Raw genomic sequence first — 113,104 nt, forward strand, 5'->3', positions numbered from 1 at the left:
GAGGCAGAAGCGAGGGCGTTTCATGCGATCCGCAGCTCCGCTCGGCCGCACCATCCGCGATGGTCGTCTTCCAGGGGGCGAATTCCACAAACGAGCAACAACCTTCGAACGACAGGGAAACACGGCATGCGACTGATAATTCCGCTACCCGGCAACGAAGTATTCGCGCGCCAGCTAGCCGAAGCCGGCGGGTGGGAGATGGGCGAGATCGAGACCCGGCGCTTTCCCGACGGCGAGAGCTATGTCCGCATCCTTTCCGACGTCGCGGACAAGATGGTCTGCCTCGTCTGCACGCTCGCGCGGCCCGATGACGGTTTCCTCCGCCTCGTCTTCGCCGCGGACGCCGCCCGCGCGCTCGGCGCGCGCGAAGTGACGCTGATCGCGCCCTACCTTTCCTATATGCGCCAGGACCGACGCTTCCAGGCTGGCGAGGCCATATCCTCCAAGACATTCGCGCGGCTTGTTTCCTCGACCTTCGATCGCCTCGTGACAGTCGATCCGCACCTGCACAGGTATCCAGCGCTGTCCGCGCTCTACACGATCGCCGCTCAGACGCTGCACGCCGCGCCTCTCCTTGCAGACTGGATCGCCGCAGAGGTCGGTGAGCCCTTGATCATCGGGCCAGACGAGGAGAGCGAGCAGTGGGTGTCTGAGATCGCCAGGCGCATCGGTGCCCCTTATGCGGTGCTGCGCAAGGTTCGGCACGGCGACCGCAACGTCGATGTCGAGGTTCCTGACCTCTCGCAATGGAGGGCCCGATATCCGGTCCTCGTCGACGATATCGCCTCGTCAGGGCACACCCTGATTGAAGCCGCTCGAAAACTGCCGCTTCAGGGCTTCCCGCGACCGGTCTGCGCGGTTGTCCACGGTGTGTTCGCTGAGGATTCCCATGAGCAACTGAAGGGGCTCACCGACCGGATCGTCTCAAGCGATTCCATTCCACACGACAGCAACGCCATAGGGCTTGCGCCGCTGATCGCTGCGGCGATCGCCGCTGAAGGCGCTCAGGAGGGCATCATTCGGCGCCGTCGCCCACCCGAACCCCTTGATGAAGTGGAGCGGGCGGGCGTCGACTCATTTCCGGCCAGCGACCCGCCGCCCTGGACGGGCGGCGTCGACTGACGGTCGTTCATCGGAGGCGGCGTCGCGCCGACGACGATCCTGGAACCGCCGTCGGCTTTTCGGTGCGATCAGAACCAGGCCTTGATCCCGACGACCAGGCGGAAATCTTCGGGATCCTCGCCGCGCGCCTTGGCGTAATCGGCGGTGTCGCCCAGCGACCGGCTCCACTCGACCCCGACGTAGGGCGCGAACTCCTTGCGGATTTCGTAGCGCAGGCGAAGACCCGCCGTGACGGACGTCAGGCCCGAACCGATCTCCAGCTCGGGGATGTCGCTGGCCGAAAGGGCCACTTCGACCGCCGGCTGCAGGATCCACTTCTGGGTGATGCGCTGGTCGTATTCGGCCTCCACGCGGGCGGTCAGATCGCCCTCGGTCGACAGGAAGGCGGCGGCCCCCATCTCGAACCAGTAGGGGGCCACGCCCTGGACGCCGACGGTAAGGTGGGTGGTGTCCTCGCCGTCGGGGCGGAAGTCCTGACGCACGCCCGCCTGAACGTCCCAGAAGGGGGCGACGGCGCGGCTGTAGAGGGCCTGGACCTCGGCCTCGTGCAACCGGCCGCCGAACTCGCCCTCGCCCTCGGTCTTCCACCAGAAGCGGTTGATGTCGCCGCCGGTCCAGCCCTGGGCGTTCCAGCTGTAGGTTTCCTCGCCGTCGCCGAAGCTGGCCTCGATGGAGTCGATCAACACGGCGGTCGAGCGGATGTCGCCGTTCTCGACCAGCAGTTGCTTGCGCGACGCCGCCATGACGACCGGGTCGAACAACAGGTCCGCCGCATGGGCGGGCGCGGCGCGAGCCGCAGCCGGCGGCGGCGTCTCGACCATCCGCCCCCCGACAGCGTCCACGCTGGTCGGGATGTTGGGCGCGCCGCCCGCCATGGCCGACATGTCGTGCCCGGCGTGGGGGTCTGCTGCCGGCGGAACCGCGCTCATGTCGTGGCCCGCATGAGGATCGGAGACGCCGGGCTGAGCCGGAGATGTCTGCATGGCGCTCATGTCGTGACCCGCATGAGGATCGGCAGCGGGCGCCGTGGCCGGAGCCGTCTGCATCCCGCTCATATCATGGCCAGCGTGCGGGTCGGCTGCAGCCGCCGGGGCGGAGCTCATGTCGTGACCCGCATGAGGGTCGGCGGCGGGTGCCTGAGCCGAGGCCGGCGGCGTGGCGCGTCTGGGGGCGGCGGCACGCGGCTTGGGCTTGGACGCAGGAGTCGGGCGAGCTTGCGGCGGACGGGCGGGTGCAGCTTGGGCGCCGTGGCCCGCATGTCCCCCATGGCTCTGGGCGACGGCGGCGCCGGCGGCCAGCATCAGGGGCAGGACCGCGACAGCGGCGAACAGGGCGCGGCTCATCGGGCGGCTCCTTCCAGCGGACGAACCGTGACGACGTTGAACATCCCTGCATGCATGTGCATCAGCAGGTGACAGTGGAAGGCCCAGTCGCCCGGCGCATTGGCGGTCAGGTCGAAGGTGACCTTGCCCCCCGGCGCCACATTGACCGTGTGCTTCAGCGGCTGATAGCCGTCGTGACCGTTGACCAGCTCGAAGAAGTGGCCGTGCAGGTGGATCGGGTGGGCCATCATGGTGTCGTTGACCAGGGTGACGCGGACCCGCTCGTTCAGCTCGAAGCGGATCGGCTCGACCAGCTCCGAGAACTTGCGCCCGTCAAAGCCCCACATGAACCGTTCCATATTGCCGGTCAGGTGGATTTCCATCGACCGTGACGGCGGGCGGGTGTCCGTATTGGGCGTCAGCGAGCGCAGGTCGGTATAGACCAGCACCCGGTGATCGACGTCCTGAAGCCCCTGCGGCCGTTCGCCCAGACGGTTGGCGGGCGCGGGCGCGATGGCGTCCACCCCGACGCCGACCGCCATGTCGGCGGGAGCGTTGTTGGGGTCGCGCATGCTCATGGCGCCGTGGTCCATCGGCGCGGCGGCTGCGGCCCCGGCGGCAGCGCCCCCCGCGGCTCCGTGCGCCGAATGATCCATCCCGGCCATCGAGCCGTGATCCATGCCCCCCATGCCCATATCGGCCATGGTCAGGTTCGGCACCTTGCGCAGCGGCGGCACCTCGGCCGTCATGCCCAGACGCGGGGCCAGGGTCGCACGGCCCATGCCCGAACGGTCGATGGCTTCGGACACGATGGTGTAGGCCCGGTCCTCGGTCGGGCGAACGATGACGTCATAGGTCTCGGCGACCGAGATCTGGAATTCGTCCACCTCGACCGGGCGGACGTGCTCGCCGTCGGCCTGCACCACGGTCATGGCCAGACCCGGAATGCGGACGTTGAAGATCGACATGGCCGAGGCGTTGATGACGCGCAGGCGCACCCGCTCGCCGGGCCGGAACAGGCCGGTCCAGTTCTCTTCGGGTCCGTGGCCGTTGACCAGATAGGTATAGGTCGTGCCGTTGACGTCGAGGATGTCGCGCGGGTCCATGCGCATCCCGCCCCACATCCGGCGCTCGGCCAGACTCATGCCGTCCGATCCGTCCAGCAGGCCCGCCAGGGTGGTCTTCTGCATGTTGAAGTAGCCGGGGCTCTTCTTCAGCTTGGCCAGGATTTCGTGCGGATGCATGAAGCTCCAGTCCGACAGGACCAGAACATGCTCGCGGTCATAGCCGACCGGATCGACGCCCGCCGGGTCGATGACGATGGGGCCGTAGTGGCCCATGGCCTCCTGCAGGCCCGAATGGCTGTGATACCAGTATGTGCCCGACTGCTTCAGCGGGAACTCATAGACAAAGGTCTCGCGCGGCTTGATGCCGGGGAAGCTGACGCCCGGCACGCCGTCCATCTGGAAGGGCAGCAACAGGCCGTGCCAGTGGATCGAGGTGTCCTCGTCCAGGGTATTGGTCACCGACAGGCGCACGTTCTGGCCCTCACGCATCCGCAGCAGGGGCGCAGGCAGCAGGCCGTTGATCATGAAGGCGTGGCCCGTGCGCCCGCCGACGGTGAAGCTGGCGTCTCCAACGGTCAGGTCGATGTTGGGTCCCGTCAGCGTCGGCAGATCGGCGCGCAGTCCCGGGGAACCCGTCTGGGCCCAGGCCGGCATCAGGCCGGAGAGGCCCAGTAGTCCGCCGCTAACGGCTGCGCCCCGCAACAGGGACCTGCGATCGAGAGCCATGCTCGACATATGATGGATCATCCTTCCTTGAACGCACTTCACGACCGACGACTTCGGCGTGAGCTTCACAGGGTATTACGCACCCGCACGCTCCATCCCTTGCGACAGGTCGCCACACAAGCGCTTGCGAAGTTCGCTTCAGAAGAATTCAAGGGGGTCATATGTGGAGACGCCGGAGCACCCAGGCCCCAAACCCTTGCGGCGGCCCGCGTCAGGAGCGTCGCTGTCCCTTCTCGACGACGAACGCAGCCGCCTAGAGGCGCTTCAGGATCGCCTGCATCTGAGCGATCTCATCGTCCTGGGCCCGGATGATCCGATCGCACAGGGCGATAATCTCCGGATCGCGGATCGAGGCCTGCTCGCACATCAGAATCGCGCCGGAATGATGCGGGATCATGGACCGGAGGAACTCCTTGTCGCCCACCCCCGCCTGGGTCCGCATGCCGACAAAGGCGAGGACGAACGCCGCCGCGGCGCCGCCGACGATCGCCAGATTCAGCTTTCGCGAGGGGTACATGGACCGCATGAACCAGAGCATGAGGATCGCCATGGGGGTGACCATCATGAGCGTCATGTAGACGTTGTTGAGGTTGAGGTAGAAATGATCCAGCGTGGCGATCATTGTATACATGACGAGATACATGACGATGAAATCGAGAACCAGCTCGATCCCGAACGACCGGTATTGACCCTTGTTCACGTCGCGTCTCCTACGTCCAGATTCGATTTCCCTGCACACGCAGCGCGTCAGGTCCCCCAGCTAACCCATACTAAAAATCATGGTTCCAGCCGTTGACCTTCCCATAAGGGTAAGGATTAGAACCGGCAGGCGTTCATTTTTGAAAGGTTCGCCCATGTCCGCCCATGTTCCCGGGACTTCCGATCTACAGGTGCTCCACATTCCCAAGATGCGCTGCGGCGGCTGCGCCGCCGGCGTCGAGAAGGCCATCCACGCCGTGGACGCCTCCGCCGCCGTCAAGGCCGACATCGAGGCCCGCCGCGTCGAGGTGACGACTGCCGCCGACCGTCAAACCCTGCTGACCGCGCTGGACGCCGCCGGCTATCCGGCCGAGGCCGCCTGACCATGAACAAGCTCAAGCTTTCCGCCCTCGCCGCCGGCGTCGCCATCCTCGGCGGCGCGGGCTTCCTGCTGAACGGCCTGCCGACCGTGGCCCATGCCTCGGACATGACCGTCTACAAGAGCGATTCCTGCGGCTGCTGCGGCGGCTGGGTCGAGCATATGCGCAAGGCCGGCTATACGATCCGCGTCGTCCCCACTGACGACCTGGCGCCGGTGAAAGCCCGCCTGGGCGTGCCGGAAGCCCTCTGGAGCTGCCATACGGCCGTCGTCGACGGCAAGGTGATCGAGGGCCACGTCCCCGCCGCCGCCGTCAACGCCTTCCTGAAATCGCCCGGTGCCTCGCGCGGCATCGGCGTCGGCGGCATGCCCACCGGCTCGCCCGGCATGGAAGCCCCCGGCTACGCCCCCGAACGCTATGACGTCATGCGCTTCGACGCGGGCCAGCCCGCCCGCTTCATGACCTTCGAAGGCGCGACGCCCGTCCGCTAGCCCCCCTGCTCCGCTATGACAGATGGCCCCGCCGGCTAGCCGGCGGGGCCTTTTCGTATCTCCCATCGCGGACCAGACCATCGCCTGCGGCGCCCTCTCCAGGGGGAGCCTTTAGGGTTAGATGCAATTGAGCCATCGACCTCGACCAGGTGAAAGACGCGCTTGATCGCCCGCTCAACCGGAATGTCCGGCCTACTCAGGCCGGATCGCAGTCACTTCGGGTTCGCGACCGCGCACAGTCCCATCAAACTGGATGCCCTCGCCGACCTCGCGGATTTCGCCTTCGCCCGGCATCGTTTCGGTTGGTCGCGTGTAGCCAGAACGCGCCATAGGTAGATCTTCGTGGTCGGCGACGACCAGTAGGACGAAGCCCGAGCAGTAACAGCCGTCCAGGTCGTGGCCCCAGTCGCTTCGCGCATATGACCCGTAAAGAAGGACCTTGAGGATTCTACCCTTCTCCAGGGCTCTGCGCGGCATGTTGAAATCGCATCGTCGAACGTCTCCCGGATCACCTCGACCAGCACCTCCAGCAAGCATTCGGGCCGGAAACCGTCACGCGAAAGGGCGCGGCCACTTGCGTTCCAGCACTCGAGGGAACCACGGCTTTCGCACGGGCAGATCTCGCGCGGCCTGTAAAAAAATCGTGTCGGCGCCGAGGGGGGAGCTCGCCGCGCTGCGTAAGTCGAAATAGGGGGCCGCATTTCGGCCAAAAAATTAGCGGGAAAAAGCCTTTGGCCAACATCTCTTTCAGAAGCCAGCTCGTCACGTCTTCAGTCCTTTCGGGCCTGGTGATCGCCGCCGCCACATTGCCGGCCTTGCCTGCCGCCGCCCAGATCCAAACTCCGGCCGCTCCTCAATCGTCAGACGCTGCCGTTGAAATAGACACAATCGTCGTCACCGGCTCTCGTATCGCGCGCCAAGACTACAGCGCCAACAGCCCGATCGTGACCATGACCCAGGAAGACTTTAAGGCGACGGGGTCGGTCAATATCGAAAGTCTGATCAACGATCTTCCGCAGTTCACCGCTCTGGGCAACGCCGCGTCGAACAGTCCGAACCTGGCCGGCCAGGCGAACGTCCAGCTCCGCGGACTGGGCTCGACCCGCACCTTGGTGCTGCTGAATGGCCGCCGCATAGTTCCGTCCAACGCTTCGTCCGTCGTCGATCTCAATCTGCTGCCGACGCCGCTCATCTCCAGTATCGAGACGATTACTGGCGGCGCCTCTTCGACCTATGGATCGGACGCCGTCGGCGGCGTGCTCAACTTCCTGCTCGATGGAAACTTCGAAGGCCTGCAGTTCGACGCCCAGTATGGATCCTCGGACCGGGGCGACGCCTCGACCGAAGCGGTCAGCCTGACCCTGGGCGGCGACATCGCCGATGGCCGCGGACATGCGGTGTTGTCGGCCAGCTATTCAAACCGCGCCTCCGTCCTCAACGCCAGTCGCGCCTTTTCGCTGATCGGGGGCTTTGCCGGCACGTCGCCCTTAGGCTCGACCGTGTTCGACGCCACCAACCTGCCGACGGCCGCCGCTGTCAACGCCGCCGTCCCCGGCGCCGCCCGGGGCGACACTTTCGGCTTCAACAACAATGGGACCCTGTTCACCTATCGGGGCGCGCGCGACTACGTCAGCCCAGGCGGCGTCGATTACGAAGGCTTCCGCACGCCCGGTCCGCTCCAGCAGACGGACTTCGCCTACAGCACCGTCGACCGCAATTACATGATCATCCCGCAGAAGCGGTACAATGTGTATGCGGCGGCGGACTACGAGATCAACTCTGCGGTGGAGCTATACGCCGACTTCCTGTTCTCCCAGTACGAAGCCGGCAATCAGTTGGCCTCCAACCCGGCCACCGGACCGACCACCGGGTTCCGCATTCCATCGACCAACCCGTTCATTCCCGCCGAGCTGCGCAGCGTCCTGGACTCCCGCCCGAACCCGGCCGGAAGCTTCCGCCTCGACAAGCGCTTCAACGAACTCGGCCCGCGACGCCAGTCCGAGGACTACAACGTCTATCAGATCAACACGGGCATACGCGGTGACCTCGTCGGCCTCCGCGACTGGACCTACGACGCCTATGTTTCCTATGGCCGAGTGAACAACGGCACCGTCTACACCGGCTACCTCGCTCGCTCGGCGCTGCAGCGGCTCCTGGACGCCCCCGACGGCGGGGCGTCGATCTGCGCCGGCGGTTTCAATCCCTTCGGCGTCAACCCAATGAGCGCGGCCTGCATCGCCTATGTCGGCCGGGTGGCCAAAAATGTGACCACGAACGACCAGAGCGTCGCTGAACTGAACCTGCAAGGCGGCCTGTTCACCCTGCCCGCCGGCGAGGTCCGCGCGGCCGTCGGCGCAGCCTACCGCGAGCAGAACTACAACTTTTCGCCCGATAACCTGCTGCTCAGCACATTCACCCTCAACGGCGTCACCGGGCCTGAGCTGGCCGGCAACTCCGGCCAGCCGCTATCGGGGTCGGATCAAGTGTCGGAGCTCTACGGCGAGGTCCTGATCCCGTTGCTTAGCAATCTGCCGTTTGTGCGCAGTCTGGAGACAAATCTCGGCTACCGCGTCTCGGACTACGAAACGATCGGAAGGGTCGGATCCTACAAGGCCGATCTCAGCTGGGAAGCGCTCAACGGGCTACGCTTCCGCGGCGGCGTTCAGCGCGCGGTCCGCGCGCCCTCTATCGGCGAGCTGTTCGCAGCGCAGAATCTGAGCTTCCCGTCGATCGGGGTGCCGGTTTCCTCGACCGGCGCGCGCCAGTTCTCCGGGGATCCCTGCGATATTCGCGGCGCGTATCGCACGCCGGGCGCGGCAAACGCCAATGCGGTGCGAACCCTGTGCCTGGCGCAGAATGTCCCGACTCAGGTGATCGATTCCTACACCTTCTCCAACTCTCAGGTCTCTGGGGTCACCGGGGGCAACCCGATGCTGGAGGAGGAGACCGCAGATTCCTTCACCGTGGGCGCCACCTGGCAGTCGCCGTTTGCGGCCCCGTGGCTCAGCCGGGTGTCCGGATCTATCGACTACTACGATATCACGATCGAGAAGGTGGTCGGCACGGTATCGACGACTGAACAACTGCGTCGCTGCTACAATCAGGACGGCGCGTCCAATCCGACCTACGATCCGAACAACATCTTCTGCCGCATGTTCAGCCGAGATCCGAACTCGGGACAGATCACCAATACCTTCGAGACCAACGCCAACCTCGGCACGCTGGAGACCAAGGGCATCGACTTCCAAGTCGATTGGCGAATCGACCTGGTCGATCTCGGCGCGCCGGATTGGGGAAGCCTGGCCCTGAACGTCACCGGCACGAAGCTCCTGAAATGGGAGCGGCAGGACATTCCGGGCGGCGCCTTCACGGATCGCAAAGGCACGATCTCAAACAGCTTCGGCCTGACCCTACCCGAGTGGAAGGTCTTTTCCACGCTGAACTGGAGTCAGGACCCGTGGAACGTCGGCCTGCGGTGGCGCTACCAAGGATCAGTCGAGAATTTCAACAACCGAAGCCAGGTTGTCGACGCCATCCACTACATCGACCTCAATGCCGGTTTCAAAGTGAACGAGGTCGTCTCGCTGCGGGCTGGCGTCAACAATCTGACAGACGAACAACCACCGGTCTATGCACCCGCGATCGCCGCCAACACCGATCCCTCGAGCTACGACCTGATCGGTCGCCGATATTACCTCGGACTGACCGCGCGCTTCTAGGTCCGCTGAAGGCGCCCCCTCGCCGCTGCAAGGCTAAGGGGGCGCCAGGACACTCAAACGATATCGGCCGGCGCAGACACCGGCGAAACAACAGATCAAGAGAAGAATACACGACATGAGAACGAATCTGATGGTGGCTATGGTCTCGGGCCTGAGCCTGTTCGCCGGGGCGGCCGCCGCCCACGACTTCTTCCTGGCGCCGGAGCGTTTCGTCGGGCCGATGGGACACCCGCTCATTGTCCACGCAACCTCGTCGTCGGACTTCCCTGCCCTCAACGTGGGTTCGCCCCGCAGCCGCGTCGCCGAGGTCCGGGCGGTGGTCGATGGTCGTCCGGCGGCCGTAACCGTCGGGGCCCAAGCCAAGTCCCTGCGCCTGGCGGTGTCCAGTGACGCCCAGGGGATGGCGACCGTGACGCTTCTGACGATCTGGGGCGAATCCACCTGGCGGCCTGACCAGGTCGACACCTATCTGGAGGAGCACCCCTTCAAGGCCGAGGATGTAGCGACAGTGCGCCGACTGCTGCCTGAAGGCGCGCCGCTTGAAGTGAGATCGCGCCGGCTGGCCAAGACGCTCGTCTGCTTCCAGACCTGCACCCCGACGGCGGGGGGAGCGACGGGGCTAGAGGTCGAGTTTCTCCCCGAGTTCGTGGCTGGCCAGAATAGTCCTGCGACCTTCCAACTGGTCAGAAATGGGCATCCAATACCGGCGCAACCCGTCACGATCAGGTTTGGACAGGACGAAAGGCGCGCGGTTCAAACCGACGCAGAGGGCCGGCTACGGATTCCGGACGGCGTAACCGGTCCTGTCATGTTGGTCGCCGCGACGCTGGATGCACCGACGGAGAGGGGTGGACGCTTCGTCACCAACAACGCGTCTTTGACCTTCGAGGCTGCAGTGGGTCGTGACGAAAGCGGCCGTTGACCCTGCGCCTTCAAAAGGGCCGAGCGCGAGTCAAAGATGGCGAAAACTGAAACCGTCCCGCGCCAAATATCTCGGCGCGAGCGACCTGCGTGTTTCGAAGCCGAGTGTCCGATACAGTAGGGGAAGGTGAAAACGACGTGCGATCGTGTCGTCACGAGTAGGTCCAGCATCATTGCTCCCTGCCTATGGGCTCGTTTCGTGACGCCGAAACTCAAGCTCCTTTCGCAACTATGTGGTTCCGCGAAAAGGCCGCGCGCCCCCAGAGGGCGCGCGGCGAGTTTTCAGCCTTTTCGGCTCCTGTTCGGCGCCTCGCGCGGCATGGAGGCGCCCGGCTACGCCCCCGAACCTACGGCGTCATGCGCTTCGGCAGCGGCGCCCCCGCCCCTTTCATGACCTTCGAAGGCGCGAACCCGGTTCGTCGCTAACAAGGCAAAGGCCCCGCCGATTGTGCGGCGGAGCCTCTCTTTATGCCTGGTCGGGACGCAGAACGGCCTCGACATCGGCCTGCGCCGATCCCCGCCTCGTCGGGATGATCGGCCTATTCGGGCCGGATCGCGGTCACTTCGGATTCGCGACCGCGCACGGTCACGTCGAACTGGACGCGCTCGCCGACCTTGGCCTTCTCCATCACGGCCGGGGCCGCCTTGAAGCTCATGGTCATGGCGGGCCAGTCGACGCCCGGGATCGGACCGTGATCGATCGTGACCGAGCCCGTCGTCGCATCGACCTTGGTGATCACGCCCGTTCCGACGCCCGACTTGACGGTTTCGGCCGGCGCCATGGGCGTGGCGGCCATGTCGCCGGCGGTCGCCGGAGCGGCGGCCGGCACCTCGACCGGCGCGGGTTCCGTTTTCTGGTTGCAGGCTGCGAGGCTGACGGCCAGGCCGGCCGAGAGAATGAGGGCGTGTTTCATTTGGGTTCTCCAGGGTTGAACGTGGGGGATGGAAGCTTTCGACGGCGAAGCAGGAGGTATCCGGCCGGGATCACCAGCATGGACAGCAGGGGCGCGGTCAGCATGCCGCCGATGACCGGCGCGGCGATGCGGCTCATGATTTCCGATCCGGCGCCGTGACCGATCAGGATCGGCAACAGGCCGGCGATGATGACGGCGACCGTCATGGCCTTGGGTCTCACCCGAAGCAAGGCTCCCTCCCGGACCGCCGCCTCCACCTGATTGCGATCGGGGCTCGGCCCCCGATCCCTCAGCGCCTGCTTGAGGTAGATCAGCATGACCACGCCGAACTCGGCAGAAAGGCCGGCCAGGGCGATGAAGCCGACGCCGGTCGCCACCGACTGGTGATAGCCCAGCAGGTAGAGCATCCAGATTCCGCCGGTCAGGGCGAAGGGCAAGGAGGCCATGATCAGCAGCGCCTCGTCGAAACGACCGAAGGTCAGATACAGCAGGATGAAGATGATCACGAGCGTGGCAGGGGCCACGATCTTGAGGCGGTTCGCCGCCCGCTCCAGATATTCGTACTGTCCCGAATAGGCGATTGTGACACCCGGGTTCAGACGCACGTCCCGGGCCACAGCTCTTTTCAGATCGGCGACGACGGAGGCCAGGTCGCGCCCCCGCACATCGACATAGACCCAGGTCGAGGGGCGGCCGTTCTCGGACTTCAGCATGGGCGGTCCGTCGGCGATCTCGAGTTTCGCCACTGTGCCCAGGGTGATCTGCTGGCCTGACGGCGTCAGGATCGGCAGCGCTCTCAGTTGCTCGAGATCGTCGCGCAGTTCGCGCGGGTAGCGCACATTGATCGGATAGCGGGCCAGGCCTTCGACCGTCTGGCCGATCGTCTCGCCGCCGATGGCGCCGGACACGATCGACTGAACGTCGGCGATGTTCAGCCCGTATCGGCCCGCCGCCTGCCGATCGATGTCGACATCGACATAGCGCCCGCCGGTCAGACGCTCGGCCAGGGCCGAAGTCACCCCCGGCACGGTCTGGGCGACCTTCGCCACCTCGCCGCCGATACGGTCGATCTCGGCAAGGTCGGCCCCGGAGACCTTGACCCCGATCGGGCTCTTGATCCCGGTCGCCAGCATGTCGATGCGGTTGCGGATCGGAGACACCCAGAGATTGGCCAGGCCCGGCGCCCGCACGACGCGGTCCAGCTCCTCGACCAGTTTCTCCGGCGTCATGCCCGGCCGCCACTGATCGCGCGGCTTGAACTGGATCGTGGTCTCGAACATCTCCAGCGGCGCAGCATCAGTCGCCGTCTCGGCCCGCCCCGCCTTGCCGAACACGGTCGCGACCTCGGGCACGGAACGGATCATCCGGTCCGTCTGCTGCAAAAGTTCGGCGGCCTTGGCGGTCGACAGGCCCGGCAGGGCCGAGGGCATATACAGCAGGTCGCCCTCGTCCATGGGGGGCATGAACTCCCCGCCCAGCTGGCTCAGGGGCCAGGCGGTGGTGGCGAAGGCCAGGGCCGCGATGGCCAGGGTGGTCCTCGGCCGCTTCAGAACCCAGTCCAGCGGATGACGATAGGCGCGCGTCAGTCCGCGATTGATCGGATTGCTCTGCTCGGCGGGTATTCGCCCCCGGATCAGATAGCCCATCAGCACGGGAACCAGGGTGATCGACAGAATGGCGGCCGCCGCCATGGCGTAGCTCTTGGTGAAGGCCAGCGGCGCGAACAGCCGCCCCTCCTGCGCCTGCAGCGTAAAGACCGGCACGAAGGACAGGGTGATGATCACGAGGCTGAGGAACAGCGCCGGGCCGACCTCGGCCGCCGCCTCGGTGATGACGGTCCAGCGCGTCTCTCCGGCCAGCTTCTCGCCAGGATGATCCTGCTCCCATCGTTCGATATGTTTGTGGGCGTTCTCGATCATGACGATCGCCCCATCGACCATGGCCCCGATGGCGATGGCGATCCCGCCCAGCGACATGATGTTGGCGTTCACCCCCTGGGCATGCATCAGCAGAAAGGCCGCCAGCACCCCCAGCGGCAGGGTCAGGATGGCGACGAGCGCTGAACGCGCGTGCCACAGGAACAGGCCGCAGACGAGCGCGACGATGATGAACTCCTCGATCAGCTTGTGGCTGAGGTTGGAAACGGCGCGGTCGATCAGTTGCGACCGGTCGTAGGTCGTGACGACCTCCACGCCCGGAGGCAGGCCGGCCTTCAGGGTGTGGAGCTTGTCGCGCACGGCCTTGATGGTCGCCCGCGCGTTCTCGCCCGAGCGCAGCACCACCACCCCGCCGGCCACCTCGCCCTCGCCGTTCAGTTCGGCGATGCTACGCCGCATCTCCGGGCCGATCTGGATGGTCGCCACGTCGCCCAAGGTCACGGGCGCGCCGCCGGCCGCGGTGCGGATCGGTATGGCGCGGAAGTCGTCCAGATTGGTCAGATAGCCGTTGGCCCGGACCATATATTCGGCCTCGGCCAACTCCAGCACCGAGCCGCCCGTCTCTCCATTGGCGCGCTGGACGGCCTCGACCGCCTGCTGGTGCATGACGCCGTAAGCGGCCAGTTTGATCGGGTCCAGGACGACCTGATACTGCCGCACCATGCCGCCGATGGCCGCGACCTCGGCCACCCCCGGCACGGTCTTGAGCTCATAGCGCAGGAACCAGTCCTGCAGGCTGCGAAGCTGCGCCAGGTCGTGACGCCCGCTCCGGTCGACCAGGGCGTATTCATAGATCCAGCCCACGCCCGTGGCGTCGGGGCCGAGCGCGGGGCGGGCGCTGTCGGGAAGTCTGGACTGGACCTGGCTGAGGTATTCCAGCACCCGCGACCGGGCCCAGTAAAGGTCGGTGCCGTCCTCGAACAGGACATAGACATAGCTGTCGCCGAAGAAGGAATAGCCGCGCACGGTCCTGGCGCCCGGCACCGACAGCATGGTGGTCGCCAGGGGATAGGTGACCTGGTTCTCGACGATCTGCGGAGCCTGGCCGGGGTAGCTGGTGCGGATGATGACCTGGACGTCCGACAGGTCCGGCAAGGCGTCGACCGAGGTGTTCCTGACCGCCCAGAGCCCCGCGACCAGCAGGGCCAGCGCCGCCATCAGGACGAAGACCCGCCCCTTGACCGAGGCTCTGATGACGCCCGCGATCATCGGCCCGGCTCCATCTTCGCCGTCCCATTTGCCGGGAGCGCGGCGCCGTCGATGGGCCGCGCCTCCACGCCCGACAGGCTGGCCTCGGAATCGATCAGGAACTGGCCGGAGGCGATGACCCGCTCTCCGACGCTCAGACCCGCCAGGATTTCCGTCTGGCCGCCGCCCTCTCGCCCGACCCGGACCTGGGCCGGCTGATAGCGCCCCTCGGGCAAGGCCAGCATGACAATGTCGCGCTGACCGGTGCGAATGACCGCCTCGGTCGGCACCAGAAGCGCAGGCGTGGTCGCCCCGCCGAAAACCACCCGGCCGAACATGCCCGGCCGCAGACGCCCGCCCCGGTTCGCCAATTCGATACGGCCCGTAAGGGTGCGGCTGTCGCCCGACACCTCCGGCAGCAGGGCGGTCAGGCGACCGGTGAAGCGTTCGGACGGGAAGGCCGACAGGGTCGCCTCCACGGACTGTCCGACCCGCAGCTGTCCGGCGAGGGCTTCGGGGATGGCGGCGTTGAGCCAGACGGTCGACAGGCCGCTGACCTCGGCCAGGGAGGCGCCTTGCGTCACGCTCATGCCGGGCCGGACCGCCAGGGTGCGGATCGCCCCTGCGACGGGGCTGGCGATGGTGATCGTGTCGCGCGGCCGCCCGCTGCGTTCGACCGAGGCGATCAGGCCGTCGGACATCCCCATCAGGACCAGCCGGCGCCGCGCGGCCTGGATCAGGGCGGCGTCGCCGGTGCGCCGCACCGCCAGATATTCCGTCTGCGCCCCGCCCCAACTGGGGACCAGCAGATCGACCAGGGGCGCGCCCGCAGCGACCACATCGCCGGGCGCGCGATCATAGACCCGCTGTACGAAGCCGTCGGCTCGCGACTGCACGATCGCCACATCCCGCTGATTGTAGTCGATCACGGCCGTGGCGTTCAGGTCGCCGCCCAGGGTTCCCATCCGCGCCGTCGCGAACCGAACCCCCAGGTTCTGGGTCAAGGCCGGATCGATACGCACGCCGCTGGACGCTGCGCCAGCCCCGCCCTCGTCGGCGTACTTGGCGACCAGGGGCATGTCCATGAAGGGCGACGGGCCCGGCTTGTCGAACTTTCGATCCGGATACATCGGGTCATAGTAGTAGAGGACCTTGCGGCCTCCTGCCTCGTCTGCGGCAGGAGCCCCCTCGCCGCCGGGGCCGCTGGATCGCTGACCGATCACCACGCCGGTCCCGACGCCGATCCCCACCAGCACCAGAGCGCCCAGGGCGACGCCGAGACGATTATAGCTGAACCCGCTCATCGGCCGCTCCCATAGGTCAGGGTGATTTCGGCGGCGTGGCGCATCACCGCCGCCTCCTTGTCCAGCGCGTCCAGCCGGGCGTTGGCCACGGCGGTGAAGGCCTGGACGATTTCGGAGATCCCGATCCGACCCGCGGCATAGGCGGCGGTCTCCAGGTCGGACTGTTGCATGACGGCCGGCAGGACGATGTCGCGCGCCCGGGTCCACTGATCGTGGTCCATGGCGTGTTGGGCCAGATCGCGCTGCAGGTCCGCCTCCAGTTGGCGGCGCGTCCCCTCACGTTCGGCGCTGACCCGCCGCGCGTCGGCGGACCGCGCTGCGATCAAAGGCTCCTGACGTTGTCGCTGAAACAGCGGCAGGCGCACGCTGGCGCCCACCGAGACCATGTCGCCGAACGCGGGGTCGCGGCGCTGATAGCTGGCCTCGACCGACCAGTCCGGACGCCGTCCGGCCCGGGCCAGGTCGAGTTCGGCCTTAGCCCGCCGGTCTTCGGCCTCGTAAGCCTTCAGCATGGGCAGGTCCTCGAGGCCCATGCGCAAGGCCGACGGGTCCGGCGCATCTGACGGCGGCGCGCCGTCCGTTGTGGGGGCCGGATCGCCGGTCCAGCGGGTCAATGCGGCGCGCGCGGCCTCCCTCTCGGCGACCAGCCGGCTGCGCCGATCGTCCAACGCCGCCTTCAACTGGATCGGCGCCAGGGCCATGGCCGGACGATCCGCCCCCGACGCCACCCCGGACGGCGCGGCGTCCCAAAGCGGTTGAAGCGTCGCCAGGACCTCGTCCACGGCGGCCAGCTTGCGACCCGAATAATAGAGATCGATCCAGGCCAGGCCCGCCGCGATCCGCACCTCGCGCAGCGCCGTGGCGTTGTCGGCCACCGCCACGCCGATGGCGGCCTCGGCCAGGCCGCGCTCGGCGCGACGGCGCGCCCGGCTGGGCAGCTCCTGCTCGACGCCGACCCGCAGGGCGGTGAAGTCGTCTTCACCGAACCGCCCGGCCATGGGCCCGGTCACGGGAAAGCCGTCCAGTCCGAATTTGAGGCTTGGATCGGGCAGCCGCCCGGCCGCGACCACGGCCGCACGGGCTGCATCGACGCCAAGGGCGCTGGCGCGCAGATCAGGCGCGTCCGACGCCGCGCGGGCCATGGCGGCCTCGAACGTCAGGGGCTCGGCCCGGGCCGCCGCAGCCCCTGACAGGCTGGCGGCGGCGAGCGCAAGCACGGTCGCCCTGGCCGCCGGTTTGAAACGGGGGAGCATGAAATCTTCCTTCGGAACAGCAGGCGTCGGCCGTGAACGGCGCGACGCAGGGGGCATGGCTTTCCATGGGCGTGACAGGACCCGCCGTGGGGCGCGGCCGATCAAACCAAGGGGCGGTTCAGCCCTGCTGTTGCGGAGGAGAAAATAGCGGCGCCGGCCCGGCCCCTTCCCGCGTGATGTTCAAATTCACGAAGGCGATCAATAGCGGCGCGACGGGGGGCGGGATCAGGACCAGTGGCGGCAAGGGCGCGGCTACGGCGGCGCAGCCCATCTTGGCGACGCACTCCGGCGTCATGTCCTTGCAGCAGTCGCCGGGATTTCCGGTCGTGTCGCCGGCCATGTCCATGGTCTCGGCGCAGTCCATCGCCTCCGCCCCGACCCCGGCGTTGTGAAACAGCTGGATCGGCATGGCATGAGCCGTCGACTGGCCGAAAAATCCGGCCAGGGCAAAGACGAGCAGAACTGTGCGGAGAAGGTTCCACATCACACGGTCAGGTTACACGCTTAGAGCATCAACAAGTCAAGATCGCTCTGGAAGCTCCAGTCGGCCGGGCCATGACGGGCCCGAACCGACCGGAGCGAGGGAAGTTTCTAGTGGACCATGAAGCGGGCGACCCCGCTCATAGCGTGGCCGTCGGCGCCCTCGGCCGACCAGGCCAGAACGTGATTGCCCTTTCCAAGCGCAGGCAGGGAGACTGTCGCCTTCGTGCCTGCCGCGGCCTGGACCGGAACGGCCGCCGGACGACCGCCGTCCGTCGCCAGCGTCAGGGACTTCAAGGTCATCGCATGGGGAAAGGTGATGCTGAAGGCCGTGGGCGCGCTCGAGGACATGGAGCCGTCGGCCGGCGAGGTCACCACGCCGGCTGAAGCAGGCGCAGCCATAACCATCGCGCCATGACCCGCGTGGGGATCGGCGGCCTGGGCGGAAGCGGCGCCGGCGGAAACCAGCATGGCGGCGGCGATCGCGAAGGGAATGAAGTTACGCATCTTGGTTGTCTTCCTTAGTTCGGGCTTAATTCGGAGAGTGGTCCATGCCGGACATGTCCGGCATGGACGACATATCGTGGCCCGGCATGTCATGGCCCGGCATGGGCGCAGATTGGGGCTTGGTTTGCGATGGGCTCACGTTCGGGGTCTGGGACGGACGTCCGCGCTCACGCGCAGGCGTAGCCTTGACGGGTTCGGCCGCCTTCTGAACGGCGGGCGTGGCCTGCCCCGTCGGTGCGGTCGCGGAGGCGACCTCCGTGGGGGCGACGGCCGGGACCGTTGGGGTCGCGGCCGGCCCGGCGACCGAAATCGCTTCCTTGGGTTGGGGCTGTTCGGCCGCTGGCTGACAGGCCGCCAATAGGCCTGTAGCCGCCAGCGCCGCGGCGATTTGAATCTTCATCATCTTCTCCAAAAAACTAGAACCAGGCCCTGATGCCGACCACCACTCGGGTGTCTTCGGCGCTTCGCCCTCGCGCTTCGGCGAAATCGCGCGTGTCGCCAAAGCTCCTGGTCCATTCGACCCCGACATAGGGCGCGAATTCGCGATGGATCTCATATCGCAGACGGGCGCCGACCTGCAGGGTGGACAGGCCTGACCCGATCCCCAGCTCCGGGATGTCCTCCGCAGAGAGGCTCACCTCGGCGCGAGGCTGAAGGATCAGCTTCTGGGTGATCCTCTGATCATATTCGGCCTCGGCGCGCGCCGTCAGTTCGCCCTTGTTGGACAGGAAGGCTGCGGCGTCGACCTCAAACCAGTAGGGCGCCAGGCCCTGGACCCCGACGACAAGGTCAGTCCGGTCGCCCTCGGGCCGATAGGTCTGCCGCAGACCGGTCTGGAAGTCGAAATAGGGGGTGAAGGCGCGGCTGTAGAGCGCCTGGAGCTCAGCCTCTTCGAGCTCTCCGCCGAACTCGCCCTCGCCTTCCGACTTCCACCAGAAGCGATGAATGTCCCCGCCGTACCAGCCCTGGGCGTCCCAGGCATAGCCCTCCTCGCCGTCGACGGACGTCGCCTCCAACTGGTCGATCATCACCGCGCCCACGCGAATGTCGCCGTTTTCAGCCAGCAGCACCCTGCGCGCCGCCGCCATGTCCCCGGCGCTGAAGATCTGGTCCGCCACATGGGGAGGGCCGTCCAGCGCGCCGGCTGGAGGCGGCGTCTGAGGCGGGCGTCCCGGATTGTCCGCGCCTGTCGGAACGTCCGGCGGCATGGCCATTCCGGCCATGCCGGCCATGTCATGTCCCGCATGAGGATCCGTCTGCCCCGCTGGAGCCGACGCCATGGGCATGGTCGACATGTCATGTCCCGCGTGAGGGTCCGTCTGCCCCGCTGGAGCAGGCGCCATCGGCATCATGGACATGTCATGTCCCGCCTTCGCCGGCGCAGGGTGGGCCTGCCCCATGGTCGACATGTCATGACCGGCGTGAGGCTCCGCCTGCCCCGCTGGAGCGGGCGCCATGGGCATGGTCGACATGTCATGTCCCGCCGTCGGCGGCGCGGGCTGGGCCTGTCCCATGGTCGACATGTCGTGACTGGCGTGGGGATCCGTCTGCCCCGCTGGAGCGGGCGCCATCGGCATCATGGACATGTCATGTCCCGCCGTCGCCGGCGCGGGCTGGGCCCGCCCCATAGTCGACATGTCGTGACCGGCGTGAGGATCCGCCTGCCCCGCTGGAGCGGGCGCCATTGGCATGGTCGACATGTCGTGGCCGGCGCCTGCGGCGCGGGCGGGTACGGTTCCCGGAGGGCAGGCCGAGACAGGAGACTGGCTCATCCCCGCGCGCCCCGTCGTCGTCGCTGCTGAACCCGTTGCGACGCATCCCTGCGTCGGAGGGGAAGCTTGGCGCGTCGGCGAGGTTGCGCCGTGTCCGGCATGGGTCTGCGCCAGGGCGGGCGTGGCCGCCAGGATCAGAGGAACCAGAGCAACGGAGACCCGGATCATGACGCCGCTCCTTCCATCGGACGAATGGTGACGACGTTGAACATGCCGGCGTGCATGTGCATCAGCAGATGGCAATGGAAGGCCCAGTCTCCCGGGTTGTCGGCCGTGAGGTCGAAACTGAGCTTGCCGCCGGGCGCCACATTGACGGTGTGCTTCAGGGGCTGGTGCCCGTCCGGCCCGCCCGTGACGAGCTCGAAGAAGTGCCCGTGCAGATGGATGGGGTGGGCCATCATGGTGTCGTTCACCAGGGTCACCCGTACACGTTCATTCCGTTCAAAACGGATCGGTTCGACGAGTTCGCTGAATTTTCGGCCGTCGAAGCCCCACATGAACCGCTCCATATTGCCGGTCAGGTGGATCTCCATGGAGCGGCTGGGCGCGCGTCGGTCCTTGTTGGGCGTCAGCGACACGAGGTCGGTATAGACCAGCACCCGGTGGTCGACCTTCTCCAGACCCTGCGGCCTTTCGCCGAGCCGGTTCGCCGGCATCGGCGATATGGTCTGGACTCCCACGCCCACCGCCATGTTGGGCGGCGCATTGGCGGGATCGCGCATGTTCATGGCGCCCATGGATCCGTGATCCATCGCGGCCATGGCCTCGCCAGCCGGGGCGGCGGCGCCGTGGTCCATCCCGGGCATGGCGCCGTGATCCATTCCGGTCATCGGCGCGGCGCCCATCCCCTCCATTCCGCCCATGCCGCCCATATCCATGCCGCCCATGTCCATACCCATGTCCTTCATGGTCAGGGTCGGCACCTCGCGCAGCGGCGGAACCTCGGCCGTCATGCCCAGGCGCGGCGCCAGGGTCGCGCGCCCCATGCCCGAACGGTCAATGGCCTCGGAGACGATGGTGTAGGCGCGGTCCTCAAGCGGGCGGACGATGACGTCATAGGTCTCGGCCACCGAGATCTGGAACTCGTCGGTCTCGACCGGGCGGACATTCTCGCCGTCGGCCTGGACCACGGTCATGGCCAGACCCGGGATACGGACGTTGAAGATCGACATGGCCGAGGCGTTGATGACGCGCAGGCGCACCCGCTCGCCGGGCCGGAACAGGCCGGTCCAATTCTCCTGCGGGCCGTGGCCGTTGATCAGATAGGTATAGGTCGTGCCGTTGACGTCGAGGACGTCGCGGGGGTCCATCCGCATGGCTCCCCACATCCGGCGCTCGGAGAGGCTCATGCCGTCCGATCCGTCCAGCAGACCCGCCAGGGTCGTCCGGTGGCGATTGAAATAGCCCGGGCTCTTCTTCAGCTTGGCCAGGATTTCATGCGGATGCATGAAGCTCCAGTCCGACAGGACCAGGACGTGTTCACGGTCATAGCCGACCGGATCGACGCCCGCCGGATCGATGACGATGGGACCGTAGTGGCCCAAGGCCTCCTGCAAACCCGAATGGCTGTGATACCAGAAGGTCCCTGACTGACGGACCGGAAACTCATAGACGAAGGTTTCGCGCGGCTTGATGCCGGGGAAGCTGACGCCCGGCACGCCATCCATCTGGAACGGCAAGAGGATGCCGTGCCAATGTATCGACGTCTCCTCGTCCAACTGGTTCGACACCGCAAGGCGAACATTCTGTCCCTCGCGCAGGCGAAGCAGCGGCGCCGGGAGCTGACCGTTTATCGTTGTCGCGGCGGCCGTCCGGCCGTTCACGGTGAACGGCGACTGTCCGACCGTAAGATCAATGCTGGCCCCCGTGAGCGTCGGGTAATCCGCGCGCAAGCCGGGAGAGCCCGTCTGGGCCCAGGCCGGTAAAAGGCCCTGCAAGCTCAATACGCCGCCGCCGACAACAGCGCCGCGCAGCAGGCTTCGACGATCCAGCGTCATGGCATAGTCCTCACGGCCGGTCCGTTCGGGAAGCGAACCGGGCTCTCTAAAAGGGATACGCACGCGGGACCTCCCTTCCCTCGGAAGCCTGATGCAGCAAAATCCGTGACGCCTCTTGGGTTCCGAAGGGATAGGCCTATCAGGTTTCGAGGCGCAGCAGCTGCGACAGCTTCTGGCGCGCCCGCGCCACCCGCATCTCGACCGCCTTGACCGACAGCCCGAGGATTTCGGCGGCTTCGCCATGGGACCGCTCCTCAATGGCCGTCAGCAACAGCGGCTCTTTCAGCTTCGGCGGCAATGTGGCGATTGCGGCATGCAGACGCTGCGCCTGCTCGGCGGCTTCATAGCGGTCCTCCGTGCCGGCCACCTCGTCCGCCACGGCCAGGGCCTCCGAGGACTGGAGATCGGCGCCGCCCATGAACAACCGGCGGATGTTGCGGCGACGGCTCCAGTCCCGGCATTTGTTGATGGCGATGGTCCGCAGCCAGGCCTCGAAGGATCGTTCCGGATCATAGCGGCGGATGGCCAGCCAGGCCGCGGCATAGGCTTCCTGCACCAGATCATAGGTTTCATCGGCGTCGCCGACGTAGCGGCGGACGAACCGATAGAGACCCGTCTTGGTTTCTCCCACGAGGGTTTCGAACGCCACGACGTCGCCGTGGGCCGCTTTCGTCTGCAGGGCTTGGCGGTCCGGCACGGATGCTATTGCGTGTCGGCGGTGAGCGCCTTGACAACGCTCCGGTCGAAGCGTTGAGCCTGAGCCTCGTTCATCACCGTCCGCATCTCGAAGATATGGGCGATGGTCGCCTGCTGCAGGGCCCCCATGGCGTCGTGGAAATGATCCACGGCCGGCTGGACCGTCCTGCTGTCGCCGTTGCTGACCCTGATGGCTTCGGCCAACTCGCGATTGGCCGCCTGGACGCGACCTTCCATCTGCACGCGCTGCCCGGCGAACCGGGTTTCGATCCCCTCGATCTTGGCCAGCTGCTGCGGCGACAGATCAAGATCCTCGTGGACGATCGCGTGCAGGGAGGGCGGGGCCTGCTTGTTGAGCACCCAGCTGGCGCCGGCCCATGCGCCCACGCCGCTCGCCGCCGCAGCCAGCGCGACCGTCACGGCGATGGATTTCCAGGCGATCGCCATCAACCCGCTTCCAGCCGCACCAGGGGCGATGTCGCCGCCACCGAGAAGATCGCCATCTCCGAGACGCTCGGCCGCGCGAATGTCGCCCCGAGACCGCCGTTGGCGACCCCGATCACCAGAGCCAGGGCCACTGCGGCCAGGCGAATCCGTTCGGTCGCCCGCTGGGCCTGGATCGCCTTCACGCGGCTCCAGACGTCCTCCTCGAGCCGATCGAGCGACACGCCGTCGCCGGGCGCGGAGCGCGCGAGCCAAATTCCGAGATCATCCATGATCGGTGCCTTTCGACGTTCTTACTGGGGATACGCATGACCCTGCGCTCATCCCTCACCTCGGGATCGAGCCGCTGCCTCACTGTGGCGCATTTTGAGGGGCGCAAGCCAGACCGTGCGTAGGAGAATTATAGCGGGTCTTCGCCGGGAGGGGCGAAAGCATGGTCATTGAAAGACTGGATACGGCCGTCATCGGCGGGTTCATGGCCGCCTCTCTATTCATCTCGTCACGCGCGCTCTGACCGATGGCGGCGCTCATTCCCTCATCTGGAAAGCATCCGTTTCCGGACGCCATCGCCCCGCTGACCAGCGTCCGGTTCTTCCTGGCGCTCGGCGTGGTCCTGTTCCACTACCAGTTGACCTGGACCCTCCCGCCCGAGGCCTCGGGCCTGTTGAATCGCGCGCGCCTGGGCGTCGACGTCTTCTTCATCCTCTCGGGCTTCATCCTGACCCACGTCTATCTGCAGGGCGACGCCGCACCCGATTTCCGGCGTTTCATCGTCGCGCGGTTCGCGCGCATCTACCCGGCCCACCTGTTCATCCTTCTGGCGATGCTGATCCTGGTGGCGGGAGCGGGCCTCGTCGGGGTCGCCCTGGAGGCGGGACGCTTCAACCTCCCCCACTTCCTGATGACGCTCTTTCTTGTCCAGGCCTGGTTTCCCTATCAGGACGCTGAGTGGAACGGCCCCTCCTGGTCCCTCTCGGCCGAATGGTTCGCCTATCTGATCTTTCCAGCCTACGCCTGGATCGCGCTGAGGCTGAGACGCCGTCCCTGGCTCATCATCGGCCTGGCCGTCCTCCTGTTTGTCGTTCTGGACGCGGTCTACCGGGCCGTCTTCGGCCCCGTCCTGCCCCGCGCCGAGGGCAGCATGGGCATCCTGCGCATCCTGCCGGAATTCCTCTACGGGATCGGCCTCTACTATCTCGGCCAGGGGTTTCGGGTTTCGCCGAGAGCCTCCCTCGCCCTGGCGGCGGGCTCCACAGGCCTGCTCCTGTTTGCCATGCAATATCCGCTCGACGATCGCCTCATCGTCCTGCTTGCGGGTCCCTTTCTCCTGGCGCTCGCCCTGCTCGCCAAGTCCGGCGCCCGGACCTTCCTGTCCGCCCCGGCCTGGCTGTTCGCGGGCGAAGCCTCCTTCGCCCTCTACATGGTCCACATCCCGGTTCTGATGGTCTGGCGAAACCTGGCTGAGAAGCTCCTCGGCCTGCCCTCCGACTACCGGATGGGCCTCTGGGAGCTCGCCCTGCTCCTGGCCCTATCGCTCGCCGTCGCGGCCTTCGTCCATGTGGCCGTGGAGCGGCCCGGTCGGCGCATCCTTCGTCGGCTTCTCGCCCGACGTCACCCCACGCCCCGGCCCGAGCCGGGACGTTTCGTTCAAAGCGACCAAGGAGAATCCCTTTGACCTATAGATCCATGATCATCGCCGTCGCCGCCCTCGCCGCTCCGGCGATGATCGCGGCGCCCGCGCTGGCGCAATCGACGCCCGCGCTGGCGCAGTCAACGGCTGAGGCCAAGGCCGTCGCCGTGCTGGACGGATACCGCGGCGCGCTCGAGGCGCTCAGCGCTTCGCGTGCAGAAACCTTCTTCTGGCCGGACGCCCAGGTCTTCGAGCAGGGCGGGGTCGAGGGATCCATCTCCCAGTACCTGTCCCACCACCTCGCTCCGGAACTCGAGGAATTCTCCAGCTTCACCTTTCAGGATCACGTGACGAAGGCGACGGTCGTCGGCGACATCGCCTATGCGACCGAGACCTATCGTTTCCGGATCGCGTTCAAGACGGCCGGCCGGGCTCCGGTTGAACGTCGCGGCGTCGCCACGAGCGTCCTGAGACTGCGTGACGGCGAATGGCGCATCGTCAGCTATCACTCCTCGACCCGGGCCCCGCGACCGGCGTCCTGACGACGTCCAAACCGCGCCCCAGACTGGCGCATCCCTGTTCCCAGCCTCGCCTTCAGAGCGGGGCTGGGAACAGCCTCGGCCAGCCCGACGTTGACCCCGAAGGATCAGATCCGTCGCGCTCTTGAAGGATGGGTTCGGCCGCTGGTCGAGACGCCCGTCAGGGGCCTGCGAAGGATCCATTTCGAGAGGAACTCGAATGCCCTCGCCAGACAAGACGGAATCCCCGACCTCCATCGCCGATCCCGACCGTCGGGACTTCATCCACGTCGCCGCAGGCGCCATGGCCGTCGGACCCGTGGGCATGGCCCTCTGGCCCCTGATCAACTCCATGAACCCGGCGGCCGACACCCTGGCCCTCTCGTCGGTCGAGGTCGACTACGGCAAGGTCCAGCTCGGCCAGCAGATCGTGGTCAAATGGCGCGGAAAGCCGGTCTTCATCCGCCACCGCACCCCCAAGGAAATCGCCGAGGCGGTCGCCGACGACGACGCGCCCCTGCGCGACCCGGCCACGGACGCCAGCCGCCACAAACCGGGAAAGGCCGAATGGCTGATCCTGATCGGCGTCTGCACCCATCTGGGGTGTATTCCGACCTTCGGAACGGGCGACTACGGCGGCTGGTTCTGCCCGTGCCACGGCTCCCACTACGACACAGCCGGCCGCATCCGGAAGGGCCCGGCGCCCAAGAACCTCTACCTGCTGGACTACGCCTTCCTGAACGAGACCCGGGTCAGGCTCGGCTAGGAAAGACCCTCCCCCGCGCTGACGACGCAAGGGAGGGCTTCATCGCACCGGGGCGTCCGAAGCGACGCTGGCCGCGTCGAACGCCATGGCCTCACATCATCATCATGGCGGCGGGCGGCGCGAGCGTCCCCATCACCGCCACCAGCCCCAGAAGGAGAACCGCCAGGGCCGTCTCCAGCAAGAGACTGCGTCGCAGGGCCCTGATCGCCGACGGCTTCTGGCTCTCATCCTCCAGAGAACGATGAAGACAGGGCGTCAGGACAAAGCGATTTGACGCGGCCAGGGCCAGCATGCCCACGAAGACCGTCAGTTTCGCGCTCAGCAGAAGGCCATAGGGCGTCGTCAGCAAGGCGCCCAGCCGATCGGGACCGACCAGGAACCAGGTGTTCACCAGACCCGTCGCGACCAGGAGGCCGACCGCTAGCGTGCCCATGCCGGCGAAGCCGTGCAGAGCGTCGTGGGTCAGTCGATCCCGCTCCGGATCTCCATGAGGAATGGCCAGGAACAGGCCCAAGGCGGCGAGCGCGCCCAGCCACATGGCTGCAGCAGCCGCGTGAATGATGTCCGCCCCGAGATGAACGAAGCCCGGGACGCCCTCGGTTGCGGCGCCGTGGCCGGTCCAGGCCAGACTGGCGCAAACCATCAGACCCAGAACCGTGAGGTCGATCCAGGTCGCCCGGCCAGGTCGGAGAACTAGAAGCAGCACGCCGGCCAGGGCTGCGACCAGCGCTCTCGCCACAAAGGCGCGACCGATCTCCATGTCGAACGCCATATAGGCCAGAGACGCCGGTTTCAGCGCCTCCGCCATCGACCCCGCCATGACGGCCGTCTGCAGGACCAGAGCCGCAAGCGAGGCCGCCGCGGTCACCGCCGCTGCAATCAGCAGCGTCTTTCGCGGCCATCTTTCGACGGCCGCGTCCGACGTGGGCATCCTGAAGGCGAAGAACAGGGGCACGCCCAGCAGGAGCATGGCGCCCACATACTGGGCCAGCCTCAGAAGGACGACCGCGAACTCCAGCATGGCTCAGCGCACGATAAAGGTCGTGGAGCCCGTCATGCGGTGACCGTCGGGCGAGGCCACGCGCCAGTTGACCGTATAGGCGCCGGCCGCCAGAGCGGTTCGAGGCGCCCCGCTGAGGGTCTTGCCGTCCTTGGAGACCCGGGCCTGAACCGGAATGACGGTTCCCTGGGCGTTGGCGAGGTCAAATCCCGAGAAGGCCGGAGCCATGCGCTCGCTGAAGGTGAGGCTGATGGTGCGCGGCGCCGACACCGTGGCGCCGGTCGCCGGCGTGGCGCTGACAAGGCGGGCGTGGGCGTCGGCCTGGCCCGCGAACAGGGACAGCGCGGCGGCCGCGCCGGCCAGGGTTGCGATCTTGAAACGGTTCACGTGTTTCTCCTTGAGGAAACGCCCCTCTCTCATAGATACGCAAGCCTGCGGTCTTCCCCTCAAGACCGGCGGCGCCCGGCGCTTTCGCCGGCTGCCCCCTAAAGCCTGACCGCCCGCAGACGCAGCGCATTGGCGATGACGCTGACCGAGGACAGCGCCATGGCGAGGGCCGCCAGCGCCGGCGACAGCATCAGGCCGAAAACCGGATAGAGGACGCCGGCCGCCACAGGGATCCCCAGGGTGTTGTAGCCGAAGGCGAACACCAGATTCTGACGGATGTTGCCCATGACGGCCCGGGACAGATGCCGCGCCCGGACGATGCCCTGGAGATCGCCGCCCAGCAGGGTGACGCCCGCGCTCTCGATGGCCACGTCTGAACCGGCGCCCATGGCGACGCCGACGTCGGCGGCGGCCAGGGCCGGCGCATCATTGACGCCGTCTCCGGCCATGGCGACGACGCGCCCCTCGGCCCTGAGCTGCTGGACGACGGAAGCCTTGTCCTGCGGCAGCACCTCGGCCCGGACATCGTCGATGCCCAACCTCCGCGCCACGGCTTCAGCCGTCGTGCGATTGTCGCCTGTCATCATCACCAGCCTAAGGCCAGCGGCCTTCAGGTCGCGGATGGCGTCGGCGGTCGTGGCCTTCACCGGATCGGCGATGCCGAGAACGCCGGCCACAGCGCCGTCAATGGCCACGAAGATGGCCGTAGCGCCCTCCTCCCGCAAAACCTCTGCCGCCGCCTCGAGGGGGGCGACATCGATCCCGGCCTCCCTCAGGAAGCGGGCATTGCCCAGGAACAGACGACGGCGGTCGACCAGGCCGGTGACGCCGCGCCCGACCGGGCTGTCGAACTCCGCAGCCTCGGAAAGCGTCAGGCCGCGATCGGCGGCGGCGCGCACGACGGCGTCGGCCAGGGGGTGTTCGCTGCCCCGCTCCAGGCTGGCGGACAGGCGAAGAAGCTCGACTTCGTCAAAGCCCTCGGCCGGTCGGATCGCCGTGACCGACGGTCGTCCCTCGGTCAGGGTGCCGGTCTTGTCGAGCACCAGGGTGTCCACCTTCTCGAACCGCTCCAGCGCCTCGGCGTTCTTGATGAGGACGCCGGCGCGCGCGCCACGCCCCACCCCCACCATGATCGAGATCGGCGTGGCGAGGCCCAGCGCACAGGGACAGGCGATGATGAGAACCGTCACCGATGCGACCAGGGCGTAGGACAGGCGCGGGTCGGGTCCGATCACGCCCCAGACCGCGGCGGCGACCACGGCGATGCCGATGACGGCCGGCACGAACCAGCTGGACACCAGGTCGGCCAGGCGCTGGATGGGCGCGCGGCTGCGCTGGGCCTGGGCCACCATCTGGACGATCTGGGCCAGAAGGGTGTCGGCGCCGACCTTGTCCGCGCGCATGAGGAAGGAGCCCGTCTTGTTCAACGAACCGGCGATGACCCTGGCCCCGGCCTCCTTGGTCACCGGCATGGATTCCCCGGTCACGAGGGATTCGTCGATGGCCACGCGCCCTTCGAGGATCTCGCCGTCGACCGGGATTTTTTCGCCCGGTCGAACGCGCAGCCGATCCCCGACCGCCACGAGGTCAAGCGTCACATCCTCGTCGGCGCCGTCGTCGCGAACACGACGGGCCGTCTTCGGCGTCAGGTCGAGCAAGGCCCGGATCGCGCCGGAGGTCTGTTCTCGCGCGCGCAACTCCAGGACCTGGCCGACCAGGACGAGCACGGTGATCACCGCCGCCGCTTCGAAATAGACGGGCGCGCTGCCGTCCATGCGCAGCATGGCCGAGGGAAACAGCCCCGGCGCCAGCACGGCGGCGACGCTGTAGATCCAGGCTGCGCCGACGCCGATGGCGATCAGGGTGAACATGTTGAGACGCCGGTTCAGGATAGACTTCCATCCCCGCTCGAAGAATGGCCAGCCGGCCCACAGGACCACAGGCGTCGCCAGCACGAACTGGATCCAGTTCGATGTCTGGCCCGAAACCCGGTCCGCGAGCCCGGTCAGGTGACCGCCCATCTCCAGCGCGACGACCGGCAGGGTCAGGACGGCGCCGACCCAGAGCCTGCGCGTGAAGTCCTTCAGTTCTTGATTGGGCGTAGCCTCGGCGGTGACCGTCTCGGGCTCCAGCGCCATGCCGCAGATCGGACAGGCGCCTGGTCCCACCTGACGCACCTCGGGATGCATGGGGCAGGTGTAGATCGTCCCGGGCGGCGCGGGCTTCGCCTCGGGCTTTTCGCCGAGGTATTGCCCCGGGTTCGCGACGAATTTCGTCCGACAACCCGCTGAACAGAAGACGTAGTCGTGGCCTTCGTGTTCTGCGCGATGCTGAGCGGAAGCTCGATCCACGGCCATGCCGCAGACCGGATCAATCGCCTTTTCGCCTTCATGCGGAGAGCCTTGGTGGGCATGGCTCTGGTGAGGGTCGTGGGCCGTCGGCATGGCGTCACTCCTGTCAGCGCCCGACCGGCCGAGAGTCCTGAATGGTTCAAGACGCGCCGGAAGCGTATGCTGGATGGTCTATCAAGACCGATGATGCAGTCGGAAACAAGCCTTGCTTCTGAACCAATCGGAACGCCGCCGAAGACCAGATGAGCGGCGCAACATGGATGGTGGCGGATGATCGCTGCTGCATCGACAGTCCGGCCAGGATTCAGGCGGCGTGCGCCGCCGTGCAGCAGGCTGGAAAATGAAGTCCCGGGCGATCGCCGCGACCACCAGGTCATGGGCGCCCGGGTCATGACTGCGATGACCGGAGACCTTCCCAACCCGAAGCCAGAACGGGTCTTCCGACCATGAAGTCCCGCGCCACAGGAGTTTCAGCGTGAATATCGGCCAAGCCTCTCGCGCCACGGGCGTGTCCGCCAAGATGATCCGCTACTACGAATCCACAGGACTGATCCGGCCGGCGGAGCGCACCGGAGCAACTATCGCGCCTTCGGCGATCGCGACATCAACGAGCTCCGGTTCATCCGCCGCGCCCGCACGCTCGGTTTTTCAATCGAAGACATCGTAATCCTGCTCTCCCTGTGGCGCGACCGGACGCGGCCCAGCCGGGAGGTCAGGGCCGTCGCCGAGCAGCGCCTCGCCGGCCTTCATGCCCGCATCGCCGAAATGCAGGCCATGGCTGACACCCTGGAGACCCTGGCGCGTTGTTGCGCAGGCGATGAGCGGCCGGATTGCCCCATCCTCGCCGACCTAGCTGCGGCGCGTGAAAACTGACGACCCGAGACGCCTGACATAGGGGCGCAGCACGGAGAACGGCCATGACCTACCGTGACATCATCGTCGATGCGACGCCGAGGGACGATCTCGTCCAGACCCTGGAACAGGCGCGCGATCTGGCCGCGAAGTTCGACGCTCGGCTGACGGCCCTGTGTTTCGCCTGGCCCCGGAGGTCAGCACTGAGGACGGCCGTGGCGAGTTCGCCCCTGTCAGTCCTAGAAGACACGCGAAGAATGGACGCCGCCCTCGCGGGCGCCCACGAGGCCTTTCTACAGGTGTTTGGCTCCGGCTCGAACGCCCCCGCATGGCTTTCCGGCATGGCGGAGCCGGCCCCCCTGCTGCGCCATCACCTGCTCGCCGCAGACCTGCTCGTCACCTCGTCGCCCCCGCCGATCGACTGTGCGCTTCCTCACGCCGGCGAACTCGCCATCCACGGCGGCGGCCCCGTCCTGCGTCTTGGACGCAAGGACGCGGACCTCAGTCTCGCCAATGCGGTCATCGGCTGGAAAGACGCCCCCCAGGCCAGACGCGCCCTTCATGACGCCCTGCCCTTGCTCCGGCGCGCCCGGGCCGTGACCGTGGTCGGCGTCGGCGACGAGGTCGAACAGGATCGACTTGCAGACGTCGCCCGGCATCTCGAGCGGCATGCTGTGGCGGCCGCAGTCAGCCACGTCCCGGCGACAGCAGGAACAGCGGTCGCCGCAGACCTTCTCGCCGAAGCCCGCCGCCTTTGGCGCCGACCTGATCGTCACGGGGGCCTTTGGCCGCGGGCCCTTGGCGCAACGCCTATGGGGCGGAATGACCAGCGGCCTTCAGGACGACGCCCACCTGTCCTGGCTGCTGTCGCACTAGAACAGTCCCGTGTCCGGTGCTCCGCCCTTCAGAATGCGCCGATATTCGCCCATTTTGAGAAGACCGCAGCGCGACCGCACCTCCCCCTCGATGGGAGCCAGGAGGCCCGCCGACATTCTTTCGGACGCGCACTCCAGCGCTAGGCACGGCCCCTCAAGATACTATACAGGGGTATTCTATGGCGCACACATCAACCAACAAGAAGAAGCTCGTCGCCCGCGTGCGGCGGATCGCCGGTCAACTGGGCGCGATCGAACGGGCCATCGAAAGCGACACCGACTGTTCGCAAGTCCTTCAACAGGTCGCCGCGGCACGCGGCGCCATGGGCGGGCTGCTGGAAGAGCTGATCGAGGACCACCTGCGCCATCACGTCGCCCACCCCGAACTGAGCGACGCCGAACGTCAGAACGGCGCTGAAGAACTGATCGCCATCATCCGCCGCTATTCCAGGTAGTCCACGCCCATGACCCTGTTCGATACCGAACACCTGACCCACGACCACCACTTCCTGAGCCGCGCCCATGACGAGAACGCGCGTCGAACCCTGTGGGTCGTCGGCCTGACCGCAGTGATGATGGTCGGCGAAATCATCGCCGGCGTGATCTACGGCTCGATGGCCCTGCTGGCCGACGGCTTCCACATGGCCACCCATGCGGGCGCCCTGGCCGTGGCGGCGGCCGCCTACGCCTACGCCAAACGTCATTCCGCCAACCGGCGGTTCAGTTTCGGGACCGGCAAGGTCGGCGATCTGGCCGGTTTCGCCTCGGCGCTGGTCCTCGGCATCGTGGCGCTGGGCATCGCCGGCGAGTCCGTCGCCCGGCTGCTCGACCCCCGCTCCGTCGCCTTCGGACAGGCCGCCCTGGTCGCCATCCTCGGCCTGGGGGTCAATCTGGCGAGCGCCCTGCTGCTGGCGGGCGGCGGTCATCACCATGGCCATCATGGTCATGGTCATGGCCACCATCACCATGAGGATCACGACCATCATGGTGCCCGGGAGGGTCAGCCTCATGAAGGCGGACATCGCGACAACAATCTGCGCTCAGCCTATTTCCATGTCCTGGCTGACGCCCTGACGTCGGTTCTGGCGATCATCGCCCTGGTCGCCGGGCGCTACCTGGGCTGGGTATGGCTCGACCCCGTGATGGGGATCGTCGGCGCCATTGTCATCGCCCGCTGGTCATGGAGCCTGATGCGCGACACGGCGGCCGTTCTGCTCGATACGACCGACCGCCACATCGAGGCCGAAGTGCGCGAATGCGTCGAGGGACCGGGCGACGTCCGCATCACCGATCTGCACGTCTGGCGCATCGGTCCAGAGGCCCATGCCGCCATCGTCAGCGTGACCGGCGGCGTCGACGGCGACACGGTTCGCGCCCGGCTCAGGCCGGTTCATGAACTCGGGCATCTGACCGTGGAATGCCGCTGAGGCGTCACCGCAGCCTACGGCCGAAGCCATCCCCGCCGAGCCAAACGAAGCGCATGCCTATCGTCATCGGCTGACCGGCAACAAATCGGCGTTCACCGCGCTTATGTGGAGGATGCGGCGACTTCCAGGGAGGTCGCCGCAAGTCCTCAGTGGCCGCGCGCTGCCGGAAAGGCGACCGGCAAAGGAGCCGGGCCATGCATTCGCCCCCGAATTCCAGGAACGACGTGCGGTCATCTGCGACCTCCGCAGAGGCTCTGAGCCCTATCCTCTCGCGCGTCCCGGCCGGCCAGACGTCCATCTGGCGATGCCCGCGTTGCCATGGAGCGCTCGCCTGCAGCAAGGCGACCCTCGATTGCAGGAGGTGCGGCCATGCCTATGGCCAGGTCGACGGCATCCCCGACCTGCGCGTACCGGGGGAAAGCTGGATCGATTTCGAAGAGGACCTGGCGACCGCTCGCGAGGTCGCGGCCCTGGACCTTCCGCTGGAGGATCTGGTTCGCGCGGTCTACGCTCGCCGTTCCGGGTGGGATGAAGACCTGATCGGGATGAGAACGCGTCAGGTCCTGGCGGCGCCCGAACGCCTCCATGGGGATATCTCGGGCTGGCTGGCCGAGGCCACCTCCCAGGATGTCTGGCTCGATCTGGGCTGCGGCCCGGGGATGCTCCTGGCGGCCGCTGCGGACATGAAGCGGCCCGGCTCCGGCATTGGCGTCGACGTCTCGATGACCTGGCTGGTTGTGGCCAGGCGCCTGATTCTGGCGCACGGAGGGAGGCCGATCCTGGCCGCCGGCCTTGGAGAGGCCCTGCCCCTGGCCGACGGAGCCCTATCGGGCGTCGTCTCGCTCGACGTGATCGAGCATGTCGATCGCCCCGACGCCTATCTTCGCGAGATCGACCGCGTGACCCGGCCGGGCGGACGCCTGGCGCTGAGCACGCCCAACCGCTTCAGCCTGGCGCCGGAACCCCATGTGATGGTGTGGGGCGTCGGCCTTCTGCCGCATCGCTACCAGGCTCGCTATGTCGCCTGGCGGAGCGGCAAATCCTATGTCTCCACCTGTCTCATGAGCAGCATCGGGCCTCGCCGGATATTGAAACGCTGCACGAACTTCGCAGCCAGGATCATCATCCCGCCCGTCCCGGAAGATGAGATCAGACGCTTTTCCCCCACCAAGGCCAGACTCGCCCGCCTCTACAACAGCCTTTCGGGCGAAGTGGCGTTGCGCGCGGTCTTCTTGCTGATCGGCCCCTTCTTCAGGATCACCGGCGTCAAGGAGACAAGCCTGCCCGCCTGAGGCCGCCGGATCAGCCGGATCGACAGAAGGGGTCGAGGCGTTCAGCAGGCGCCGCAAGGCGAGGCGAAACGACGTCGCCAGTTGAGTCCGTGAGCGGCGATCAGGATCAGTCCCCCGAAGACGGTGACGAGCGTCCCCCAGGCGGCCGAGGGCGTTTCCGTTGCGCCCGCAAAAAGCAGGACCACGCCGAGCGTCGCCAGCCCGATCACGATCCTGGAAAGGCCGCGCCGCTCCCGGAGCAGGGTCCAGCCGGACAGGGCTGCGGCGGCGAAGGCCAGGGCCCAGTGCGCCCATGCCGTCTGCACCCAGGCGCCCGCCAGGGACAGGGCGCCGGCGGCGACGGACAGGACCAGGCAATGGACCAGGCACAGGCTGGACAGGAGAATGGACAGGGCGTCGCCCGTCCGTCCTCCGGCGCGCCCGCCGATCCCTGGCCTTGCGGCCCCCTGTTCCACCGTCGCCGTCATCTTCGGCCTAGAACCGGTAGGCCACGCCGAGGCGCAGATTACGGCCCGGCAGGGGCGCGATGTCCTTGAGGAAGGAGACGTGCTCGCGCGCCTCCTCGTTGGTCAGGTTCCGGGCCTCGGCGAAGACCGTCACATTGCGGTCCGCCAACGGCCTCCAGGCCCCCGAGAGATTCAGCAGGGTATAGCCGTCCGTCGGCATTTCCCCCTCGGCCACCTCGTCCTGCAGGCCGACCCGGCGCACCTCGACGGCGGCGTCGAACGGCTTTGACGTCCACGCCAGGCGGGCGGTCGCCGAATAGGGCGGGATCCGCGCCGCCGGTCCCAGGTCGGTGTCGGCCTTGACGTAGTCGGCGGCGCCTTCCAGCGACAGCTTGCGCGCGCCGCTCTCCCACAGGGCGTAGGCGCCTTCGGCCTCGAAACCATAGAAGTCCGCCCCGGTCTGGACGAACTGATAGATCGGGAAGAGCTCGCCCTCGGCGTCGAAACTCTCGCCCGTGGGCCGCTCGTCGATGAAGCCGTCGTATTTGGATCCGTACAGGTGGAGGTCCCCGCTGAAGCGGCCCTTGTCGTAGTGGGCCGTGGCCTCCAGGGTCGTCACCTTCTCGGAGTCCAGGTCGACATCCCCGGCCTCATAGGCGGCCGTGGCGACGTGCAGGCCGTTCGCGAACAGCTCGACCTCGCTGGGCGCCCGCTCGTTACGCGCCAGGCTCAGGCCGAGGAAGAGGCCCGGAGCCGGGCGCAGGAAGACCGCGCCGGACGCCGACCAGTTGTCAAACCGGCGCTCCACCTGATCCGCGGTTCCCAGCGGCGTGGCCGCCAGGGTGCGTCGATCGAACCGCAGACCGCCTTCGAAGCCGAGGCCGCCGCGGTCAAGGCGCTGGACGGTGTAGACGCCCGTCTCCTCGATATCGACCGAGGGGATATAGGCCTCGGCGCCGACCGCTTCGAAGGTGCGTGACAGGCCCTGGACGCCGACCGCACCGTTCCAGCCGTTCCGTTCGCGCTGGACCAGGTCAATCCGCACTTCCTGGCCGTCCGAGTTGAACACCGTGCCCGGCTCGCCCGGTCCTTCGAACTCGGTATGGGTGTATTCGGCATGGCCGTAGGCGCCGCGGATCGCTTTGAAAGGCCCCGCCTCGAACCGGTATTCGCCGCGCACGTCCTCGCGCGTCTGGTCGAGGTCTATGAAGACATCGGGTTCGGCGACGGTGCCGTATTCGCTCTGCGTGTCCTTGTAGGAGACGCCGATGAAGCCCTTGGAGCCGATGTAGGAGCCGCCGACGCCCCAGGTCGTCAGATCGGTATAGCTGTTGGCCTGGGTCCCGCCCGGTCCGCGCTCGACGCCTTCGGCTTCGGCCAGGCGGCGAGAGATCGCAGGCGACGGGATGTCATAGTCGTCGGTCTTGCGCCGCACGCCGTCGATGTTGAAGGCGAAGGGGCCCGCGCCGATGGTGACGCGGCCGAAGAGGCTGCGTCCGTCGTCGACGCTGGAGGCCTGGGTGGAGACCACGCCCGAAAGGCCGCCTTCCGGCAGTTCCGTCGGAACCCGGTCGTCGATGATGTTGACCACCCCGCCGATGGCGGAGCCGCCATAGACCAGGGTCGCCGGCCCGCGGATGATCTCGACCCGGCTGGCCTCGGCCGGATCCGTCGCCACGGCGTGGTCGGGCGAGATGGAACTGGCGTCGATCAGGCCGATGCCATTGCTCAGAACCTGGACCCGCGGACCGGACAGGCCGCGAATGACCGGGCGACTGGCGCCGGGCGCGAAGCTGGTCGACCGCAGGCCGGGCCGCCCGGCCAGAAGATCTCCCAGGGACGAGGCCGGCGCAACGGCCAGGGCCTCTTCGTCCAGCACGTCGGTGGCGATCACGGTGGCGCGGTGGCTGACGCCATAGGGCGCCGCCGTGACGATCACGTCCGCCACCTCGACGACCTCCTCCGGCGCCTTCTGGGCCTGGGCCTGGCTCTGGGCGGCGGCGGCCCCGGCCAGGCAGCTCCAGGCGGCGGCCGTCAGGAGGAGAAGACGCGGCGACCGGACGGGGGAAAGCGATACAGACATGGGGAACCTCGGACGGCGAAGACCGCGCCGCAACCTGTTATGAGATAACATCACGACCCGTCAAGACGCCTCGACCTTCGCCCTCCTTCCGGGCCGCCCGTCGACCATTCCGTTGCGACGGACTTGCGACTGAAAATCAGCCTGCTAAGGACGAAAGCGCCCCATCGTGAGCCCATCATGACCGCATCCCTTTCCAGCCGACTGCGTCGCCTCTGGCTGGACGTCCATCTCTGGATCGGCGTGGGGCTGTTGATCGCCATCATTCCGCTCTCGACCTCCGGCGCCATCCTGGTCTGGAAAGACGGGCTGGAGCGCCTCACTCACCCCGAACGCTATGCGGTCAGCGGTCCGGACGTCAGGCAGGCGCCGTCGATCTATGTCCAGGCCGCCGAGACCGCCTTCAAGGGCCAGGCCGACTTCACCCAGCTTCGCCTGCCGGAGAAGGCGGGAGACCCGGTCGTGGTGGTGGCTCGGCTGAAGGAAGAAGACGCATCCGGCGGCCGACTGCGCAATCTCAACGTCTGGATTGATCCCCCAACCGGCAAGGTTCTCGGTCTGGCCGACGTCTCTCGCGCCTTACCCCAATGGCTGCACCGACTGCACGGGTCTCTCTTCATTCCGAAAGTCGGCCCCAAGTTCGTCGGCGGGCTGGGCTGGGCCATGTTCGTCAGTTGCGCCACCGGCCTGTGGTTATGGTGGCCGCGAAACGGCGCCGTGCTGAAGGCCCTGCGCTGGCGCCGCGGTCCGTCCATGCTGTTCAACCTGCACCACATGATCGGTTTCTGGATCTGCCTGCCGCTGGCCGTCCTGTCCCTGACCCGTGTCTACATATCCTTCCCCCAGACCAGCCGCGCCCTGTTCGGGGTCCACCAAGCCGAAGCCGGATCCTCCGCGCCGCAGGGCGACCGCTTCGCCCCGCCGATCCCCCATCCCAGTCTTGAGATCGACGCCGTGCTCCGAAGCGCCCAAGCCTCGACGGCGGGGGCCCGGATCATCAGCATCAGCGCGCCGATCATAGGAAATGAGCCCTCCTGGCGCATTCAGATCGCCCCGCCGGGACAACCAGCTCCCACAACCCTGCAGATCGTCGACGCCTCCGGCCAGATCAAGCCTGGCCAAGGTCCGACGGGCGGTGGTGATCCCCTCTCCCGCTGGATGCGCAACATCCACGACGGCGGCGACACCGGCCTGATCTGGCAGACCATCATCGTCCTGGGCGGCGTCTCCCCGGTGATCCTGTCGATCACGGGCCTGATCATGTGGCTTCGTCGGCGGGCCATGGCCCGCCGACGGGCCGAAGCGTGACGATGGCCGCGCCGCCCTCCGCCCCAGCGACCATCAGTCCGTTGCGCGGGATACGATTTTCCCCTAACGGAATTTGATCTGGGAATTTTCAACTTGCCGCGACTGATCCGCCTCCTTTGCATCTATCTCGGCGTGACCATCATGGTCGCGGTGCAGATGCATGGGGTGCTCAACAACCAGCACCGCGTCCAACACGGCACACAGTTCCCCGGCGTGTCCTATGAGGCCATGGCGGACGTGGCCCACGACCACGATCATCACCCCGATCAGGTCCAGGCCGGTGAAACGCCGGGAAGCGACGCGTCTCTCGACGCCGCCGATAATGGCCAGGACGCCCCCTATAATCATCACCACAACGGCGGCGGCGATATCCACCTCGCCTTGACCAGCCCGGCGCATCCCGCCGGATCCGGCCTCATGGCCGCCGTCGACCTGGGGCCTTCGCCTCACGCCCTGCCGCCCGGCCTCACCGGCGACGGCCCTTCACGCCCTCCAAGACACGCGCGCCTGATCGCCTGATCCTGCGCGGCCGCTCGGCCGCGCGCGCCCCTGTTCTGGAGACTATCCTTGAGACATCCCATGTCCGGCCCCGCCGGATCGTGGGCGCGTCGTGCGGCCGTTTCGGCCCTCGCGCTCACACTCGCGGCGGCCTGGCCGCCCGTCGAGGCGCTCGCCCAGGCGACGCCCGCGACCGCCCCTGCCCGCCCCCTTCCTCTGGAAGAGGCCCTACGCCGCGCCGTCGGGGCCGATCCCGCCCTGGCCGGAACCGCCGCTCGCACAGAGGCGGCGCAAGCCGGCGTGCGGCAGGCTGACGCTCGCCCGAACCCTGTCGTCGGCCTGATGGTCGAGAACCTCCCCACGTTCGGCGGAGGAGACATTCTCGGCCGAACCGAGACGACCCTCTCCTATGAGCAGCGCCTGGAGAGAGGCGGAGACCGTTCCGCCCGGGTGACGCTGGCGCGCGGAGAAACCGGTCTCGTCGCCGCCCAGGCCCGCGTGGCCCAATTGGACCGGCTTGAACGGGTCCAGCGCAACTGGTCCGAAGTCCTGACGGCCGAAGCCCAGCTGGAGATCGCCCGCGAACGGCTCGTCCTGGCCGAGCGCTTCCAGACGGAAGTGCAACGCCGGGTGAAAGCTGCGCGTGACCCGCTGTTCGCCGGAGCCCGCGCCGAAGCCGAACTGGCCCAGGCCCAGATCGACTTCGACCAGGCCGAGATCACGGTGCGCATGGCCCGCATCACCCTGGCCAAGTTCTGGGACGGCGGCGCAGATTTCGTCATCGGCGCCGCCGCGTTCGAGGACGTCAGCGCCGCCCGCGTCGCGGCGGGCGCGCCCGCCCAGGCCGATCTGGACGTCTTCGCGGCCCAGCGTTCCATCGCCGAGGGCCGCGCCCGCGTCGAGGAGGCGCGCGCTGTTCCCGACCCCACGGTCAGCGTCGGCGTCCGGCACATCTGGGACAGCGAGGTCGCCCTCGTCGTCGGCGGATCGATCCCCCTGCAGCGTTATGATCGAAACCAGGGCGCCATCGACCGCGCGCGCGCCGAAGGCCATGCCGCTCAGGCGGACATGAACGCCTTGCGCATCGACCGCGAACGCGAGATCGCCCGCCTGCAGGTCCAACTGCTGGCGCGGGCGAACGAAGCCCGACGCATCGCCGAGGAAACCCTGCCGCAAGCGCAACGCGCCGTGACCCTGGTCCGGGACGGCTTCGCGCGCGGCGGCTTCACCTACAACGACGTCATGAGCGCCCACACGGCCCTGTTGCAGACCCGGGCGCGCCGCGTGACGGCGCTTCAGGCGTTCCATCTTGATCGCGCCCGCCTTGACCGGCTGACCGGCGCCCATGCCGATCTGATCGGCCCGGAGATCCAACCATGATCCGCTCCATCTCCGCCCGCCTTCTCGGCGGGGCGGCCATGGCCGCCTGCGCCCTGGCCCTCTCCAGCTGCGGCGAGCGCGCCAAGCCGGCCGAGGGCGGCGAGGCCGAAGCGGCCGCCGCCGCCGACTATGAACGCGGCCCCCACAACGGCCGCCTGCTGCGCGACGGCGACTTCTCGCTCGAGATCACCATCTATGAGGAAGGTCCCGAGCCCCTGTTCCGCCTCTACCCCTACCTCAAGGACAAGCCCCTCGATCCCGCCCTTGTGTCGGCCGACATCGCGCTCACCCGCCTGGGCCCCAAGGTCGACCGTTTCCAGTTCACCCCGGAAAAGGACTATCTCGCCAGCCCCGGCGTCGTGTTCGAGCCCCACTCCTTCGACGTGGCCGTGAACGCGACCCAGGCCGCCAAGCGCTCGACCTGGACCTATCAGTCCTATGAAGGCCGCACGGTCATCACCCCGACGGCCGCCCAGGCCGGCGGGGTCACGACCCAGACGGCCGGCCCCGCCGTCCTCGGGGAAAGCCTGCCGCTCAGCGGGCGCGTCGAGATCACGCCGGAAGGCCAGAGCGAGGTCCACGCCCGCTACCCCGGTCGGGTCGTGGCCATGAACGTCCAGCTCGGCCAACGCGTCACGCGCGGCCAGGTCCTGGCGCGCGTGGAATCCAGCGAAAGCCTGCAGACCTACGCCGTCACGGCGCCGATCTCCGGCGTCATCCTGGCCAAGAACGCCAACCCCGGCGCCATCACCGGCAACGGCGCGCCCATGCTGGTCATCGGCGATCCGACCCGGCTTCACGCCGAGTTCTTCCTCTATCCGCGCGACGCCGAACGCGTGCGTGTCGGCCAGAGGGTGGAGGTGACGAGCCTGGCCGGCGAACACCGGGCCAGCGGCGTGATCGAAGCCATCCTGCCGTCGGATGACGTCCTGAGCCAGACCCTGGTCGCCCATGTCGAGCTGCCCTATCAGAACGGCGTCTGGCGTCCGGGTCTGGGCGTCCAGGGATCGGTCCAGGTCGGCGAAGGCGAGGCGCCGCTCGCGGTGCGGACCAAAGCCCTCCAGCCCTTCCGTGACTTCACCGTCGTCTACGCCAGGGTCGGAAACACCTATGAGGTGAGGATGCTCGAACTGGGCCGCCGCACCGACGAATGGACCGAGGTCCTCGGCGGCCTGGAGCCCGGGACCGAATATGTCGTCGACGGCGCCTTCCTCATTCGCGCGGACATCGAAAAGTCCGGCGCGAGCCATGACCACTAGGGGGCGCGCGCATCATGCTTGATCGCATCATCGCCCTGTCGATCCGCTTCCGATGGCTCGTCATGGGGCTGGTCCTCACGGCCTGCGTCGTCGGCGTCTGGAGTTTCCAGCGCCTGCCGATCGACGCCACCCCCGACATCACCAACGTCCAGATCCAGATCAATACGGAGGCGCCGGGCTATTCCCCGCTGGAAGCCGAACAACGCATCACCTTCCCCGTCGAGACGGCCGTCGCCGGCGTGCCGGGACTGCAATACACCCGCTCGGTCTCGCGCTACGGCCTGAGCCAGGTGACCGTCATCTTCGACGACGGCACCGACATCTATTTCGCTCGCCAGCTGGTGAACGAACGGCTGCAAGGCGCGCTCGGCCAGCTTCCGCCGGGGATCACACCGGAGCTGGGTCCCATCGCCACGGGGCTGGGCGAGATCTTCATGTATACGGTCGAAGCCGAGCCCGGCACCCGGAGGCCCGACGGCCAGCCCTATTCGACCGAGGACCTGCGCACCCTGCAGGATTGGGTCATCCGGCCCCAGCTTCGCAACACCCGTGGGGTCACCGAGGTCAACACCATCGGCGGCTATGAGCGGCAGTACCACGTCACCCCGCGACCAGAGCGGTTGTCCGCCTATGGCGTGACCATGGCCGAGATCGTCGAGGCGCTGGAGAAGAACAACGCCAACGTCGGCGCGGGCTATGTCGAACGCTACGGCGAACAGTATCTGATCCGGGTGCCGGGCCAGGCGACCAGCCGCGAGGATCTCGGCGCCGTGGTCATCGCTACGCGCGGCGGCGTGCCGATCCGCGTCGCCGACGTCGCGGACGTCGACATGGGCGAGGAGCTACGGACGGGGGCCGCGACCGAGAACGGCAAGGAGACGGTGCTGGCCACCGTCCTGATGCTGGCGGGCGAGAACAGCCGCGTCGTGGCCCAGGCCGCCGCGGCCAGCCTGGAGGAAGCCGCCAAGGCCCTGCCCAAGGGGGTGAAGGCGTCGCCGGTCTATGACCGGACCGACCTCGTCGAGCGGGCCGTCAAGACCGTCGAGAAGAACCTGGTCGAAGGCGCCCTGCTCGTCATCGTCGTCCTCTTCCTCCTGCTCGGAAACATCCGCGCCGCCCTGATCACGGCGGCGGTCATCCCCATCACCATGCTGATGACGATCACGGGCATGGTGCGCACCGGCACCTCGGGCAATCTGATGAGCCTGGGGGCGCTGGACTTCGGCCTGATCGTCGACGGCGCCGTCATCATCGTCGAGAACTGCCTGCGTCGCTTTGGTGAGGCCCAGCATCGTCTGGGGCGCATCCTGACCCGAGAGGAAAGGTTCGAACTGGCGGGCTCCGCCTCCAGCGAAGTGATCCGCCCCTCCCTGTTCGGGGTGATGATCATCACCCTCGTCTATGTGCCGATCTTCGCCCTGACCGGGGTCGAGGGCAAAACCTTCCATCCGATGGCCATCACCGTGGTCATCGCCCTGACGGCGGCCCTGCTGCTGTCCCTGACCTTTGTTCCCGCCGCCGTCGCCATGTTCGTCACGGGCAAGGTGGAGGAGAAGGACAGCTTCCTCATGCGCTGGGCGCGGATCGGCTATCAGCCCGCGCTCGACTTCGCCCTCAGGAGCCGCAGGCTGATGGTGGGGCTGGCCGTAGTCCTCGTCGTCATCGCCGGCTTCGGCGCTTCAAGAATGGGCTCGGAGTTCGTGCCCAATCTCGACGAAGGCGACATCGCCATGCACGCCCTGCGCATTCCGGGCACCAGCCTGACCCAGGCCGTCCAGATGCAGACCGCGCTGGAGGCCCGTCTGGCGAAATTCCCCGAGGTCGAGCGGGTCGTGGCCAAGATCGGCACCGCCGAAGTCGCCACCGATCCCGTTCCGCCGTCGGTCGCCGACACTTTCATCATGCTGAAGGACCGCAGGGACTGGCCTGATCCCCGCAAGTCGCGCGGGGACCTGGTCGCGGAGATGGAAGCCGCCGTCAGCGAGATTCCCGGCAGCAAATACGAGTTCACCCAGCCCATCCAGATGCGGTTCAACGAACTGCTGTCCGGCGTTCGCGCCGACGTCGCCGTCAAGATCTATGGCGACGATCTGGACGAACTCCTGCGGCTGGGCGCCGAGGTCGAGGCCGTCGTCGCTTCAGTCGAGGGATCGGCCGATCCCCAGACCGAGCAGATCACCGGCCTGCCGGTGCTGCAGATCACGCCTGATCGCACCGCCATGGCGCGCCTGGGCCTGAGCCTCGACGACGTCCAGTCGGTCATCTCGACCTCCATGGGCGGCACGACCGCGGGCCAGATCTTCGAGGGCGACCGTCGCTTCGACGTGGTGGTCCGCCTGCCGGAAGACCTGCGCTCGGACGTCAACGCCATCGGCCGCCTGCAGATTCCCCTGCCGGCCGCCGAGGGCCAGGCGCGCCGGTTCATTCCCCTGAGCGAGGTCGCCGTGATCGAACTCGTCAAGGGGCCGAACCAGATCAGCCGCGAAAACGGCAAGCGCCGCATCGTGGTGACAGCCAATGTCCGCGACCGCGATCTGGGCTCCTTCGTCGGCGAGGTGCAGAAGCGGATCGAAGCCGACGTGGTCGTCCCTGCCGGCTACTGGGTCACCTACGGCGGTACGTTCGAACAGCTGATCTCGGCGGCCAAACGGCTCCAACTGGTGGTGCCGGCGGTGCTGCTGCTGATCTTCGGCCTGCTGTTCGCCCTGTTCCGTTCGGTCAAGGACAGCGCCATCGTCTTCTCCGGCGTGCCCCTGGCGCTCACCGGCGGGGTCGCGGCCCTGATGCTCAGAGGCCTGCCGCTGTCGATCTCCGCCGGCGTCGGCTTCATCGCCCTCTCGGGGGTGGCGGTGCTGAACGGGGTGGTCATGGTCACCTTCATCCGCAGCCTGATCGCCGAGGGCAAACCCCTGGGCGAGGCCCTTCGCGAAGGCGCCCTGACCCGGCTGCGGCCGGTGCTGATGACCGCCCTGGTCGCCAGCCTCGGCTTCGTGCCCATGGCGCTCAACGTCGGGGCCGGCGCCGAGGTCCAGCGCCCGCTGGCCACGGTCGTGATCGGGGGGATCATCTCCTCAACCCTGCTCACCCTGCTCGTGCTGCCAGCCCTCTACAGCCTGGTGCACGGGCGATCGAAGCCTGACGGGACCACGGGCGCTGCACCCGGCGGCCTGGCCCGCTTCGATCCCCGGCGCTTCCTGCCTTTCAGCCGCCGGCCCTGAGGGCGTCCGGGCGGCGCGGCTTCGGCCGCGCCGCCCCCTTCCTCCCGCACACTCGATTTCCGCCCAAGAGGATTCACATGACAATCGCGTCCCGCCACGACCCCTGGTCCTGGCTGAAATCCCCAGCGACGGCGCTTCTGGCCGTCCTCATCTTCTTCATCATCGACGGCGCCGCCGCCCAGGCGCTCGCCCACGGCGTGGCCGAGGGCGACAAGGGCTATATCCAGGAAACCTCCGGGATCGTCTTCTGGCCGTTCGTCTATCTCGGCGCCAAGCACATGGTGACCGGGTACGACCACCTGCTGTTCCTGTTCGGGGTGATCTTCTTCCTCTACCGGCTGAAAGACATCAGCATCTACGTGACCATGTTCGCCATCGGTCACTCCACGACCCTGCTGCTCGGCGTGCTGACCAACATCAGCGTCTCCAGCTACCTGGTGGATGCGATCATCGGCCTGTCGGTCGTCTACAAGGCGCTCGACAACCTGGGCGCCTTCCAGCGCTGGTTCGGCTTCCAGCCCAACACCAAGGTCGCCACCCTGGTGTTCGGCCTGTTCCACGGCTTCGGCCTGGCCACCAAGCTGCAGGACTTCCAGCTGTCCCCCGACGGCCTGTTGGTCAATCTCGTCGCCTTCAACATCGGCGTGGAGATCGGCCAGCTTCTGGCGCTCGGCGCCATCCTCATCGTCATGGGTTTCTGGCGCCGCAGCGAGAGCTTTTTCAAACACGCCTATCTCGCCAACGTCGTCCTCATGACCCTCGGCTTCATTCTGACGGGCTACCAGCTCGTCGGCTATTTCGTCGCCTGACCGGAGACCTGAACCATGTACAACGCTGACAAACCCCGCCTGTCCGACCTGCCCACCACGGGTCAGTTGCTCCGCTCGACCGGCATCGCCGCCGTCGTCGCCGCCGGCCTGCTCGTCACTGTCGTCCTGCCGTCCGAGTACGGCGTCGATCCGACCCGGGTGGGAACGGTCTTCGGCCTGACCGAGATGGGCCGGATCAAGGTCTCCCTGGCTGCGGAAGCCAAGGCGGACGAGGCGATGGACGCCGCTGCAGCCGCGGCTCCGATCGAGGCGAGTCCAGCGCCCGTCGTCGTCGCTGCGGTCGCCCAATCCGCGGCCGCCAGCCCGGCGCCCGACGCCGCCTCCGGCCAGCGCACCGATGAAACCATACTGACCCTGGCGCCCGACCAGGGCGCCGAAATCAAACTGGTCATGACGGAGGGCGCCAAGGCCCGCTTCACCTGGACGAGCAGCGGCGGACGCCTGAACTTCGACACCCACGCGGATCGCCCCGGCGTCTCCTACCACGGCTACGGCAAGGGCTCGTCCCAGAGCGAAACCGGCGAACTGACGGCGGCCTTCACCGGCAGTCACGGCTGGTTCTGGCGCAATCGCACGGGCGCACCCGTGACAGTCACCCTCAAGACCGAAGGTGCCTACACCGAAGTGAAACGCGTCGTCTGATCCACAGGGGGTTCACGCCTTCGTCGTCGGCCGGCGGTTCCGCCGCCGGTCAATGACAGAGACAGGAGAGCGAGCGGCCTCACCGCCTGGACCACGGCCAGCGCCTGTGTCGCTCGTCGATCACATAGGGATCGGCATGCGTAGTCTCATCCGTCCCCTTGTCCTGCACGTGATCCTGCAGGTGCGGATCGCCCCGCCCGCCGCAGCAGCCAGGCTGATCGCCAGCAGTCCGCGCAGACACGGCGCCAGGGCGAAGAGACCAACGCCGTCGGTCAACCGCCGGAGGAAGGGGCGCGCGCGTCTGGCTGAGGGCCGGCAAGGTGGCGCTGACGACAAACAGGCCGATATGACGAAGCCGACCGAGGTCGCCGAGGTTGTTGTAGCTCCTGAAGGCCAGAAGGACGGCCACCACCCACACCCTATGACGGCGTAGAAATCATCGACTTAAATTTCGCAACCCATCAAACGGGGTGCACCGCTTCGGTGTCGAACAGCGCCTCGATGATGGGGCAGTCCGGCGTCGAGCCTTCGGCGCAACGGGCCACCATGTCGGAAAGAACCCGCTCCATCGCCCGCAAGCTGACGATCTTGGAGCGCACATCAGTCAGGTGCACGGCGGCCACTTCGCGGACCTCGGTACAGGGTCGATCCCGCTGTTCCGCCAAGTCCAGCAGGGCTCGAACCTCATTCAGCGTGAAACCGAGATCACGAGCCCGCCGAACGAAGTTTAACCGAAGGAGGTGCCCCCCGCCGTAGAGGCGGTGCCCCCCGTCGCTGCGAGCCGGCGCAGGGATCAAGCCGATCCGCTCATAGTAGCGGACGGTCTCGATGTTGACGCCGGTTCGGCGCGACAGCACGCCGATCGCGAACTGCGGCGTCGTGTCACGCAGGGCGAATTTGTCCATCGAAGATAAAGCCCTTGTATCTGTAGTCGCTACAGACCCTATCTTGCCTTCATCACCAAGAGAAGGAGTGGGCAATGGCCGCCTCGGACGGCATCGAGAACCCCAACGGAAACGCCGCGGCCCCAGCCGACAAGTCGTCCAGCCGTGCGTGGCTGGCGGTTGCAGGCCTTGCTGCCGCGATCGGCGCGTCGTCCTGCTGTGTTCTGCCGCTGGTGTTGTTCGCGCTCGGCGTCAGCGGGGCCTGGATCGGCAACGTCACGGTCCTCGCGCCCTATCAACCCTATTTCATCGTTGCGGCGGTGGCTTTCCTGGGTGTCGGATTCTTCCGCGTCTATCGTCGTCCTCGCACCGCCTGCGCCGAAGGCGAGACCTGCGCTCGACCGGGCTCCACCCGCCTTGTCAAGATCGCGCTTTGGGCGGCGTCCGTGCTCGTCGCCATCGCCGTCGCATTTCCCTATGTTGCGCCGCTGCTACTCGGCGCGTGAGTTCCTGGAGATCAAGGCCATGACCCTTTCCATCCGCGCCGCCCTTGCAGTTGCAGCGGCGCTTTTCACTGCCGAAACGGCGCAGGCGGCCGAACGCACGGTGACGCTGGATGTCACCAATGTGTCCTGTGTGACGTGCGCCCCTATCGTTCGACGCGCTATCTCGCGGGTTCCGGGCGTTACGGCTGTATCCGTGAACCCTGGCGACGCCGGACGGGCCGTGGCGACCGTGACCTACGACGACGTGCGAGTGACGCCGACAGTCCTGGCTCAGGCCTCGACCAACGCCGGCTATCCCGCGCGTGTTCGGGCCAGCCACTAGCGGAACCAGGTTTCGCTAGTGGGCGTCATCGGCACGAACATCGGCGGCGCCATGCAGTTCTACTTCCTGACGAGCCCACCCGTTCCGGCCTTCCCTGCCGTCGCGCCGTAGCGGGCCGCCAGGCCTGTCCGGTTGCAGGCCGCCCGCCCAACGGCGGACACAAGATTTGAAAGCACCGAGCAGTATGAGTGACTGTCGCCCTCTCTCCCGGAACGCCGCAGAGACCTATGATCTGGTCGTGATCGGCGCTGGCTCAGCCGGCTTCTCCGCCGCCATTACGGCAGCCGAAGAGGGAGCGCGGGTAGCGCTCGTCGGCGCCGGAACGATTGGCGGGACCTGCGTGAACATAGGCTGCGTGCCGTCGAAAGCGTTGATCCGCGCGGTGGAGCCCCTGCACCAGGCGCGGGCCGCAAGCCGTTTCGACGGCGTGAGAGCCACTGCTGAAATCAGCGCCTGGTCCGAGGTGATCCGCCAGAAGGACCAACTGGTGAACGCTCTGCGTCAGGCCAAATACGAAAATGTCCTGCAAGGCTACGACGCCATCGCCTACCACGAAGGCGCAGCCAGGCTCGTCTTGGGCGGCGTGGAGGTCGGCGATGTCCGGCTCACCACCGACAAGGTGATCATCGCGACGGGATCGCGACCGGCGATTCCGGCGATCGCTGGGATCGACACTGTCCCCTATCTGACCAGCACGACCGCGCTCGAACTGGAGGCGCTGCCGCAGTCCTTGCTGGTGATCGGTGGTGGATACATAGGCGCGGAATTGGCTCAGATGTTCAGCCGGGCCGGCGTGCAGGTCACGCTCGTGTGCCGGTCACGTCTGTTGCCGGAAGGTGAACCCGAGATCAGCGAGGCGCTGCAACGCTACCTCTCAGACGAGGGCGTCACCGTGGTTGTCGGGGCGACCTACGAGGCTATCGCCCATTCGGAAACGGACGTGTCGCTCACCCTTACGCAGGGCGACAGCCGGAGGGTGCTCACCGCCGAGCGCGTGCTCATGACGACAGGCCGGATCGCCAACTCGGACGGCCTGGGTCTTGCCGAGTCGGGGGTCAGCGTCTCCGAAAACGGAGGAATCGTCGTGGACGACCGGATGCGCACGACCCGCCCCGGCGTCTACGCCGTCGGTGACGTCACCGGGCGTGACCAGTTCGTCTATATGGCGGCCTACGGTGCCAGGCTCGCTGCTCGAAACGCGCTCAACGGCGACAGTCTGTCCTACGACAACAGCGCCATGCCGGCGGTCGTGTTCACCGATCCCCAGGTGGCGACGGTCGGGCTCACGGAAGCCGCCGCACGGGCGGCCGGGCATGATGTCCAAACCTCGATGATCACCCTGGATCACGTCCCGCGCGCGCTCGCGGCCAGAGACACGCGCGGGCTCATCAAGCTGGTGGCGGATCGCGGCACGCGGCGGCTCCTCGGCGCGCACATTCTTGCTCCGGAAGGGGCCGACAGCATCCAGACCGCAGCGGTGGCCATCAAGTGCGGAATGACGGTGGAGCAGTTGGGCGACACGATCTTCCCCTATCTCACGACCGTCGAGGGCCTGAAACTGGCGGCGCTGACGTTCAACAAGGACGTCGCCAAACTCTCTTGCTGCGCCGGTTGAGGGCCAAGACGCGATGCTTCCCGCTGCGACGGCTATCGGCTGCTGCGCGCCGGATCAGACGCTCTTCATCGAAACAGAGGGGTCCGCCAGCAGGACCGGATCCACTGGCGTCGCCTTGCCGATCAGCAGCCGTCCGCCCATGAAATCGGCCGGGGCGTTGACCGCTTCGACGCAAACGATGCGGTCGCCATTCAGGTGGAAGACGGCGAAAGCGCCGCTGGCCGGATCGCCACGCACCACCTGATGGTCGGCGTCAAACGGAAGGCCGGCGATCTGAAGCTTGACGTCATACTGGTCCGACCAGAACCAGGGCACTTCGGCCGCCGGGGGCGCTCGGCCGACGATGGCGGCGGCGGCCTGCTTGGCCTGTTCCAGGGAGTTCGGAACGCTTTCCAGCCGATGCATCCGCCCGCCGTGGACCGGGATGGGCCGATGGGTGACGTCGCCGATGGCGTAGATTGAGGGATCCGCCGTGCGGGCGTTCTCATCCACGACCACGCCGTTCTCACAAGGCAGACCCGCCGTTCGCGCCAGGGCTTCGCGCGCCAGGGCGCCGACGCCGACCAGAACCGCGTCCGCAGCGATCAGGGTTCCGTCCGCCAGCCGGACGCCTTCGGGGCGAACGCCGCCGCCCTCAAAGCCCGACACCTCGGCGCCGGTCAGAATCTCGACGCCGCGCGCCCGGTGATAGTCGGTGAAGAAGGCGGACAGGGTTTCCGACGCCACGCGCGCCAGCACCCGGTCCATGCGCTCGATCACCACCGCCTCGGCGCCGAGGGCGCGGGCCGAGGCTGCCGCCTCCAGCCCGACATAGCCGCCGCCGACCACGGCCAGACGCTTGCCGGGGGCGAGCGCAGATTTCAGTCGTTCGGCGTCGTTCAGCGTGCGCAGTTCCATGAGGTCGGGGCGGTCGGCTCCGGGGATGGCCAGCTTGCGCGCCATCGAGCCCGTGGCCAGGATCAGCACGTCGTAGGCTTCGACCACGCCGTCAGCGAAGGTCACCGCCTTGGCTCCCGCGTCGATGGCGGTCGCGGTGACGCCGGTGCGCAGGTCGATCTGCTGCTCGGCGTAGAAGCTCTCGGGGCGCAGCAGCAGGTCCTCCAGACCCGCCTCCCCCTTCAGCCAGGCCTTGGACAAGGGCGGTCGCTGATAGGGCGCCGCCGCCTCCTCGCCCGCCAGGACGATCTCGCCCGCAAAGCCATACTGCCTCAGCAGCGCCGCCGCCGAGCCCCCCGCGTGTCCCGCGCCGATAATCAGAACCCTGGTCGAGTTTGCAGACATTGAGCCCCTGCTTCCTGATTCCACATTTTCGTCAGAAGCGACGTCCGTCGCAGCGAATTTTGTAAATGGCGCAGGGCTCCGCCTCGCGCCGTCCGTCCGCCAGGGCCGCCATCTCCTGGAACAAGAGGCCCAGGGCTCGGTCGAGCCCGGGTCGGCGTCCTAGTCCGAAGCCTCTGCAGGGTCCGAGGGCGCGAACCGCGCTCCGAGATCATAGGCTTCCCCTGGAAAGGTCAGTCGAACGAAGGTGATGCGCTCCGCTCGCCGCCACGTCCGGCGTTCGAGGGAAAGGCAGGCCGCAGCAGGATCGATCCCTAGGGTCAGCGCGGTTGCGCGGGACACGTTCACGGCTCGGATTCTGTGCTCGGCTTCCGTCCAGGGAACGCGCTCCAGCAGCCATGTGCCGGGCGGACCCTGGGTAAAATCGGCGTCCCGGGCCTGGGGCACGGAGGCCAGGCTGATCAACCGTTCCTCGAGCGCGAAAGGACGACCGCTGCTGCGGTGGAGGCAGCGCAACTCGATCACCTCGCCGGATGCGGCGAGTGCAAGTTCTTCCGCGTCCCGCTTGTGCGCGGCCCGGACCTTCCGGGACAGGAGTTCGAAATCATAGGGTTCGCCGCGATTGAGAATCTCGGCCTGTATGTCCGGGATATCCAGCACGAAGGAATGTATCCGCGGCCGCGCCACAAAGGACCCGAAGCGTCGACGGCGTATGATCATGCCCCGTTCCGCCAGCGGCGCGAGGGCCTTGTTCACGGTCATGCGCGAACAACCATACTCCTCCATCAGCTCATGCTCGAAGGGGATGCGGAACCCGGGCGACCATTCGCCCGACAGGATGCGGTCGGCGATGTCGGAGCGGATGCGTCGGTGGAGCGTGAGATCCATGGAGTCGTTCCTCCCCGTCATGTCCGTTAATCGGGCCAAGCTTCAGCTTGGCCCGCATTGGCCGCCAATCCAACAGGAAGGCGCCGGGGCGCAGAACGCCCCGGCGCAGTCTCAACGGCGGCGCTGCAGCCATTCGATCCCGTCATGGATATAGGCGAAATCCTGGCGTCGGAAGGCGCTGAACAACATGATGAAACCGCTCAGGGCCAACCACAGACACCCGGTGGCGATGATGATGATCAGCGGATGGTTGAAACTCTGGCGATCCGTGTAGTCCATGATGTGGATCATCCAGAAGAAGTCCCAGAGCCGCCAGGTGTTGGTCTTGGCGCCCGCGACCTCGCCGGTGACGGCGTTCAGGATCAGGGTCGTCTTCTCCTTGTCCGCGAACTCGACCCGCCAGGCCGGAAGCGCGAAATCTCGCGTCTCCAGCGTCGGCTTCTCGACCAGAGCCACGGAGGTCACCGGCGCTGTGCCGTTGAAGGCTGCGACGGCCAGCGTCTTGGCGCGGGCGTCGTCGATGACGATGCGGCGACCGTCCACGGGGTCGACCAGTTGGACGCCGCTGGGCGTCGTGGCGGCGTAAACCCAGGCGTCTTGCAAGGGACGCAGCTCGATCCGGGAAATCGGCTGGCCCACCGCCTGGGCGACCTGAGCCAGCGACAGCACCCCAGCGGGCGTGGGCGACGGCGTAGAGTGGACGATGGAATCTTCACCAGCCACCTTGCGGTGATCGATCAGCGCCATGGCGGCGCCGCTGATGGCCCAGAGCAGAAATTGAAGACCCAGGACCAGGCCGAACCATTTGTGCAGTCTACGGATTAGAAACATCTGATGATCCTCACGCTGCGGCTTTGCGCACGCGGCGCTTGCGACGGAAGCTGTAGAGCAGGAGCCAGGCCCCGGTGAGGGAGGTCACCACCATCATCCAGGTCGCGACCTTGAGCAGGATGTTGTTGACGTTGTCGCGGGTCTCATAGTCCATGATGTGGAACATCCAGACGAAGTCGAACGTGCGCCACAGGTCATGACGCTTGGCCACGAGTTCGCCGGTCTGGGGCGAGATATAGAGGGTGGGCCGCCACAGGCCTTCGAACTGCACCCGCCAGATCGGCGCTGGACGCCCCCTGATCTCGCCGGGGATTTCGTACAGCAGCTCCATTTCGCGGACACCGCCATCCCCTGCGTAGATCTGCTCGGCGCGCCGCCGTGCGCCGGCTTCGTCGATCAGGGGCAGCTTCTCACCGGACCGGGCGTCGAACAGGGACCGGCCGCTCGTCTGGCTGACGATATAGACAGGCTGTCCCAGCTGCTGGTCGAGACGCAGGCTTTGAGCGCCGCCGGCAGTCTTGAGAATGACCGCAGGATCGACCAGGCCGCCCATGGAAATCGGTTCGGCGACGGGTGTCCGCACCAGATGATCGCCATGGATAATGTCGATATGGACGGCGGTCATGTAGAGGCCGCTCACGACCCAGAAGAGGGCCTGAACGCCGATGATCAGCGCAAGCCACTTGTGGGCTTTTCGCGCTACGGAAGGCCAGCGCACCATTTGATACTCACTGTTTGGGGGACGTTGAAACACCAGGCGGGAGCCATGGGGGGGCCGCCCGGTGTTTCTGGAAGTGGCAGGTTAGTTGAACTGATAGGTCAGGCGGACGTAGCCGCGACGGCCAAGCAGGTCGTAGGTCATGGTGTCGGTATTGCCGTCGGTCCAGCTCTGGATGAACGGCGCCTTCTTGTCGAAGAGGTTGTCGATGCCGAAGGCGATGTCAGCCTTCTCACCCAGGCGATAGGCGAACTGGGCGTTGTGGTAGAAGAGGTTCGGCGTCTCATAGCCGATGTCGCCCGGCGCGGCGTTGAAGTCCGTGGCCTTGCCGATCAGTTGCACCGAATAGGTCGCCGTCCAGCGATCATCGACAACCGAGGCGCTGACGTTCGATCGCCAGTGGGGATAGCCGCCGTTGCCGCCGCCGATATGGCCGTCGAAGATGATCGGATCGGCGCCCAGGAAAGGCGTCACGACATATTCGCCGAGATAGGTGGTGTTCCAGTCGAGGCTGGCGCGGCGGTCGCCGAGATCAAAGGCGTAGCGCGCCCCGATGTCGACGCCCTTCATGGTTTCCAGGCCGGCGTTGGTCGGCTGGGCCGAGAGGAAGTTCACTTCGCCGGTCAGGGGACTGCGGGTGAAGTTGTTCGGGCCGCAGAAGGGGTGGTTCATGCCCGGCGAGGCGTAGCAGATGGCCAGCTTGGTGGACCCCGGGATGGACCGGATCGCGTCTTCGATCTTGATGTCGAAATAGTCGACGGTCAGGGACAGGCCTTTGACCTGCTCGGGTTGCCAGACCAGACCCAGGGTGAGGGTCTCGGCCGTTTCGGGCGAGAGTTTCTGATTGCCGCCGACCGTGGTCAGGACCGTGTTGCCGAGTTGCACATAGTTAGCCGGCACGCCGGAAGCCTGGCAGTTGGCGATCAGCGTCGCGTTTCCGCTGGTGCTGTAGCGGCTGCACGGATCAGTCGTCGTCAGATTGCCCTCTGCAACGCCGCCGAACAGTTCGGGAACGCTTGGAATCCGGAAGCCGGTGCCGAAGGTGGCCCGCAGGCGAAGACTGTCGACGACGCTCCAGTTCAGGCCCAGCTTGTAGGTGGTGTTGCCGCCGAACAGGTCATAGTCCGAATAGCGGACGGCCGCGTCGAGCTCGAGCCTTTGGATGAACGGCAGGTCGGACAGGAGCGGCGCCGACAGTTCGACATAGGCTTCCTTGGCCTTGGTCGAGCCGGCGATGGGGTCCTGCTGGTTGGTGTTGGCGATACCCAGAACGGTGAGGGCGTCAGGATCGCGCCAGCCCTTTTCCTCGCGGTAGACGAGACCCGCCGCGGCGGCGAGCGGTCCGGACGGGAGCTGGAGCACCGTGCCGGTGACGTCGAGCGTGACGCTGCGCTGCTCATTCCCCCCGGTGTCGCGCGAGGTGAAGAGGATATAGTCGAGCACCTCCTTGCTGAGGTCTCCGGCGCCCAGATAGTCACCGCAGGGGATGGCCGCGCCCGCCGCGTTGCTGCAGACGGCGGTGTTCAGGGTTTCGCCGACCCGTTGAAGGTTGGCGATATTGGTCATCCCGTCGACGCCGGTGTTGCGTCCCCAGTTGACGGCGGCTTCCCAGGTCCAGTCGCCGGCGATGGCGCCCCGGGCGCCGCCGACGAACCGATAGGTGTCGGTTTCCTGGAAGAAGTGACGCGGCCCCGGTTCGGCGAGACGCCGTGCAATGAGGGTGATGTCCTGACCCGTCGGGTTGGTCGGATGGGACGCCGCGATCTTCAGGTTCCGCAGGGCCCCTGGCGCTGCGAGCTGGTTGCTTTCCCTGTGGGTGAAGAAGACTTCGCCGAACAGGCTGACGGTGTCGGTCAGCTGGTAGTCGGCCAGGATGGCCGTGCTGAGGCGCTCGATCGGCGACACGGCGTTGAGGAAGGGGTTGCCGTTATAGTTATGCTTGGCGGCGTTGTAGGGTTCGAAGAAGTCCCCGTCGCCGCCCGGGATCTGGTTGAAGTTGATCTGCTGGCCGTTGGGAAGCACGGCCCGGCCCCCGAGCGTCGTGGCGCTCGCGACGCAGGCCAGCTTTCCGTTGATCTCGCCCAGCCCGCAGGGAGCGCGGCTCGCCAGGTTGACGGCTTCCGTCTTCTGATAGGTCAGGGCGGCGGTGACCCCGCCGCGGTCGCCGCGCATGCCCCACAACAGGTCGAAGGAGAGGTCCTGGCCGTCACCTTCGTCCGTGACGCCATACTTGCTTGAGAGCTTGAGGCCCTCGAAATCGTTGATGGTGACGATGTTGACCACGCCCGCGACGGCGTCGGCGCCGTAGATGGCGGAGGCGCCGTCCTTCAGCACGTCCATTCGGCCGATAATGGCGGTCGGGATCATGTTCAGATCCGGAGCGCTGTTGGCGCCCGTGCCGCCGTTGACGATCCGCCGACCGTTGATCAGCGTCAGGGTCCGGTTGATGCCGAGGCCTCGCAGATTGACCTGCGCCGTGCCGTAGCCGTTGCCGGTCCAATAGGAGTTGGTCTGATTGCCGGCAGCCCCTGCGGACGACGGCAGTCGCTGCAGCAGCGCCTCCACGTTCGTGATCCCCGTACGCTCGATATCCTCGCCTGTGACGACCGTGGCGGGACCGACCCCGCTGATGTCCTGGCGCTTGATCCGGCTGCCCGTGACGACGATTTCGCCGACGTTGGTCGTCTCGGCTTCCTGCGCGAATGCGGGCATTCCGCACATGGTGGCGGAGATTACCGCACCTGCGAACAAGAGCCTCTTTTTCATGCGGTTCATGGTCATTCCCCTCGCGTTTCGGCCCAGACGAACCGGTCCTGCATCGCCACGTTCCGGTTGGGCGTCAGGGGAGTCAAGTCATGTATATACATATGAATGCCGCCAAACCGTCATGTTTCATGCCCGCATTCGACAGATGTGCGCAAAAAGATGACGCATTCCACTCAAAATAGACACAGAATCGTCACCTCGTTGGTGAGGGTGGGTTGGACGTGACTATTTTCCAACGCGCCAAATGATGACGCATGAACTCATTGTGCGTCGCACAAATCCAAAGATGACGCCGGAAGATCCAATACGCATTTCCGTACCGGAACCCTCAAAATATTTCAGGAGCGCGAGATTATTCTGGAAGGCTGGCGACTCGGGCCGTCGACGTCGCAGCGCTCGGGTCGGTCATTGCCCCGCGTCCTGAACGAGGGTCCGCAAGGTCGGAGATGTACGGACCGGTTCAACCCTATGGATGAGCGATACGCCCGTGACCCAAGGCCTCCCCCTCCCCGGCCGGCCCGGATTCGATCTGGACGGCGGCGTGATCGATGCCATGGACGTCGTTCATCTGCGCCAGAACCGCACGACGAACCCGCTCAGCGTCCCAGCCTTCGGCAAGAACCAGGTGAACGGAGCCGTTCACATCATCGCTGCTGACGCCCCAAAGGTGCAGGTCATGGACCTCGGCCACCCCCGGCACGGCGGCGATCGTCGCTCGCACAGCCTCCAAGGACAGGTCCTTGGGCACGCCTTCCAGCAGGATATGGGTGGTGTTCTTCAAGAGCATCCAGGTGCGCGGCAGCACCCACAGACCGATGCCGATCGCGACCACCGGATCAATCCAGGCCCAGCCCGTCAACATGATGAGGACGGCCCCGCCGATCACCCCGACGGAACCCAGCATGTCGGCCCAGACCTCGAGATAGGCCCCCTTCACATTCAGGCTGGCGTTCGCACCGGAGGCCAGCAGCCGCATCGACACCAGGTTCACGACCAGGCCCAGGGAAGCCACGACCAGCATCCCGACGGAGCCGACGGGTTCGGGCGCGAAAAGGCGCAGAACGCCTTCATAGAGGACGTAGCCCGCCACCAGAAACAACAGGACGGCGTTGAAGGCGGCGGCGAGGATTTCGAACCGACGATAGCCGAAGGTCCGCACGGAGTCTGCCGGCCGCTCGCCAATCTTGATCGCCGCCAGCGCGATCGCCAGCGCAGCCACATCGGTGAACATATGGGCGGCGTCCGATAGCAGGGCCAAACTCTTGAACACCACGGCCCCGACGACTTCGGCGATCAGAAAGGTCGTCGTCAGGACGAGCGCCCACATCAGGCGTTTGCTGCTGGCCCCTGCCCCATGAGCATGTCCTTCGGCCATAGCGGTCTGCTCCTGGTCAGGGCTTCCAAGCTTCGCCCTCAAATGATCATTGGCGAACACGCCTCGCCTCGCAACAATCATGATCCTGCGGGCTTCTATCCTCATGGACCTCGCCCCTATCGAAGACACGTCAAACGCACAGCTGAACCGACGTCCCGATCGTCAGGGAACAGACGCTGCGGAGTCGTTGGAACAGAGACAGGGATGCCTTGATGATCCAGCCCCTGGATGTGTGATCTGGATCAACGCAACGGCGCCGCCAATGAGCAAGCTAGACGGACATGCTCGACGCCCTGCGCCGCCGGCATGCAAGGACTGGAAAGGAGAACATCCATGACCTACCGCGACATCATCGTCGATGCTACGCCAAGGGACGGTCTCGTCCAGACCCTGGAGCGTGCGCGCGACCTGGCCGCAGGGTTCGACGCCCGACTGAAGGCGGTGTGTTTCGCCTGGCCCCGGACGTCGGTGCTCAGGACGGCTCTGGCGAGCAACCCCCTGTCGGTCCTGGAAGAGACCCGAAGAATGGACGCCGCCCTCGCCGGCGCCCACGACGCCTTCCTCCAGGTGTTCGGCTCCGGCTCGAAAACCGCCGATTGGCTTTCCGGCATGGGGGAGCCCGGTCCCCCCTTGCGCGATCATCTGCTCACCGCCGATCTGCTCGTCACCTCGTCGGCGCCGCCGATGGCCTGTGCGCTTCCCAACGCCGGAGAGCTCGCCCTGCACGGCGGCGGCCCCGTTCTCCGTCTTGGAGCGGCGGCCGCAAGCGGCGATCTCTCGAATGCGGTCATCGGCTGGAAGGACGCGCCCCAGGCGAGACGCGCCCTGCATGATGCTCTGCCGCTGCTCCGGCGGGCTCAGACCGTCACCGTGGTCGGGGTCGGCGACGAGGTCGAACAAGGCCAGCTCGAAGACGTCGCCGCTCATCTGAAGCGGCACGATGCGCCGGCCGCCGTCCGCCATATACCGGCGACCGCGGGATCCACGGGCGCCGCGGACCTCCTCGCCGAAGCCCACCGTCTCGGCGCCGACCTGATCGTAACGGGGGCCTTCGGTCGCGGTCCCCTGGCGCAGCGCATGTGGGGCGGCATGACGAGCGGTCTTCAGGACGACGCCGAACTATCGTGGCTGATGTCGCATTAGGTCCACCCATGCGCTCCACTCGCCTGGGAAACGCCGCCTTCCGTCTGCGACGGGAAACAGATCGCCTGGCGTTTCCGTGGGTCGGTTAAAGACCCTAGCCGAACGATCGGCATGAATCCTAGGGCCTCGCGGTTCCCGCCGCCGTCGGGACACTATGCTCATGAGTCCGTAGCTGGATCTCTCCGCGACCGGCATAGAAGCAAATTGTTCCCACGATCCCGAGCAGGCCAATGCAGGCCGTCGAAATCAGGGCGACGCGGTCTCGCCGCCCCACGATCAGACAGCCGATCGCCGCCATGCCCATGAAGGCGCCGTACCCGAGGTGCAGCGGAACCTTGTAGGCGCCGAGCAGGATGACGGCCACGCATAACATGATGGCGGCCGTGATGAGGCTGACGACCGCAGCCGCCAGGATCTCGAGCACCGGCCGAGGCTTCTCGAGGCGTTTGAAACCGGGACGGCGGTTCCGCTTCCCGTAACGCCCCTCGCGCCAGCGCTGGCCGCGTTCGCGGCCCTTGAAACGGTTCTTCGCCATGGCCTCAGGACCGGGCGGCCGGCGCCGCCCCTCTCTCGCGTCGCACCAGCAGCAGCCTGATCCGCAGGATCTGGGCTTCCTGGTTGCGGATCGTCTCCTCGGCGAACCCGCGTACCTCCGGGTCGTCGCCGTATTCCAGGGCGATGCGCGCCATTGCGGCCGCGCCCTCGTGACGGGCGATCAATCCCCGCAGGAAGTCCTCATCGGCGTCGCCGGTGTAGTCGATGTCCAGGCTCTGGGACATCCGGACGCTCGCCTCGCGATAGGAGCGCGTGGAGGCACTGTCGGAGGGCGCGTCGGCATGGCCCGCATGGTTATCGATCGAGCGGCCGTCCACCGCAGGCCGGGTGTCGACCTGGGTCCGCGACGGCAGCGAAAACAGGCCGAATGCAAAGGCCGAAAGGGCGAGAAACAGGGCCACGACCGACGCCCACCTCATCCGTTTCATGAGGACTTCCCCTGAAGCACGGGAGAGCCTGCGACGTCCCCGAGGTTTTCATCCCGTTTCAACACCGATATCGGGTCACGATAGCCGAGAAGACGCAAGGCGTTGATCACCACCAGCAATGTCGAGCCTTCATGCAAGGCGACCGCCGGACCTATGCCCAGGCCGAGAACTGTGGCCGGCACCAGGAAGGCGACGACGCCCAGGCTGACGACCAGGTTCTGGAGAATGATCCTGCGGGTTCGCCGACTGAGCCCGATCGTGAAAGGCAGGTGCGAGAGATCGTCGGCCATCAGAGCCACGTCGGCGGTCTCGAGGGCCACGTCGGAGCCGGCGGCCCCCATGGCGATGCCCACAGTCGCCGTCGCCATGGCGGGGGCGTCGTTCACGCCGTCGCCGACCATGGCGACCTTGGCTTCGGCGCGCAGACGTTTGATGGCGTCGACCTTGTCCTCCGGCATGAGGTCGCCCCATGCCTCGGTCAGACCGATCTGTCCGGCGATCGCCTGAGCCGCCCTCTGGTGATCACCCGAAATCATGATCATGCGCTGGACGCCCAGGGACCTCAGCGCCGTGATCGCCGACCGTGCGGCGGCTCGGGGCGTGTCGAGGAGGCCGATCACGCCGAGGTCCCGCGCGCCTCGGCGCACCACCATCAAGGTTCGCCCTTGCAGGCGCAGTTGCGTGACGACCATGGCCGCTTCATCGCTCAGCCCCGCGACGCCGTCGGCGCCGAACATCTCCGGCTTGCCGATCCAGATCGTGTCGCCTCCGAGCTGAGCCGTTACGCCTTTTCCGGTCAGGCTCTTCAGGTCAGACGCAGCCGCGATCGTCGCCTCCCCCAGGCGCTCCCCTCCGTCCCTCGCGATGGCTTCCGCCAACGGGTGGTCGCTCAGGCGTTCCACGGCGACTGCGGTGGCCAGGAGATCGCTTTCATGCGTTCCGCGCACGGGAATAATGTCAGTGATGCGTGGGCGGCCTTCGGTCAGAGTGCCGGTCTTGTCAAAGGCGATGGCGTTGAGCGAGCCGAGGTTCTCAAGCGGCGCGCCGCCCTTGATCAAAACGCCGGCCCGGGCCGCACGTGCAACCCCGGACAAGACGGCGCTCGGCGTGGCGATGGCCAGCGCGCACGGGCTAGCGGCGACCAGCACCGCCATGGCCCGATAGAAGCTGTCGCGGAACGGCTCGTCGACCACAACCCAGGCGAACAGCAGGACAAAAGCGAAGGCGAGCACCAGGGGCACGAATACCCGCTCGAAACGGTCCGTGAAGCGTTGGGTCGGCGATTTCTGGGTTTCCGCCTCGGTGACCATGCGGACCACCTTGGCAAGGGTGGTGTCGCTGGACTTGCGGGTCGTCTCGATCTCGATGGCGCCGGCGCCGTTGATGGTGCCTGCGAAGACGATGGACGCCGATCCGATCTGGGCGGTCTGGGCGCGTGCAGAAGCCAGGTCTGCGACCGGCTGCTTGTCGACCGGCATGCTCTCGCCGGTCACCGGCGCCTGGTTGATGCTGGTCGTGCCGACCACCACGAAGCCGTCGGCCGGCAAGCGTTCATTGGGCCGGACCACCACGGTGTCGCCCACCTGGAGTTCTTCGACCGGCAGTTCGACGACCTGATCGCCTCGGCGCACGCGGGCGGTGCGGGGCGCCAGGTCGGCAAGCGCCTCGATGGCGCGCTTGGCCCGCCCCATGGCGTAGTGCTCCAGGGCGTGACCGATGCTGAACAGGAACAGAAGCAGCGCGCCCTCGGCCCAGGCGCCGAGCGCCGCCGCGCCTGCGGCGGCGACAAGCATGAGGGTGTCGATCTCGAAGCGCTTGCGGCGAAGGTTCTCGAACGCCTCGCGAACGGTGAAGAAGCCGCCGAACCCGTAGGCGGCGATGAACAGACCGAGAGGCATCCACGCCGGGACGCCGGCCGCCAGCTTCTCTATGGCGAAACCCAGCCCCAGCAGACCGCCGCAAGCCAGGGCGAAGATCAACTCCGTATTGGGCCCAAGCAAGCCGCCGTGGGCATGGTCATGCTTCTCGCCCTCCATATGGGCGTGCTCATGGGAGCCTTCCTCCCTGGAGGGATGCGCCGGCGCCGAGGTTTCCGACGGCGTATCAGTAGCCCGCAGACCCTGGGACTGAATGAAGCGATCGATTTCCGACCAGCTCGCCAGCCCCCGATCGAACTCCAGATGGAAGGCGCCGGACACATCCACCGCCGCCTCGACAATCCCGTCCTGCTCCGCAAGAGCGTCTTGAACGGTTCGGGCGTGGCGTGCATGGCGCAGCCCCGTCAACCAGCCGCTGACATGCCCGAAGCGCTCGCTGATCTCCACACCCGCCTTGAGAGCCGCCTGACGCACCTGCTGCAGGGTCACCAGGTCGGGGTCGTAATGAATGCAGAGGACAGGGACACCGTCCCTATCGGCAAGATGAGCCTCGAACACGCCCTGCCTTTCGCGCAGGGACGTGATCAGGCGATCGACGCAGGCGTCAGAGCCCCCTGGCACGTCGGGCAAAAGGCGGGCAAGCGTCAGTCTTATGGTCCTGGTCATCGGCGAGCTCCAGGCGTCGAGAACAATAGGTGATCAAGCGGCGATCGATGGCCATTCGCCCTGCCCGTCGTGCAGTTCGCCCTAGCGAAAGCCGTTGCGTGAAAGTCCGTCCGGTTTCGTTTGATCACCTCGCTTCTCCCCGGTCTCACGGCAGTTGCAGAATGGCGTCGAACCAGCCGAGATGCTGCAGGCGTTCGAGCGCCTCAAACAGCGGAAGCGCCAGAAGAAAGACCAGCCCGTCGCGCACCGTCCGAACAAAAAAGGCCGGACGGATGAGCACCTCCGCCTCATCCCGCCAAAGCGCGGGGTTGGGCAGAAAACGGGGGGTCCGCGCGCAATAGGCTTGATAGGGCGCGCCAAAGGCCTCGGTCAGATAGCCTTCCTCGCGGGCGACCACGATCCGGAACACGAGCCAGCAGATGAGGGTGAACACGAAGGCGACGCTGAGGCTGCCGGACAGGGCCCCTACGCCGAATGCGCCGATGAAGCTGAAGACATAGAGGGGATTTCGACAGATTGAATAGGGTCCGGCGGCGACGATCTCCTGCTTCTTGCGCCCGCCGATGTAGAGAGAGCACCAGCTGCGGCCGATGATGCAGGCCATGATGGCGACGAGGCCGAGGTGTTCGACCGGGTGTTCAAGCGCCGGCACGGCCGTCACGAGCGTCGTCCACGCCAGGAGCGCGAGAAGACAGGCGGCGATGAAGAGCTTCCGCCATCGCTGCACGGATTGAATGTCGATCATTGATCCAAAATCCTCTTCTGGAGCGGGCGCTGTCGCCCGTTCGATCCAGGGGGAAGCGATAAGCCGCAGGGCGGGTTGGGCAGCGTCATTCGCGCGGCTCCCCGTTCGTTCCGGACCGGCCGGCTTCGCCCAGAATGTCGATTCCGCCCTTCGCAGCGATGGCGGCGACGAGGACGCCGACAAGCAGGTCCGGCCAGGCCTGTCCGAGCCACATGACCAGAAGGCCGGCGATGAGAATGCCCCCGTTCGAGGCAAAATCATTGAAGCTGAAGGTCTCGGCCGCCTTCATGTTCACGTCGCCGCTGGCCTGGCGACGGATCATCTGCAGACAGATGAGGTTGACCACCGCCGCCACGACCGCAAGACCGATCATGATGGGACCCATCGGTTCGGTTCCGGTCAGGAACCGACGCCCGGCGTCGATGAGAACGCCGCCTGCGAAGACGAGAAGCATGACGCCGGAAAGGCCCGCCGCCCCCCTCTTCCATGACTCCGCGCGGCCGATCGCCAGAAAGCTGATCAGATAGACTGCGGCGTCGGAGGCGTTGTCCACGGCATTGGCCAACAGAGCGCTGGAATCGGCGGCCCAGCCGCCGATTCCGAGCCCTGCCGACAGGCCGGCGTTGAGACCAAGAACCGTCAGCAGCGTACGACGCTGCTGACGGTCGTCCTGATTGCGAGCAATCAATCCTCGATCCCCTCCGATTTCCGATGCTTGACCGCCTTGGCGGCGAAAGTCGGCAGAACCAGCAGCGTCAGGGCTGTCGCCGTCAGCAGACCGCCGATGACCACAGTGGCCAGCGGCTTCTGCACCTCGGCCCCCGCCCCGTGCGCCAGCGCCATGGGAATGAAGCCGACGATGGCCACCAGGGCCGTGGTCAGCACCGCTCGCAGGCGACTGGACGCCCCTTCGATGGCGGCCGCGACAGGCTCAAGTCCGGCCTGCAGCCGCTCCCGGATCGCCTGCATCAGCACCAGTCCGTTCAGGGTCGCAACGCCCGACACGGCGATGAAGCCAACCGCCGCCGACACCGAGAAGGGCATCCCCCTGAGCAACAGCGCCAGCGCCCCGCCGACCAGGGCCAGAGGCACGCAGGCAAAGACCAGGCCGGCCTCCGCAAACGATCCCAGCGCCATGAACAGCAGGACGCCGATCAGGATGAAGACGATCGGGATCACCAGACCCAGGCGCTGTTCGGCCCGTTTCAGGTTCTCGAACTGTCCACCCCAGTCGAGGCGATAGCCGACCGGAAGGGCGATGTCGGCCACCGCCGCCTGGGCGTCGGTCACGAAGCCGCCGAGATCGCGACCGCGCACATTGGCCTGGACCACCATGCGTCGGCTGCCGTTCTCACGGCTGATCTGGTTCGGTCCTTCAGCCGTCTCGATACGCGCGACCGACGACAGGGGCACGATCACCCCCGTGCTCGAGACGATGGGCAGGGCGGCGAGGGTCGCCGGATCGTTTCGCGCGTCATCCGGCAGACGCACGACGACATCGAAGCGACGGTCGCCCTCGAAGATACGACCCGCCTCGGCGCCCCCGACGGCGGCCGAGACCGCCTCCGAGACGTCGGCCGCCGACAGCCCGTAGTTGGCCGCCGCGAACCGATCGACGCTGATGGTCAGGGTCGGCAGGCCGGACGCCTGCTCCACCCGCACGTCGGCCGCGCCGGGCGTGGCCCGCAGCTTGGCGGCCACCGCATCAGCCGTCTTCTGCAAGGTGTCGAAATCGTCGCCATAGACCATGACCGCGAGGTCGGTGCGGACGCCCGAGATCAGTTCGTTGAAGCGTAGTTCGATCGGCTGGCTGAACTCGAAGCTGTTGCCGATCTGCTGGCTGGCGACATCTTCAATCCGGGCGATCAGGTCTTCCTTCGACAGCTTGGGATTCGGCCAGTCCTTGCGATCCTTGAGGATGATGACCGCGTCCGAGATGTTGGCGGGCATGGGGTCGACAGCGGCCTCGGCCGTGCCCGTCCTGGAGAACATGGTCTCCACCTCGGGCTGAGCCTTGATGGCGCGTTCAAGGGCCATCTGCATGGCCAGGGATTGCTCCAAAGAGGCGGAAGGCACGCGCAGCGACTGCATGGCGATATCGCCCTCGTCCAGGGTCGGGATGAACTCCCGGCCCAGGCTCATGAAGGAGACGGCCCCCACGCCCAGCATCGCCAGGGCGGCGATCAGGACCACCTTGGGACGAGCGACGGCCGCGCCGATGGCCGGCTGGATCCACCGACGAGCAAATCGCAGGATGCGGGTCTCATGCTCCTCGGCCTTGCCGTCCGGTCCCAGATGGACGGTCTTGGGATCCCTCACCAGGAGAGCCGTCATCGCCGGCACGAAGGTGAAGGAGAAGATGAAGGCGCCGACCAGGGCCAGCATGACCGTCGCCCCCATGGGCACGAAGGTCTTGCCCTCCACCCCTTCCAGCATCAGCAGCGGCGTGAAGACCAGGAGGATGATCAGCTGGCCGAAGGCGGCCGGTTTGACCATCTGGCGCGCCGCCTGCATGGCCACGCCGAGACGTTCGTGACGGGTCAGCATCCGCCCCAGTTCGCCCCGCCGCTGGGTCAGCATCAGCAGGGTGTTTTCGATCACCACCACGCCGCCGTCGACCATCAGGCCGAAGTCGAGCGCGCCCAGGCTCATCAGGTTTCCGCTGATGCCGAAGCGGTTCATGCCGATGACGGCGAACAGGAAAGACAGCGGGATCATCAGGGCCGTGATCGCCGCCGCCCGGAAGTTTCCGAGCAGCAGGAACAGGACGACGATGACGAACAGGGCGCCTTCGATCAGGTTGCGCGCCACGGTCGAAATGGTCGAGTTGACCAGATCGCTGCGGTTCAGCACCGGCGCGGCGACCACGCTGGGCGGCAAGGTGGCCGCCACCTGTTCCAGCCGCTCGGCCGCGGCCTGAGCCACGGTTCGGCTGTTCTCGCCGGCCAGCATCAGGGCGGTGCCCAGCACCGCCTCATGCCCGTCGCGGCTGGCCCCGCCGAGGCGCGGCGCCTGGCCGATCTCGACCGTCGCCACATCGGCGACACGAACCACCAGACCGCCGCGATTGACGACCGGCGCCTGGGCCAGGTCCTCGACCGTCGTGGCCAGGGCGTCGGTGCGGACCACCAGGGCCTCGCCTGCCCGCTGGACATAGCCGGCGCCCGCCTGGGTGTTGGCCCGGTCCAGCGCCTGCACCAGATCATTCATGCCCAGGCCGTAGCGGGTCAGGGCGGCGGCGTCAGGCCGGACGGCATATTCCTTTACATAGCCGCCGTTGACGTCGACCCCGGCCAGGCCGGGCGCCGTGCGCATCTGCGGGGCGATGATCCAGTCCTGAACCGTGCGCAGATAGGTGGCGCGCTGCTGCGGCGTGGTCAGCCGCTCGCCTTCCGGCGTCAGATAGGATCCGTCGGCCTGCCAGCCGGGCTTGCCGTTGGCGACCGTGGTCTTGGGGCTGAAGGGGACATAGTCGACCGTCCACATCAGCACCTCGCCCAGGCCGGTCGTGATGGCCGACAGATTGGGCTCGACGCCTTCGGGCAGCTTCTCCGACGCCTGCCGCATCCGCTCGGCCACCTGCTGGCGGGCGAAATAGATGTCGGTCTGGTCGGTGAAGACGACGGTGATCTGGCTGAAGCCGTTGCGGGACAGGGAGCGGGTGCTCTGCAGTCCCGGAATGCCGGCCATGGCCGTCTCAAGCGGATAGGTGACCTGGCGTTCGATCTGCTCGGGCGCCAGCGCCGGGGCGACGGTCGTGATCTGGACCTGTCGATTGGTGATGTCGGGAACGGCGTCGATCGGCAGTTTGGTCAGTTCGAACAGGCCAAGCGCGGCGACGAGCGCCACGGCCAGGACGACGAACCAGCGAAAACGGACGGACGCTTCGATAAGAGCTTTAAACATATTCCGTCGCTCCTAGTGGCCGTGCTCGGCTTCGCCCTTGGCGAGCTCCGCCTTGAGCAGGAAGGCCTTGGCCCCGGCGATGCGTTCGGCGCCGGTCAGGCCCCGCACGATCTCCGTCCGGCCGCCGGCCTGGCGGCCGACCATGACCGGAACGGCGCGGAAGCCGCCTTCAACCTGGACGAAGACGACAGTACCGCCATCGACCGTCTGGACGGCCTCGGTAGGAACGGTCACGCCGTCGGCTTCGCCGCCCGTCACCAGGGCGCCGCTGACCGGCGAACCGGCCGGCGGCAAGGCTCCGCCGGCCGGCCGGGCGCGAATGACCGTCGCACCGCTCTCGCCGGCGCCGCCCGCGGCTACGCCCGTGACGATCGCATCGAATTCACCGGCAGGACCTTGAACACGCAACGACGATCCCGCCCGAACCTGGGCGGCCAGGGCCGGCGGCGCATTGAACACCAGTTCCACACGCGCCGGGTTGGTGACCTCGGCGACCACGCCGCCCTGAGGCGCGAACCCGCCCGGACCGACCAGAACCGAAGTCACCACGCCCGAGATCGGGCTGGAGACGCTGATCCGCCCCGAGGCATTGGGCCCGCCTGCAGCAGAGGCGCGGGCGCGCGCGGCCCGGGCCGCGGCGTCGGCGCTGAGCGATTGGGCGCGCGAGGTTTCGACCTCCTGGCGCGCCACCACGCCCTGGGACGCCAGGCTGTCGTTCCTCTGATAGGCGCGCCGCGCCGCGTCAGCCGCCGCAGCGGCGGCGTCGGCGTCGGCGCGGAAGGTGGCGGCGTCGCCGCTGACCAGCACCGCCAGGGCCTGGCCGGCGCGTACCGACTGGCCCGGCGCCACCAGAACCCGCTCGACCCGGCCGCCCACTGAAGCGGCCACGGCGGCGCGCGCATCGATCATGGGTTCAACACGGCCGGCAAGGCGGGTCTCCCCGCCTCCACCGCGCCCGACCGCCATAACAGTGATGCCTGAAGCTTCGATCTGCGCAGGGGTCAGGTTGATAACGCCCTCCTCCGCTTCGCCCGCGGCTTCGCCTTCATGGCCGGCTTCTGCGGGCGCCTCAACCGCCGGCGAGGGCGCAGGCCCGTCGCGGGTCATGAGGAAGGCCGCGCCGCCGATGACGATGACCGCAACGGCGGCGCCGGCCATCAGCCAGGTCTTTCTGGTCTTGATCAGGGTGTTCACAGGGCGGCTCCAAACGGGATGCGGCCTTGCAGGCGCGCGAGGTCGATTTCCGCACGGACGCGCGCGAGGCGGGCGTCAACGGCGGCGGTGCGGGCGGAGATCAGGGCGGCGCGGGATGCGCGCAGTTCAAGCTGGGAGATGCGTCCGGCTTCGAAACCCAGCCGAGAAAGGCGATAGGCCTCCTCGGCCGAGGTCACGCCGGCGTCCGTCGCTCCCACGCGACTGACGGAGGCGTTGAGGCGCGCCAGAGCCGCGCTTCGATCGGCGGCTTCTTCGAGGCGAGCGCCGTCGAGACGGGCTTCCGCCGCCCGGAACTCAGCCTGGGCCGCCTGGATATTGCCCCGATTTCGATCGAACAGCGGCAGGGGCATGCTGACGCCGAACGTCAATGCGGTGGCGTCTTCGGCTTCGTAGCGCCTCACCCCGACCGAAGCGCTGACGTTGGGACGAGCATTGATCCGCTCCACCCGGATACGCCGTTCGGCCGTGTCGCGCTCCGCTTCCGCCACGCGCACGACGGGCGAAATCGATCCGGAGGGCTCCGACGCCGATGGCGTGCGATCCAGAACGCCTGCGTCGATGGAGGTGACGGCCGTCGGCAACATCGCCGTCGCCGTCAACCGCGCGAAAGCGGCCTCGCGTTCAGCGCCGGCCTCGTCTTGCGAAGCACGCGCCGAGGCCGCCTCGGTTTCCGCCTGAATGCCGCGCAACAGGGGTTCTCGCCCCTCTTCCACCAGCAACAGGGCGGCGCGAGCGTCGGCCAGGGTGATGGTCAAGGCCTCCTTGGCCAGTTGAAATCGACGATCAGCCGCCTCGGCCTCGGCGTAAACCAGCGCCAGCCGACCCGCAGCGTCTACGCCGGCGAGATCGCGGCGAAGAGCGGCTGCGCCGGCTTCCCCGCGCGCGACCTCCACCCTGGCGCTGCGACGCCCCCAGAGTTCAAGGTCCTGGGTCACAGCCAGGCTGGTCTCGGCATTGCTGTAGCCGTCATAGGGACCGCTCCCCAGGACGCCGTCGACGCTCAGGCCGAGTTGAGGATTGGGGCGCACGCGCGCCTGACGAACGCGCGCCTCGGCGGCGTCGAGCAAGGCGCCGGCCTCGACGTTGACCGGCGTCTGGCCGATGCGTCCGAGCAGGGTTTCATAGCTTGGCGCAGGATCAGCCCAGGCAGGTGCAGCGGCCGCTGTCGCTACGGCGACCACGGCGCAGCCGGCCGCCAGGAGCGGCGACCGACGATGTGAGGAAGACATGGTTCATTTCCCAGATTTCTGACGGATGGGCGCACGAAGGCGCGGCATTCGAGTCAGACTCTGGGTGGGCGGTCCGGGCCGGCCGGCGTTCGGGACGCCATCTGGTCGCACTTCGGCGCCTTGGGGCCGCCAGTCTTGTCCAGCTTGGCCGGAACAGCGATCGACAAAGGCTGTATGCCGGTTGAGCCGTGGTGACAGTGACCATGGGCGCAGCCGCCGTGTTTTAGGTCGCCGCCCTTGCCCTGTTCCTGGTTCTGCTCGGGCGAGGCCGAAAAGGATGAGGCCGCGGCATCAGCCTGGGCTTCCGGCGCGCAGGTCGCCGCCTCCGCGGCCGGCAGGAAACCGAACACGACGATGATGAGCGCAAGAAGCGCCCCCGCCAGAAGTGTCCTGTTCGACCATTCAAACATGATCACTTCCTAGCACAACGCAGGCGAGCGGCAAACGAGAACGAGGCATCAAACGCCGCAAGCCCAGCCTTGTTTCAGGACCGATCGTCGACGGACGTGAAACGTCGCGGGTCACCTCGGCTTCCATCGCAGCAAACGCATGGCGTTGGCGGTCACCAGCACGGTCGCCCCGGTATCGGCGAGGATAGCCGGCCACAGACCGGTGACGCCGATCAAGGTCGTGACCAGGAAGACGGCCTTCAGGCCCAGGGAGATGGTGATGTTCTGACGGATGTTGCCCATCACCCCGTTCGACAGGACGATCATGTCGGGAATGTCCTGGACCCGACCGTGCAGCACCGCCGCGTCAGCCGTCTCAAGAGCCACGTCGGCGCCGCCGCCCATGGCGATGCCGATGTCGGCGGCGGCGAGTGCTGGCGCGTCATTGATGCCGTCGCCGACCTTGGCGACGACAAGACCTTGGGCCTGGAGTTCCTTGACGATCCTCTGCTTGTCCTGCGGCAGCAGTTCCGCGCGCGCTTCGACGCCGAGGCCGCTGGCGACCGCCTCGGCGGTGCGCTGGTTGTCCCCCGTCAGCATGACAGAGCGAACCCCCATGGCCTTCAGACGAGCCAAGCCCGCCGCTGCGTCGGACCGCGCCTCGTCCCTTATGGCCAGGAAGCCCACGACCCGGCCGTCGATCACGACGACCGAAACGGTCTTGCCCTGCGCATTGAAGCGCGCGACCGCCTCATCCTGAGACGCAGAGAGCAAAGTCCGCCGCGCGGCGGCCTGAGGCGAGCCCAGGAAGACCTCTTCGCCCCCCACGGTCCCTTCCACGCCCTCCCCCGCGATCGCCCGGGCCGCCGAAGCGGGCAGGATGGACACGCCCTCGGCCTTGGCGCGATTGAGTATGGCCACGGCCAGGGGGTGGCTCGATCCGGTTTCCAGCGCCGCCGCCAGCGCGAGCATCTCGGCTTCCGGACGTGCGCCGGCCACGATGTCGGTCACCAGCGGCTTGCCGGACGTCAGCGTTCCCGTCTTGTCGAAGGCGACGGCGGTGATCTTGCCGAGGGTTTCGAGCACGGCCCCGCCCTTCATCAGCAGCCCCCGCCGTGCGCCGGCGGACAAACCTGCAGCGATGGCCGCCGGCGTCGAGATCACCAGGGAACAGGGACAGCCGATCAGCAGGATCGCCAGGCCCTTGTAAATCCATTCGCCCCACCCTGCCCCGAACACGAGCGGCGGCACGGTCGCGACCAGGGCGCCGACGACGAGAACCAGGGGCGTATAGATCTTCGAGAAGCGGTCGATGAAACGCTCGGTCGGCGACTTGGATTCCTGCGCCTCCTCCACCAGACGCACGACCCGCGCAATGGTGTTGTCGGCGGCGGCCGCGGTGACCCTGACGCGCAGGACGCCGCCTACATTGATGGTCCCGGCGTAGACAGGGTCGCCGACCATTTTCCGCTTGGGAACGCTCTCCCCCGTCACCGGGGCTTCATCGATTTCGCCTTCGCCTTCAACGATGTCCCCATCCGCCGGTACGCGGTCGCCGGGCCTCACCAGGATGACAACGCCGACCGCCAGGCCTTCAGCCGGAACTTCGCTGACCTGACCATTGACCTCGACAAGGGCGGTCTTGGGGACCAGGTCGGTCAACCCCTGGATGCTCTTGCGAGCACGGCCTGCAGCGACGCCCTCCAGCATTTCACCGACCAGGAAGAGAAGGACGACGACCGCCGCCTCTTCCTGAGCCCCGATGAACACGGCCCCGACCGCAGCGATCGTCATCAGCATCTCGATCGAGAACGGCGACCCGAACCGGGCGGCGGTGATCGCACGCCAGCCGACCGGGACAAGACCGACCGCCAGGGCGACCAGAAAGGCCTCGCGTTCGACGGCGGGGAACAGGTAGCCCAAGACATAGGCTGCGATCAGGGCGACGCCGCAGGCCGCCGTCAGCTTGGCCTTTCGGGTCCACCACCACGGCCCCTTCGCCGCAGGCGGGTTGTCGGCGGGAGAGACGATCTCCGATCCCGTCGTCGAGGTCGGCGGAGCGAGCGTCTCGACGCCGTAACCCAGATTGCGGACCTGTCGCATCGCATCGTCCCCAGCGAAATCGGGGCCGTGCTGAATCTTCAGGACGCCGGAGGAGACCGCCACCGCAACATCGATGACGCCCGGAAGTTTGCGCACCGCCGTATCGACCTTGGAGCCGCAGCTTGAGCAATCCATGCCGGTCACGCGATATCGGGTTTCCAGGGTTTCCGCCGCCACGAGCGTGCTCCTTGTTTCAAACTCCAGCCGACGCTACTTCCTCTAGCGACTAGAGGAGCAAGCGGTAAAATGAACCAGGGCGTGACGATCGGCCAGGCGTCGAAGGAATGCGGGATCAAGGCGCCGACGATCCGCTACTATGAACAGATCCAGCTCCTGCCTTCGCCCCCCCGCACGGAAGGCAACCGGCGCCTCTATGACGACGGCGATCTGCGTCGTCTGCGGTTCATTCGACACGCGCGTGAACTCGGTTTCGAGATCGAACCGATCCGCGAGCTTCTGGCGCTGGCCGGTGATCCGAGCCGCCCCTGCCACTCGGCTGACACCATCGCCCGGTCCCACCTCGCCGATATCGACCACAAGATCGCGCGCCTCACCGCCTTGAGAGCCGAGGTCGCCCGCATGACGCAATGCGTCCAGGATACATCTTCAAAATGCCGGGTCATCGAGGCCCTCGGCGACCATGGCAACTGCCTGCACGACAGACACTAGGATCCTGAGGACGGGCCTGCTCCCGACCGAGCCGACCTCGAATCCGCCCCTGCCTTTCGCCCTACAACTGAAGCCCGAAGCGCGACGCGACCAAGGTCATCACCACGTAGAGAACGATGGTCAGGGCGCATCCAGCCGCCAACGCGATCCAGAATGACACTCCCTGCCGCAGGAGGGCCGGGATCAGAAGGAACATCGGCAGCGACGGCAGGACATACCAGAAGGTCGCTTCGGCGTGAGCCGCCATGTTCCCGGCGTCCGGTCTGTCCCGCCATAGCCAGATCATGCCTAGAACTGAAACAAGCGGCAGGGAGGCCACCAGGGCGCCGAACCCGGGATAGCGCTTGGCCAGCGTCGAGACAGCGGCGATCAGAAGGCCCGAGATCGTGGCTTTGAGGACGAAATACAACATGAGGCGACCCTGCGCCTCAGCGGCCAAGGTTCGCAATGGGGTCGGTCACCGACGTATCCAGAACTGAGCGCCCGGACAGGCGGAGAAGGTCACCGTCGCCCGCTCGCGCCATGGAGATGAGGTCAGGCCCCGGCCTCCGCGTCCCGCGCGAGCTCCGCGATCCGCTCATTGCTGGCTGCGGCGACCAGGTTTCGGAGCCGGACCACGGATTCGAACTGGAGCGCCAAGTCCTCAGCATTGACGTCGTACTCGTCGGAATAGCGCGCTTCGACATAGGCGCGCTTCAGAAGCTCAAAGCGCCGTCTGTCGGCACGCTCCTCCCTCGGCCAAGCGCCGGTCAGTCGCTTGTCGGTGTCCTCAGCCAACGACCGGAGGAACTTGATGTTGTGGGAGCGCGGAAAGTAGAAGGTGTGAACCAGCAGGAAGCAGACGTAGGCACGTTCAACCGCCTGATGGAGTGAAAATGCAGCATCCCTTCTCCACCCGAGATCGGATTCATTCGCCAGTTGCCCCTTGGCGGTCTCCAGGGACCTGTCGACGCTCCCAATCCACTTTGCGAAATGCCGCTGGGCGGCGTCGCATGCTTCCATGGCCGTCATCGGCTTCGGCTGAGCGAATGGATGTCCCGGCAACTCATACAGCACCACGCCGTCGCGCAGGATGTCGGTCCAGAAATACTCGCCCCGGGTCAGGGCCTGGTTCACCTCGGCCATGGTGTGGACGATGATGTTGACCGTCCGCCCCACGGCGGGGTCGCGCAGGATCTTGTCCTCGGCGACGTACCAATAGTCGGCGATGTCGGTCAGCTTTTCGTGGCTGACGATCACCAGCAGATCGAAGTCGGACAGGTAGCCGTTGTCGGGTTCGTCGACCCAGTCGGTGCGGGCGTAGGAGCCAAACAGGATGATCTTCAGCACCCGGCCGTCGCGCCGCCAAGACTGGGTGCCCCCGCCCCCGCTCTTTATTGCGGCGTCGAACTCGGTCAGCAGGGTCGTACGAACGCGCTCCAGCTCGCGCTGCTGTTTGGCCGGCAGATGGTCGAGATCAGCCCGCATGGAACTGCCCGTCCTGCGATCGGAGCGTCGTCGGATCGATCATGCCTGCCAGGTTCGTTCGCATCCGCGCCTCAAATCACTTCTGCAAAAGCCTACCTCGCCGCCACGCCAAGCGCCACAATGAGGGAGGGTGTCCGCCGGGCTGTTAAGAACACGAGAGCTCGCGCGCCGACGCCTTTAGCTTTCGCCTGGACATAGCGACGGCCATCCGAGCGGACAGGCTACTGTCACCGGAACGGCGTCCCTAGGCAAGCAAAACACTCCCATCAGCTTCGCGTCACACTCAGGAGCAAGATGTGATCCCGATCGGGATCATGCCTTTGCATTCCGACGCCCCACGCTCTATATGTGTTCCCGTACGGGAATTTGACCATGAGCAAGACCAGACCGCCCCAGCTCCCCGTCGGCCTCGCCGCCGCCTCAACGGAGGCGCGCTCGCGAGTGGGCGGCCTGTCCAGCCCCGGAAAATTAGGCAAGACCTCGCGCCTTGTTCGATACCCCACCCAGTCGAACGCGCTCAGAGCCCTGCTGGACGACACCGGCGCCCGCGAGATGAGGATCACCTTCAAAGCTCGGGCGGGGCAAATGCTCAAGCCAGGCGTTTCTCGCGTGGAAAAGCCCTCCCCTTCGGAAAGGTCAAAGCCATCAGCCGGCGCCGTTGCGCTGATCCTGAGCGCCCTGAAGTCGTCCGGACTGGAAAGCCCACCCGCGGGCGGCGCCGCCCGGCCGCTGCCGCCCCGGATCGAACCCATACCGCTGCTTGACGGCGCCGCCCTCGGGAACCTCGTTCGCACAAAGCGCCTGGCGCTCAAGCTCACCCAGCAGCAGTTGGCTGAACACGCTGGCGTCGGTCGCCGGTTCGTCAGCGAACTGGAAGCCGGAAAGCCCACGATCGAACTCGGCAAGGCGCTGGCCGCCTGTCAGGCGCTCGGCCTCACGCTGACAGCGCAGGACTCTCATGGCTGAAGACGTCCTCGCCGTCTGGATGGACGGCTTTCCCACCCCGGCGGGGCGGCTCGCAAGAACCGCACATGGCGACACGGCCTTCCTCTATGACGCCGACTATGTCGCCGCCGGCGGCGCCCCCCTGTCTCTCTCCCTGCCGGTCGAGGACGAAGCATTCGGCGACGTGGAGACACGCGCCTTTTTCGCCAACCTGCTGCCGGAAAATACGCAGCTGCAGCGGATCATGGAGCGCGAAGCGCTGGCCCGCGACGATGTAGTAGGCCTCCTGAAGCATCTGGGCGTGGATTGCGCCGGCAGCGTCTCCTGCCTCCCGCTGGATATGCCGCCGATCAAGAGTCCCGGCGTCCTCGCCGAGGACTATGAACCCCTCGACGACAGCTCCCTGCTGAAGATCGTCAAATCGCTACGCGACGAGCGGCGGCTTCCAACGGAGGTCACAGACCCGTCTCCGGTCGCCGGCGTGCAAAGCAAGGTCGCCGTCACCCTCCTGCCCAATGGCGCCTTCGCCCTGCCCAGATACGGGTCGCGCGTGCCCACGACCCATATCCTGAAGGTGCCGGCGCGCCGCGACGCGCGGGACGCACGTTATGAAGAGGCCGCCGCCATTCTGGCCTCGGCCGCTGGCCTGGATGTCTCCGTGCCTACCGCGATCCGGATCGGCGATGTCGACGCCTTGCTGATCGAGAGGTTCGACCGCCACGTCGCCGACGGGGTCGTCACCCGAATCCATCAGGAGGATTTCGCCCAGGCGCTAGGCCTGCCTTCAGAGCTCAAGTACCAGAGACGGGGTCAACCCGGCCGCTGGTTCGACGTCAGCGCCGCCATCTCGGTCCTGGACCAGACGCGCGACCCCGCCGCCAGCCGCCTCGCCTTCCTCAGAACCACCATCTTCAATCTCTGCATCGGCAATACGGACAATCACGCCAAGAACCACGCCATCCTTTACGATGCGCCTGGCGCCCCTCGCTTCGCCCCCCTCTATGACCTTCTGCCCATTCGGCTAAGCCGGCACTTCACCCATGAGCTGGCTTTCCAGATTGGCGCGGCGAAGCATTTCGACGAGATGACGGGCGAGGACCTGAACGCCTTCTTCGTAGAAATGGGCGTCGAAGAAGCCGATTTCGACCTGCTGCTCGAGGGCGAGATCACCCCCATGATCGTGGCTCTCGAGAAGGCCTCGCCCCGGCTGAAATCGGCGGGACTGAAATCCTTCAACGACCTCCTTGGACGGGAGATGGAAGAACTGACGGAACGATTGGAACTCGCCACCCCTGTCGAGGCCCGAGACTATTTTCCGGCCGAAGGCGTCTGATCGGAACACATTCGCGTCAGGCCATGCGGGGCTCGGCCGCAGCCGAACCTATCTCGATGGCGTCCGCAGGTACTTCACCAGCGCCGCGATCCCCAGCACAGCCAGCACGACGGCGAGGAGCCATTGGACGCCCATCGCCAGCATCATCATGCCGCCCATGCCGCTCATCATGTTCATGCAGTTCATCATTGCTCGCGTCCTGACATTCTGTCGGCGGGGACCAGTCCAACCGGCCGTTTAAATCTAAGCGTCTGATCCCATTCAGGGCGCCCATCGCCCTGGTCGGAATCGGGTTGAGAAGCAGCCGTTCAGTGAGGGCCTATTCTTTGCGTTTCGGGTCGGGGTCGATCTTACGCTTCGGAGCGTCCGTCTTCCCTCGGCGAAGGCTCCTCACGATCATGGGCGCCACGCAGCAGATGAACAGCATCAAGGCTATGATGGTTATAACGAAGTTCTGATCCATGACTGGCTCCTAGGTGGCCTTTCCTCCCGGCCCGGGTGAAGCGATCCATCGAATCAACGAGCGCCATGCGGCGACCCTCGGAATGAACATCGGCGTCTGGCTGCAATATCGCCTGTAGTCATCGCCGTACTGGCTGAGCAGTTGGCGCTCCTCGCTCCTGGCGAGCCATGCGTAGGCGATGACAATCACCGGAAAGGCCGCAAGGGAGAAGACGGTGGGCCAGTGGATCACCCCCTCGCCCAGGATCGCAATGAACAGTCCGGAGTATTGGGGGTGCCGCATATAGGCGTATGCGCCCTGCGTAACGAGCCGACCCTCCCTGACCCCCGCGTGCAGTTGCCGCCAGGCGACAATGATCAGCATGATCCCAAGGGCCGCAACGCCGTATCCCACGATCATCGACACGTACATGATCTCGGGAACGCCGGTCAGGTAAACCCAAAGATTTCCGCGCCAAAGCCCACCTCCCGCCTCGAGACCGAAGACACGGGTGATCACGTACAGGGTGAGCGGAAACCCATACATCTCGGCGTAGAAGGCGATGAGAAAGGCCTGGAGGACACCAGCGCGCGTCCATTCTCTCCACGTGCGGGGCGCGAGGTAGTGGTAAAGAAGCCAGGAGACGACGGCGATCGATATCGCCGCTACTCCCCAATAGGTACGGTCAGGCATCAGGCGCACCTTTCTGCTCGGACCTGCTCAATGATCAGCAATACCTGATCATCAAGGTTTGGTTTCAAGGGAACCCGTCTACGAGGCCATCGTTCCGCTGGCCGCCTCTCGCGGACCCCCGCCTCAAGGGCGGCGACCACACTAAATCCGTCGATCGTCCAGGACAGACTCAGGATTCACATCATACCCAGAGGGCGCGCATTGCCGCACATAAATACCGTAGCCGCCGAATAGGCGACGTTGGTCGGGCTCGAGAGGCCCTTCAGCGCGGGAAGGATGTTGATGATCGGTCGAGGTTTGCGAGCGGTCCCTCGCGGCGTCTGGGCTTTGGGGTTCGTATCCCTGTTCATGGACATCTCCTCGGAGATGATTCACAGCCTGCTGCCCGTCTTCCTCGTCACCACCCTGGGCGCCAGCGTTGCCCTGGTCGGCGTGATCGAAGGCGTGTCCGAAGCCAGCGCATCCATCACCAAGGTCTTCTCCGGCTGGCTCAGCGACCGGTTGGGCAACCGCAAACTGCTGGCGGTTCTCGGCTATGGCCTCGGCGCCGTGTCCAAGCCCTTCTTCCCCCTGGCGGTCACGCCGTTCGAGGTGCTGGGCGCCCGTTTCGCCGATCGGATCGGCAAGGGCGTGAGAGGGGCCCCACGCGATGCGCTCGTGGCTGACATTACGGAGCCCGGGACCCGAGGGGCCGCGTTCGGGCTTCGTCAGTCGCTGGACACGATCGGCGCCTTCATGGGTCCTGTGATCGCCATTCTGCTCATGCTGGCCCTGGCCGGAAACATTCGCGCCGTGTTCGCCTGGGCCGTCGTCCCGGGCGTCATCGCCGTGCTTCTGCTCGTGTTCGGCGTCGAGGAGCCGAAGAAGCATGGCGAGGCCAGGGCTGCTCGCTCGCCCATCCGATGGAGCGAGGTCAGGGCCATGGGGCGACCCTTCTGGTCGGTCGTGGCCGTCGGCGTCGTGTTCACCATGGCTCGGTTCAGTGAAGCCTTCCTGGTTCTGAGGGCTCAGGACGTCGGCCTCACCATGGCCCTGGTTCCCGCCGTGATGATCGTCATGAATGTGGTCTATGCCGCCGTGGCCGCGCCCGTCGGGGCCTTGTCCGACCATCTGGATCGGAGAATGCTGCTGGTCCTGGGCCTGGGCGTTCTGGTGCTGGCCGACCTGGCCCTGGCGTTCGCTACCTCAATTGGAGTCGTCCTGATCGGGGTGCTGCTCTGGGGGCTCCACATGGGCATGACCCAGGGGCTGCTGGCCGCCTTGATCGCCGACACGGCCCCCGCTCGACTGCGGGGAACCGCCTTCGGCGTTTTCAATCTCGCGACCGGCGTCGCCTTGCTGGCGGCGAGCAGCCTGGCAGGCGGCCTTTGGTCCCTGGCAGGGCCGCAGGCGGCCTTCCTGTCCGGCGCCGTCTTCAGTCTTGTCGCCATGATCGGCCTGGCGTCGCTTCATATGCGAGCGAGGCGATCAAAACCTCCTCCCTCCCAACGCCTGCCGGGCGCCTGAGCAAGGGGGAAGGGCGGTGCGTCCGAGAAGCAACGGGACCGGAGCGTTCAATGTTGACTGTGACGCGCACTCGGTTCGGTCACCCCCGCCAGCGCTGCGGCGGCCTGAGAGCCGTTTCCCCCGGCCTGGCTGATGTCGCCCAGGGATATGACCCCCACAAGGCGTTTGCTTCGACTAAGGACAGGGAGCCGGCGGACTTGCTGGGCGCCCATCTGGGAGGCGACGTCGTCGAGGCTCTCGTCGTCAAAACAATAGAGGACCTCGGCGCTCATGATATCCCGTACAGGCGTGTTCGGACCCCGATCTTCCGCAACCCCGCGAACCGCCAGATCCCGATCCGTGATCATCCCTACCAGGCGATCATTCTCACCGACCGGCAGGAAGCCGGCGTCAATCTTCTTCATCATCCGCGCGGCGTCGGCCATGGTGTCGCCTGGCGCGCAGACCTGCACGTCCGTGCTCATGCATTCGTTGACTTTCATCACCCGGCTCCTTGTCGATCGCCTTGCCTCGCTTCGGGAACAGCCCCCGAGCGCAAGGGACGATCAGTGCTTTTTCCCTTGGCGCAGTCTCGACCCACCCACGCCCGGGAGGGCGTCAAATCTGATGGTCGGAACCACAGTCCTCGGAAGGCCTGAGGACCACATTGAAACCGACCAGACCTGCCTCAGGTTCCGGCGCCATGCAGCCTTCCCGCCAATGTCGTGGCCGCAGTACGCTGACGCGGGACTTGCACGCCTCATTAATTCTATTATCTTGGAATTATGGAATCAGAACCCGCCATCCTCGCTCTGGCCGCCCTGGCGCAGCCGACGCGCCTTGAGACCTTCCGCCTGCTGGTCCGGCACGAACCCGAAGGCCTGCCCGCCGGCGAGATCGCGGACGCCCTCGCGGTGCCGGCCAACACCATGTCAGCGCACCTCGGGGTTCTGTCCCGCGCCGGACTGATCAGTTCGGAGCGCCGCAGCCGCTCGATCATCTACCGGGCCGGCCTCGATCGCCTTCAGGCGCTGGTCCTGTTTCTGCTGAAGGATTGCTGCCAGGGCCGCGCCGAATTGTGCGAGCCGCTGCTGGCCGAACTCTCACCCTGCCGCGCCTGAGGTCATCATGGACGTCGTCATCTATCACAATCCCGCCTGCGGGACGTCGCGCAACACCCTGGCCCTCATCCGCCACGCCGGGATCGAACCGCACGTCGTCGAGTATCTGAAGACGCCGCCCAGCCGCGCCATGATCCTGGGGCTGGTCGAGCGCATGGGCGTCCCGCTGCGCAGCCTGCTGCGCGAGAAGGGTACGCCCTTCGCTGAACTTGGGTTGGGTGATCCCGCCTTGACGGACGATCAACTGCTGGACGCCATCGAAGCCCATCCGGTTCTGCTGAACCGTCCCATCGTCGTGTCCCCACTGGGCGTGAAGCTGTGCCGGCCGTCCGAGGCGGTTCTCGACCTTCTGCCGCCGGAAGGGCTCAAGCCCTTCACCAAGGAGGACGGCGAAGTCGTCATCGACGCCGAGGGCCGGAGGGTCCGCTGATGGTCGAGGCCGTCATCACTGATCAACCGAAGCGCCGCCTGGCCTTCCTCGACCGCTGGCTAACGCTGTGGATTTTCGTCGCCATGGCGCTGGGTGTGCTGCTGGGTACGGTCGTGCCGGCGCTGCCCGGCTGGATCGACGGCCTGTCGGTCGGGACGACCAATATCCCGATCGCCGTCGGCCTGATCCTGATGATGTATCCGCCGCTGGCGCGGGTAAAGTACGAGGAACTGCCGCGCGTCTTCGCCGACAAGCGCGTGCTTGCCCTGTCCCTGTTCCAGAACTGGGTGCTGGGGCCGGTGCTGATGTTCGCCCTGGCGGTGATCTTCCTGCGCGATCAACCGGAATACATGACCGGCGTCATCCTGATCGGCCTGGCCCGCTGCATCGCCATGGTGCTGGTCTGGAACCAGTTAGCGCGCGGCGACAACCAGTATGTGGCGGGCCTGGTCGCCTTCAACTCGATCTTCCAGATCGCCTTCTTCAGCCTCTACGCCTGGCTGTTCCTGACCGTGCTGCCCCCCCTGTTCGGGCTGGAGAGCAGCGTGGTCGACGTCAGCGTCTGGACCATCGCCGGCGCCGTCCTGGTCTATCTGGGTCTGCCCTTCCTCGGCGGCTTCCTGACCCGGCGCACCCTGGTCGCGAGGAAGGGGAGCGATTGGTACGAGACGCGCTTCCTGCCGCGCATCGCCCCGATCACCCTGATCGCCCTGCTCTTCACCATCGTCGCCATGTTCAGCCTGAAGGGCGGCGACGTGGTCGCCCTGCCGCTGGACGCCCTACGCATCGCCGTCCCGCTGACGATCTACTTCTTCGTCATGTTCGTGGTCAGCTTCCTGATGGGGCGGCTGATCGAGGCGGACTATCCGCGCACCACGGCCCTGGCCTTCACCGCCGCCTCCAATAATTTCGAACTGGCGATCGCCGTCGCCATCGCCGCCTTCGGCCTGGCCTCGCCAGTGGCTTTCGCCGCCGTCATCGGTCCGCTGGTCGAGGTGCCGGTGTTGATCCTGCTGGTGTCGGTCGCCCTGTGGCTGGGCCGCCGCTACTTCCCCGACACCGCCCCGAAGAAGGACGCCTGCTGATGGCCTTCAACGGCGTGGCTTTGTCCGCCCCCACTCCCGACCTGACCGCAGCGCTGGAGACCGCGGGACTGCCGACAGATGATCTCCGCGAACCCGGCCGCAGCTTCTACCGCTTCGAGGACGATGCCGGACTGATTGGCTACGGCGGGCTTGAGCAGGTCGGCTCCGACGCCCTGATCCGCTCCATCGTTGTCATCGACGACCGTCGCGGCGAAGGCCACGGCTCAGCAATCCTGTCCTGGCTGGAAACTATGGGGGCCGAGCAGAATGCGTTCGCCCTCTACCTGCTCACGACCTCGGCGACCGCCTTCTTCCAGCGGCACGGCTACACCGCCCTTCCCCGTTCGGCGGCGCCGCCCGCCATAGCCGCCTCCCGGCAGTTCAGCACCCTGTGCCCGGCCTCGGCGACTTTCATGTTCAAGGAGTTGCGCCCCCAATGACCCGCCTTCGCGTCCTGCCCGATCCCGACCACATGCCCGCGCTCGACCCGGCCTACCTGTCCAGCCAGCCGGCGCTCGGCCTCGGCCCGAACGACCATCCGCCCCGCATCCTGCTGCTCTACGGCTCACTGCGGGATCGGTCCTTTTCCCGACTGTGCGTTGAGGAGGCCGCGCGCCTGCTGCGCTTCATGGGCTGCGAGACACGCATCTTCGATCCGTCCGACCTGCCGCTGACCGACCAGGTCGACCACGACGACCACCCCGCCGTCCATGAACTGCGCGAACACGCCCTGTGGTCGGAAGGCATGGTCTGGAGCAGCCCGGAGCGCCACGGCCAGATTTCGGGGATCATGAAGCTCCAGATCGACCACCTGCCGTTGAACATGGGCGGCATGCGCCCGACCCAGGGCCGCACCCTGGCCGTCATGCAGGTCTCCGGCGGCTCTCAGAGTTTCAACGCGGTCAACACCCTGCGCCTGCTGGGCCGGTGGATGAGGATGATCACCATCCCCAACCAGTCCAGCGTCGCCAAGGCCTTCATGGAGTTCGACGACAACGGCCGCATGAAGCCCTCCAGCTACTACGACCGCATCGTCGACGTGATGGAGGAGCTGGTGCGCTTCACCGTCCTGACCCGCGTCCACGCCGGTCAGTTGGTCGACCGCTACTCTGAGCGGAAGGCTTCGGGCGTGCCAATCGATGCGGCCAACGACCTGTCCGCGATCGCCATCAGGACCGCTTAGCGCCAGCATACGCGCCCCCGAGGCCGAGGCTTCGCCACGTCGGCAGACCGTCGCCAACTGTGGCGACGAAGACAAAATCCGGCGCCGTCATCGAAGAACTAGGTTCGAGCTAAAGCAGACGACCCGTTGCGCCCGCTATTTGACGAACCGACTCCGATCCGCTGCCACGGATCGGAGTCCCGTCCTGGCTCAGGCGGCGTGCGCCCGGTTCGCCCAACCATTCCGCTGGAGATGATCGAGCGCCGTGCGGATGTGAGGCTCTCGCATCACAGCGGCCTTCCGAGAATTCCAGGCGTGCACAGCCTGAACCACGCGATCCGGGTCGCCGGACGCTTCGGCGTCATGAACCAGGACCCAGTGGACGGTAGACAGGAGTTCGAGACCGTAGGGGGTCTCGAAACCCGCGATGAGCTCGGCCACGCGGTCGAGACGATCCCGGGCGGCTTCATCGCCGGCGAGGTAGGCCTCGGCTTCCCTACGGCCGCCTTCCAGTACAGCGATCTCCGCCGCTTGGCTGCGATCGCCGTACCCTCGAATGAAGTGCCCCTCGATCCGCTGAAGCACGTGATTGAGATTCTCGGCGTAGGGGCCGTACTGGTACTTCTGGAAGCCCAGCTTGAGATCCTCGCCCGCCGCTTGCAGGAAGTAGGTCAGCTTCTGCACCTCAAGGAGGCTATGGCGGTAACCCGCTGCCCCATAGAGACCCAGAAGCGTCAGCACGAGCGCTCGTCCACGGCTCATGTTGGGGCGGGTCGTACCCACTCTCATCTCATCGACTTTCGGCGCTGCTCCAGGAGCGAAGAGCCGAACATCCACTTCATTGAGGTCGCCCAGGGCGCGGCGGATCACAGGCTCAACCTCAGCCCAGTCCAGACCGCCGTTGCCGCATCCGAGCGGCGGCACGGCGATCGAGCGAATTCCATTCTCGAGGATCACTCGCTTCAGATCCTCAAGGCCGGTCTCGATGTCGGACAGGCGGGATTTCGCCTTCCAGTGACCCTTGGTCGGAAAGTTGATGATCCAGCGCGGATTGATCATGCTTCCGGTATCGAAGACGAACATCTCGCCCAGACGTACTTCGCCCGCGTCGCAGGCGCGCCGGTACGCATCATAGTTGCGGGGGAAGGCCTGCTTGAACTGCAGGGCGATACCCTTGCCCATCACCCCGACGCAGTTGACCGTATTAATGACGGCCTCGGCGCCGGACTGGAGCAGGTCGCCTTTCGAGAAGGTGATCATCGTCGGCTCCCTAGTAGTACCAGGCGGATTTTTCCACCACTTTCATTCTAACGCCTCGGCGCTCCAGAAGAGCCTCGACTTCGGCTTTGCGAGCCGCGGACTGCACCGCCAAGCCGCTGAGAAGCGTAACCGGGAATGCGTCCCGCACGAGAAACTCGGCCTGCTTGCGGCGTTTGCGGTCGCCGTCCTCCAGCGTATCAGCCCATTGTCGACTGCCGACCACATCCCAGTCGACCTCCCCCAGCCGCCCCAGATCGTCAAAGAAGCTGGAGTAGGTCATGATTCCGTGACCGTCGGTAAACGCGAAGCCCAGGCCGGCTTCCACGACCTTCTGGGCGGTCGACACCAGGTGCACCAGCGCGCCCTGCCCTCCCTCGCACGGCACGTTGCCACGATGGATGGTGTAGAGCATCGGGCTGCGCGTCGTGAAATAGAAGGGCACGTAATCGTGCAGACAGCCGCCAGGACCGCACGGGACCTGCCGCGCTGCACGCTGCGCCTGGATCGAGCTGTAGGCGATATTGTTATACCGCGCGTCAGCAGCCTGCAGGCGTGCGGTAGAACTCAAGGCGCCCTTTGCGAGAATCTCGTCAAGGTTGCCGATGTGGGTCATGTGAATGATCGGCGTCGGCTGAGGAACGTTTCCAGGCATGCTCCTTCAATCGATCAACCGCCCTCCATTGTCCAGCCAAGCTGCAGGACCGCTACGGCTCTGATCAACCTAGAACCGAAACGGGAACATTTCAAGAACACCATTCCCAGCAACTTCGGAAACGACGCTCGATCAGGATCAACAAACCGCCACCGCACATCAAGCTGAGCCGCATGACCGGCAGCCCGCTTCGAACATTGCTTCGTCGCAACGAGTTCCGCCGTTCGGACTGAACCGGCCTGTCACGCCTTACGGATGGCTCGTAGAATCCGACGCGTTTCTACGGTGAGCAACATCTCGTCGTCCTGGGTAATCATTCGCGCATGCATGGTGGCGATTCTCACCGGATAAAGCCGCTGAAAGGATTCCTGAATATCCGTGGACCTGTTGAAGACCGGAGCGAAGACGGTTTTCCAGTTCTGCTTCTTCTCAATGATCGCTCGGTAATCCGTAAAGTCCGCGAACTCGATCAGAGGCTTGATCGCTCCGGTCGCCTTGGCGTCCGTCGCCTGCTTCTGACGCCAATTGTCGCTTGTGCCTTCCGGCGCCTGGGTGATGCACCAGTCGGGACCGAAGGCCTCGGTCATCCGCTCGTCGATGAAACGGCGCAACGCCACCTCAAAGCGTTGCAGCTGGTCAAACGCCGATCGATTTCTTGCAAACGAAGCTTCCAACGTTTCGTCCGCATCGGCCTCGTCGTCATCAAGATCTTCGGACGAGTCCAGGTCCAGACCCGCATGATGCATGCCCTCGACGAAGGCGCCGCGTGGAAAAGCGGTCAGGTCAGGACTGTAGCCTTTGTCATAGTAGAGAGCAGTACGCGCCACGGGATCCATCAGGACATCCACCGTAGGCATGACCACCTCACGCCAGTCGCCTAAAGCCGGCCTGAGCAGGTCGCCTATATCCGCACCGAACGGATCCGAGTGACGCAGCACTGCGCCGATGGTCTGCATCTCCATCATGCCGAGCACGGAGTGATCGAGCATGGCGTCGTTGAGCCAGGGCCTGGTCATGGACGTCATGGCCGCCATGATTTGCCCCGGCTTGTCATGGAACAACATCGATTGGCCCTGCAGGGCGTCGACCTGTTCCTGATAGAGCCGCGCGGTCTCCATTGCCGATGGTAGCCGGAAAGCTTCTTCCCAGCGCTGATGGAGGCTCGCAGCTTCCACGGCGAGCTCACTGATGCTCCTGCCGTGGAGGCCCGCGGCTTCCCGGGCGAGAGCATCGGCTCGCTGCATCTCCTGCATCAAGAGCTCAGAGCCTGTCGGCATCCGCTGGAAAAGGTCGAGAGCGAGGTTGCGGTGCTGGTCGGGAGACAGGAAGCCCGCCGCGCGCGCCTCAATATCCGCCCGATCCCTCATCAGGCTCATCACGTCCAGTTCGGCGGCGGCCCGAACGATTGAACGTTCATAGGCGCCCAGGTTGGCGCCCACTTCAGTTAGCGGATTCATGAGCCGGCTGAGTTCACGCTCTCGCTCAATCAGGTCGCGGAGTGGGTCGGACATGGCAGCTCCAGATGAGACCTGTTGAGAATGTAGCTCTGACATGGTTCGAGCCGGACGTCGCCACATCGGCGCAGGGCAAGCTGATCCCTAGGGGGTGCAGCGTTCACTGAAGCAGCCCGACTTGATCAGAATCAGATCCCGCCGAGCGACCAGAGCTCTGGCAATCGCTAGTGCAGCTCCGACAGAAAATCGCGGATCGTAGGGGCCAACGCCTCTGCGAACCCTTCGGCCGTCTCTATGTCCTCGGACATCGAGATAGGCGAGAGGCGTCCGTTTGGGACCAAGGCGGCCACACGAGCCGCCAGCTCGGGCGGATGCGGTCCCTTCCGATGGCGGCTGCAGCAGCTACGCTGGCGGCGTTGGAGCGAGGGATAGCGTCTTCCACCATCGCTCGGATGACGGGCGCAAGGGAAGGCAGGATCGCCGCCTCGCAAGCGTGGCTGGACGCCCTGGCTATTCAGACGCCCCCAGGGATCAATGAAGCCGAGCCCCTGCAGATGCTCACGGACCGCACGCCAGTCCGCCGCTCCGAAGCCGTGGATCACGACCCGGTCGCCGTCGAGGAGAAGGGAGACGGACCGGTCGGCGCGGCTGTGGCCCGGGGCCGGCACATTGGCGCTTCGCCCGCCGGAATGGATGTCCCCGCCCAGGGCGGCGACGATGAGCCGGAGCGACATGACGCGGGGCCTCAGATGAGACCGAGGGCGCGAAAGCTCTGTTCGCCCTCCCGGCCGACCACGACATGATCATGGACCTGGATGTCGAAAACCCGGGCGGCCTCGATGACCCGGCGGGTCATCTCGATGTCCGCGCGCGAGGGTGTCGGATCGCCCGAGGGATGATTATGGACGAGGATCATGGCCGAGGCGGACAACTCCAGCGCACGCCGCACCACTTCCCGGACGTAGACAGGGGCATGATCCACGGTGCCGTCCGCCCGATGCTCCTCGCGCATCAGGATGTTGCGCTTGTCGAGGTAGAGCACGCGAAACTGCTCCCGGGGCTCGTGGGCCAGCGCCCCCCGGACATAGGCCAGCAAGGCCGTCCAGGACGAGATCGAAGGCCGCGCGCAGACATCGGATCTAATCAAATGAACGCAAACCTGTCGCAGCAGCTTGAGAGGTCCGCGACGGCGGCGACGTCCAGGCCGGGCGTTCGGGCCAGCTCTGACGCGTCCGCTGCGACAACCGCGGCCAGGGCGCCGAAGCGATCCAGGAGATCCCCGGCGAGACGATGAGGGTTGGTCGGAAGCGAAGCCCGCTTGAGCATCAAGGCCAACAAGGTTCGCTCATCCATCAACTCGATGGCCGGGAGGCCGGCGCCTGCAGCAAGGGCGCGGGCGTGTTCAAGGTCGGGTTTGGGGATCGATCGCATCGCGAACTCCTCGGTCGCTATCCGCCTCCTCATGGGAAGTCGACCGAAACCCGCCCTCCCCAATCCTTGAATTGCGCCGCAAATGATGGGCCGGCTGACTGGATCGGCTCACTCTCCGCCCATGGATTGCCTCTTGACGCTAGCCGCCCCGGGACGCTCCGTCAGAGGCCCTTTGTATGTTGATCTTTCGGGCGCCTTCGAGAATCTCGAGACCGCCCTTCGCGGCGATTCCGGCGACGATGACGCCGACCACCAGGTCAGGCCAGGACTGCTTCAACCACAGGACCAGGGCGCCGGCGACGAGGATGCCCCCGTTTGAGGCGAAATCGTTGAAGCTGAAGGTCTCGGCGGCGCGCAGGTTTACATCGTCGCCCTTCAAGCCGCGCAGTAGCTTTAGGCAGATCAGGTTGACCACCGCTGCGACGACGGCCAAACCGATCATGGTCCAGCCAATAGGCTCCGTTCCTAGCCACCATCGGCGGCCGGCGTCGATCAGAACGCCTGCGGCGAAGATCAGCAACAGCACACCCGAGGTTCTCGCGGCGCGCAGCTTCCAGGCGAGAGCGCGGCCAACCGCCAGAAAGCTGATCAAATAGACAAGGCTGTCGGAGGCGTTATCCAGCGCATTGGCGAGCAAGGCGCTGGAGTTGGCCAGCAATCCGCCGAGCCCGAGCCCGACGAACAACAGACCGTTCAGGATCAGCACGATCATCAGCGTTCGTCTCTGACGGTCATGCTCAGCGTTCGATGTCTTCATGGACGCCCTCCTGTTCCGGGCTCGGCCGCCCACGTTGACTAGTTTCGGAAAACAGCGCGCATTGGCAGGCAGTGGTGAACATTGGAGCCGTCATTGAAACACGGTCTTGCCAGACTGCCCATGCGACGATCTTGAGATCCGAACGGCCGCTCGTCCAGACCGACGAGCCCAAGCGACGAAACCGGCCGCAAGGCCCCACCGGATCCCACGACGCGCAGCCGCCGGCATTGCCTGGTCAGATCCCAACGCCAAAGCCACCACATCAGCCTCAAACGCACCTTTCCTTCAGCCAGCCCCGGATTGAGAAAAGCGTCTGCCCTGCCCCTGCGGCAGGGGCTTGATCCTCCAGTAGCTAGAGGATGCATAAGTCGTCGCATCAACAGGAGAACTCACGATCATGGTGTTCACGGAGCGCCGAGGCGCCAGGGTGCTGAACGTCCGCGCGATGGCTATCGGCCTCGCCGTGACGGTCATTGTTGTGGACCAGGCCACCAAGGCCATGGCCCGCGGGAACCTTGAGGATGCGGTCAATGTGACATCCTTCATCGCGCTTCGCCTCGGGTTCAACCCAGGGGTCACCTTTGGCCTTTTCGCCGGCTCCGGGGACATGGGGCGCTGGGTTTTGAGTATCGTCTCGCTGCTGATCATCGCCGTGCTGTCGATCTGGGCCTGGCGAACACGCAGACCTCTTCTTGCCGCCGGCCTGAGCCTTATGGTCGGCGGCGCGCTCGGGAACCTGCTGGATCGCCTGCGTTTCGGGCACGTGACCGATTTCATAGATCTTCACTGGGGCGATATGCACTGGCCCACTTTCAACCTTGCCGATGCGGCGATCGTCTGCGGCATCGGCTTGCTTCTGTTGGCTTCGCGAAGCGGGGCCGAACCCGAGACGTCGTCCCCCACGATCGAACCCACCGTTCGATGACCGGGACTGCCGAAAAGAAGTCCATCGGCGTTCGCTCCGTCCTGGCTTTAGGCGTGACCGCAGCCAGCCTTTCGGCTACCTGGCTGTGGCTTCCTCCCGCGCTATTCGGCGCCGAAACCGATATGGCGACGGCCGATCGCCTGGCTTACGCCCTCAAGTGGGAGTTGCCGGTGCTCGTGTGGCTCGCCGGCTGCCTGCGGCTTGTCGCCAGCATTCGGTATCGGTCGGATGAGGACCGGCCAGGCGCCGCCTACGGCCCGCCCAGCGCTCGGCTCGCCGTGCCTGCGGCCGTGTTGCAGAATTCCCTTGAGCAGACCGTCCTGGCCGTCGGCGCACATCTGATCCTCGCCGTTGTTTTGCGAGGCGAGGAGTTGATCCTGATCCCCGCTCTGGTGACGCTTTATCTCCTCGGTCGTGTGATGTTCGCGATCGGCTACGCCAAGGGCGCCGCCGCACGCGCTTTCGGCATGGCGCTTACCGGCGCCTCGACGCTTGCCGCCATGGCCATCGCCATCGTCCTGTTGTTTCTCGGCCGGTAGCATCCGTACGCGCTTCCTGCCCGTCTTTCCGCCCCAGTCTCTAGGACCTCGACCCATGTTTGAGCGATGACACGCCCCTCGCCCACTTCGTCCGGACCTCGCAGCATCGGCAAACTCGCCGCCGCCACCGGCATAAAAATTCCGACGATCAGATTCTACGAGCAGATCGGATTGGTGCCGGCGCCGCCCCGAACCGCCAGCGACCGCCGGATGTATGACGATGACGCCGAACAAAGGCTGACCTTCATCCGGCATGCACGCCAACTTGGCTTCGACCTGGATTCGATCCGGTCCCTGCTGGATCTCTCCGATCATCCCGACCGCGCCTGCGACGAAGCCAACACCATAGCCGAACGTCATCTCGCCGAAGTGACGCAGAAGATCACCCAGTTGCAGGCCCTCCGGCGCGCGCTTTCGCGCATGACCGCTGAATGCGCGGGCGGACGGGTCTCGGCTTGCAAGGTGATTGAGGCCCTGCACGATCATTCGGCTTCACAATAAACCACGACACACGCGCTGTTCGAGTGCTAATGCGAGCGGCTCACAACTAGGTTTCCGATGCGCCCTCTGCTCAGCCTGTTCGTCCTCCTGCTCACCCTTGGCATGACCGCCCCCGCGCTGGCCCAGACGGCTTCGGCCTCGGAGGCCCAGGTCGCGTGGCGGCTGCTCGACTACGTCGGGGTCGACTACGCCGGTGCGGTGGAGAACGGCCAGGTGACCAATCCCGCCGAATATGGAGAGATGGTCGAATTCAGCAGCCAGATTCTGACCCGCCTGGAAGCTCTGCCCTCCACGTCGTCCAAGGCCGATCTGGTTCGGGACGCCGTCGCCCTTCAAGACGCTATCCGGAACAAGAGCGATCCGCGCACCGTCGCCGGCCAGGCCAAAACCCTGGCCGGTGCGGTCCTGGCGGCCTATCCAAGCCCGCTGGCGCCGTCATTTCCGCCCGACCTGGCCAAGGGGGCCGCCCTCTACGACGCGCAATGCGCTGTCTGCCACGGCGCCACAGGGCGCGCCGACGGCGCGGGCGCGCAGGGGCTCGATCCCGCTCCAATTGCATTCGCGGACGTCGAGCGCGCCCGCCAACGCAGCGTCTTCGGCCTATACCAGGTGATCGACCAGGGGCTCGACGGCACGGCGATGGCCAGCTTTTCCCATCTGCCGGCCGAGGACCGCTGGGCCCTGGCCTTCTATGTCGGCCGTTTCGCCTTCACTGACGCCGAAGCAGTCGAAGGCCGGCGTCTTTGGGAGAGCGACCCGGCGATCCGCGCCGCCTACCCGGATCTGGCTGCCGTCACGCAGGCGACGCCGGCGGAGCTGGCGGCCCGCATCGGCGAGACGAAGGCGCGGGCGGTGACGGCCTATCTGCGCCGCCACCCGGAGGCGGCGGTTCGCCCCAAGGGATCGACCCTCACCCTGGCTCGGACGCGTCTGGCGGAGAGTGAAGCAGCCTATCGTCGGGGAGACCGAAAGGCCGCCACCGACCTGGCGCTGTCGGCCTATCTCGACGGCGTCGAGCCGGTCGAGCCGGCGCTTGGCGCGCGAGACACCGCCCTTCTACGTCGCATCGAGACGGCAATGACCGATCTCCGCGTGTCGATCAGCAAGGGCGCGGCAGAGACGAAGGTCGCGGACCGGATCGCTCGTCTGAACGCCCTGTTCGACACCGCCGAGCGGGCCCTGGCGCCTCAGAAGGCGGACAATCTCGCCAGCTTCATCGGCGCCTTCACGATACTGCTTCGCGAAGGACTGGAGGCGCTGCTCATTGTGGTGGCGATGATTGCCTTCCTCAGGAAAGCCGACCGGCCTGAGGTGTTGCGTTACGTCCACGGAGGATGGGTGGCGGCTCTGGTCGCCGGCGGCGCCACCTGGGCGGCTGCGACCTTCTTCATCTCCATCAGCGGGGCCAGCCGAGAGCTCACTGAAGGGTTTGGCTCGCTTCTGGCGGCGGTCGTGCTCGTTTCCGTCGGAATCTGGATGCACGGCAAGTCGCATGCCGACGCCTGGCAGACCTATATTCGCGACAAGCTCTCCAAGGCGCTCTCGAAGCGATCGGCATGGTTCCTCTTCCTGTTGGCCTTCGTCGTGGTCTACCGGGAGGTCTTCGAGACGATCCTGTTCTATGCGGCGATCTGGAGCCAGGGCGGCCATGTCGGCATGCTGGCCGGCGCGCTTACCGCAGTGGCGATCCTGGCGTTCGCGGCCTGGGCGCTGCTCGCCTACAGCAAACATCTGCCGATCGGTCGGTTCTTCTCACTGAGCTCAATCCTCATGGCCGTCCTGTCGGTCGTTCTTGTCGGGAAAGGCGTGGCGGCGCTTCAGGAAGCGGGTTGGCTCGATGTCCACCCGATCACCTGGGCGCCGCGTATCGAGATTTTGGGCATCTACCCCACCGTGGAAGGCGTCGGGGTCCAGCTTCTAACGCTCGTCGTGCTGGCAATCGGGTTTGCGCGTACCTCCGGTTCGAAACGGCAGGGCTCGGCCAAGGCCTAGCTGGTCATCTCCGATTGTATCGAACCATCCAGGCCGGAGGCTTCACTCTGGGGCGGAATGCGAGCCCCGGGCCAGGGCCGAAACCCCATCAAGGCTCAGAGTATCGGTCAGGTCTCTGCCGGTCCGCATCGACAAGGACAGTCGCCGAGTTGCCTGGCCCTCATCGGGCAGGCGGGATATCAATGAGGGACAGGCCCGCGGCCGGCTCCAGCCCACCGCCGTCAGCGCCAGTTCCGGCCTGAACGGTATCGTGGTCGATGTCGTGGACGTCGTTCATCTCCGCGAGAGCCGCGACGAACCTGATCAGCCCCGGCCTTCGGCAACCGCGCCGTTCACATCGTCGTTGCTGACACCCCATAGGTGAAGGTCTTGGGCTTCAGCCATCCTTGGCACTGCCGCAAACTTCGAAAGGGAGACCGTGAGCGGCGATCATCGCCGCCCACGGTCCGCTGGCAGGAGTGTGTTCAGTCCTCGATCCCCTCCGATTTACGATGCTTGACCGCCTTGGCCGCAAAGGTCGGCAGGACCAAAAGCGTAAGGACTGTCGCGGTCAGAAGGCCGCCGATGACCACGGTGGCCAGAGGCTTCTGAACCTCGGCCCCTGCGCCGTGAGCCAGCGCCATAGGGATGAAGCCGACGATGGCGACCAGGGCCGTGGTCAGCACCGCGCGGAGACGACTGGACGCGCCTTCGATGGCCGCCGCTACAGGCTCCAGGCCGGCCTGGAGCCGCTCCCGGATCGCCTGCATCAGCACCAGACCGTTCAGGGTCGCGACGCCGGAGACGGCGATGAAGCCGACCGCCGCCGATACCGAGAACGGCATCCCCCTGAGCAGCAGGGCCAGAGCCCCGCCGACCAGGGCCAGCGGCACGCAGGCGAACACCAGTCCCGCCTCCGCGAATGACCCGAGCGCCATGAACAGCAGCACGCCGATGAGGATGAAGACGATGGGAATGACCAGTCCCAGCCGTTGCTCGGCCCGTTTCAGGTTCTCGAACTGGCCGCCCCAATCCAGCCGGTAGCCGACCGGAAGAGCGACCTCGCTCACCGCCGCCTGTGCGTCGGCCACGAAGCCGCCGAGATCGCGCCCGCGCACATTGGCCTGGACCACCATGCGCCGGCTGCCGTTCTCGCGACTGATCTGGTTCGGTCCTTCGGCCGTCTCGATGCGGGCGACGGAAGACAGAGGCACGATCACCCCCGTGCTCGAGACGATGGGCAAGGCTTTCAGCCGGCACTTCGCTGACCTGGCCATCGATCTCGACCAAGGCGGTCTTGGGCACCAGGTCGGTCAAACCCTGGATGCTCTTGCGGGCCCGCCCCGCAGCGACGCCCTCCAGCATTTCACCAACCAGAAACAGAAGGACGACGGCTGCGGCCTCTTCTGCAGCGCCGATGAAGACGGCTCCGACCGCCGCAATCGTCATCAGCATCTCGATCGAGAACGGCGTCCCGTACCGTGCAGCGGTGATCGCACGCCAGCCAACTGGGGCAAGGCCGACCGACAGGGCGACCAGGAAGGCTCCACGCTCCATCGCCGGGAACAGGGCGCCGAAAATGTAGGCCGCGACCAGGGCGACGCCGCAAGCCGCTGTAAGCTTGGCCTTGCGGGTCCACCACCATGGACCGCTGGCCGCCCGGTGGTCGTCACCGGGAGGGGCCATCGCCGAACCCGCCGAAGGCTGCAGCGGCGCGAGGACCTCGACGCCGTAGCCCAGGTTGCGAACCTGACGAAGCACGCCCTCCCCCGCAAAATCGGCGCCGTGCTGAACCTTCAGAACACCCGAGGAGACCGCCACAGCGACATCTGTGACGCCTGGCAGCTTCCGCACCGCAGCGTCGACCTTGGAGCCGCAGCTTGCGCAATCCATACCGGTCACGCGATATCGGCTTTCCAGGTTTTCCATTGTGGCGAGGGGCTCCTTGTTTCGAACGCCGGGCGACGCTACTTCCTCTAGCGACTAGAGGAGCAAGCGATAAAATGAGCCAGGGCGTGACGATAGGCCAGGCGTCCAAAGCGAGCGGGATCAAGGCGCCGACGATCCGCTACTATGAGCAGATTCAGCTCCTGCCGTCGCCGCCTCGCTCGGAGGGGAACCGGCGCCTCTACGATGCAGACGATCTGAGACGCCTGCGGTTCATTCGACACGCGCGCGAACTCGGCTTCGAGATCGAACCGATCCGCGAACTTTTGGCGCTGGCTGGAGACCCGAGTCGACCCTGTCAATCGGCCGACAGCATTGCCCGCTCCCATCTTGCCGATATCGACCACAAGATCGCGCGCCTCACCGCTTTGCGGGCCGAGGTCGCCCGCATGACGCACTGCATTCAAGAATCGGCTGAAAAATGCCGAGTGATTGAAGTTCTAGGTGACCATAGCGGCTGCTTGCACGACAGACACTAAGCTCTGCTTGCTACCGTCCAAGGCAACCGCCTTGACCCGTGCCCATGCCAGTCAAATGGCGGGCCTATATTCCGAGTGAAAGGCGTCGGGCGTGCCGATCGATGCGGCCAACGACCTGTCCGCCATCGCCATCAGGTCGGCCTAGCGCCGGCGGCCATCTTACGATGGACGAAAGATCGACGCCCCGCGTTCACCTGGCCTGGCGACGCGGGGCTTCGGTCAGATGCAATATTCCTAGCCGCAGCAGCCCTTGCCATCCTCCTGGATCGGCGGACAGGGCACATTGGCGTAGGAGCAGAAGACGCAGCAATCGCCGGGCAGGGGCTTCAGCTTCACGCCGCAGCCGAGGCAGTCGTAGAACCAGATGCAGGCGTCGGTGGGCATGGTCTCGGTCGCGACATGACCGCATTGCGGACAGGTCAGCGTGGACTGGAGCAGGACGGGCGCCTTCATTTGACGGCCGCCAGTTGAGGCAGGAGCCAGGGCTCGACATAGGGCTCCCAGGCAAGGGAAAGCACGATCAGCAGCGTGGCGAAGACAAGCAGCCAGAAGGCCAGCGGTGAAGGTCGTCCGCAGGCCGTATCGCGTCGGCACATGCGAGAGCGGCGCCAGTGCAGCAGCCACCCGAGGGCCAGAACCACGGCGGCGATCGGGGTCAGCCAATGGCGCGCCCCGGCGAACACGGCGACGCCCGCGAAGGATACGCCCGCAATCGACAGCACCAACGGCAGGACGCAGCAGGCCGCCCATGCAAGAAGGGAAGCGAACCCGCCGACCGCCGCTGAGGCGCTGACGGCGACTTCGGGAATGCGGGCGCGGTTTGGGTCGGTCGCCATGGGCTATCCTGTCTGACTTCTGATACAGCCTACAACCCGTAGCCACTACGGGATCAAGAGCGTGTCGAGACAAGATCTGACCATCGGGCGCCTGGCGCTCAGCGCCGGGGTGAACCTGGAGACCGTGCGCTACTATGAACGTATCGGGCTGATGCCTGCGCCGGCCCGAACCCAGGGCGGACATCGTTGCTACGAGCCTGAACACGCCCAGCGACTGAGATTCATCCGCCGATCGCGCGAACTCGGGTTCGGCATAGACGCCATTCGTCGGCTGATCGCTCTATGCGAGCCGACGGCCCAATCCTGCAGCGAAGTGCGCGACATGGCTCAGGACCACCTTGTCAGCATCGAAGCGAAGATCGCCGACCTGCAACGCCTTCAAGCCTTGTTGAAACAGACGGTCTCCGACTGCGGCGACGGAAGACGAGTCCGGTGTCCGGTCATCGAAGAGCTCGGCTCAAGCTAGATGCCCCCCTCATTCAGCGGCTAGGCAGTTCCGAGGCGACTGCGATTGATATCCGCCCGGAACAGCAACAAGAACAGACAGGCGCGAATGCTAACCACAGGGCTAACCTAGGCAGAACTCCGCCCAGTCCTCCATCAGCCGAAATCGCTTCGCCATCATGTCTCCACGACGATAGGCCGCCTCAACCTTGCTGCTCACAGTGTGCGCCAACGCCATCTCGGCGGCTTCTTGAGGATGCGCGGTCTTCTCCGACACCCAATCCCTGAACGTCGACCGGAAGCCGTGCGGCACGGCTTCGACCTTCATGCGGCGAAGCACGGAAGCAAGAGTCATGTTCGAGAGCGCCTCGCCATCGATATTGGCGAAGACCAGATCAGTGTCCGGATTCCGCCGCGTCGCAGCGAGAAGCGCGAGCGCGCCTGACGAAAGCGGCACACGATGCGGCCGCCCCGCCTTCATCCGCTCACCCGGCACGACCCACAGGGCGGCCGGAAGATCGATCTCGGACCATCTGGCGCCCCGCACCTCGCCCGAGCGCGCTGCGGTGAGAATGGTGAACTCAAGCGCCCGCGCGCCTGTCCCTTTTTCGTCAGCAAGCCTGGCCATGAAGGCAGGCATTTGGTCGATGCCCAAGGCCTTGTGGTGAACAACCTTCGCGACCCTGGAGGGTTTGGCGAGGAGTTTGTCCAGATGCCCCCGCCAACGTGCGGGGTTGGGGCCAGATCGGTATTCCCGCGCCGCGGCCCAATCCAGCACCATTTCCACACGCCCGCGAAGACGGCTCGCGGTCTCGGTCTTGATCGTCCAGATGGGCTCCAGAATTCGCATGACGTGCGGGAGGGCGACTTCCTCCACGCCCAGGTCGCCGATCACCGGATAGACATAGGTTTCAAGCGTGGCCGCCCACTGCGCCCTGTGTTTGGGATTCTTCCAGCTAGCCTCATGCGCCGCCATATAGGCCTCTGCGGCCTTGCGAAACGACACCGCAACGACGGCGGGCGTTCTCACCGCTCGGCGCGCCTCACGACCTGCTTCGACCGGATCAATACCGCGCCGGATCTGCTCCCGCGCGTCGCGGGCGGCCTCGCGCGCTCGCGCCAGGGTCACATCGGGATACCCCCCGAGACCCAGATCTCTCCTCCGCTTGCCCATGGTTGCGCGCAAGATCCAGCTTCGCCCGCCGCTTGACAGCACTTGCAGGGCTAGCCCCGCTACGCCGCCAACAAAATGCAGGCCTGGTTCGCGTAGCCGCGACACCGCCAATGGTCCTAGTTCATCTGCTTTCCGGGGCATTTCCCACCCATCCAACAACCCATCATAAAACCCATCAACTCACCCATCAAAAAATCTGCGCTTGAGTGCAACAATATGCAACGTCCTGAAGCGACCAAACTCAAGCCACACCTGGGTTCAACCTACCTCTGAACAACGGTGAATAGGGCTGAAAAGGGCCGAAATCCGACACCCTCTCCGCCACCGGCCTTTGATCAAAGCAGTCGCCCTTCGGGGCAGCGCCCCTGCGATCGCCATGCCCCTGTCAGCCGACGATGGCCGCATAGAGGCTGACGCCGAACGCCACGAGCACCGCCAGGGCGGACAGCACGGCTCCGATAGCGCCTATGACCAGCATGACGATGAGCAGGACTTCCTGCAGCGACGAAGGCTTCATCGAGAAAGCCTAGCTTTGCCGTCGCGCAGCGTCGAGCCCTTCAACCCGCGCCGCCGCCGATCCGGTCGATGATGATCACCGGCACGCATTTCGATCGGAATTTCGATCACGTCGAACGAAAAATCAGCCACTTGCAGCCAGGCCAAAAAGGGCTTGTTGCGTAATCCATAATCAGGCCCACTCACTTTCGAGCGTTCGCGGCGGCGAGCGATGAGGATGAGCAGAGGTTGATGGTCGCGCCCTTTCCTACCGATCAGGTCTTTATCGGCGGCGCCTGGCGCGCGGCGAGCGGCGGCGTGACCCTGCCCATCGAAAACCCGTCGACGGGCGACCTCATGGGCGCCCTGGCCGCCGGAAGCGCCGTTGACGTGGACGCCGCCGTCCGCGCCGCCCGCGCCGCCTTCGATGGAGACTGGGGCCGGATGACGGCGGTCGAGCGCGGCCGCATCCTGGCCCAAATGGGCCGAGAGGTCGAAGCCCGCATCGACCTGCTGGCCGAACTTGAGGCGCTGGACGTCGGCAAGCCGTTGAAACAGGCCCGCAATGACGTAGTTGCCCTGGCTCGCTATCTGGAGTTCTACGCGGGCGCGGCGGACAAGCTGCACGGCGAGACCATTCCCTTCCAGGACGGCTACACCGTCTACACCCTGCGCGAGCCCCACGGGGTGACGGGCCACATCATCCCGTGGAACTATCCGATGCAGATCATCGGCCGCTCGGTCGTGGCGGCCCTGTGCGTCGGCAACGCCGTGGTGCTGAAGCCCGCCGAGCAGGCGTCTTTGACCGCCCTCGCCTTCGCCCACATCGCCGAGGACTGCGGCCTGCCCGCCGGTGCCCTGAACGTCGTGACCGGCACGGGCGCCGAGGCAGGCGCGGCGCTGGCGGCCCATCCGGGGATCAACCACCTGTCCTTCACCGGCTCGACCGGCGTGGGCGTCGCCATCCAGCAGGCGGCGGCGGTCAACGCCGTGCCGGTGACGCTGGAGTTGGGCGGCAAGTCGCCCCAGCTGGTGTTCGACGACGCCGATCTGGACAATGCCCTGCCCTTCCTCGTCAACGCGGGCGTCCAGAATGCAGGCCAGACCTGCTCGGCCGGATCGCGCGTCCTGGTCCAGCGCGGCGTCTATGACGAAGTCGTGCGCCGCATGGCCGAACGCTTCGCCGCCCTGACTGTCGGTCCCGCCATGGACGACCGCGACGTCGGTCCGTTGGTGTCGAAGAAGCAGCAGGCCATGGTCGAGGGCTTCATCGACAAGGGCCGCGCCGACGGCCTGATCGTGGCGCAGGCGACTCTGGCCGACCTGCCGCCCGGCGGCGCCTATGTCGCCCCGACCCTGTTCGCCAACGTCGCGCCCGATCATCCGCTGGCGCAGCAGGAAATCTTCGGCCCCGCCGTCGTCGTCATCCCGTTCGAGACGGAAGATGACGCCGTCGCCATCGCCAACGGCACCGACTACGGCCTGGTCGCCGGGGTCTGGACCGCCGACGGCGGGCGGCAGATGCGGCTGGCGAAACGGCTGCGGGCCGGACAGGTCTTCATCAACAACTACGGCGCGGCGGGCGGGGTCGAACTGCCCTTCGGCGGCGTCGGCAGGTCGGGTCACGGTCGCGAGAAGGGGTTCGAGGCGCTCTACGCCTTCACCACCCTCAAGACCGTCGCCGCCCATCACGGATAGCGCAAGGGAGTAGCGTCTTGGGGGAGAACAGATCGAAGCGGCTGGAGGGCAAGCGAGCGATCGTCACGGGCGGAGCCTCCGGCTTCGGCGCCGGAATCGCGCGCCGCTTCGCCGAGGAAGGCGCCCGCGTCATCGTCGCCGACCTGAACGGTGACGCCGCCCGCGCCCTGGCCGCTGAATGGGGCGACGCCGATCTGGGCGTTAAGGTCGATGTGTCCAGCGCCGCTGACGTGGCCACGCTCGCCGAGACCGCCAACCGCCTGCTGGGCGGGGTCGATATCGTGGTCAACAATGCCGGCGTCGGCCATACGCCCCAGCCGCTGGACGAACTGTCGGACGAGGCCTTCGACCGCATCGCCAGCGTCAACATGCGCGCCATCTATCTGATGTCAAAGGCCTTCGTCCCGGCGATGAAGGCGCAAGGTTCCGGCGCCATCCTCAACATCGCCTCGACCGGCGGGGTAAGCCCCCGGCCCAATCTGACCTGGTACAACGCCTCAAAGGGCTGGGTCATCACGGCGACGCGGGCCATGGCGGTCGAGCTGGCGCCCTTCCAGGTGAGGGTGAACGCCCTGAACCCGGTGGCCGGCGACACCCCCCTGCTGAAAACCTTCATGGGCGCCGACACGCCCGAGGTGCGGGCCAAGTTCCTGGCTTCCATCCCCATCGGCCGTTTCTCGACGCCCGAAGACATGGGCGCCGCCGCCGCCTTCCTCTGCTCGGACGACGCCTCGATGATCACCGGCGTGGCCATGGAGGTGGACGGTGGCCGCTGCATCTGACCGCGTCTTCAAGCTTCTGGTCCTGCCGGGCGACGGCATAGGGCCGGAGATCATCCGCGAGACCCTGCGCGTCGCCGACTGGTTCGGCCGCAACGCCGGGCTACGCATTGAACTGAGCGAGGGACTGGCGGGCGGCGCCAGCATCGACGCCGTCGGCGCGCCCATCGCCGAGGATGTGGTGCAGCAGGCGCTAGCCTCCGACGCCGTCCTGTTCGGCGCCGTCGGCGGGCCGAAGTGGGACCACCTGCCCCGCGCCCAGCGGCCCGAGATGGGCATCCTGCGCCTGCGTCAGGCGCTGGACCTCTACGCCAACCTGCGCCCCGCCGTCTGTTTCGACGAACTGCTGGACGCCTCGGCGCTGAAGCCCGAACTGATCCGGGGCCTCGACATCCTGATCGTGCGCGAGGCGACGGCCGGCGTCTATTTCAGCCTGCCCCGCGCCAATGAAGTCGGCCCGGACGGCCAGCGCCGCGCCTATGACACCCAGGCCTATACCGAGGCCGAGATCGCCCGCGTCTGCCGTACGGCCTTCGAGCTGGCCCGCACGCGCAAACGCCGCCTCTGCTCGGTGGACAAGGCCAATGTCATGGAGACGGGCGCCCTATGGCGGACCGTGGCCACCGAGGTCGCCGCCGACTATCCCGACGTGGAGCTGTCGCACATGTACGCCGACAACTGCGCCATGCAGTTGGTCCGGCGCCCGGACCAGTTCGACGTCATCGTCACCGACAACCTGTTCGGCGACATCCTGTCCGATGCCGCGGCGGCCCTGACCGGATCGCTGGGCCTGCTCCCCTCGGCCTCCCTGTCCGGCCTTGGACAAGGCGGGCGCAGCCGGGGCCTGTATGAGCCGATCCACGGCTCGGCGCCCGACATCGCGGGCCAGGGCGTCGCCAACCCCATCGCCGCCATCCTGTCCTTCGCCCTGTGCCTGCGCTGGTCCTTTGACCGCGCCGATCTGGCCGACCGACTGGAGCGCGCCGTGCGACAGGTCGTGTCCAGCGGCGTCCGCACGCCCGACATCGCCGAATCCGGCGTCGCCCCCGTCTCCACCCTTCAGATGACCGACGCGGTTCTGGCCGCGCTGGACGCGCAGTTCGCGTGAGGATCGACCGATGAGCGCCCCCACCTTGCAGACCGTCATGGACCTGATCGACGGCCGCACCGACGAACTGGTCGCCCTGACCCAGGACCTGATCCGCTTCCCCACCATCAACCCGCCGGGCGAGGCCTATCGCCCCTGCGCCGAATACATCGGCGAGCGGCTGAAGAAGCGCGGCTTCACCGTCGAATATGTGCGCGGCGAGGGCTCGCCGGGCGACAGCGACCAGTATCCGCGCACCAACGTCATCGCCCGCTGGACCGGCAGCGAGCCCGGCCCCTGCGTCCACTTCAACAGCCACATCGACGTGGTCGAGGTCGGCGCCGGCTGGACCGTCGATCCCTTCGGCGGCGAGGTGAAGGACGGCCGCGTCTATGGCCGGGGCGCCTGCGACATGAAGGGGGGCCTGGCCGCCTCCATCATCGCGGTCGAGGCCCTGATCGATTCCGGCCTGCCCCTGCCCGGCGCGCTGGAGATCTCCGGCACGGTAGACGAGGAATCGGGCGGCTACGGCGGCGTGGCCTATCTGGCCGAGCGCGGCTGGTTCTCGGAGCCGAAGGTCAACCACGTCATCATCCCCGAGCCGCTGAACGTGGACCGGGTCTGCATCGGCCACCGCGGCGTCTGGTGGGCCGAGATCGAAACCAAGGGCCGCATCGCCCACGGTTCCATGCCCTTCCTGGGCGACTCGGCCATCCGCCACATGGGCGCGGTGATGGAGGAGTTCGAGAGCAAGCTCTACCCCGCCATGGCTGCCCGCCATTCCGACATGCCGGTCGTGCCCGAGGGCGCGCGCCAATCGACGATGAACATCAACTCCATCCACGGCGGTCAGGCCGAGGGCTTCGACGGCCTGCCCGCGCCCTGCGTGGCGGATTCCAGCCGCATGATCATCGACCGCCGCTTCCTGATCGAGGAAACCCTCGAAGACGTGAAGGGCGAGGTGAAGGCTATCCTCGACGGCCTGGCCGCCCAGCGTCACGGCTTCCGCTATGAGATGCGCGACCTGTTCCAGGTGGCCCCCAGCATGGCCGACCGCGACGGTCCCGTCGCCAGCACCACCGCCGCCGCCATCGAGACGGTGCTGGGACGCAAGGCCCAGTTCGTCTGCTCGCCCGGCACCTATGACCAGAAGCACGTCGACCGCATCGGCAAGCTGAAGGACTGCATCGCCTACGGCCCCGGCGTGCTCGACCTGGCGCATCAGCCCGACGAATGGGTCGGCATCGACGACATGACCAACTCGGCCAAGGTCATGGCCCGCGCGGCCTATGACCTGCTGACCCGCAAGCGAGGATGAGCGAGATGGCGCGCGGCGACATGGAAGACGAGAACATCATCGGCCCGCGCCTGCGGGCCCTTCGGGACCGGCTCGGCCTGTCGCAGCGCGCCCTGGCGCGCAAGGCGGGCGTGCCCTCCAGCACCGTCAGCCTGGTCGAAAGCGGCCGCACCAGCCCCTCGGTCGGTTCGCTGAAACGTCTGCTGGACGCCGCCGGCGTGTCGCTGGGCGAGTTCTTCAGCTCCGAGTTCGAGACCCCGACCAAGCACTTCTATCGCCACGACGAACTGACCGACATCTCGCGCGGCGAGGTCTCCTATCGCCAGCTCGGCTCGGGTCAGGACAGCAGCCTGCAGATCCTGCACGAGACCTATCAGCCCGGCTCGGACAGCGGCCGCGTCATGCTCTCCCACGAGGGCGAAGAGGGCGGGCTGATCATTTCCGGCCGTCTGGAAGTCACCGTGGACGGCCAGTCGCGCGTGCTGAAAGCCGGCGACGGCTACCTCTTCCCCAGCACCCTGCCCCACCGCTTCCGCAACGTCGGCGACGTCCCCTGCGTCGTCATCAGCGCCTGCACCCCGCCGACCTTCTGACCCCGCGTTGCACTTGCTCAGAATACTGAGCGAGAAAAATAAAATTACCCGCCTTCTCAGCCCATTGACCTCCTGAAGAAACAGACTTGTCGATCTTCCCATTTCGCCAGCTACTTCGTGCACGACAGTAGCGTGACACCGGGAGGCGGCCGAGGGAAACGCAAGGCTTGCTGCATTGCACAACGCCCCAAGGCCGAAGATAGTTAGCGGGTGGCGGGACCGTCGTTCCGCCTCGGCCGCAACGAGACCGCTGAAGAAAGGTCCGTGCGGCGTCATGGGAGGGATGAGACGATGAATCGTCTGTTGGTCAGCGTATCCGTCGGGGCGCTCGCAGCCCTGTGTTCCACCACCGCCATGGCCCAGCAGGCGCCGCCTGACCGGGCCACGACGATCGACGAAGTCATCGTCACCGCCCAGCGCCGCGAGCAGGCCGCCCAGGACGTCGGCATCGCCCTGAGCGTCCTCAGCGGCGAGAGCCTGGTCCAGCAGGGCGTCACCAACGTCAACCAGCTTCAGAACGCCACGCCCAACCTCGAGGTCGAACCGGCCTTCGGCGGCGGCGCGGCCCAGTTCCGGATGCGCGGCGTCGGCTTCCAGGACTACGCCTCGAACAACTCGCCCACCGTCGGCGTCTATGTGAACGAGGTCGCCTATCCGGTGCCCGTCATGACCCAGGGCCTGATCTTCGACATCGACCGGGTCGAGGTCCTGCGCGGGCCGCAAGGCACCCTCTACGGCCGCAACACCACCGGCGGCGCTATCAGCTTCGTCACCAAGCGTCCGACCGAGGAACTGTCGGCCGGCCTGATGACCGAATGGGGCAGCCACGACCTGTTCCGCGCCGAGGGCCATGTCTCCGGCCCGCTGGCGGGCGGCCTGCGCGGCCGTCTGGCGGTCTCGACCGAACAGGGCGGCGCCTGGCAGCGCAACCGCACGACGGGCGAATCGCTCGGCGACGCCGACCGCACCGGCGCCCGCGCCCTGCTGGCCTGGGATCCGAGCGAAAGCCTGTCCCTGCTGCTGGATGTCCACGGCGGGATCGACAAGTCCGAGAACCTGGGCCTCTACCTGCTCAGCGACCTGCGGACGCGCGGCGGGACCGGGCCGACCATTCTCGCGGACAAGGATCACTCCAAGACCGGCTGGGGCCTGTCGCCGCGCTTCGCCGCCTCGATCGGCCGCGACGTCACGGACAAGCCGGGTCGCGACAACTCGTCCTGGGGCACGTCGCTGAACGCCAACCTGGCGCTCAAGGGCATGAACCTGACCAGCATCACCAGCTACGAGACCCTGGACCGCAGCGAATACGGCGACTGGGATTCCAGCGCCTCGGTCGAGGCCGACACCTTCTTCGGCAGCGACGTGGACGTGGTCTCGCAGGAACTGCGCCTGGCCTCGGACAACGACAGCGCCCTGACCTGGGTGGCCGGCTTCTACTATTCCAAGCAGGACCTGAACGAGCGCTACTTCTCGGACTTCATCGACATCTACGGCACCTACGCCCAGGTCACCTATGACCAGTCGGTCGAGTCCTGGAGCCTGTTCGGTCAGGCCGAATACGCCTTCGCCGAGCGCTGGAAGGCCATTCTGGGCCTGCGTTACGAGGAAGAGACCCGCGAACTCGCCGGCTTCGGCTCGGCCTTCGGCGGCGCCACCGCCCTGCCCCCGACCACGGTCGACACCAAGATGACGCCCCTGACCGGCAAGGCGGCGCTGGAGTTCAAGCCAACCGACAACGTCCTGATCTACGGATCGGCCAGCCGGGGCGCCAAGTCAGGCGGATTCACCACCTACAACACCGGCAACCGCAGCGGCATCGAGCCCTTCAACCCGGAAATCCTCTGGGCCTACGAGGTCGGCTTCAAGGCCGATCCGTCACGGGCCGTTCAGATCAACGGCGCCGCCTACTACTACGACTACACCGACCAGCAGGTCCTGTCGGCGGTCTGGGGCGCCAATGGTCCGGTCGGGCGCTTCACCAACGTGCCTTCATCCCACATCTGGGGCGCTGAACTGGAGGCGGTGCTCAAGCCGATCCAGGGCCTGCGGATCAGCCAATCGCTCAGCTACAAGAAGGGCGAGTACGACGAATACGAAGCGCTCGACGTGCCCGCGTCACGCGCCGCCAACATGGCCGTCTTTGAAGACAAGGCGGGCGACCCGATCCTCTTCCCCGCCTGGAGCTACGCTGGTTCGATCAGCTACGACTGGACCGTCAGCGGCTTCGCCGTCACGGCCGAGACCAACTACTCCTTCCGCGACGAATACCCCTCGTGGCTGGGCGTCAAATACGACGTGCCGGACTACTGGCTGGCCAACGCCAGCGTGACCGTGGGGCCCGAAACGGCGAACTGGTCCGTCACCTTCTGGGCGCGCAACCTGTTCGATCAGGAATACGACCTGACGCGCAACTTCTTCACCAGCGCCGACATCGCCCAGCCGGGTCGGCCGCGCACGATCGGCGCACGCCTCAGCCTGCAGTATTGAGGATCGCCGCCGGGCTGGAAGGTGTCCGTACGCCTTCCAGCCCGCCCCTGATCGGAGCGCCCACTTTCCTGATCGCGCGACGCTCAAATCATAACAAATCAAAGACTTACGGCGCGCGAATAACAGGCTTCCCTTCCCCCGACATTCATCGACTACTGGGCGTTCTGAAAGGATGTCTGCATGACCGCACGGGCCGCCAACGACCTTGATCCCTTCTGGATGCCGTTCACTGCGAACCGCAGCTTCAAGGCGCATCCGCGGCTGTTGGCCTCGGCCAGGGACATGCACTACTTCACCCCGGACGGTCGCCCGATCCTGGACGGCACGGCGGGCCTGTGGTGCGTCAACGCCGGCCACGCCCGACGCCCCATTGTCGAGGCCATCCAACGTCAGGCCGAGGTTCTGGACTACGCCCCGACCTTCCAGTTGGGGCACCCCCTGGTTTTCGAACTGGCCGCCCGCCTGGGGATGCTCTTCCCCGCCGACATCAACCACGTCTTCTTCGCCGGCTCGGGTTCGGAAGGCGTCGACAGCGCTCTGAAGATCGCCCTCGCCTATCAGCGGGCCAGAGGCTTCGAGAACCGCACCCGCCTGATCGGACGGCAGAAGGGCTACCACGGCGTCGGCTTCGGCGGCATTTCCGTCGGCGGGCTGGAGAACAACAAGCGCGGCTTCCTGACCCTGCCGGGCGTCGACCACCTGTCGCACACGCTGAACCTAGAAGAGGCCGCCTTCTCGCGCGGCCAGCCGACCTGGGGCCTGCATCTGGCCGATGAACTGGAGGTCCTGATCGCCGAGCACGAGGCCGAGACCATCGCCGCCGTCATCGTCGAGCCCATGTCCGGCTCAGCGGGCGTGATCGTGCCGCCAGTCGGCTATCTGGAGCGGCTGCGCGAGATCACCCGCCAGCACGGCATCCTGCTGATCTTCGACGAGGTCATCACCGGCTTCGGCCGCGTCGGCGGGGCCACGGCATCCGAGACCCTGGGCGTCATTCCTGACCTGCTGGTCTGCGCCAAGGGGCTGACCAACGGCGCCGTGCCGATGGGCGCGGTCGGCGTACGCAGCGAGGTCTATGACGCCGTGGTCAATCAGGCCGCTGCGCCGGGCATCGAGTTCTTCCACGGCTACACCTATTCGGGCCACCCGCTGGCGGCGGCCGCAGGGCTCGCGACGCTGGAGGTCTATGAGGACGAGGGCCTGTTCCAGCGTGCAACCGATATGGCGCCCTACTGGGAAGAGGCCGTGCACAGTCTGAGGGGGCTGCCGCACGTCATCGACATCCGCAATCTGGGCATGGTGGCGGCTATCGAGCTGGCGCCGCGCCCCGACGCGCCCGGCGCCCGGGCCATGGAAGTGTTCCACACCGCCTTCGACGAAGGAATTCTGATCCGCGTGACCGGAGATGTCATCGCCCTGTCGCCTCCGCTGATTATCAGCCGCGCGCAGATCGATGAGCTTATCGATCACCTGTCACAGATCATTCGTCGAACGACATAAATCAAGCATCGACGACGAGGGGGATAATATGAACAAGTTACTGCTCAGCGCTTCCATCAGCATCCTGACGATTGCTGCATCGTCTGTCGCGTCGGCTCAATCTACTTCAAATAACAATGATCAAAACGCAACAACGATTGGCGAAATCATTGTTACTGCTCAACGCCGCGAACAGGCCAGCCAGGACGTCGGCGTCTCGCTGAGCGTCATCGGCGGCGAGCAACTGGATGAAAAGGGCATCTCGGTCGTCAACGACCTGGAGAACGCCGTCCCCAACATGGAGGTCGACAGCCAGTTCGGCGGCGGCCAGCCCCAGTTCCGCATCCGCGGCATCGGCGCCCGCGAATACTCCTCGAACAACGCCTCGACCGTCGGCATCTATGTCGATGAGGTCGCCCACCCCTATACGGTGACCACACAGGGCGCCCTGTTCGACATCGCCCGGATGGAGGTGCTGCGCGGGCCGCAAGGCACCCTCTATGGCCGCAACACCACCGGCGGCGCCGTCAACATCATCACCAACGCCCCAACGGCCGACTTCCGCGCCGGCTTCAACGCCGAGTACGGCACGTTCGATCGCTACAAGGTCGAGGGCTATGTCTCGGGTCAGATCGCGCCCAACCTGCTGGGCCGCCTGGCCGCCGTCACCGAACAGGGCGGTGCCTGGCAATACCACCGCGACACCGGCGAGAAGCTGGGCGACCTGAACAAGACCGCCGTGCGCGGCCGCCTGACCTGGGACGCCAGCGAGGACGTCACCGTCGATCTGGCCGCCACCTATTCGGTCGACAAGTCGGACGGCCGCGGCTTCCGCCTGCTGGGCCCGTACGCGGTCTCGGGCGGCGCCGTGACCTATCCCAAGGACACCGCCTGGCGCATCACCGGCTGGGGCATCTCGCCCGCCATGGCCGCCGTCGCCGGGGTCGGCCTGAACGCCAAGCCCTTCCGCGACAACGACGGCTTCGACGTCAGCGCCCGCATCAAGGCCAATCTCGGCTGGGCCGACCTGACCTCGATCACCGCCTACCAGACCTTCTCGCGCAGCGAGTTCAACGACTGGGACGGCACGCGCTTCAACGAGTCGAACGTCTTCTTCTACAACGACATCGACGTCTTTGCTCAGGAGCTGCGTCTGAGCTCCAATGACGACGGTCCGCTCAGCTGGATGGTCGGCGCCCACTATGCCGACGAAAGCATCGACGGCGGCTTCTATACAAACTTCCGGGGCAACGCGAACCTGATCAACACCGGCTACGGCCAGTCGGTGTCGGCCTTCGGCATCTTCACCCACAACTCCTATCAGGTGAACGAGCGGCTGAACCTGATCGCCGGCCTGCGCTGGGAAACGGAAGAGCGGACCCTGGACAGCGGCGGCACCTTCGTGGCCCCCAACCCGCCCCCGCCGACGACCAGCTACGACACCGACCTGAACGAGGTCTCCGGCCGTCTGGGTCTGGAATACAAGCTGACCGACGACGCCCTGTTCTACGCCAGCGTGGCGCGCGGGGTGAAGTCGGGCGGCTTCACCACCTACAACGCCACCTCGGCGACCCCGTTCAAGCCGGAAATCGTCATCGCCTATGAGGCCGGGATCAAGTCGGACCTGTTCGACCGCCGCCTGCGTCTGAACGGCGCCCTCTTCTACTACGACTACAAGGACCAGCAGGTTCAGGGCCTGGAATACGACCGGATCACCGGCCGCCTGGGCAAGATCACCAACGTGCCCAAGTCGCACATCATGGGCGGCGAGATCGAGCTGACCTGGGTCCCGCTGGACGGCCTGACCATCAGCCAGAACATCGGCTACAAGACCGGCGAGTATGACGAATACTTCGCCATCGACGGCGCCAAGACCGACGCCGCCAACCCGGTCAACGGCCCCTGGGACGTCATCATCGCCAACGACCGTTCCGGCGAACGCCTGTCCTTCCCCAAGATGAACTACGGCGGCTCGATCGCCTATGACTGGGGCATGGGCGGCTGGGATCTGCGCGCCGAGACCAACTACAACTATCGCGACGAGCTGTATTCGGTCAGTTCCTCGTCGATCATCGACGCCTACTGGTTGTGGAACGCCAACTTCAGCGTCGCCCCGACCGGGGCCAACTGGCGCGTCGGCCTGTGGGGCCGCAACCTCTTCAACACCTACTACGAAGAGACCCGCAACGGCTTCAACGGCTCGGCCCGCCCGACCACCTCGCCCAGCCAGGGCCGCACCTACGGCGTGCGCCTGTCGATGGACTTCTAGTTCCTGTCTCCCCGAAGGGGCGGGTCGGCTTCGGCCGGCTCGCCCCCGCTTTTTCCCGTTTCCACGGACCCGTCTGTTTCCATGAGTTTCCCGTCCTCCCGCCTTGATCGCCGCGCCCTGCTGACGGGCCTGGTCGTCGCGCCCGCCGTGCTCAGCTTCGGCCGGGCCCAGGCGGGCGGCGCCTATCTGTTCCCGCTCGGCGTCGCCAGCGGCGATCCGGCTCCCGACGGCTTCGTCATCTGGACCCGCCTGGCCGCCGATCCGCTGGCCGCCGACGGTCTGGGCGGCCTGTCCGCCGCCGTTCCCGTGCGCTGGGAAGTCGCCGCCGACGACCAGTTCCGCCGCATCGTCGCGGCTGGAGACACCACCGCCTCGGCCGAGGCGGCGCACAGCCTCCATGTCGAGGTCGCGGGCCTCGCCCCCGGCCGTCCCTACTGGTACCGCTTCACCGCCCAGGGTCAGCAGAGCCCGACCGGCCGCGCCCTGACCACGCCCGCCCCGAACGCCCAGGCCGACCGCCTGCGTCTGGCTGTCGCCTCCTGCTCGCACTGGGAGCGCGGCTATTTCAGCGCCTATGGCCACATGGCCGACGAGGCCCCGGACCTGACCCTGTTCCTGGGCGACTACATCTATGAATACAGCCTGGGGCCGGACCGCGCCGATCAGGTGGTGCGTCCCTACAATCTGGAAGAGGCGACGACGCTGGCGGGCTATCGCAACCGCTACGCCCTGCACCGCACCGACGCCAACCTGCAGCGCCTGCACGCCGCCGCCCCCTGCCTCGCCGTCTGGGACGACCATGAGGTTCAGGACGACTATTCCGGCGTCTGGTCCAAGGTGTCCGGCGTCGCCCCGACCGACTTCCTGCAGCGGCGCGCCGCCGCCTATCAGGCCTTCTACGAGGCCATGCCGATCCGCCGCACGCGCCTGAGCGCCGCGATGCAGATGCCCATCTATCGTCGCGTCCGCTACGGCAAACTGGCCGAGTTCTTCATGCTGGACGGCCGCCAGTACCGCTCGAAACAGCCGTGCAGCGACGGCGCCAACGGCGGCAAGGGCCAGATCGTCACCGACGCTACCTGCACCGACCGGCTGGACCCGTCGCGCACCTTCCTCGGCTTCGAACAGGAGCGCTGGCTCTACGACGGCCTGGCCCGCGCCGAGGCGCGCTGGAACATCCTGGGCCAGAACCTGGTCATGGCGGGCCTGCGTCTGGCCCGCAGCCCGGCCGAGGAGAACCGCTACTGGACCGACACCTGGGACGGCTTCCCCGCCGCCCGCGATCGTCTGACGAACGCCCTGTCCGAGCTGAAACCGTCCAACCCGGTGGTGCTCAGCGGCGACTATCACTCCTTCTGGACCAATGACGTGAAGCTGGACAGCCGCGACCCGTCGTCGGCCACCGTGGCGACCGAGTTCGTCGGCACCTCCATCACCTCGACCGGCCCCAGCTACGACGGCCTGATGGCCGTCATGCCCAACAATCCCCAGGTGAAGTTCTTCGACAGCCGCCCGCGCGGCTATATGTCGATCGACGTGCGCCCCGACCGCATGGACACGCGCTATCAGGTCATCAGCGACGTGCGCGATCCCAAGGCCAGCCTGTCGACCCTGAAATCCTGGACCGTGGAGTCGGGCCGCCCCGGCGCCGTCGCCGCATGATCCCCTTCCACCGGAGCTTCCTCATGACCCAGCCGCGCCTCGCCTCCTCTCTCGTCGCGATGAGCCTGGCTCTGGCCCTGAGCGGGACTTTGGGCGGTTGCGCCGGCGCGGTTGCGTCTCAAACGGCCGCCGTCGATACGCCCGCCCCCGTGACCTTCTGGACCGGCTTCCGCGACCATCCGCACGGCTATCTGACCGCTGAGAACACGCCCAACGCCGCCAACTTCCTGCCGCCGCCGCCCGCCGAGGGCTCGCTGCGCGAACAGGCCGACATCGCCGCCTATCGCGAGATGCGCGCCCTGGAAGGCAGCGAGCGCTGGGCCATCGCCCGCGCCGACAATGAGATCGAGACGCCCGGCGCGCCGCGCGCCTTCGACTGCGCCCTCGGCTTCAAGTTCGAGCCGGAGAAGATGCCGACCCTGACCCTGCTGATGGGCAAGATGTTGGGCGATCTGGAGATGATCCAGACCCCGGCCAAGCGGGGTTACTTCCGCAAACGGCCCTTCGTGGTCGAGCCTCTGCCCACTTGCATCGCGCCGGAAAGCTGGCTGGGGGCCAGCGGCTCCTATCCCTCCGGCCACTCCGCCTTGGGCTGGGCCTGGGCCCTGGTGCTGGCCGAACTGGCGCCGGACCGCGCCGACCAGATCCTGCGTCGCGGCCTGGCCTATGGTGAAAGCCGCGCGGTCTGCGGAGTCCACTACCCCAGCGACGTCGAGGCGGGCCGCATCGTCGGCGCGACCATCGTCACGCGGCTGAAGGCCGATCCCGCTTTCCAGGCCGACTTCGCCAGGGCCAAGGTCGAGTTCGAGGCCGCCCGCGCCGCAGCGAGCGAAGCTACAGCCGCCTGCCCCGCCTCGCTGGCGCGCCAGCCGTGGTGAGGCGTGCTTATTCGATGGCGTGAGACGAAATCCATGACGTAGGCTGACAAAGATCGGCCGCGTCGCCGACGGGGGAGATCAAGGCAAGGTGACGAGAACAGGGGCGAAGACTTCGGTGGTTGGGCGGACGCGACGCGGGCTGGCGGCGCGGCTGCTGTTTGCGCTGACGCTGACCCTTTCGCTCGCCCTGCACGCCGTCCCGTCTCACGCCCAGACGCCCGCAGCCCGCGACCGGCTGGTGCTGGGCCTGCCGCTGGAGCCGCCCAACCTCGACCCGACCTCGGGCGCGGCGGCGGCGGTGGATGAAGTCGTCTACGCCAACGTCTTCGAGGGCCTGACCCGGCTGACCCAGAACGGCGCCGTCGCGCCGTCTCTGGCCGAGACCTGGGAAGCCGCGCCCGACGGCCTGACCTGGACCTTCCATCTGCGACGCGGCGTCACCTTCTCGGACGGTTCGCCCTTCGAAGCCTCGGTCGCCAAGTTCTCGCTGGACCGCATCACGGCCGAGGGCTCGACCAACGCCCAGAAGGCCCTGTTTGCGCCGATCCAGCGCGTCGAAATCGTCGATCCGGCGACCCTCCGCATCCATCTGTCCCGCCCCATGGCGACCCTGCCCTATGTCCTGGCCTGGGGCGACGCGGTCATGGTCTCGCCCAAGAGCGCCGCGACCAACGCCGTCACCCCCATCGGCACCGGCCCGTTCAAGCTGCAGAGCTGGCAGCGCGGCAGCCAGCTGACCCTCGTGCGCCGCGACGGCTACTGGGGAACGCCGCCGCGCCTCAACACCGTCGTCTTCCGCTTCATCAGCGACCCGACCGCCGCCTTCGCCGCCGTCAGCGCCGGCGACGTGGACGCCTTCCCCAACTATCCCGCGCCCGAAAACGTGGCCCAGTTCCAGCGCGACCCGCGCTTCCGCGTCGTCGTCGGCGCTTCGGAAGGCAAGGTCATCCTGGGCATCAACAACACCAAGCCGCCGTTCAACGATGTCCGTGTGCGCCGCGCCCTATCCTACGCCATTGATCGCAACGCCCTGATCCAGGGGGCCATGTTCGGCTTCGGCCAGCCGATCGGCAGCCACTATTCGCGCCAGGCGCCGGGCTATGTCGACCTGACCGGCCTCTATCCGCACGACCCGGCCAAGGCGCGGCAGTTGCTGGCCGAGGCCGGCTATCCCAACGGCATCGACGTGACCCTGCGCCTGCCGCCCCGCCCCTACGCCCGGCGCAGCGGCGAGGTGCTGATCTCGCAACTGGCCGAGGCGGGCATCCGGGCGAAGATCGAGAATCTGGAATGGGCCCAGTGGCTGGATCAGGTGTTCAAGCGCCGCCAGTTCGACCTGACCATCGTCGAGCACGTCGAGCCGATGGACTACGACATCTATGGCCGCAAGGACTACTACTTCGGCTACGACAGCCCCGCCTTCGACGCCCTGCTGGCCCAGGTCAACGCCGCCCCGGACGAGGCGACGCGCAACCGCCTGCTGGGCGATCTGCAACGCCGCATCGCCGAGGACGCGGTCAACGGCTTCCTGTTCCAGTCCTCGCGCATTGGCGTGTGGAAGGCGGACGTCAACGGCCTGTGGATCAACGGCCCCATCGCCGCCAACGACGTCACCGGCGCCTACTGGACCGGCTCGATGGCCGCGGGCGCCGCGAACGCCGAGCGCGCGGGCGGCGGCCTGCCCTGGGGCTGGATCAGCCTGATCGCGGGCGTCGCGTTGGCGGCCTTCGTCGCCTGGCGCTTCGGCGCGGCCTGGCTGCTGAAGAAGCTGGGCGGCCACGCCCTGACCCTGCTGGCGGCGACCGTGGTCATCTTCCTGCTGCTTCAGGTCGTGCCGGGCGATCCGGCCGCTTACATGATGGGACTGAACGCCAGCCCGGAGGCCATCGTCGCCCTGCGCCAACAGATGGGCCTCGAAGGTTCAGGCCTTGAGCGCTACTTCGCCTGGCTCGGCGATCTGCTGACCGGCAAGTTCGGGACCAGCTACACCTATCAGGTGCCGGTCGGCGGCCTGATCGCGGAGCGTCTGGCCGTGTCCGCG

Annotated in this window: 101 protein-coding genes and 3 pseudogenes (1 of these 104 cut by a window edge); 49 read left to right on the top strand and 55 right to left on the bottom strand. The window is 66.5% G+C overall.

The genetic code is table 11. The features are described from left to right. Nucleotides 1-126: 126 nt before the first annotated feature. Entirely contained in the window at nucleotides 127-1,122 is a 996-nt protein-coding gene (locus tag RTY13_RS05815) for a ribose-phosphate pyrophosphokinase (protein WP_178828376.1), read from the top strand. 68 nt (nucleotides 1,123-1,190) lie between these two features. Here the strand turns inward: RTY13_RS05815 and RTY13_RS05820 are convergent, their stop codons facing one another. The 3 genes from RTY13_RS05820 to RTY13_RS05830 all read right to left on the bottom strand — a co-directional run bounded on the left by RTY13_RS05820 (nucleotide 1,191) and on the right by RTY13_RS05830 (nucleotide 4,937). Further along, on the bottom strand, nucleotides 1,191-2,465 hold the full coding sequence (locus RTY13_RS05820) for a copper resistance protein B (protein WP_178828378.1): 1,275 nt from the start codon (nucleotides 2,463-2,465) through the stop codon (nucleotides 1,191-1,193). Beyond that, nucleotides 2,462-4,246 (bottom strand): copper resistance system multicopper oxidase, encoded by a 1,785-nt coding sequence (locus RTY13_RS05825; RefSeq protein WP_409450284.1) that lies wholly within the window; start codon nucleotides 4,244-4,246, stop codon nucleotides 2,462-2,464. Before RTY13_RS05825 ends, RTY13_RS05820 begins: the two co-directional genes overlap by 4 nt. 244 nt (nucleotides 4,247-4,490) lie before the next feature. Next, nucleotides 4,491-4,937, bottom strand: a complete 447-nt coding sequence (locus RTY13_RS05830) for a DUF305 domain-containing protein (RefSeq protein ID WP_207826225.1) — start codon at nucleotides 4,935-4,937, stop codon at nucleotides 4,491-4,493. A 190-nt stretch (nucleotides 4,938-5,127) separates the two neighbouring features. On the opposite strand from RTY13_RS05830, the gene RTY13_RS05835 reads away from it, so the two are divergent. From RTY13_RS05835 to RTY13_RS05850, 4 genes are all read left to right on the top strand, one after another. Continuing rightward, nucleotides 5,128-5,319 (top strand): heavy-metal-associated domain-containing protein, encoded by a 192-nt coding sequence (locus RTY13_RS05835; RefSeq protein ID WP_225910416.1) that lies wholly within the window; start codon nucleotides 5,128-5,130, stop codon nucleotides 5,317-5,319. Nucleotides 5,320-5,321: 2 nt separating this feature from the next. Next, nucleotides 5,322-5,807, top strand: coding sequence for a DUF411 domain-containing protein (locus RTY13_RS05840; RefSeq protein WP_178828382.1), 486 nt, complete (start codon nucleotides 5,322-5,324; stop codon nucleotides 5,805-5,807). A 731-nt stretch (nucleotides 5,808-6,538) separates the two neighbouring features. Further along, entirely contained in the window at nucleotides 6,539-9,526 is a 2,988-nt protein-coding gene (locus RTY13_RS05845; RefSeq protein WP_312781874.1) for a TonB-dependent receptor domain-containing protein, read from the top strand. A 115-nt stretch (nucleotides 9,527-9,641) separates the two neighbouring features. Next, nucleotides 9,642-10,448 (top strand): DUF4198 domain-containing protein, encoded by an 807-nt coding sequence (locus tag RTY13_RS05850; protein WP_225910415.1) that lies wholly within the window; start codon nucleotides 9,642-9,644, stop codon nucleotides 10,446-10,448. A gap of 538 nt (nucleotides 10,449-10,986) precedes the next feature. Here the strand turns inward: RTY13_RS05850 and RTY13_RS05855 are convergent. From RTY13_RS05855 to RTY13_RS05910, 12 genes are all read right to left on the bottom strand, one after another. Continuing rightward, nucleotides 10,987-11,361: a copper-binding protein gene (locus tag RTY13_RS05855; protein ID WP_207826221.1), complete on the bottom strand. Its 375-nt coding sequence runs from the start codon at nucleotides 11,359-11,361 to the stop codon at nucleotides 10,987-10,989. Then, nucleotides 11,358-14,507, bottom strand: a complete 3,150-nt coding sequence (locus tag RTY13_RS05860) for an efflux RND transporter permease subunit (RefSeq protein ID WP_207826219.1) — start codon at nucleotides 14,505-14,507, stop codon at nucleotides 11,358-11,360. Before RTY13_RS05860 ends, RTY13_RS05855 begins: the two co-directional genes overlap by 4 nt. After that, nucleotides 14,504-15,790, bottom strand: a complete 1,287-nt coding sequence (locus tag RTY13_RS05865) for an efflux RND transporter periplasmic adaptor subunit (protein ID WP_178828392.1) — start codon at nucleotides 15,788-15,790, stop codon at nucleotides 14,504-14,506. The genes RTY13_RS05860 and RTY13_RS05865 overlap by 4 nt, the downstream gene beginning before the upstream one ends. Continuing rightward, entirely contained in the window at nucleotides 15,787-17,043 is a 1,257-nt protein-coding gene (locus RTY13_RS05870; protein ID WP_178828394.1) for a TolC family protein, read from the bottom strand. The genes RTY13_RS05865 and RTY13_RS05870 overlap by 4 nt, the downstream gene beginning before the upstream one ends. Before the next feature lie 118 nt (nucleotides 17,044-17,161). Beyond that, nucleotides 17,162-17,527, bottom strand: coding sequence for a hypothetical protein (locus tag RTY13_RS05875; RefSeq protein WP_178828396.1), 366 nt, complete (start codon nucleotides 17,525-17,527; stop codon nucleotides 17,162-17,164). A 107-nt stretch (nucleotides 17,528-17,634) separates the two neighbouring features. Continuing rightward, nucleotides 17,635-18,030 (bottom strand): copper resistance protein CopC, encoded by a 396-nt coding sequence (locus tag RTY13_RS05880; protein ID WP_178828398.1) that lies wholly within the window; start codon nucleotides 18,028-18,030, stop codon nucleotides 17,635-17,637. Nucleotides 18,031-18,055: 25 nt separating this feature from the next. Continuing rightward, entirely contained in the window at nucleotides 18,056-18,430 is a 375-nt protein-coding gene (locus tag RTY13_RS05885) for a hypothetical protein (RefSeq protein WP_178828400.1), read from the bottom strand. Nucleotides 18,431-18,446: 16 nt separating this feature from the next. Continuing rightward, nucleotides 18,447-19,667: a copper resistance protein B gene (locus RTY13_RS05890; protein ID WP_207827421.1), complete on the bottom strand. Its 1,221-nt coding sequence runs from the start codon at nucleotides 19,665-19,667 to the stop codon at nucleotides 18,447-18,449. A gap of 299 nt (nucleotides 19,668-19,966) precedes the next feature. Continuing rightward, the gene (locus RTY13_RS05895) at nucleotides 19,967-21,799 is read right to left on the bottom strand and encodes a copper resistance system multicopper oxidase (RefSeq protein WP_178828402.1); all 1,833 of its coding nucleotides are present in this window, start codon (nucleotides 21,797-21,799) and stop codon (nucleotides 19,967-19,969) included. Between the two features lie 139 nt (nucleotides 21,800-21,938). After that, entirely contained in the window at nucleotides 21,939-22,496 is a 558-nt protein-coding gene (locus RTY13_RS05900; RefSeq protein WP_003169544.1) for an RNA polymerase sigma factor, read from the bottom strand. Nucleotides 22,497-22,501: 5 nt separating this feature from the next. Then, nucleotides 22,502-22,942, bottom strand: coding sequence for a periplasmic heavy metal sensor (locus tag RTY13_RS05905; protein WP_178828404.1), 441 nt, complete (start codon nucleotides 22,940-22,942; stop codon nucleotides 22,502-22,504). After that, nucleotides 22,942-23,211, bottom strand: coding sequence for a hypothetical protein (locus RTY13_RS05910; protein ID WP_003169542.1), 270 nt, complete (start codon nucleotides 23,209-23,211; stop codon nucleotides 22,942-22,944). The genes RTY13_RS05905 and RTY13_RS05910 overlap by 1 nt, the downstream gene beginning before the upstream one ends. Before the next feature lie 245 nt (nucleotides 23,212-23,456). Between RTY13_RS05910 and RTY13_RS05915 the strand changes: the two genes are divergently transcribed. From RTY13_RS05915 to petA, 3 genes are all read left to right on the top strand, one after another. Then, complete coding sequence (locus RTY13_RS05915) at nucleotides 23,457-24,614, top strand: acyltransferase (RefSeq protein ID WP_178828406.1); 1,158 nt, start codon at nucleotides 23,457-23,459, stop codon at nucleotides 24,612-24,614. A gap of 11 nt (nucleotides 24,615-24,625) precedes the next feature. Next, entirely contained in the window at nucleotides 24,626-25,111 is a 486-nt protein-coding gene (locus RTY13_RS05920) for a nuclear transport factor 2 family protein (RefSeq protein WP_178828432.1), read from the top strand. A 196-nt stretch (nucleotides 25,112-25,307) separates the two neighbouring features. After that, the gene (gene petA / locus RTY13_RS05925) at nucleotides 25,308-25,853 is read left to right on the top strand and encodes a ubiquinol-cytochrome c reductase iron-sulfur subunit (RefSeq protein ID WP_207826212.1); all 546 of its coding nucleotides are present in this window, start codon (nucleotides 25,308-25,310) and stop codon (nucleotides 25,851-25,853) included. 91 nt (nucleotides 25,854-25,944) lie between these two features. Here petA and copD read toward each other — a convergent pair whose 3' ends face one another. From copD to RTY13_RS05940, 3 genes are all read right to left on the bottom strand, one after another. Next, on the bottom strand, nucleotides 25,945-26,874 hold the full coding sequence (gene copD / locus RTY13_RS05930) for a copper homeostasis membrane protein CopD (RefSeq protein ID WP_178828408.1): 930 nt from the start codon (nucleotides 26,872-26,874) through the stop codon (nucleotides 25,945-25,947). 3 nt (nucleotides 26,875-26,877) lie between these two features. Beyond that, nucleotides 26,878-27,240, bottom strand: a complete 363-nt coding sequence (gene copC, locus RTY13_RS05935; protein WP_370523723.1) for a copper homeostasis periplasmic binding protein CopC — start codon at nucleotides 27,238-27,240, stop codon at nucleotides 26,878-26,880. A 98-nt stretch (nucleotides 27,241-27,338) separates the two neighbouring features. Beyond that, nucleotides 27,339-29,684 (bottom strand): heavy metal translocating P-type ATPase, encoded by a 2,346-nt coding sequence (locus tag RTY13_RS05940; protein WP_178828412.1) that lies wholly within the window; start codon nucleotides 29,682-29,684, stop codon nucleotides 27,339-27,341. A gap of 382 nt (nucleotides 29,685-30,066) precedes the next feature. Between RTY13_RS05940 and cueR the strand changes: the two are divergent. Further along, a pseudogene (cueR, locus tag RTY13_RS05945) lies at nucleotides 30,067-30,464 on the top strand (Cu(I)-responsive transcriptional regulator). A gap of 272 nt (nucleotides 30,465-30,736) precedes the next feature. Here cueR and RTY13_RS05950 read toward each other — a convergent pair. After that, nucleotides 30,737-31,219, bottom strand: coding sequence for a hypothetical protein (locus tag RTY13_RS05950; protein WP_312781896.1), 483 nt, complete (start codon nucleotides 31,217-31,219; stop codon nucleotides 30,737-30,739). 278 nt (nucleotides 31,220-31,497) lie between these two features. Here RTY13_RS05950 and RTY13_RS05955 point away from each other — a divergent pair, with 278 nt between their 5' ends. From RTY13_RS05955 to RTY13_RS05965, 3 genes are all read left to right on the top strand, one after another. Beyond that, a complete protein-coding gene (locus RTY13_RS05955) occupies nucleotides 31,498-31,773 on the top strand; it encodes a metal/formaldehyde-sensitive transcriptional repressor (RefSeq protein ID WP_178828414.1) in 276 nt (91 codons plus the stop codon). A gap of 9 nt (nucleotides 31,774-31,782) precedes the next feature. Then, a complete protein-coding gene (gene dmeF / locus RTY13_RS05960; protein WP_207826207.1) occupies nucleotides 31,783-32,745 on the top strand; it encodes a CDF family Co(II)/Ni(II) efflux transporter DmeF in 963 nt (320 codons plus the stop codon). Nucleotides 32,746-32,939: 194 nt separating this feature from the next. Beyond that, a complete protein-coding gene (locus RTY13_RS05965; RefSeq protein ID WP_207826198.1) occupies nucleotides 32,940-34,037 on the top strand; it encodes a methyltransferase domain-containing protein in 1,098 nt (365 codons plus the stop codon). Nucleotides 34,038-34,078: 41 nt separating this feature from the next. On the opposite strand, the gene RTY13_RS05970 is transcribed toward RTY13_RS05965, so the two are convergent. Together RTY13_RS05970 and RTY13_RS05975 are read right to left on the bottom strand one after the other, a co-directional pair. Further along, nucleotides 34,079-34,504 (bottom strand): MerC family mercury resistance protein, encoded by a 426-nt coding sequence (locus RTY13_RS05970; protein ID WP_207826197.1) that lies wholly within the window; start codon nucleotides 34,502-34,504, stop codon nucleotides 34,079-34,081. A gap of 7 nt (nucleotides 34,505-34,511) precedes the next feature. After that, nucleotides 34,512-36,566, bottom strand: a complete 2,055-nt coding sequence (locus tag RTY13_RS05975; protein ID WP_207826196.1) for a TonB-dependent receptor — start codon at nucleotides 36,564-36,566, stop codon at nucleotides 34,512-34,514. A 177-nt stretch (nucleotides 36,567-36,743) separates the two neighbouring features. Here RTY13_RS05975 and RTY13_RS05980 point away from each other — a divergent pair, with 177 nt between their 5' ends. From RTY13_RS05980 to RTY13_RS06010, 7 genes are all read left to right on the top strand, one after another. Beyond that, nucleotides 36,744-37,871: a PepSY domain-containing protein gene (locus RTY13_RS05980; protein WP_207826195.1), complete on the top strand. Its 1,128-nt coding sequence runs from the start codon at nucleotides 36,744-36,746 to the stop codon at nucleotides 37,869-37,871. Between the two features lie 93 nt (nucleotides 37,872-37,964). After that, nucleotides 37,965-38,390: a hypothetical protein gene (locus RTY13_RS05985; RefSeq protein ID WP_207826193.1), complete on the top strand. Its 426-nt coding sequence runs from the start codon at nucleotides 37,965-37,967 to the stop codon at nucleotides 38,388-38,390. Nucleotides 38,391-38,450: 60 nt separating this feature from the next. After that, nucleotides 38,451-39,749 carry a TolC family protein gene (locus RTY13_RS05990; RefSeq protein WP_046652900.1) on the top strand — a complete coding sequence of 433 codons (1,299 nt, stop codon included), beginning with the start codon at nucleotides 38,451-38,453 and terminating at the stop codon, nucleotides 39,747-39,749. After that, complete coding sequence (locus RTY13_RS05995; protein ID WP_046652901.1) at nucleotides 39,746-41,008, top strand: efflux RND transporter periplasmic adaptor subunit; 1,263 nt, start codon at nucleotides 39,746-39,748, stop codon at nucleotides 41,006-41,008. Before RTY13_RS05990 ends, RTY13_RS05995 begins: the two co-directional genes overlap by 4 nt. A 14-nt stretch (nucleotides 41,009-41,022) precedes the next feature. Further along, nucleotides 41,023-44,226 (top strand): efflux RND transporter permease subunit, encoded by a 3,204-nt coding sequence (locus tag RTY13_RS06000; protein WP_178826551.1) that lies wholly within the window; start codon nucleotides 41,023-41,025, stop codon nucleotides 44,224-44,226. Between the two features lie 77 nt (nucleotides 44,227-44,303). Continuing rightward, nucleotides 44,304-45,035: a HupE/UreJ family protein gene (locus tag RTY13_RS06005; protein WP_003164980.1), complete on the top strand. Its 732-nt coding sequence runs from the start codon at nucleotides 44,304-44,306 to the stop codon at nucleotides 45,033-45,035. Nucleotides 45,036-45,050: 15 nt separating this feature from the next. Then, nucleotides 45,051-45,698 (top strand): hypothetical protein, encoded by a 648-nt coding sequence (locus tag RTY13_RS06010; protein ID WP_003164981.1) that lies wholly within the window; start codon nucleotides 45,051-45,053, stop codon nucleotides 45,696-45,698. 461 nt (nucleotides 45,699-46,159) lie between these two features. On the opposite strand, the gene RTY13_RS06015 is transcribed toward RTY13_RS06010, so the two are convergent. Further along, nucleotides 46,160-46,603: a MerR family transcriptional regulator gene (locus tag RTY13_RS06015; protein ID WP_003164983.1), complete on the bottom strand. Its 444-nt coding sequence runs from the start codon at nucleotides 46,601-46,603 to the stop codon at nucleotides 46,160-46,162. Between the two features lie 74 nt (nucleotides 46,604-46,677). Here RTY13_RS06015 and RTY13_RS06020 point away from each other — a divergent pair, with 74 nt between their 5' ends. The 3 genes from RTY13_RS06020 to merA all read left to right on the top strand — a co-directional run bounded on the left by RTY13_RS06020 (nucleotide 46,678) and on the right by merA (nucleotide 49,025). Continuing rightward, nucleotides 46,678-47,088 (top strand): mercuric transporter MerT family protein, encoded by a 411-nt coding sequence (locus RTY13_RS06020; RefSeq protein ID WP_003164984.1) that lies wholly within the window; start codon nucleotides 46,678-46,680, stop codon nucleotides 47,086-47,088. Nucleotides 47,089-47,107: 19 nt separating this feature from the next. Continuing rightward, nucleotides 47,108-47,410: a heavy-metal-associated domain-containing protein gene (locus tag RTY13_RS06025; RefSeq protein WP_223850727.1), complete on the top strand. Its 303-nt coding sequence runs from the start codon at nucleotides 47,108-47,110 to the stop codon at nucleotides 47,408-47,410. A 238-nt stretch (nucleotides 47,411-47,648) separates the two neighbouring features. Further along, entirely contained in the window at nucleotides 47,649-49,025 is a 1,377-nt protein-coding gene (gene merA / locus RTY13_RS06030; protein WP_409450285.1) for a mercury(II) reductase, read from the top strand. Between the two features lie 54 nt (nucleotides 49,026-49,079). Here merA and RTY13_RS06035 read toward each other — a convergent pair whose 3' ends face one another. From RTY13_RS06035 to RTY13_RS06060, 6 genes are all read right to left on the bottom strand, one after another. Next, nucleotides 49,080-50,306: an NAD(P)/FAD-dependent oxidoreductase gene (locus tag RTY13_RS06035; RefSeq protein ID WP_178826553.1), complete on the bottom strand. Its 1,227-nt coding sequence runs from the start codon at nucleotides 50,304-50,306 to the stop codon at nucleotides 49,080-49,082. Nucleotides 50,307-50,465: 159 nt separating this feature from the next. After that, nucleotides 50,466-51,191, bottom strand: coding sequence for a histidine utilization repressor (gene hutC / locus RTY13_RS06040; RefSeq protein ID WP_035285203.1), 726 nt, complete (start codon nucleotides 51,189-51,191; stop codon nucleotides 50,466-50,468). Between the two features lie 111 nt (nucleotides 51,192-51,302). Then, on the bottom strand, nucleotides 51,303-52,022 hold the full coding sequence (locus RTY13_RS06045; RefSeq protein ID WP_178826555.1) for a PepSY domain-containing protein: 720 nt from the start codon (nucleotides 52,020-52,022) through the stop codon (nucleotides 51,303-51,305). Between the two features lie 10 nt (nucleotides 52,023-52,032). Continuing rightward, nucleotides 52,033-52,743, bottom strand: a complete 711-nt coding sequence (locus RTY13_RS06050) for a PepSY domain-containing protein (RefSeq protein WP_178826557.1) — start codon at nucleotides 52,741-52,743, stop codon at nucleotides 52,033-52,035. 81 nt (nucleotides 52,744-52,824) lie between these two features. Beyond that, entirely contained in the window at nucleotides 52,825-55,452 is a 2,628-nt protein-coding gene (locus tag RTY13_RS06055) for a TonB-dependent receptor (RefSeq protein ID WP_225910413.1), read from the bottom strand. Nucleotides 55,453-55,972: 520 nt separating this feature from the next. Next, nucleotides 55,973-56,881, bottom strand: coding sequence for a cation diffusion facilitator family transporter (locus RTY13_RS06060; RefSeq protein ID WP_178826559.1), 909 nt, complete (start codon nucleotides 56,879-56,881; stop codon nucleotides 55,973-55,975). 333 nt (nucleotides 56,882-57,214) lie between these two features. Between RTY13_RS06060 and RTY13_RS06065 the strand changes: the two genes are divergently transcribed. Continuing rightward, a complete protein-coding gene (locus RTY13_RS06065; RefSeq protein WP_178826561.1) occupies nucleotides 57,215-58,024 on the top strand; it encodes a universal stress protein in 810 nt (269 codons plus the stop codon). 118 nt (nucleotides 58,025-58,142) lie between these two features. Here the strand turns inward: RTY13_RS06065 and RTY13_RS06070 are convergent, their stop codons facing one another. The 10 genes from RTY13_RS06070 to RTY13_RS06115 form a co-directional block, all read right to left on the bottom strand. After that, nucleotides 58,143-58,559: a hypothetical protein gene (locus RTY13_RS06070; protein ID WP_178826562.1), complete on the bottom strand. Its 417-nt coding sequence runs from the start codon at nucleotides 58,557-58,559 to the stop codon at nucleotides 58,143-58,145. 4 nt (nucleotides 58,560-58,563) lie between these two features. Beyond that, a complete protein-coding gene (locus RTY13_RS06075; RefSeq protein ID WP_225910412.1) occupies nucleotides 58,564-58,980 on the bottom strand; it encodes a DUF305 domain-containing protein in 417 nt (138 codons plus the stop codon). 23 nt (nucleotides 58,981-59,003) lie between these two features. Beyond that, nucleotides 59,004-61,550, bottom strand: coding sequence for a heavy metal translocating P-type ATPase (locus RTY13_RS06080; protein ID WP_207826191.1), 2,547 nt, complete (start codon nucleotides 61,548-61,550; stop codon nucleotides 59,004-59,006). A gap of 145 nt (nucleotides 61,551-61,695) precedes the next feature. Then, nucleotides 61,696-62,295, bottom strand: coding sequence for a methyltransferase family protein (locus RTY13_RS06085; RefSeq protein WP_178826568.1), 600 nt, complete (start codon nucleotides 62,293-62,295; stop codon nucleotides 61,696-61,698). Between the two features lie 85 nt (nucleotides 62,296-62,380). Continuing rightward, on the bottom strand, nucleotides 62,381-62,983 hold the full coding sequence (locus RTY13_RS06090) for a cation transporter (protein WP_178826570.1): 603 nt from the start codon (nucleotides 62,981-62,983) through the stop codon (nucleotides 62,381-62,383). Continuing rightward, nucleotides 62,980-66,201 carry an efflux RND transporter permease subunit gene (locus tag RTY13_RS06095; protein ID WP_178826572.1) on the bottom strand — a complete coding sequence of 1,074 codons (3,222 nt, stop codon included), beginning with the start codon at nucleotides 66,199-66,201 and terminating at the stop codon, nucleotides 62,980-62,982. The genes RTY13_RS06090 and RTY13_RS06095 overlap by 4 nt, the downstream gene beginning before the upstream one ends. Before the next feature lie 12 nt (nucleotides 66,202-66,213). Beyond that, on the bottom strand, nucleotides 66,214-67,395 hold the full coding sequence (locus tag RTY13_RS06100; protein ID WP_225910410.1) for an efflux RND transporter periplasmic adaptor subunit: 1,182 nt from the start codon (nucleotides 67,393-67,395) through the stop codon (nucleotides 66,214-66,216). Continuing rightward, a complete protein-coding gene (locus RTY13_RS06105; RefSeq protein ID WP_178826574.1) occupies nucleotides 67,392-68,645 on the bottom strand; it encodes a TolC family protein in 1,254 nt (417 codons plus the stop codon). Before RTY13_RS06105 ends, RTY13_RS06100 begins: the two co-directional genes overlap by 4 nt. Before the next feature lie 53 nt (nucleotides 68,646-68,698). Continuing rightward, on the bottom strand, nucleotides 68,699-69,055 hold the full coding sequence (locus RTY13_RS06110; protein ID WP_207826189.1) for a hypothetical protein: 357 nt from the start codon (nucleotides 69,053-69,055) through the stop codon (nucleotides 68,699-68,701). A gap of 111 nt (nucleotides 69,056-69,166) precedes the next feature. Continuing rightward, nucleotides 69,167-71,314 carry a heavy metal translocating P-type ATPase gene (locus tag RTY13_RS06115; RefSeq protein WP_312781908.1) on the bottom strand — a complete coding sequence of 716 codons (2,148 nt, stop codon included), beginning with the start codon at nucleotides 71,312-71,314 and terminating at the stop codon, nucleotides 69,167-69,169. Between the two features lie 69 nt (nucleotides 71,315-71,383). Here RTY13_RS06115 and RTY13_RS06120 point away from each other — a divergent pair, with 69 nt between their 5' ends. Beyond that, nucleotides 71,384-71,806: a MerR family transcriptional regulator gene (locus tag RTY13_RS06120; RefSeq protein WP_178826578.1), complete on the top strand. Its 423-nt coding sequence runs from the start codon at nucleotides 71,384-71,386 to the stop codon at nucleotides 71,804-71,806. 61 nt (nucleotides 71,807-71,867) lie between these two features. Here the strand turns inward: RTY13_RS06120 and RTY13_RS06125 are convergent, their stop codons facing one another. Both RTY13_RS06125 and RTY13_RS06130 read right to left on the bottom strand, forming a co-directional pair. Beyond that, on the bottom strand, nucleotides 71,868-72,218 hold the full coding sequence (locus RTY13_RS06125) for a DUF3147 family protein (RefSeq protein WP_076222542.1): 351 nt from the start codon (nucleotides 72,216-72,218) through the stop codon (nucleotides 71,868-71,870). Nucleotides 72,219-72,340: 122 nt separating this feature from the next. Continuing rightward, nucleotides 72,341-73,273, bottom strand: a complete 933-nt coding sequence (locus RTY13_RS06130; RefSeq protein ID WP_076222544.1) for a HEPN domain-containing protein — start codon at nucleotides 73,271-73,273, stop codon at nucleotides 72,341-72,343. Nucleotides 73,274-73,645: 372 nt separating this feature from the next. On the opposite strand from RTY13_RS06130, the gene RTY13_RS06135 reads away from it, so the two are divergent. Together RTY13_RS06135 and RTY13_RS06140 are read left to right on the top strand one after the other, a co-directional pair. Continuing rightward, nucleotides 73,646-74,239, top strand: a complete 594-nt coding sequence (locus tag RTY13_RS06135) for a helix-turn-helix transcriptional regulator (RefSeq protein WP_225910408.1) — start codon at nucleotides 73,646-73,648, stop codon at nucleotides 74,237-74,239. Continuing rightward, nucleotides 74,232-75,551, top strand: coding sequence for a HipA domain-containing protein (locus RTY13_RS06140; RefSeq protein WP_076222546.1), 1,320 nt, complete (start codon nucleotides 74,232-74,234; stop codon nucleotides 75,549-75,551). Before RTY13_RS06135 ends, RTY13_RS06140 begins: the two co-directional genes overlap by 8 nt. 48 nt (nucleotides 75,552-75,599) lie before the next feature. Here RTY13_RS06140 and RTY13_RS06145 read toward each other — a convergent pair whose 3' ends face one another. Both RTY13_RS06145 and RTY13_RS06150 read right to left on the bottom strand, forming a co-directional pair. Continuing rightward, a complete protein-coding gene (locus RTY13_RS06145) occupies nucleotides 75,600-75,740 on the bottom strand; it encodes a hypothetical protein (protein WP_207826187.1) in 141 nt (46 codons plus the stop codon). A 283-nt stretch (nucleotides 75,741-76,023) separates the two neighbouring features. Next, nucleotides 76,024-76,686 (bottom strand): methyltransferase family protein, encoded by a 663-nt coding sequence (locus RTY13_RS06150; RefSeq protein ID WP_076222548.1) that lies wholly within the window; start codon nucleotides 76,684-76,686, stop codon nucleotides 76,024-76,026. A gap of 282 nt (nucleotides 76,687-76,968) precedes the next feature. On the opposite strand from RTY13_RS06150, the gene RTY13_RS06155 reads away from it, so the two are divergent. After that, nucleotides 76,969-78,192 carry an MFS transporter gene (locus tag RTY13_RS06155; protein WP_198935242.1) on the top strand — a complete coding sequence of 408 codons (1,224 nt, stop codon included), beginning with the start codon at nucleotides 76,969-76,971 and terminating at the stop codon, nucleotides 78,190-78,192. Between the two features lie 47 nt (nucleotides 78,193-78,239). Here the strand turns inward: RTY13_RS06155 and RTY13_RS06160 are convergent, their stop codons facing one another. After that, nucleotides 78,240-78,674: a CBS domain-containing protein gene (locus tag RTY13_RS06160; protein ID WP_076222552.1), complete on the bottom strand. Its 435-nt coding sequence runs from the start codon at nucleotides 78,672-78,674 to the stop codon at nucleotides 78,240-78,242. A gap of 282 nt (nucleotides 78,675-78,956) precedes the next feature. On the opposite strand from RTY13_RS06160, the gene RTY13_RS06165 reads away from it, so the two are divergent. The 5 genes from RTY13_RS06165 to arsH are packed head-to-tail and all read left to right on the top strand — an operon-like array spanning nucleotide 78,957 to nucleotide 81,990. Continuing rightward, on the top strand, nucleotides 78,957-79,292 hold the full coding sequence (locus RTY13_RS06165) for a metalloregulator ArsR/SmtB family transcription factor (protein ID WP_312781916.1): 336 nt from the start codon (nucleotides 78,957-78,959) through the stop codon (nucleotides 79,290-79,292). A gap of 7 nt (nucleotides 79,293-79,299) precedes the next feature. Further along, a complete protein-coding gene (gene arsC / locus RTY13_RS06170) occupies nucleotides 79,300-79,722 on the top strand; it encodes an arsenate reductase (glutaredoxin) (RefSeq protein ID WP_076222555.1) in 423 nt (140 codons plus the stop codon). Continuing rightward, nucleotides 79,722-80,807 carry an ACR3 family arsenite efflux transporter gene (gene arsB, locus RTY13_RS06175; protein WP_207826182.1) on the top strand — a complete coding sequence of 362 codons (1,086 nt, stop codon included), beginning with the start codon at nucleotides 79,722-79,724 and terminating at the stop codon, nucleotides 80,805-80,807. The genes arsC and arsB overlap by 1 nt, the downstream gene beginning before the upstream one ends. Continuing rightward, nucleotides 80,807-81,247 carry an arsenic resistance N-acetyltransferase ArsN2 gene (arsN2, locus tag RTY13_RS06180; protein ID WP_178826584.1) on the top strand — a complete coding sequence of 147 codons (441 nt, stop codon included), beginning with the start codon at nucleotides 80,807-80,809 and terminating at the stop codon, nucleotides 81,245-81,247. The genes arsB and arsN2 overlap by 1 nt, the downstream gene beginning before the upstream one ends. After that, nucleotides 81,244-81,990: an arsenical resistance protein ArsH gene (gene arsH, locus RTY13_RS06185; RefSeq protein WP_040345443.1), complete on the top strand. Its 747-nt coding sequence runs from the start codon at nucleotides 81,244-81,246 to the stop codon at nucleotides 81,988-81,990. The genes arsN2 and arsH overlap by 4 nt, the downstream gene beginning before the upstream one ends. A gap of 189 nt (nucleotides 81,991-82,179) precedes the next feature. On the opposite strand, the gene RTY13_RS06190 is transcribed toward arsH, so the two are convergent. The 6 genes from RTY13_RS06190 to RTY13_RS06215 form a co-directional block, all read right to left on the bottom strand. Next, nucleotides 82,180-83,229 (bottom strand): macro domain-containing protein, encoded by a 1,050-nt coding sequence (locus RTY13_RS06190; protein WP_003164995.1) that lies wholly within the window; start codon nucleotides 83,227-83,229, stop codon nucleotides 82,180-82,182. A 10-nt stretch (nucleotides 83,230-83,239) separates the two neighbouring features. Then, complete coding sequence (locus RTY13_RS06195; RefSeq protein WP_081461864.1) at nucleotides 83,240-83,842, bottom strand: DUF4433 domain-containing protein; 603 nt, start codon at nucleotides 83,840-83,842, stop codon at nucleotides 83,240-83,242. A 281-nt stretch (nucleotides 83,843-84,123) separates the two neighbouring features. After that, a complete protein-coding gene (locus RTY13_RS06200) occupies nucleotides 84,124-85,392 on the bottom strand; it encodes a Swt1 family HEPN domain-containing protein (protein ID WP_178826586.1) in 1,269 nt (422 codons plus the stop codon). A 688-nt stretch (nucleotides 85,393-86,080) separates the two neighbouring features. Next, on the bottom strand, nucleotides 86,081-86,482 hold the full coding sequence (locus RTY13_RS06205; protein WP_306424861.1) for a RadC family protein: 402 nt from the start codon (nucleotides 86,480-86,482) through the stop codon (nucleotides 86,081-86,083). Beyond that, a complete protein-coding gene (locus tag RTY13_RS06210; protein WP_003165000.1) occupies nucleotides 86,479-86,766 on the bottom strand; it encodes a hypothetical protein in 288 nt (95 codons plus the stop codon). The genes RTY13_RS06205 and RTY13_RS06210 overlap by 4 nt, the downstream gene beginning before the upstream one ends. A gap of 139 nt (nucleotides 86,767-86,905) precedes the next feature. Beyond that, nucleotides 86,906-87,523 (bottom strand): cation transporter, encoded by a 618-nt coding sequence (locus RTY13_RS06215; RefSeq protein WP_003165001.1) that lies wholly within the window; start codon nucleotides 87,521-87,523, stop codon nucleotides 86,906-86,908. Nucleotides 87,524-87,920: 397 nt separating this feature from the next. Between RTY13_RS06215 and lspA the strand changes: the two genes are divergently transcribed. From lspA to RTY13_RS06235, 4 genes are all read left to right on the top strand, one after another. Beyond that, entirely contained in the window at nucleotides 87,921-88,448 is a 528-nt protein-coding gene (gene lspA / locus RTY13_RS06220; RefSeq protein WP_312781924.1) for a signal peptidase II, read from the top strand. Further along, nucleotides 88,445-88,987, top strand: coding sequence for an MAPEG family protein (locus RTY13_RS06225; protein ID WP_312065363.1), 543 nt, complete (start codon nucleotides 88,445-88,447; stop codon nucleotides 88,985-88,987). The genes lspA and RTY13_RS06225 overlap by 4 nt, the downstream gene beginning before the upstream one ends. Before the next feature lie 66 nt (nucleotides 88,988-89,053). Next, the gene (locus tag RTY13_RS06230; protein ID WP_312781926.1) at nucleotides 89,054-89,488 is read left to right on the top strand and encodes a helix-turn-helix domain-containing protein; all 435 of its coding nucleotides are present in this window, start codon (nucleotides 89,054-89,056) and stop codon (nucleotides 89,486-89,488) included. 57 nt (nucleotides 89,489-89,545) lie between these two features. Further along, entirely contained in the window at nucleotides 89,546-91,480 is a 1,935-nt protein-coding gene (locus RTY13_RS06235) for a cytochrome c/FTR1 family iron permease (RefSeq protein ID WP_312781928.1), read from the top strand. Between the two features lie 464 nt (nucleotides 91,481-91,944). On the opposite strand, the pseudogene RTY13_RS06240 reads toward RTY13_RS06235, so the two are convergent. Next, a pseudogene (locus RTY13_RS06240) lies at nucleotides 91,945-92,712 on the bottom strand (efflux RND transporter permease subunit); the annotation flags it as partial. A 538-nt stretch (nucleotides 92,713-93,250) separates the two neighbouring features. Continuing rightward, a pseudogene (locus tag RTY13_RS06245) lies at nucleotides 93,251-93,388 on the bottom strand (cation transporter); the annotation flags it as partial. A gap of 74 nt (nucleotides 93,389-93,462) precedes the next feature. Here RTY13_RS06245 and RTY13_RS06250 point away from each other — a divergent pair. Next, complete coding sequence (locus RTY13_RS06250; protein ID WP_003165015.1) at nucleotides 93,463-93,885, top strand: MerR family transcriptional regulator; 423 nt, start codon at nucleotides 93,463-93,465, stop codon at nucleotides 93,883-93,885. Nucleotides 93,886-94,119: 234 nt separating this feature from the next. On the opposite strand, the gene RTY13_RS06255 is transcribed toward RTY13_RS06250, so the two are convergent. Then, nucleotides 94,120-94,338, bottom strand: a complete 219-nt coding sequence (locus RTY13_RS06255; RefSeq protein WP_312781930.1) for a GDCCVxC domain-containing (seleno)protein — start codon at nucleotides 94,336-94,338, stop codon at nucleotides 94,120-94,122. Then, nucleotides 94,335-94,721 carry an MFS transporter permease gene (locus RTY13_RS06260; protein WP_312781932.1) on the bottom strand — a complete coding sequence of 129 codons (387 nt, stop codon included), beginning with the start codon at nucleotides 94,719-94,721 and terminating at the stop codon, nucleotides 94,335-94,337. Before RTY13_RS06260 ends, RTY13_RS06255 begins: the two co-directional genes overlap by 4 nt. A gap of 61 nt (nucleotides 94,722-94,782) precedes the next feature. Between RTY13_RS06260 and RTY13_RS06265 the strand changes: the two genes are divergently transcribed. Further along, nucleotides 94,783-95,187 (top strand): helix-turn-helix domain-containing protein, encoded by a 405-nt coding sequence (locus RTY13_RS06265; RefSeq protein ID WP_291751848.1) that lies wholly within the window; start codon nucleotides 94,783-94,785, stop codon nucleotides 95,185-95,187. Nucleotides 95,188-95,289: 102 nt separating this feature from the next. On the opposite strand, the gene RTY13_RS06270 is transcribed toward RTY13_RS06265, so the two are convergent. Together RTY13_RS06270 and RTY13_RS06275 are read right to left on the bottom strand one after the other, a co-directional pair. After that, the gene (locus RTY13_RS06270; protein ID WP_312781938.1) at nucleotides 95,290-96,480 is read right to left on the bottom strand and encodes a phage integrase central domain-containing protein; all 1,191 of its coding nucleotides are present in this window, start codon (nucleotides 96,478-96,480) and stop codon (nucleotides 95,290-95,292) included. A 244-nt stretch (nucleotides 96,481-96,724) separates the two neighbouring features. Then, complete coding sequence (locus tag RTY13_RS06275) at nucleotides 96,725-96,856, bottom strand: hypothetical protein (RefSeq protein ID WP_312781940.1); 132 nt, start codon at nucleotides 96,854-96,856, stop codon at nucleotides 96,725-96,727. Between the two features lie 230 nt (nucleotides 96,857-97,086). Between RTY13_RS06275 and RTY13_RS06280 the strand changes: the two genes are divergently transcribed. The 11 genes from RTY13_RS06280 to RTY13_RS06330 all read left to right on the top strand — a co-directional run. Continuing rightward, the gene (locus tag RTY13_RS06280; RefSeq protein ID WP_312781942.1) at nucleotides 97,087-98,532 is read left to right on the top strand and encodes an aldehyde dehydrogenase family protein; all 1,446 of its coding nucleotides are present in this window, start codon (nucleotides 97,087-97,089) and stop codon (nucleotides 98,530-98,532) included. A gap of 17 nt (nucleotides 98,533-98,549) precedes the next feature. Next, entirely contained in the window at nucleotides 98,550-99,314 is a 765-nt protein-coding gene (locus RTY13_RS06285; protein ID WP_312781944.1) for a glucose 1-dehydrogenase, read from the top strand. Beyond that, nucleotides 99,298-100,419, top strand: a complete 1,122-nt coding sequence (gene leuB, locus RTY13_RS06290; protein WP_312781945.1) for a 3-isopropylmalate dehydrogenase — start codon at nucleotides 99,298-99,300, stop codon at nucleotides 100,417-100,419. Before RTY13_RS06285 ends, leuB begins: the two co-directional genes overlap by 17 nt. A 10-nt stretch (nucleotides 100,420-100,429) precedes the next feature. Beyond that, the gene (locus RTY13_RS06295) at nucleotides 100,430-101,716 is read left to right on the top strand and encodes an acetylornithine deacetylase/succinyl-diaminopimelate desuccinylase family protein (RefSeq protein ID WP_312781947.1); all 1,287 of its coding nucleotides are present in this window, start codon (nucleotides 100,430-100,432) and stop codon (nucleotides 101,714-101,716) included. A 5-nt stretch (nucleotides 101,717-101,721) separates the two neighbouring features. Continuing rightward, nucleotides 101,722-102,288, top strand: coding sequence for a cupin domain-containing protein (locus RTY13_RS06300; RefSeq protein WP_312781949.1), 567 nt, complete (start codon nucleotides 101,722-101,724; stop codon nucleotides 102,286-102,288). 291 nt (nucleotides 102,289-102,579) lie between these two features. Then, complete coding sequence (locus tag RTY13_RS06305) at nucleotides 102,580-104,775, top strand: TonB-dependent receptor (RefSeq protein WP_312781951.1); 2,196 nt, start codon at nucleotides 102,580-102,582, stop codon at nucleotides 104,773-104,775. 180 nt (nucleotides 104,776-104,955) lie between these two features. Continuing rightward, nucleotides 104,956-106,275 carry an aspartate aminotransferase family protein gene (locus tag RTY13_RS06310; protein WP_312781953.1) on the top strand — a complete coding sequence of 440 codons (1,320 nt, stop codon included), beginning with the start codon at nucleotides 104,956-104,958 and terminating at the stop codon, nucleotides 106,273-106,275. Nucleotides 106,276-106,303: 28 nt separating this feature from the next. Then, nucleotides 106,304-108,523, top strand: a complete 2,220-nt coding sequence (locus RTY13_RS06315) for a TonB-dependent receptor (protein WP_312781955.1) — start codon at nucleotides 106,304-106,306, stop codon at nucleotides 108,521-108,523. An 81-nt stretch (nucleotides 108,524-108,604) separates the two neighbouring features. Beyond that, entirely contained in the window at nucleotides 108,605-110,185 is a 1,581-nt protein-coding gene (locus tag RTY13_RS06320) for an alkaline phosphatase D family protein (RefSeq protein WP_312781957.1), read from the top strand. Nucleotides 110,186-110,208: 23 nt separating this feature from the next. Next, nucleotides 110,209-111,063 carry a phosphatase PAP2 family protein gene (locus tag RTY13_RS06325; protein ID WP_312781959.1) on the top strand — a complete coding sequence of 285 codons (855 nt, stop codon included), beginning with the start codon at nucleotides 110,209-110,211 and terminating at the stop codon, nucleotides 111,061-111,063. 115 nt (nucleotides 111,064-111,178) lie between these two features. After that, nucleotides 111,179-113,104, top strand: partial view of an ABC transporter substrate-binding protein gene (locus RTY13_RS06330; RefSeq protein WP_312781961.1) — the 5' portion only. It continues 654 nt past the right edge of the window; the window shows 1,926 of its 2,580 coding nt (coding positions 1-1,926); it begins with the start codon at nucleotides 111,179-111,181; the stop codon falls past the right edge of the window.

Origin of the sequence: Brevundimonas sp. (genome assembly GCF_032055285.1) — a bacterium.
Classification (GTDB): Bacteria; Pseudomonadota; Alphaproteobacteria; order Caulobacterales; family Caulobacteraceae; genus Brevundimonas.

What these genes read in the sequence shown, in the direction of transcription:
- arsC (WP_076222555.1), top strand. Translation starts at nt 79,300, where the DNA reads ATGGACGTCGTCATCTATCACAATCCCGCCTGCGGGACGTCGCGCAAC.
- RTY13_RS06195 (WP_081461864.1), bottom strand. Translation starts at nt 83,842, where the DNA reads ATGACCCACATCGGCAACCTTGACGAGATTCTCGCAAAGGGCGCCTTG.
- RTY13_RS06050 (WP_178826557.1), bottom strand. Translation starts at nt 52,743, where the DNA reads ATGGTGCGCTGGCCTTCCGTAGCGCGAAAAGCCCACAAGTGGCTTGCG.
- RTY13_RS05815 (WP_178828376.1), top strand. Translation starts at nt 127, where the DNA reads ATGCGACTGATAATTCCGCTACCCGGCAACGAAGTATTCGCGCGCCAG.
- RTY13_RS05920 (WP_178828432.1), top strand. Translation starts at nt 24,626, where the DNA reads ATGATCATCGCCGTCGCCGCCCTCGCCGCTCCGGCGATGATCGCGGCG.
- RTY13_RS05825 (WP_409450284.1), bottom strand. Translation starts at nt 4,246, where the DNA reads ATGTCGAGCATGGCTCTCGATCGCAGGTCCCTGTTGCGGGGCGCAGCC.
- RTY13_RS06120 (WP_178826578.1), top strand. Translation starts at nt 71,384, where the DNA reads ATGAACCAGGGCGTGACGATCGGCCAGGCGTCGAAGGAATGCGGGATC.
- RTY13_RS05990 (WP_046652900.1), top strand. Translation starts at nt 38,451, where the DNA reads ATGTCCGGCCCCGCCGGATCGTGGGCGCGTCGTGCGGCCGTTTCGGCC.
- RTY13_RS06150 (WP_076222548.1), bottom strand. Translation starts at nt 76,686, where the DNA reads ATGCCTGACCGTACCTATTGGGGAGTAGCGGCGATATCGATCGCCGTC.
- RTY13_RS06300 (WP_312781949.1), top strand. Translation starts at nt 101,722, where the DNA reads ATGGCGCGCGGCGACATGGAAGACGAGAACATCATCGGCCCGCGCCTG.
- RTY13_RS06260 (WP_312781932.1), bottom strand. Translation starts at nt 94,721, where the DNA reads ATGGCGACCGACCCAAACCGCGCCCGCATTCCCGAAGTCGCCGTCAGC.
- RTY13_RS05870 (WP_178828394.1), bottom strand. Translation starts at nt 17,043, where the DNA reads ATGCTCCCCCGTTTCAAACCGGCGGCCAGGGCGACCGTGCTTGCGCTC.
- arsH (WP_040345443.1), top strand. Translation starts at nt 81,244, where the DNA reads ATGACCCGCCTTCGCGTCCTGCCCGATCCCGACCACATGCCCGCGCTC.
- RTY13_RS06230 (WP_312781926.1), top strand. Translation starts at nt 89,054, where the DNA reads ATGACACGCCCCTCGCCCACTTCGTCCGGACCTCGCAGCATCGGCAAA.
- RTY13_RS06160 (WP_076222552.1), bottom strand. Translation starts at nt 78,674, where the DNA reads ATGAAAGTCAACGAATGCATGAGCACGGACGTGCAGGTCTGCGCGCCA.
- RTY13_RS06305 (WP_312781951.1), top strand. Translation starts at nt 102,580, where the DNA reads ATGAATCGTCTGTTGGTCAGCGTATCCGTCGGGGCGCTCGCAGCCCTG.
- RTY13_RS06255 (WP_312781930.1), bottom strand. Translation starts at nt 94,338, where the DNA reads ATGAAGGCGCCCGTCCTGCTCCAGTCCACGCTGACCTGTCCGCAATGC.
- RTY13_RS06000 (WP_178826551.1), top strand. Translation starts at nt 41,023, where the DNA reads ATGCTTGATCGCATCATCGCCCTGTCGATCCGCTTCCGATGGCTCGTC.
- RTY13_RS06095 (WP_178826572.1), bottom strand. Translation starts at nt 66,201, where the DNA reads ATGTTTAAAGCTCTTATCGAAGCGTCCGTCCGTTTTCGCTGGTTCGTC.
- RTY13_RS05875 (WP_178828396.1), bottom strand. Translation starts at nt 17,527, where the DNA reads ATGTGGAACCTTCTCCGCACAGTTCTGCTCGTCTTTGCCCTGGCCGGA.
- RTY13_RS06320 (WP_312781957.1), top strand. Translation starts at nt 108,605, where the DNA reads ATGAGTTTCCCGTCCTCCCGCCTTGATCGCCGCGCCCTGCTGACGGGC.
- RTY13_RS05965 (WP_207826198.1), top strand. Translation starts at nt 32,940, where the DNA reads ATGCATTCGCCCCCGAATTCCAGGAACGACGTGCGGTCATCTGCGACC.
- RTY13_RS06010 (WP_003164981.1), top strand. Translation starts at nt 45,051, where the DNA reads ATGTACAACGCTGACAAACCCCGCCTGTCCGACCTGCCCACCACGGGT.
- RTY13_RS06215 (WP_003165001.1), bottom strand. Translation starts at nt 87,523, where the DNA reads ATGAAGACATCGAACGCTGAGCATGACCGTCAGAGACGAACGCTGATG.
- RTY13_RS06270 (WP_312781938.1), bottom strand. Translation starts at nt 96,480, where the DNA reads ATGCCCCGGAAAGCAGATGAACTAGGACCATTGGCGGTGTCGCGGCTA.
- RTY13_RS06135 (WP_225910408.1), top strand. Translation starts at nt 73,646, where the DNA reads ATGAGCAAGACCAGACCGCCCCAGCTCCCCGTCGGCCTCGCCGCCGCC.
- RTY13_RS05915 (WP_178828406.1), top strand. Translation starts at nt 23,457, where the DNA reads ATGGCGGCGCTCATTCCCTCATCTGGAAAGCATCCGTTTCCGGACGCC.
- RTY13_RS05940 (WP_178828412.1), bottom strand. Translation starts at nt 29,684, where the DNA reads ATGCCGACGGCCCACGACCCTCACCAGAGCCATGCCCACCAAGGCTCT.
- RTY13_RS06140 (WP_076222546.1), top strand. Translation starts at nt 74,232, where the DNA reads ATGGCTGAAGACGTCCTCGCCGTCTGGATGGACGGCTTTCCCACCCCG.
- RTY13_RS05820 (WP_178828378.1), bottom strand. Translation starts at nt 2,465, where the DNA reads ATGAGCCGCGCCCTGTTCGCCGCTGTCGCGGTCCTGCCCCTGATGCTG.
- RTY13_RS06130 (WP_076222544.1), bottom strand. Translation starts at nt 73,273, where the DNA reads ATGCGGGCTGATCTCGACCATCTGCCGGCCAAACAGCAGCGCGAGCTG.
- RTY13_RS06025 (WP_223850727.1), top strand. Translation starts at nt 47,108, where the DNA reads ATGACCCTTTCCATCCGCGCCGCCCTTGCAGTTGCAGCGGCGCTTTTC.
- RTY13_RS06080 (WP_207826191.1), bottom strand. Translation starts at nt 61,550, where the DNA reads ATGACCAGGACCATAAGACTGACGCTTGCCCGCCTTTTGCCCGACGTG.
- RTY13_RS05860 (WP_207826219.1), bottom strand. Translation starts at nt 14,507, where the DNA reads ATGATCGCGGGCGTCATCAGAGCCTCGGTCAAGGGGCGGGTCTTCGTC.
- arsB (WP_207826182.1), top strand. Translation starts at nt 79,722, where the DNA reads ATGGTCGAGGCCGTCATCACTGATCAACCGAAGCGCCGCCTGGCCTTC.
- RTY13_RS05885 (WP_178828400.1), bottom strand. Translation starts at nt 18,430, where the DNA reads ATGAAGATTCAAATCGCCGCGGCGCTGGCGGCTACAGGCCTATTGGCG.
- RTY13_RS06325 (WP_312781959.1), top strand. Translation starts at nt 110,209, where the DNA reads ATGACCCAGCCGCGCCTCGCCTCCTCTCTCGTCGCGATGAGCCTGGCT.
- RTY13_RS06235 (WP_312781928.1), top strand. Translation starts at nt 89,546, where the DNA reads ATGCGCCCTCTGCTCAGCCTGTTCGTCCTCCTGCTCACCCTTGGCATG.
- RTY13_RS06045 (WP_178826555.1), bottom strand. Translation starts at nt 52,022, where the DNA reads ATGTTTCTAATCCGTAGACTGCACAAATGGTTCGGCCTGGTCCTGGGT.
- RTY13_RS06165 (WP_312781916.1), top strand. Translation starts at nt 78,957, where the DNA reads ATGGAATCAGAACCCGCCATCCTCGCTCTGGCCGCCCTGGCGCAGCCG.
- RTY13_RS06310 (WP_312781953.1), top strand. Translation starts at nt 104,956, where the DNA reads ATGACCGCACGGGCCGCCAACGACCTTGATCCCTTCTGGATGCCGTTC.
- RTY13_RS06155 (WP_198935242.1), top strand. Translation starts at nt 76,969, where the DNA reads ATGATCGGTCGAGGTTTGCGAGCGGTCCCTCGCGGCGTCTGGGCTTTG.
- RTY13_RS06210 (WP_003165000.1), bottom strand. Translation starts at nt 86,766, where the DNA reads ATGCGATCGATCCCCAAACCCGACCTTGAACACGCCCGCGCCCTTGCT.
- RTY13_RS06125 (WP_076222542.1), bottom strand. Translation starts at nt 72,218, where the DNA reads ATGTTGTATTTCGTCCTCAAAGCCACGATCTCGGGCCTTCTGATCGCC.
- RTY13_RS05880 (WP_178828398.1), bottom strand. Translation starts at nt 18,030, where the DNA reads ATGCGTAACTTCATTCCCTTCGCGATCGCCGCCGCCATGCTGGTTTCC.
- RTY13_RS06280 (WP_312781942.1), top strand. Translation starts at nt 97,087, where the DNA reads ATGGTCGCGCCCTTTCCTACCGATCAGGTCTTTATCGGCGGCGCCTGG.
- RTY13_RS05855 (WP_207826221.1), bottom strand. Translation starts at nt 11,361, where the DNA reads ATGAAACACGCCCTCATTCTCTCGGCCGGCCTGGCCGTCAGCCTCGCA.
- RTY13_RS06005 (WP_003164980.1), top strand. Translation starts at nt 44,304, where the DNA reads ATGACAATCGCGTCCCGCCACGACCCCTGGTCCTGGCTGAAATCCCCA.
- lspA (WP_312781924.1), top strand. Translation starts at nt 87,921, where the DNA reads ATGGTGTTCACGGAGCGCCGAGGCGCCAGGGTGCTGAACGTCCGCGCG.
- RTY13_RS06145 (WP_207826187.1), bottom strand. Translation starts at nt 75,740, where the DNA reads ATGATGAACTGCATGAACATGATGAGCGGCATGGGCGGCATGATGATG.
- RTY13_RS05975 (WP_207826196.1), bottom strand. Translation starts at nt 36,566, where the DNA reads ATGTCTGTATCGCTTTCCCCCGTCCGGTCGCCGCGTCTTCTCCTCCTG.
- RTY13_RS06060 (WP_178826559.1), bottom strand. Translation starts at nt 56,881, where the DNA reads ATGGCCGAAGGACATGCTCATGGGGCAGGGGCCAGCAGCAAACGCCTG.
- RTY13_RS06315 (WP_312781955.1), top strand. Translation starts at nt 106,304, where the DNA reads ATGAACAAGTTACTGCTCAGCGCTTCCATCAGCATCCTGACGATTGCT.
- RTY13_RS05910 (WP_003169542.1), bottom strand. Translation starts at nt 23,211, where the DNA reads ATGGATGATCTCGGAATTTGGCTCGCGCGCTCCGCGCCCGGCGACGGC.
- RTY13_RS05840 (WP_178828382.1), top strand. Translation starts at nt 5,322, where the DNA reads ATGAACAAGCTCAAGCTTTCCGCCCTCGCCGCCGGCGTCGCCATCCTC.
- RTY13_RS06250 (WP_003165015.1), top strand. Translation starts at nt 93,463, where the DNA reads ATGAGCCAGGGCGTGACGATAGGCCAGGCGTCCAAAGCGAGCGGGATC.
- RTY13_RS06295 (WP_312781947.1), top strand. Translation starts at nt 100,430, where the DNA reads ATGAGCGCCCCCACCTTGCAGACCGTCATGGACCTGATCGACGGCCGC.
- RTY13_RS06020 (WP_003164984.1), top strand. Translation starts at nt 46,678, where the DNA reads ATGGCCGCCTCGGACGGCATCGAGAACCCCAACGGAAACGCCGCGGCC.
- RTY13_RS05955 (WP_178828414.1), top strand. Translation starts at nt 31,498, where the DNA reads ATGGCGCACACATCAACCAACAAGAAGAAGCTCGTCGCCCGCGTGCGG.
- RTY13_RS05980 (WP_207826195.1), top strand. Translation starts at nt 36,744, where the DNA reads ATGACCGCATCCCTTTCCAGCCGACTGCGTCGCCTCTGGCTGGACGTC.
- RTY13_RS06070 (WP_178826562.1), bottom strand. Translation starts at nt 58,559, where the DNA reads ATGGCGAAGAACCGTTTCAAGGGCCGCGAACGCGGCCAGCGCTGGCGC.
- RTY13_RS06225 (WP_312065363.1), top strand. Translation starts at nt 88,445, where the DNA reads ATGACCGGGACTGCCGAAAAGAAGTCCATCGGCGTTCGCTCCGTCCTG.
- RTY13_RS06110 (WP_207826189.1), bottom strand. Translation starts at nt 69,055, where the DNA reads ATGTTTGAATGGTCGAACAGGACACTTCTGGCGGGGGCGCTTCTTGCG.
- RTY13_RS06065 (WP_178826561.1), top strand. Translation starts at nt 57,215, where the DNA reads ATGACCTACCGCGACATCATCGTCGATGCTACGCCAAGGGACGGTCTC.
- copD (WP_178828408.1), bottom strand. Translation starts at nt 26,874, where the DNA reads ATGCTGGAGTTCGCGGTCGTCCTTCTGAGGCTGGCCCAGTATGTGGGC.
- RTY13_RS06035 (WP_178826553.1), bottom strand. Translation starts at nt 50,306, where the DNA reads ATGTCTGCAAACTCGACCAGGGTTCTGATTATCGGCGCGGGACACGCG.
- RTY13_RS05995 (WP_046652901.1), top strand. Translation starts at nt 39,746, where the DNA reads ATGATCCGCTCCATCTCCGCCCGCCTTCTCGGCGGGGCGGCCATGGCC.
- RTY13_RS05850 (WP_225910415.1), top strand. Translation starts at nt 9,642, where the DNA reads ATGAGAACGAATCTGATGGTGGCTATGGTCTCGGGCCTGAGCCTGTTC.
- RTY13_RS06105 (WP_178826574.1), bottom strand. Translation starts at nt 68,645, where the DNA reads ATGTCTTCCTCACATCGTCGGTCGCCGCTCCTGGCGGCCGGCTGCGCC.
- RTY13_RS05865 (WP_178828392.1), bottom strand. Translation starts at nt 15,790, where the DNA reads ATGAGCGGGTTCAGCTATAATCGTCTCGGCGTCGCCCTGGGCGCTCTG.
- RTY13_RS05970 (WP_207826197.1), bottom strand. Translation starts at nt 34,504, where the DNA reads ATGACGGCGACGGTGGAACAGGGGGCCGCAAGGCCAGGGATCGGCGGG.
- RTY13_RS05905 (WP_178828404.1), bottom strand. Translation starts at nt 22,942, where the DNA reads ATGGCGATCGCCTGGAAATCCATCGCCGTGACGGTCGCGCTGGCTGCG.
- petA (WP_207826212.1), top strand. Translation starts at nt 25,308, where the DNA reads ATGCCCTCGCCAGACAAGACGGAATCCCCGACCTCCATCGCCGATCCC.
- RTY13_RS06055 (WP_225910413.1), bottom strand. Translation starts at nt 55,452, where the DNA reads ATGCCCGCATTCGCGCAGGAAGCCGAGACGACCAACGTCGGCGAAATC.
- RTY13_RS06275 (WP_312781940.1), bottom strand. Translation starts at nt 96,856, where the DNA reads ATGAAGCCTTCGTCGCTGCAGGAAGTCCTGCTCATCGTCATGCTGGTC.
- RTY13_RS05890 (WP_207827421.1), bottom strand. Translation starts at nt 19,667, where the DNA reads ATGTCGACTATGGGGCGGGCCCAGCCCGCGCCGGCGACGGCGGGACAT.
- RTY13_RS06015 (WP_003164983.1), bottom strand. Translation starts at nt 46,603, where the DNA reads ATGGACAAATTCGCCCTGCGTGACACGACGCCGCAGTTCGCGATCGGC.
- hutC (WP_035285203.1), bottom strand. Translation starts at nt 51,191, where the DNA reads ATGGATCTCACGCTCCACCGACGCATCCGCTCCGACATCGCCGACCGC.
- RTY13_RS06085 (WP_178826568.1), bottom strand. Translation starts at nt 62,295, where the DNA reads ATGATCGACATTCAATCCGTGCAGCGATGGCGGAAGCTCTTCATCGCC.
- RTY13_RS06190 (WP_003164995.1), bottom strand. Translation starts at nt 83,229, where the DNA reads ATGATCACCTTCTCGAAAGGCGACCTGCTCCAGTCCGGCGCCGAGGCC.
- RTY13_RS06200 (WP_178826586.1), bottom strand. Translation starts at nt 85,392, where the DNA reads ATGTCCGACCCACTCCGCGACCTGATTGAGCGAGAGCGTGAACTCAGC.
- dmeF (WP_207826207.1), top strand. Translation starts at nt 31,783, where the DNA reads ATGACCCTGTTCGATACCGAACACCTGACCCACGACCACCACTTCCTG.
- arsN2 (WP_178826584.1), top strand. Translation starts at nt 80,807, where the DNA reads ATGGCCTTCAACGGCGTGGCTTTGTCCGCCCCCACTCCCGACCTGACC.
- RTY13_RS05895 (WP_178828402.1), bottom strand. Translation starts at nt 21,799, where the DNA reads ATGACGCTGGATCGTCGAAGCCTGCTGCGCGGCGCTGTTGTCGGCGGC.